The 112,570-nt window shown below is 72.7% G+C and carries 111 protein-coding genes, 1 pseudogene and 2 riboswitches (2 of these 114 only partly in view); of the genes and pseudogenes, 38 read left to right on the top strand and 74 right to left on the bottom strand.

Annotated features, from left to right (window positions below; all coding sequences use genetic code 11):
• Positions 1-611, bottom strand: partial view of a substrate-binding domain-containing protein gene (locus ACFFIA_RS12530; RefSeq protein ID WP_377250096.1) — the 5' portion only. The gene continues 457 nt to the left of window position 1, outside the view; only the first 611 of its 1,068 coding nucleotides appear in the window; the start codon lies at positions 609-611; its stop codon lies beyond the left edge, outside the window.
• 75 nt (positions 612-686) lie between these two features.
• Between ACFFIA_RS12530 and ACFFIA_RS12525 the strand changes: the two genes are divergently transcribed.
• Positions 687-1,148 (top strand): MarR family winged helix-turn-helix transcriptional regulator, encoded by a 462-nt coding sequence (locus ACFFIA_RS12525; protein ID WP_377250094.1) that lies wholly within the window; start codon positions 687-689, stop codon positions 1,146-1,148.
• An 861-nt stretch (positions 1,149-2,009) separates the two neighbouring features.
• Here ACFFIA_RS12525 and hisS read toward each other — a convergent pair.
• Together hisS and ACFFIA_RS12515 are read right to left on the bottom strand one after the other, a co-directional pair.
• Positions 2,010-3,341: a histidine--tRNA ligase gene (gene hisS, locus ACFFIA_RS12520; protein ID WP_377250092.1), complete on the bottom strand. Its 1,332-nt coding sequence runs from the start codon at positions 3,339-3,341 to the stop codon at positions 2,010-2,012.
• Positions 3,338-4,021: an MBL fold metallo-hydrolase gene (locus ACFFIA_RS12515; protein WP_377250090.1), complete on the bottom strand. Its 684-nt coding sequence runs from the start codon at positions 4,019-4,021 to the stop codon at positions 3,338-3,340. Before ACFFIA_RS12515 ends, hisS begins: the two co-directional genes overlap by 4 nt.
• A 185-nt stretch (positions 4,022-4,206) precedes the next feature.
• On the opposite strand from ACFFIA_RS12515, the gene ACFFIA_RS12510 reads away from it, so the two are divergent.
• Positions 4,207-5,115, top strand: coding sequence for a peptidylprolyl isomerase (locus ACFFIA_RS12510; RefSeq protein WP_377250088.1), 909 nt, complete (start codon positions 4,207-4,209; stop codon positions 5,113-5,115).
• 39 nt (positions 5,116-5,154) lie between these two features.
• Positions 5,155-5,976, top strand: a complete 822-nt coding sequence (locus tag ACFFIA_RS12505; RefSeq protein ID WP_377250086.1) for a peptidylprolyl isomerase — start codon at positions 5,155-5,157, stop codon at positions 5,974-5,976.
• A gap of 167 nt (positions 5,977-6,143) precedes the next feature.
• Here the strand turns inward: ACFFIA_RS12505 and ACFFIA_RS12500 are convergent, their stop codons facing one another.
• The 19 genes and pseudogenes from ACFFIA_RS12500 to pgsA form a co-directional block, all read right to left on the bottom strand.
• On the bottom strand, positions 6,144-8,600 hold the full coding sequence (locus ACFFIA_RS12500; protein WP_377250285.1) for a RelA/SpoT family protein: 2,457 nt from the start codon (positions 8,598-8,600) through the stop codon (positions 6,144-6,146).
• A 256-nt stretch (positions 8,601-8,856) separates the two neighbouring features.
• A complete protein-coding gene (locus tag ACFFIA_RS12495) occupies positions 8,857-9,384 on the bottom strand; it encodes an adenine phosphoribosyltransferase (RefSeq protein ID WP_377250083.1) in 528 nt (175 codons plus the stop codon).
• 81 nt (positions 9,385-9,465) lie between these two features.
• Positions 9,466-10,653 carry a protein translocase subunit SecF gene (gene secF, locus ACFFIA_RS12490; RefSeq protein WP_377250081.1) on the bottom strand — a complete coding sequence of 396 codons (1,188 nt, stop codon included), beginning with the start codon at positions 10,651-10,653 and terminating at the stop codon, positions 9,466-9,468.
• A gap of 4 nt (positions 10,654-10,657) precedes the next feature.
• A complete protein-coding gene (gene secD / locus ACFFIA_RS12485; protein ID WP_377250079.1) occupies positions 10,658-12,550 on the bottom strand; it encodes a protein translocase subunit SecD in 1,893 nt (630 codons plus the stop codon).
• Positions 12,551-12,652: 102 nt separating this feature from the next.
• Positions 12,653-12,961, bottom strand: coding sequence for a preprotein translocase subunit YajC (gene yajC, locus ACFFIA_RS12480; RefSeq protein ID WP_377250282.1), 309 nt, complete (start codon positions 12,959-12,961; stop codon positions 12,653-12,655).
• Between the two features lie 201 nt (positions 12,962-13,162).
• The gene (gene ruvB / locus ACFFIA_RS12475; protein ID WP_377250076.1) at positions 13,163-14,221 is read right to left on the bottom strand and encodes a Holliday junction branch migration DNA helicase RuvB; all 1,059 of its coding nucleotides are present in this window, start codon (positions 14,219-14,221) and stop codon (positions 13,163-13,165) included.
• Between the two features lie 120 nt (positions 14,222-14,341).
• A complete protein-coding gene (gene ruvA / locus ACFFIA_RS12470; RefSeq protein ID WP_377250073.1) occupies positions 14,342-14,944 on the bottom strand; it encodes a Holliday junction branch migration protein RuvA in 603 nt (200 codons plus the stop codon).
• 174 nt (positions 14,945-15,118) lie between these two features.
• Positions 15,119-15,631: pseudogene (gene ruvC, locus ACFFIA_RS12465) on the bottom strand (crossover junction endodeoxyribonuclease RuvC); the annotation flags it as partial.
• Positions 15,632-15,695: 64 nt separating this feature from the next.
• A complete protein-coding gene (locus tag ACFFIA_RS12460) occupies positions 15,696-16,307 on the bottom strand; it encodes a TetR/AcrR family transcriptional regulator (RefSeq protein ID WP_377250068.1) in 612 nt (203 codons plus the stop codon).
• A gap of 11 nt (positions 16,308-16,318) precedes the next feature.
• Positions 16,319-17,887 (bottom strand): MFS transporter, encoded by a 1,569-nt coding sequence (locus ACFFIA_RS12455; protein ID WP_377250065.1) that lies wholly within the window; start codon positions 17,885-17,887, stop codon positions 16,319-16,321.
• Positions 17,888-17,990: 103 nt separating this feature from the next.
• Positions 17,991-19,025: an aminotransferase class V-fold PLP-dependent enzyme gene (locus ACFFIA_RS12450; RefSeq protein ID WP_377250063.1), complete on the bottom strand. Its 1,035-nt coding sequence runs from the start codon at positions 19,023-19,025 to the stop codon at positions 17,991-17,993.
• 147 nt (positions 19,026-19,172) lie between these two features.
• Entirely contained in the window at positions 19,173-20,324 is a 1,152-nt protein-coding gene (locus ACFFIA_RS12445) for a YncE family protein (protein ID WP_377250060.1), read from the bottom strand.
• Between the two features lie 105 nt (positions 20,325-20,429).
• The gene (locus tag ACFFIA_RS12440; protein ID WP_377250057.1) at positions 20,430-21,185 is read right to left on the bottom strand and encodes a YebC/PmpR family DNA-binding transcriptional regulator; all 756 of its coding nucleotides are present in this window, start codon (positions 21,183-21,185) and stop codon (positions 20,430-20,432) included.
• Between the two features lie 15 nt (positions 21,186-21,200).
• Positions 21,201-21,821, bottom strand: a complete 621-nt coding sequence (gene pdxT / locus ACFFIA_RS12435) for a pyridoxal 5'-phosphate synthase glutaminase subunit PdxT (RefSeq protein WP_377250055.1) — start codon at positions 21,819-21,821, stop codon at positions 21,201-21,203.
• On the bottom strand, positions 21,818-22,729 hold the full coding sequence (gene pdxS, locus ACFFIA_RS12430; protein WP_377250052.1) for a pyridoxal 5'-phosphate synthase lyase subunit PdxS: 912 nt from the start codon (positions 22,727-22,729) through the stop codon (positions 21,818-21,820). The genes pdxT and pdxS overlap by 4 nt, the downstream gene beginning before the upstream one ends.
• A 63-nt stretch (positions 22,730-22,792) precedes the next feature.
• The gene (locus ACFFIA_RS12425; RefSeq protein ID WP_377250050.1) at positions 22,793-23,296 is read right to left on the bottom strand and encodes a hypothetical protein; all 504 of its coding nucleotides are present in this window, start codon (positions 23,294-23,296) and stop codon (positions 22,793-22,795) included.
• A 10-nt stretch (positions 23,297-23,306) separates the two neighbouring features.
• Positions 23,307-24,443 carry a glycosyltransferase family 4 protein gene (locus ACFFIA_RS12420; RefSeq protein WP_377250048.1) on the bottom strand — a complete coding sequence of 379 codons (1,137 nt, stop codon included), beginning with the start codon at positions 24,441-24,443 and terminating at the stop codon, positions 23,307-23,309.
• Between the two features lie 16 nt (positions 24,444-24,459).
• On the bottom strand, positions 24,460-25,356 hold the full coding sequence (locus ACFFIA_RS12415) for a phosphatidylinositol mannoside acyltransferase (RefSeq protein WP_377250046.1): 897 nt from the start codon (positions 25,354-25,356) through the stop codon (positions 24,460-24,462).
• Positions 25,353-25,967, bottom strand: coding sequence for a phosphatidylinositol phosphate synthase (pgsA, locus tag ACFFIA_RS12410; protein WP_377250044.1), 615 nt, complete (start codon positions 25,965-25,967; stop codon positions 25,353-25,355). The genes ACFFIA_RS12415 and pgsA overlap by 4 nt, the downstream gene beginning before the upstream one ends.
• A 255-nt stretch (positions 25,968-26,222) precedes the next feature.
• On the opposite strand from pgsA, the gene ACFFIA_RS12405 reads away from it, so the two are divergent.
• A complete protein-coding gene (locus ACFFIA_RS12405; RefSeq protein ID WP_377250042.1) occupies positions 26,223-28,400 on the top strand; it encodes an elongation factor G-like protein EF-G2 in 2,178 nt (725 codons plus the stop codon).
• A gap of 384 nt (positions 28,401-28,784) precedes the next feature.
• On the opposite strand, the gene ACFFIA_RS12400 is transcribed toward ACFFIA_RS12405, so the two are convergent.
• Positions 28,785-29,237, bottom strand: a complete 453-nt coding sequence (locus ACFFIA_RS12400) for an HIT family protein (RefSeq protein ID WP_377250280.1) — start codon at positions 29,235-29,237, stop codon at positions 28,785-28,787.
• A 297-nt stretch (positions 29,238-29,534) separates the two neighbouring features.
• Entirely contained in the window at positions 29,535-31,565 is a 2,031-nt protein-coding gene (thrS, locus tag ACFFIA_RS12395; protein WP_377250040.1) for a threonine--tRNA ligase, read from the bottom strand.
• 107 nt (positions 31,566-31,672) lie between these two features.
• Here thrS and ACFFIA_RS12390 point away from each other — a divergent pair, with 107 nt between their 5' ends.
• Positions 31,673-32,830, top strand: a complete 1,158-nt coding sequence (locus ACFFIA_RS12390; protein ID WP_377250038.1) for a class I SAM-dependent methyltransferase — start codon at positions 31,673-31,675, stop codon at positions 32,828-32,830.
• A gap of 96 nt (positions 32,831-32,926) precedes the next feature.
• Here the strand turns inward: ACFFIA_RS12390 and ACFFIA_RS12385 are convergent, their stop codons facing one another.
• Complete coding sequence (locus ACFFIA_RS12385; protein WP_377250036.1) at positions 32,927-34,282, bottom strand: MGH1-like glycoside hydrolase domain-containing protein; 1,356 nt, start codon at positions 34,280-34,282, stop codon at positions 32,927-32,929.
• A gap of 127 nt (positions 34,283-34,409) precedes the next feature.
• Here ACFFIA_RS12385 and ACFFIA_RS12380 point away from each other — a divergent pair, with 127 nt between their 5' ends.
• From ACFFIA_RS12380 to ACFFIA_RS12370, 3 genes are all read left to right on the top strand, one after another.
• Positions 34,410-35,099, top strand: coding sequence for a response regulator transcription factor (locus ACFFIA_RS12380; protein WP_173160665.1), 690 nt, complete (start codon positions 34,410-34,412; stop codon positions 35,097-35,099).
• Positions 35,100-35,155: 56 nt separating this feature from the next.
• Positions 35,156-36,508 (top strand): sensor histidine kinase, encoded by a 1,353-nt coding sequence (locus ACFFIA_RS12375; RefSeq protein ID WP_377250034.1) that lies wholly within the window; start codon positions 35,156-35,158, stop codon positions 36,506-36,508.
• A gap of 476 nt (positions 36,509-36,984) precedes the next feature.
• Positions 36,985-37,116, top strand: coding sequence for a hypothetical protein (locus ACFFIA_RS12370; RefSeq protein WP_377250031.1), 132 nt, complete (start codon positions 36,985-36,987; stop codon positions 37,114-37,116).
• Positions 37,117-37,162: 46 nt separating this feature from the next.
• Here the strand turns inward: ACFFIA_RS12370 and ACFFIA_RS12365 are convergent, their stop codons facing one another.
• Positions 37,163-38,242, bottom strand: a complete 1,080-nt coding sequence (locus ACFFIA_RS12365) for an adenosine deaminase (protein WP_377250029.1) — start codon at positions 38,240-38,242, stop codon at positions 37,163-37,165.
• Complete coding sequence (locus ACFFIA_RS12360; protein WP_377250026.1) at positions 38,242-39,006, bottom strand: trans-aconitate 2-methyltransferase; 765 nt, start codon at positions 39,004-39,006, stop codon at positions 38,242-38,244. Before ACFFIA_RS12360 ends, ACFFIA_RS12365 begins: the two co-directional genes overlap by 1 nt.
• Positions 39,007-39,028: 22 nt before the next feature.
• On the opposite strand from ACFFIA_RS12360, the gene ACFFIA_RS12355 reads away from it, so the two are divergent.
• Both ACFFIA_RS12355 and ACFFIA_RS12350 read left to right on the top strand, forming a co-directional pair.
• On the top strand, positions 39,029-40,015 hold the full coding sequence (locus tag ACFFIA_RS12355) for an aldo/keto reductase (RefSeq protein WP_377250023.1): 987 nt from the start codon (positions 39,029-39,031) through the stop codon (positions 40,013-40,015).
• A 44-nt stretch (positions 40,016-40,059) separates the two neighbouring features.
• A complete protein-coding gene (locus tag ACFFIA_RS12350) occupies positions 40,060-40,275 on the top strand; it encodes a hypothetical protein (protein ID WP_377250278.1) in 216 nt (71 codons plus the stop codon).
• A 79-nt stretch (positions 40,276-40,354) separates the two neighbouring features.
• Here the strand turns inward: ACFFIA_RS12350 and ACFFIA_RS12345 are convergent, their stop codons facing one another.
• The 8 genes from ACFFIA_RS12345 to ACFFIA_RS12310 all read right to left on the bottom strand — a co-directional run bounded on the left by ACFFIA_RS12345 (position 40,355) and on the right by ACFFIA_RS12310 (position 45,950).
• Positions 40,355-40,558, bottom strand: a complete 204-nt coding sequence (locus tag ACFFIA_RS12345; RefSeq protein ID WP_173033499.1) for a cold-shock protein — start codon at positions 40,556-40,558, stop codon at positions 40,355-40,357.
• A gap of 232 nt (positions 40,559-40,790) precedes the next feature.
• The gene (locus ACFFIA_RS12340) at positions 40,791-41,063 is read right to left on the bottom strand and encodes a DUF4235 domain-containing protein (RefSeq protein WP_377250021.1); all 273 of its coding nucleotides are present in this window, start codon (positions 41,061-41,063) and stop codon (positions 40,791-40,793) included.
• A 34-nt stretch (positions 41,064-41,097) separates the two neighbouring features.
• A complete protein-coding gene (locus ACFFIA_RS12335) occupies positions 41,098-41,370 on the bottom strand; it encodes a DUF3618 domain-containing protein (protein ID WP_377250018.1) in 273 nt (90 codons plus the stop codon).
• A complete protein-coding gene (locus tag ACFFIA_RS12330; RefSeq protein WP_377250016.1) occupies positions 41,370-41,822 on the bottom strand; it encodes a phage holin family protein in 453 nt (150 codons plus the stop codon). Before ACFFIA_RS12330 ends, ACFFIA_RS12335 begins: the two co-directional genes overlap by 1 nt.
• 100 nt (positions 41,823-41,922) lie before the next feature.
• Positions 41,923-43,137 (bottom strand): mechanosensitive ion channel family protein, encoded by a 1,215-nt coding sequence (locus tag ACFFIA_RS12325; RefSeq protein WP_377250014.1) that lies wholly within the window; start codon positions 43,135-43,137, stop codon positions 41,923-41,925.
• A 118-nt stretch (positions 43,138-43,255) separates the two neighbouring features.
• A complete protein-coding gene (locus ACFFIA_RS12320; protein WP_377250012.1) occupies positions 43,256-43,579 on the bottom strand; it encodes a hypothetical protein in 324 nt (107 codons plus the stop codon).
• A gap of 54 nt (positions 43,580-43,633) precedes the next feature.
• Positions 43,634-44,398: a DUF6042 family protein gene (locus tag ACFFIA_RS12315; RefSeq protein ID WP_377250010.1), complete on the bottom strand. Its 765-nt coding sequence runs from the start codon at positions 44,396-44,398 to the stop codon at positions 43,634-43,636.
• A gap of 73 nt (positions 44,399-44,471) precedes the next feature.
• Positions 44,472-45,950, bottom strand: a complete 1,479-nt coding sequence (locus ACFFIA_RS12310; RefSeq protein ID WP_377250007.1) for a glycoside hydrolase family 3 protein — start codon at positions 45,948-45,950, stop codon at positions 44,472-44,474.
• Between the two features lie 193 nt (positions 45,951-46,143).
• On the opposite strand from ACFFIA_RS12310, the gene ACFFIA_RS12305 reads away from it, so the two are divergent.
• The 7 genes from ACFFIA_RS12305 to cobM all read left to right on the top strand — a co-directional run bounded on the left by ACFFIA_RS12305 (position 46,144) and on the right by cobM (position 51,846).
• The gene (locus ACFFIA_RS12305; RefSeq protein ID WP_377250004.1) at positions 46,144-46,287 is read left to right on the top strand and encodes a hypothetical protein; all 144 of its coding nucleotides are present in this window, start codon (positions 46,144-46,146) and stop codon (positions 46,285-46,287) included.
• 164 nt (positions 46,288-46,451) lie between these two features.
• Positions 46,452-47,066, top strand: coding sequence for a winged helix DNA-binding protein (locus ACFFIA_RS12300; RefSeq protein ID WP_377250002.1), 615 nt, complete (start codon positions 46,452-46,454; stop codon positions 47,064-47,066).
• Between the two features lie 46 nt (positions 47,067-47,112).
• Complete coding sequence (locus ACFFIA_RS12295) at positions 47,113-48,744, top strand: RecQ family ATP-dependent DNA helicase (protein ID WP_377249999.1); 1,632 nt, start codon at positions 47,113-47,115, stop codon at positions 48,742-48,744.
• 38 nt (positions 48,745-48,782) lie between these two features.
• Positions 48,783-49,286, top strand: coding sequence for a hypothetical protein (locus ACFFIA_RS12290; protein WP_377249997.1), 504 nt, complete (start codon positions 48,783-48,785; stop codon positions 49,284-49,286).
• A gap of 253 nt (positions 49,287-49,539) precedes the next feature.
• Entirely contained in the window at positions 49,540-49,914 is a 375-nt protein-coding gene (locus tag ACFFIA_RS12285) for a PPOX class F420-dependent oxidoreductase (RefSeq protein ID WP_377249995.1), read from the top strand.
• Positions 49,907-51,109: a precorrin-6y C5,15-methyltransferase (decarboxylating) subunit CbiE gene (gene cbiE / locus ACFFIA_RS12280; RefSeq protein ID WP_377249993.1), complete on the top strand. Its 1,203-nt coding sequence runs from the start codon at positions 49,907-49,909 to the stop codon at positions 51,107-51,109. The genes ACFFIA_RS12285 and cbiE overlap by 8 nt, the downstream gene beginning before the upstream one ends.
• Positions 51,106-51,846, top strand: coding sequence for a precorrin-4 C(11)-methyltransferase (gene cobM, locus ACFFIA_RS12275; protein WP_377249991.1), 741 nt, complete (start codon positions 51,106-51,108; stop codon positions 51,844-51,846). The genes cbiE and cobM overlap by 4 nt, the downstream gene beginning before the upstream one ends.
• Before the next feature lie 389 nt (positions 51,847-52,235).
• On the opposite strand, the gene ACFFIA_RS12270 is transcribed toward cobM, so the two are convergent.
• Positions 52,236-52,487, bottom strand: a complete 252-nt coding sequence (locus ACFFIA_RS12270; RefSeq protein ID WP_377249989.1) for a hypothetical protein — start codon at positions 52,485-52,487, stop codon at positions 52,236-52,238.
• 263 nt (positions 52,488-52,750) lie between these two features.
• Between ACFFIA_RS12270 and ACFFIA_RS12265 the strand changes: the two genes are divergently transcribed.
• Together ACFFIA_RS12265 and ACFFIA_RS12260 are read left to right on the top strand one after the other, a co-directional pair.
• On the top strand, positions 52,751-53,365 hold the full coding sequence (locus tag ACFFIA_RS12265; RefSeq protein ID WP_377249987.1) for a G5 domain-containing protein: 615 nt from the start codon (positions 52,751-52,753) through the stop codon (positions 53,363-53,365).
• 41 nt (positions 53,366-53,406) lie between these two features.
• A complete protein-coding gene (locus tag ACFFIA_RS12260; protein ID WP_377249984.1) occupies positions 53,407-53,772 on the top strand; it encodes a VOC family protein in 366 nt (121 codons plus the stop codon).
• Positions 53,773-53,873: 101 nt separating this feature from the next.
• Here the strand turns inward: ACFFIA_RS12260 and ACFFIA_RS12255 are convergent, their stop codons facing one another.
• Positions 53,874-54,938 (bottom strand): cobalt-precorrin-5B (C(1))-methyltransferase, encoded by a 1,065-nt coding sequence (locus ACFFIA_RS12255; RefSeq protein ID WP_377249981.1) that lies wholly within the window; start codon positions 54,936-54,938, stop codon positions 53,874-53,876.
• A gap of 62 nt (positions 54,939-55,000) precedes the next feature.
• Between ACFFIA_RS12255 and ACFFIA_RS12250 the strand changes: the two genes are divergently transcribed.
• Complete coding sequence (locus ACFFIA_RS12250) at positions 55,001-55,735, top strand: cobalt-precorrin-6A reductase (protein WP_377249978.1); 735 nt, start codon at positions 55,001-55,003, stop codon at positions 55,733-55,735.
• On the opposite strand, the gene ACFFIA_RS12245 is transcribed toward ACFFIA_RS12250, so the two are convergent.
• From ACFFIA_RS12245 to cobG, 3 genes are all read right to left on the bottom strand, one after another.
• Entirely contained in the window at positions 55,713-57,206 is a 1,494-nt protein-coding gene (locus ACFFIA_RS12245; protein WP_377249975.1) for a precorrin-2 C(20)-methyltransferase, read from the bottom strand. The genes ACFFIA_RS12250 and ACFFIA_RS12245 overlap by 23 nt on opposite strands.
• Positions 57,206-57,826 (bottom strand): precorrin-8X methylmutase, encoded by a 621-nt coding sequence (locus tag ACFFIA_RS12240; protein WP_377249972.1) that lies wholly within the window; start codon positions 57,824-57,826, stop codon positions 57,206-57,208. The genes ACFFIA_RS12245 and ACFFIA_RS12240 overlap by 1 nt, the downstream gene beginning before the upstream one ends.
• 67 nt (positions 57,827-57,893) lie before the next feature.
• Complete coding sequence (gene cobG / locus ACFFIA_RS12235) at positions 57,894-59,015, bottom strand: precorrin-3B synthase (protein WP_377249969.1); 1,122 nt, start codon at positions 59,013-59,015, stop codon at positions 57,894-57,896.
• A 54-nt stretch (positions 59,016-59,069) separates the two neighbouring features.
• A riboswitch (cobalamin riboswitch) is annotated at positions 59,070-59,139 on the top strand.
• Positions 59,140-59,185: 46 nt separating this feature from the next.
• On the opposite strand from cobG, the gene ACFFIA_RS12230 reads away from it, so the two are divergent.
• Positions 59,186-62,710: a cobaltochelatase subunit CobN gene (locus tag ACFFIA_RS12230; RefSeq protein ID WP_377249967.1), complete on the top strand. Its 3,525-nt coding sequence runs from the start codon at positions 59,186-59,188 to the stop codon at positions 62,708-62,710.
• A 553-nt stretch (positions 62,711-63,263) separates the two neighbouring features.
• Here ACFFIA_RS12230 and ACFFIA_RS12225 read toward each other — a convergent pair.
• The 4 genes from ACFFIA_RS12225 to ACFFIA_RS12210 all read right to left on the bottom strand — a co-directional run bounded on the left by ACFFIA_RS12225 (position 63,264) and on the right by ACFFIA_RS12210 (position 67,533).
• Entirely contained in the window at positions 63,264-63,458 is a 195-nt protein-coding gene (locus ACFFIA_RS12225; protein WP_377249965.1) for a hypothetical protein, read from the bottom strand.
• A 237-nt stretch (positions 63,459-63,695) separates the two neighbouring features.
• On the bottom strand, positions 63,696-65,057 hold the full coding sequence (locus ACFFIA_RS12220; RefSeq protein WP_377249963.1) for a cobyrinic acid a,c-diamide synthase CobB: 1,362 nt from the start codon (positions 65,055-65,057) through the stop codon (positions 63,696-63,698).
• Positions 65,051-65,653, bottom strand: a complete 603-nt coding sequence (gene cobO, locus ACFFIA_RS12215; RefSeq protein WP_377249960.1) for a cob(I)yrinic acid a,c-diamide adenosyltransferase — start codon at positions 65,651-65,653, stop codon at positions 65,051-65,053. The genes ACFFIA_RS12220 and cobO overlap by 7 nt, the downstream gene beginning before the upstream one ends.
• Positions 65,653-67,533: a VWA domain-containing protein gene (locus ACFFIA_RS12210; RefSeq protein WP_377249958.1), complete on the bottom strand. Its 1,881-nt coding sequence runs from the start codon at positions 67,531-67,533 to the stop codon at positions 65,653-65,655. Before ACFFIA_RS12210 ends, cobO begins: the two co-directional genes overlap by 1 nt.
• 51 nt (positions 67,534-67,584) lie before the next feature.
• Positions 67,585-67,757, top strand: a riboswitch (cobalamin riboswitch).
• Between the two features lie 34 nt (positions 67,758-67,791).
• Here ACFFIA_RS12210 and ACFFIA_RS12205 point away from each other — a divergent pair.
• From ACFFIA_RS12205 to ACFFIA_RS12195, 3 genes are all read left to right on the top strand, one after another.
• Positions 67,792-67,980, top strand: coding sequence for a CbtB domain-containing protein (locus tag ACFFIA_RS12205; protein WP_377249955.1), 189 nt, complete (start codon positions 67,792-67,794; stop codon positions 67,978-67,980).
• Positions 67,981-67,984: 4 nt separating this feature from the next.
• Complete coding sequence (locus ACFFIA_RS12200) at positions 67,985-68,710, top strand: CbtA family protein (protein ID WP_377249952.1); 726 nt, start codon at positions 67,985-67,987, stop codon at positions 68,708-68,710.
• A 76-nt stretch (positions 68,711-68,786) separates the two neighbouring features.
• Positions 68,787-69,137 (top strand): hypothetical protein, encoded by a 351-nt coding sequence (locus tag ACFFIA_RS12195; RefSeq protein ID WP_377250276.1) that lies wholly within the window; start codon positions 68,787-68,789, stop codon positions 69,135-69,137.
• Positions 69,138-69,150: 13 nt separating this feature from the next.
• Here ACFFIA_RS12195 and ACFFIA_RS12190 read toward each other — a convergent pair whose 3' ends face one another.
• Entirely contained in the window at positions 69,151-69,498 is a 348-nt protein-coding gene (locus ACFFIA_RS12190) for an MmcQ/YjbR family DNA-binding protein (protein WP_377249949.1), read from the bottom strand.
• Positions 69,499-69,519: 21 nt separating this feature from the next.
• On the opposite strand from ACFFIA_RS12190, the gene ACFFIA_RS12185 reads away from it, so the two are divergent.
• From ACFFIA_RS12185 to ACFFIA_RS12175, 3 genes are read left to right on the top strand one after another with little or no spacing between them, the layout of a single operon-like run.
• A complete protein-coding gene (locus ACFFIA_RS12185; RefSeq protein WP_377249947.1) occupies positions 69,520-69,645 on the top strand; it encodes a hypothetical protein in 126 nt (41 codons plus the stop codon).
• A 4-nt stretch (positions 69,646-69,649) separates the two neighbouring features.
• Positions 69,650-69,994, top strand: coding sequence for an MmcQ/YjbR family DNA-binding protein (locus ACFFIA_RS12180; protein ID WP_377249945.1), 345 nt, complete (start codon positions 69,650-69,652; stop codon positions 69,992-69,994).
• A 36-nt stretch (positions 69,995-70,030) separates the two neighbouring features.
• A complete protein-coding gene (locus ACFFIA_RS12175) occupies positions 70,031-70,429 on the top strand; it encodes a DUF3224 domain-containing protein (protein WP_377249942.1) in 399 nt (132 codons plus the stop codon).
• A 205-nt stretch (positions 70,430-70,634) separates the two neighbouring features.
• On the opposite strand, the gene ACFFIA_RS12170 is transcribed toward ACFFIA_RS12175, so the two are convergent.
• The 7 genes from ACFFIA_RS12170 to ACFFIA_RS12140 form a co-directional block, all read right to left on the bottom strand.
• Positions 70,635-71,228: a dienelactone hydrolase family protein gene (locus ACFFIA_RS12170; protein ID WP_377249939.1), complete on the bottom strand. Its 594-nt coding sequence runs from the start codon at positions 71,226-71,228 to the stop codon at positions 70,635-70,637.
• Between the two features lie 12 nt (positions 71,229-71,240).
• Positions 71,241-71,888, bottom strand: a complete 648-nt coding sequence (locus ACFFIA_RS12165; protein WP_377249937.1) for an SRPBCC family protein — start codon at positions 71,886-71,888, stop codon at positions 71,241-71,243.
• Positions 71,885-72,742 carry an FAD binding domain-containing protein gene (locus tag ACFFIA_RS12160; RefSeq protein WP_377249934.1) on the bottom strand — a complete coding sequence of 286 codons (858 nt, stop codon included), beginning with the start codon at positions 72,740-72,742 and terminating at the stop codon, positions 71,885-71,887. The genes ACFFIA_RS12165 and ACFFIA_RS12160 overlap by 4 nt, the downstream gene beginning before the upstream one ends.
• The gene (locus tag ACFFIA_RS12155) at positions 72,739-75,126 is read right to left on the bottom strand and encodes a xanthine dehydrogenase family protein molybdopterin-binding subunit (protein ID WP_377249931.1); all 2,388 of its coding nucleotides are present in this window, start codon (positions 75,124-75,126) and stop codon (positions 72,739-72,741) included. The genes ACFFIA_RS12160 and ACFFIA_RS12155 overlap by 4 nt, the downstream gene beginning before the upstream one ends.
• Positions 75,123-75,671: a (2Fe-2S)-binding protein gene (locus ACFFIA_RS12150; RefSeq protein WP_377249929.1), complete on the bottom strand. Its 549-nt coding sequence runs from the start codon at positions 75,669-75,671 to the stop codon at positions 75,123-75,125. The genes ACFFIA_RS12155 and ACFFIA_RS12150 overlap by 4 nt, the downstream gene beginning before the upstream one ends.
• Positions 75,672-75,969: 298 nt before the next feature.
• Positions 75,970-77,082, bottom strand: a complete 1,113-nt coding sequence (locus ACFFIA_RS12145; protein ID WP_377249926.1) for a vWA domain-containing protein — start codon at positions 77,080-77,082, stop codon at positions 75,970-75,972.
• A 13-nt stretch (positions 77,083-77,095) separates the two neighbouring features.
• Complete coding sequence (locus ACFFIA_RS12140) at positions 77,096-77,974, bottom strand: AAA family ATPase (protein ID WP_377249923.1); 879 nt, start codon at positions 77,972-77,974, stop codon at positions 77,096-77,098.
• A 97-nt stretch (positions 77,975-78,071) separates the two neighbouring features.
• Here ACFFIA_RS12140 and ACFFIA_RS12135 point away from each other — a divergent pair, with 97 nt between their 5' ends.
• Complete coding sequence (locus tag ACFFIA_RS12135; protein WP_377249921.1) at positions 78,072-78,257, top strand: hypothetical protein; 186 nt, start codon at positions 78,072-78,074, stop codon at positions 78,255-78,257.
• An 87-nt stretch (positions 78,258-78,344) separates the two neighbouring features.
• On the opposite strand, the gene ACFFIA_RS12130 is transcribed toward ACFFIA_RS12135, so the two are convergent.
• Together ACFFIA_RS12130 and ACFFIA_RS12125 are read right to left on the bottom strand one after the other, a co-directional pair.
• Positions 78,345-79,901, bottom strand: a complete 1,557-nt coding sequence (locus ACFFIA_RS12130) for an LPXTG cell wall anchor domain-containing protein (protein ID WP_377249918.1) — start codon at positions 79,899-79,901, stop codon at positions 78,345-78,347.
• Between the two features lie 174 nt (positions 79,902-80,075).
• Entirely contained in the window at positions 80,076-80,237 is a 162-nt protein-coding gene (locus tag ACFFIA_RS12125; protein ID WP_377249915.1) for a hypothetical protein, read from the bottom strand.
• A gap of 187 nt (positions 80,238-80,424) precedes the next feature.
• Here ACFFIA_RS12125 and ACFFIA_RS12120 point away from each other — a divergent pair, with 187 nt between their 5' ends.
• The gene (locus ACFFIA_RS12120) at positions 80,425-83,814 is read left to right on the top strand and encodes an AAA family ATPase (protein ID WP_377249913.1); all 3,390 of its coding nucleotides are present in this window, start codon (positions 80,425-80,427) and stop codon (positions 83,812-83,814) included.
• On the opposite strand, the gene ACFFIA_RS12115 is transcribed toward ACFFIA_RS12120, so the two are convergent.
• The 3 genes from ACFFIA_RS12115 to ACFFIA_RS12105 all read right to left on the bottom strand — a co-directional run bounded on the left by ACFFIA_RS12115 (position 83,804) and on the right by ACFFIA_RS12105 (position 86,759).
• On the bottom strand, positions 83,804-85,009 hold the full coding sequence (locus tag ACFFIA_RS12115) for an EI24 domain-containing protein (RefSeq protein WP_377249911.1): 1,206 nt from the start codon (positions 85,007-85,009) through the stop codon (positions 83,804-83,806). The genes ACFFIA_RS12120 and ACFFIA_RS12115 overlap by 11 nt on opposite strands.
• Before the next feature lie 129 nt (positions 85,010-85,138).
• Entirely contained in the window at positions 85,139-85,882 is a 744-nt protein-coding gene (locus tag ACFFIA_RS12110) for a GntR family transcriptional regulator (RefSeq protein ID WP_377249908.1), read from the bottom strand.
• Between the two features lie 61 nt (positions 85,883-85,943).
• The gene (locus ACFFIA_RS12105; RefSeq protein WP_377249906.1) at positions 85,944-86,759 is read right to left on the bottom strand and encodes a phosphatase PAP2 family protein; all 816 of its coding nucleotides are present in this window, start codon (positions 86,757-86,759) and stop codon (positions 85,944-85,946) included.
• A 122-nt stretch (positions 86,760-86,881) separates the two neighbouring features.
• Between ACFFIA_RS12105 and ACFFIA_RS12100 the strand changes: the two genes are divergently transcribed.
• Positions 86,882-88,069, top strand: a complete 1,188-nt coding sequence (locus tag ACFFIA_RS12100; RefSeq protein ID WP_377249904.1) for a GNAT family N-acetyltransferase — start codon at positions 86,882-86,884, stop codon at positions 88,067-88,069.
• Here ACFFIA_RS12100 and ACFFIA_RS12095 read toward each other — a convergent pair.
• Together ACFFIA_RS12095 and ACFFIA_RS12090 are read right to left on the bottom strand one after the other, a co-directional pair.
• Positions 87,977-88,897 carry a cytochrome c biogenesis CcdA family protein gene (locus tag ACFFIA_RS12095; RefSeq protein WP_377249901.1) on the bottom strand — a complete coding sequence of 307 codons (921 nt, stop codon included), beginning with the start codon at positions 88,895-88,897 and terminating at the stop codon, positions 87,977-87,979. The two genes, ACFFIA_RS12100 and ACFFIA_RS12095, sit on opposite strands and share 93 nt — an antisense overlap.
• 3 nt (positions 88,898-88,900) lie before the next feature.
• The gene (locus ACFFIA_RS12090) at positions 88,901-89,452 is read right to left on the bottom strand and encodes a redoxin family protein (RefSeq protein ID WP_377249898.1); all 552 of its coding nucleotides are present in this window, start codon (positions 89,450-89,452) and stop codon (positions 88,901-88,903) included.
• A 100-nt stretch (positions 89,453-89,552) separates the two neighbouring features.
• On the opposite strand from ACFFIA_RS12090, the gene ACFFIA_RS12085 reads away from it, so the two are divergent.
• On the top strand, positions 89,553-90,041 hold the full coding sequence (locus ACFFIA_RS12085; protein ID WP_377249896.1) for an aminoglycoside phosphotransferase family protein: 489 nt from the start codon (positions 89,553-89,555) through the stop codon (positions 90,039-90,041).
• A 13-nt stretch (positions 90,042-90,054) separates the two neighbouring features.
• Here the strand turns inward: ACFFIA_RS12085 and gsmA are convergent, their stop codons facing one another.
• The 5 genes from gsmA to ACFFIA_RS12060 all read right to left on the bottom strand — a co-directional run bounded on the left by gsmA (position 90,055) and on the right by ACFFIA_RS12060 (position 94,144).
• Entirely contained in the window at positions 90,055-91,128 is a 1,074-nt protein-coding gene (gsmA, locus tag ACFFIA_RS12080; protein WP_377249894.1) for a sporangiospore maturation cell wall hydrolase GsmA, read from the bottom strand.
• A 56-nt stretch (positions 91,129-91,184) separates the two neighbouring features.
• Positions 91,185-92,027 carry a lytic transglycosylase domain-containing protein gene (locus tag ACFFIA_RS12075; protein ID WP_377249891.1) on the bottom strand — a complete coding sequence of 281 codons (843 nt, stop codon included), beginning with the start codon at positions 92,025-92,027 and terminating at the stop codon, positions 91,185-91,187.
• Between the two features lie 94 nt (positions 92,028-92,121).
• Positions 92,122-92,277 carry a hypothetical protein gene (locus ACFFIA_RS12070; RefSeq protein ID WP_377249889.1) on the bottom strand — a complete coding sequence of 52 codons (156 nt, stop codon included), beginning with the start codon at positions 92,275-92,277 and terminating at the stop codon, positions 92,122-92,124.
• On the bottom strand, positions 92,274-92,591 hold the full coding sequence (locus ACFFIA_RS12065) for an antitoxin VbhA family protein (RefSeq protein WP_377249886.1): 318 nt from the start codon (positions 92,589-92,591) through the stop codon (positions 92,274-92,276). Before ACFFIA_RS12065 ends, ACFFIA_RS12070 begins: the two co-directional genes overlap by 4 nt.
• A gap of 185 nt (positions 92,592-92,776) precedes the next feature.
• Complete coding sequence (locus tag ACFFIA_RS12060; protein ID WP_377249883.1) at positions 92,777-94,144, bottom strand: VTT domain-containing protein; 1,368 nt, start codon at positions 94,142-94,144, stop codon at positions 92,777-92,779.
• Positions 94,145-94,250: 106 nt separating this feature from the next.
• Here ACFFIA_RS12060 and typA point away from each other — a divergent pair, with 106 nt between their 5' ends.
• The 4 genes from typA to ACFFIA_RS12040 are packed head-to-tail and all read left to right on the top strand — an operon-like array spanning position 94,251 to position 98,928.
• A complete protein-coding gene (typA, locus tag ACFFIA_RS12055; protein ID WP_377249881.1) occupies positions 94,251-96,113 on the top strand; it encodes a translational GTPase TypA in 1,863 nt (620 codons plus the stop codon).
• Positions 96,103-96,873 (top strand): serine hydrolase, encoded by a 771-nt coding sequence (locus ACFFIA_RS12050; RefSeq protein ID WP_377249879.1) that lies wholly within the window; start codon positions 96,103-96,105, stop codon positions 96,871-96,873. The genes typA and ACFFIA_RS12050 overlap by 11 nt, the downstream gene beginning before the upstream one ends.
• On the top strand, positions 96,870-97,952 hold the full coding sequence (locus tag ACFFIA_RS12045; RefSeq protein WP_377249877.1) for a mandelate racemase/muconate lactonizing enzyme family protein: 1,083 nt from the start codon (positions 96,870-96,872) through the stop codon (positions 97,950-97,952). The genes ACFFIA_RS12050 and ACFFIA_RS12045 overlap by 4 nt, the downstream gene beginning before the upstream one ends.
• Complete coding sequence (locus ACFFIA_RS12040; protein ID WP_377249874.1) at positions 97,942-98,928, top strand: C40 family peptidase; 987 nt, start codon at positions 97,942-97,944, stop codon at positions 98,926-98,928. Before ACFFIA_RS12045 ends, ACFFIA_RS12040 begins: the two co-directional genes overlap by 11 nt.
• Positions 98,929-99,278: 350 nt before the next feature.
• Here the strand turns inward: ACFFIA_RS12040 and ACFFIA_RS12035 are convergent, their stop codons facing one another.
• Positions 99,279-99,797, bottom strand: a complete 519-nt coding sequence (locus ACFFIA_RS12035; RefSeq protein ID WP_377249871.1) for a pyridoxamine 5'-phosphate oxidase family protein — start codon at positions 99,795-99,797, stop codon at positions 99,279-99,281.
• Positions 99,798-99,903: 106 nt separating this feature from the next.
• Positions 99,904-100,905: a TerC family protein gene (locus ACFFIA_RS12030; protein WP_377249869.1), complete on the bottom strand. Its 1,002-nt coding sequence runs from the start codon at positions 100,903-100,905 to the stop codon at positions 99,904-99,906.
• A gap of 298 nt (positions 100,906-101,203) precedes the next feature.
• On the opposite strand from ACFFIA_RS12030, the gene ACFFIA_RS12025 reads away from it, so the two are divergent.
• Complete coding sequence (locus tag ACFFIA_RS12025; RefSeq protein ID WP_377249867.1) at positions 101,204-101,497, top strand: antibiotic biosynthesis monooxygenase family protein; 294 nt, start codon at positions 101,204-101,206, stop codon at positions 101,495-101,497.
• 11 nt (positions 101,498-101,508) lie between these two features.
• Here the strand turns inward: ACFFIA_RS12025 and ACFFIA_RS12020 are convergent, their stop codons facing one another.
• Together ACFFIA_RS12020 and ACFFIA_RS12015 are read right to left on the bottom strand one after the other, a co-directional pair.
• Positions 101,509-102,258 carry a hypothetical protein gene (locus ACFFIA_RS12020; protein ID WP_377249865.1) on the bottom strand — a complete coding sequence of 250 codons (750 nt, stop codon included), beginning with the start codon at positions 102,256-102,258 and terminating at the stop codon, positions 101,509-101,511.
• 158 nt (positions 102,259-102,416) lie between these two features.
• Positions 102,417-102,872, bottom strand: coding sequence for an SRPBCC family protein (locus tag ACFFIA_RS12015; RefSeq protein ID WP_377249862.1), 456 nt, complete (start codon positions 102,870-102,872; stop codon positions 102,417-102,419).
• Between the two features lie 14 nt (positions 102,873-102,886).
• Here ACFFIA_RS12015 and ACFFIA_RS12010 point away from each other — a divergent pair, with 14 nt between their 5' ends.
• Positions 102,887-103,450 (top strand): TetR/AcrR family transcriptional regulator, encoded by a 564-nt coding sequence (locus ACFFIA_RS12010; RefSeq protein WP_377249860.1) that lies wholly within the window; start codon positions 102,887-102,889, stop codon positions 103,448-103,450.
• Between the two features lie 121 nt (positions 103,451-103,571).
• On the opposite strand, the gene ACFFIA_RS12005 is transcribed toward ACFFIA_RS12010, so the two are convergent.
• The 4 genes from ACFFIA_RS12005 to uvrB form a co-directional block, all read right to left on the bottom strand.
• Positions 103,572-104,672, bottom strand: coding sequence for a GNAT family N-acetyltransferase (locus ACFFIA_RS12005; protein WP_377249858.1), 1,101 nt, complete (start codon positions 104,670-104,672; stop codon positions 103,572-103,574).
• A 98-nt stretch (positions 104,673-104,770) separates the two neighbouring features.
• Complete coding sequence (locus ACFFIA_RS12000; protein WP_377249856.1) at positions 104,771-105,142, bottom strand: VOC family protein; 372 nt, start codon at positions 105,140-105,142, stop codon at positions 104,771-104,773.
• Between the two features lie 10 nt (positions 105,143-105,152).
• Positions 105,153-105,983 carry an AraC family transcriptional regulator gene (locus ACFFIA_RS11995; RefSeq protein WP_377249854.1) on the bottom strand — a complete coding sequence of 277 codons (831 nt, stop codon included), beginning with the start codon at positions 105,981-105,983 and terminating at the stop codon, positions 105,153-105,155.
• Between the two features lie 8 nt (positions 105,984-105,991).
• A complete protein-coding gene (uvrB, locus tag ACFFIA_RS11990; RefSeq protein ID WP_377249851.1) occupies positions 105,992-108,121 on the bottom strand; it encodes an excinuclease ABC subunit UvrB in 2,130 nt (709 codons plus the stop codon).
• A 453-nt stretch (positions 108,122-108,574) separates the two neighbouring features.
• Between uvrB and ACFFIA_RS11985 the strand changes: the two genes are divergently transcribed.
• Entirely contained in the window at positions 108,575-110,089 is a 1,515-nt protein-coding gene (locus ACFFIA_RS11985) for a hypothetical protein (protein ID WP_377249848.1), read from the top strand.
• A 43-nt stretch (positions 110,090-110,132) separates the two neighbouring features.
• Here the strand turns inward: ACFFIA_RS11985 and coaE are convergent, their stop codons facing one another.
• Complete coding sequence (gene coaE / locus ACFFIA_RS11980) at positions 110,133-110,978, bottom strand: dephospho-CoA kinase (RefSeq protein ID WP_377249845.1); 846 nt, start codon at positions 110,976-110,978, stop codon at positions 110,133-110,135.
• A gap of 204 nt (positions 110,979-111,182) precedes the next feature.
• Positions 111,183-112,570 carry the 3' portion of a 30S ribosomal protein S1 gene (gene rpsA / locus ACFFIA_RS11975; protein WP_377249843.1) on the bottom strand. 106 nt of this gene lie beyond the right edge of the window, so the window shows 1,388 of its 1,494 coding nt (coding positions 107-1,494); its start codon lies off the right edge, out of view; the stop codon is at positions 111,183-111,185.

The following is a 112,570-nucleotide window of genomic DNA, read 5'->3' as shown; positions in this document are numbered from 1 at the left end:
AGCAGCATCACCACCGCGTCGGCGCCGCTCTGCTCGATCCGCCGCAGCACGTCACGGTAGTCGTGCGTGCCGAGCGGCAGGTAGGTCTCGCCGGCGACCCGCCCGCCACAGTCGACCGCGTACCGCCTCGCCTGGCGGGCGGTGCGGCGCGGCCACACGTAGTCGTTGCCCACCACGTACCACCGGCGGACCCGGCGCTCCCGCGCGAGCAGGCGCATCGCTGGCAGCAGCTGGTCGGCGGGGGTCTCGCTGGTCATGAAGACGCCGGCGGTGCGCTCGCCGCCCTCGTAGAGCGCGGTGTACACGTACGGCACCAGGTGGGCGACCCGCGGCGCGACCGCCTGCCGCACCGACGAGATGTGCCAGCCGGTGATCCCGTCGACCGCCCCCATCCGCACCAGCGCCTCGACCTCGGCGGCGACCTGCTCGGGCGGCGCGCCGCCGTCGACCGGCACGAGCCGCAGCTCCCGGCCGAGCACGCCGCCGGCCTCGTTGATCTCCTCCGCGGCGAGCCGGGCGCACAGCTCGCAGGTCGGCCCGAACATGCCGGCCGGACCCCGCATCGGATAGACCAGCGCGACGTTCACCGCCGCGCGGTCGACAATCGACATGGCGCCATGATTTCCGGGCCCAGCCCGCAAAACCAGAGCCTGCCGGGACCTGCGGCCGATCTGTAGCATGGGCCGATGCCAGTGCCGCCGGTTTCTTCGCGGGTCGTCGCGCCCGAGGAGGTCGTGCAGCTAGTCACGCGAGCCGAGCGGCTGCTCTCCCGGCGGCTGCGCGAGGTGCTCGACGAGCAGGGCCGCTCACCCGACGAGTGGCGCGTGCTCTGCATCCTCGCCGACGGCGCCGGCCATCCGATGACCGAGATCGCCGAGCTCGCCTTCCTCCCGCCCGGCACGCTCACCAAGCTCGTCGACCACCTCGTCGACGAAAACCTCGTCTATCGCCGCATCGACCCGATCGACCGCCGGCGCATCCGCGCCTACATGACCCCGCGCGGCCGCACGACCCACGACCGTGTCACGCGCGCCGTGCGCGCCGCCTGGGACCAGCTCCCCATGGGGTGCGAGGAGCGTGGCCACCTGGCCGACCTCCTGCGACTCCTGGTGGGGGCGCTGGACGGCGCCCCCGCCCCGCGCCGCTGATCTTCACCTCGCCGCGGAGCTGGACATGCTGGTCGTGATCTCCGGGGCCGGCCAGCCGGTCATCGCCCGTCAGCTGGCCCGACGGATGAACCTCTCCCGCGCGGCCGTGAGCAACACCCTCGGGCAAACTGGAGCGGCGCGCCCTCATCAGCCGCCGCGCCAGCCCCTCCGACCGGGGGCGGCCATCGTCAGCCTCACTCCCGAGGGAGAACGGGTCGTCGACGACCTCTTCCCCGCCCAGCTCAAGCGAGAGGCGGAGCTGCTCGGCGGCATGTCCCAGCAGCAGATCGTGTGCCCGTGGAGCGTGGCGCTGCTCCCGGAGCTTGGAGCGGTTTCGGGGTCGAGGTGGTCGCGAGGGCTGGGCCGCGTTCGGACCTGGTGTCGTGTGTGGGAGAAGCTGTCGAGCTGGGCGCACCGGTGCGCCCAACCCCCGGGACGGGCGCCGGATGCGCGGCTCGTGGCGTGTACGCCGAGGCCGGTGGGCCAGCCGCGCCCGACCTCGGCGGGGTGCGTGGGCGATGTCGGGGACATAGCCCTTTCAAACCGGCCGCAAGGGTCTATGTCCCTGACATAGCCCCTTGCGAAGCGACCAGGCCGGGCGGCGGCGTGGCAATAAGGGCCGGTGTGGACACGCGCGAGCCCCCTGAGCGGGATGCCGCAGGCGAGTGCGGGGTTTGGTCGTGGACCGCGAAGGGTGCGGCCGCGGGAGCGGCGGTCTGGAGCGCGGCGGGCATCGCGGTAGCCCAGGTCTTCCCTTGGTAATAGATCCTCTGGGCGCGGCGCTAAGCGACCTTTGCCGGCTTCGCCGAAGGCCGGGCGACCGGTGGCCGAAGGTGCGCCGGTGACCCGGTGAACGGCGCGCTAGGCCCCGGCGATCGCGGGGCGCAGGTCGCCGGCGGGCGGGGTCCACGCGGTGGAGTCGGCCTCGACCTGGTCGCCGGAGCGGATGTCCTTGACCGTGTCGGCCTCGCCGTCGCCCCCCGGAAACCACACGAACGGGATGCCCCGCCGCTCGGCGAACCGGATCTGCTTGCCGTACTTGGCGGCGCTCGGCGCGACCTCCGTGGCGATCCCGCGCCCACGCAGCGCGGCCGCGATCCGGTCGCAGTCGCGGCGGCGCTCCTCGGCCGGCAGCGCGACCAGCACGCTCGTCGGCACCGAGCGGCTGACCGTGAGCGCGCCCGCCCCGAAGAGCAGGCCGAGGATCCGGGTCACGCCGATCGAGATGCCCACGCCCGGGAAGCGGTCGTTGCCGGCGGAGGCGAGGTTGTCGTACCGCCCGCCGGCGCAGACCGAGCCGAAGCGCTCGAAGCCGCTCAGCGTCGCCTCGTAGACCGTGCCCGTGTAGTAGTCGAGCCCACGCGCGATCTTGAGGTCGGCGACGCAGAGGCCGGGCGCGTGCTCGGCGGCGACCTCGACGACGCGTACCAGCTCCTCCAGGCCCTCGTCGAGCAGGGGGTGGCTGACGCCCAGCGCGCGCACCTGGTCGGCGAAGGACGCGTCCGGCGCGGAGATCTCGGCGAGGCGCAGGCACGCCTTGGCCTGGGCGTCGCTCGCGCCGGCGGTCTCGGCGAGCAGCTCGGCGACCTTCTCCGGACCGATCTTGTCGAGCTTGTCGACGGCGCGCAGCGCGGCCTCCGGGTCGGTCAGCCCGAGGCCCCGGTAGAAGCCCTCGCACACCTTGCGGTTGTTGACGTGCACCAGCACCGGCGGGATCGGCAGGCCGCCCAGCGCGTCACCGAGCACCAGCGGCATCTCGGCCTCGTAGTGGAACGGCAGCGTGTCGCGGTCGACCACGTCGATGTCCGCCTGGAGGAACTCCCGGTAGCGCCCCTCCTGCGGCCGCTCCCCCCGCCACACCTTCTGGATCTGGTAGCGGCGGAAGGGAAAGTGCAGCTTCCCGGCGTTTTCAAGCACGAACCGGGCGAACGGCACCGTGAGGTCGAAGTGCAGCCCCAGCGTGTCCTCGTCGATGTCGCCCTCGGCGGCCTGGAGGCGGCGCAGGACGTACACCTCCTTGGATGTCTCCCCCTTGCGCAGCAGCTGGTCCAGCGGCTCGACGGCGCGCGTCTCCAGCGGCGCGAAGCCGTACAGCTCGAAGGTGCGCCGGATGCGCTCGATGACGTACTGCTCGATCATCCGCTGCGGCGGCAGCCACTCGGGAAATCCGGAGATCGGCGTCGGCTTGCTCATAGAACGGTTCCAGCCTTGGCGAGTTGTAGGAGGTACGGGTTGGTGGCACGCTCGCGCCCGATCGTGGTCGCGGGACCGTGGCCGGGCAGCACGACGGTCTCGTCGGCGAGCGGCAGGATCTTGTCGCGCAGGCTCGTGATCATCGCGTCCATGCTGCCGCCGGGCAGGTCGACGCGGCCGACCGAGCCGGCGAAGAGCACGTCGCCGGAGAGGCAGACCTCGACCGACTCCGGCCCCGGCACGCGCAAGAGCACCGAGCCGCGCGTGTGCCCCGGCGCGTGGTCGACGGTGAACTCCAGCCCCGCGATGCTGACCACCGCGCCGTCGACCAGCTCGGCGACGTCGTCCGGCTCGCTCCACTCCAGGCCGCCCAGCAGCGTGCGGGGGTCGATCGAATTGATCGCCTTGGTCGGGTCGGCCAGCAGCTCGCGGTCGTCCGGATGGATGTAGGCCGTCACGCCGCGCGCCCCGCACACCGGCGTCACCGAGAACGTGTGGTCGAGGTGCCCGTGGGTCAGGAGGACGGCCGCGGGATGCAGTCGATGCTCCTCGATCAGCGCGTCAAGCCGCTCGATCACCCCGATGCCAGGATCGACCACCACACACTGCTCACCCGGCCCTGTTGCGACCACGTAACAGTTGGTGCCGAACGCATCAGCCGGGAACCCCTTCACCAACATGTGCACAAGCCTATCGGTGTTGATAACGGCCGATTGAGAATGGGCAACCTCGCCCAAGACTTTCCCAGGTGATACCCGTACACTCTGGCGGGCGCCGTGTGGCGTGCGCTACACAGTTTCGGGCGTCGCCGCGTGGCGCGGCGCCGCGCCGCTCCGGCGGCGCGCGGATGAGGAGGGGAGCGCAGGTGGCTTCCAGCAAGGATCGGCAGCGCAAGCTGGCCCGGGCCAAGTTCGACCGGCAGATGGCCCGCAAGGCGGCGCAGACCCGCCGCAAGCGGCGCATCCAGGCCGGCGTCGGTGCGGCGCTCGCGCTGGTGCTGATCGTGTTCGGCACCGTCTGGGTCCTCGGCGGCTTCGACTCGGAGCCGACCGACACGGCCGCCGCCGACATCTGCACCTGGACCTCCCAGGACGCCGCCGCCAACAGCAACCTCAAGGACGCCGGCCTGCCGCCCACCAAGGACCTGCCGACCACCGGCACGCGGCCGATGACCATCACGACCGACCAGGGCGCCCCGATCACCGTCTCGCTCGACGTGGCCAGCGCGCCGTGCGCGAGCACGAGCCTCGCCTACCTGGCCGGCAACGGCTTCTACGACAACACCAAGTGCCACGAGATCACCGCCGAGGGCGCGCTGCGCTGCGGCGACCCGAGCGGCACCGGCCATGGCGGCCCGACGTACTCGTTCTACAACGAAAACGTCCCCTCCGCCCCCGAGCCCTCCCCGTCGCCCGAGGCCGCCGCGGCCCAGCCGGCGGTCTACCCCAAGGGGACGGTGGCGCTGGTCGGCAGCCCGCCGGGGACAAACGGCAGCCAGTTCCTGATCTTCTTCAAGGACTTCAGCCCGACCGAGTCGCCGGCGTACCCCATCGTCGGCCAGGTGACCGCGGGCCTCGACGTCGTGGAGAAGATCGGCCAGATCAAGACGGTCGACAACGGCTCGGGGGCAAACGTCAAGCCGGAGAAGGACATCACGATCCAGAGCCTGACGGTCGGCGAGATGGATCTCGTCTCGCCCGAGCCCACGGCCCCGGCGTCCGACTCGCCCGCCACCGCGACGCCCACCCCCGCGGCGACGGCCAGTCAGTCCTGAGAAGCTTAGGTAGGAGCACCACACCCCAGGAGGAAGAGCGTGACGTCCACAAGGGAGCGGCAGCGCGCCGCGGCGCGGGCCCGACTCGAAAGAGAGATGGCCGAGCGCGCCGCGGCGGCCAGGAAGCGCCGCCAGTGGCAGGTGAGCATCGGCGCTGGGGTGGCCGTGCTGGTGCTCGCGGTCGGCGTGGTCCTGCTGGTCAACGTCGCCGGTGACGACGACACCACCACCCCCGCCGCCGACGCCTCCGGCGGCCCGGTGAGCTGCGTGTGGAACGAGGTGCCGAAGGAGGAGCGCAGCGAGACCACCAAGGACGTGGGCGTTCCCCCGGTCACCTCGCCGGCCAACACGGGCACCAAGACGATGACCGTCGACACCAACTTCGGCAAGATCAACGTCAACATGGACCTGTCGAAGTCCCCGTGTTCGGCGGAGAGCTTCTCGTTCCTGGCGAGCAAGAAGTTCTTCGACGGCACCAAGTGCCACCGCATGTTCCCGGGCATGCTGCAGTGCGGCGACCCGAGCGCCAAGGGCAAGGGCTACCGCGACAGCGACGGCACCGGCGGCCCCTCGTACCGGTACGCCAACGAGTACCTGCCCGCCAACGAGCGCCCGGCCTACCCCGCGGGCGTGGTCGCGCTGGCCAACAGCGGCCCCGACTCCAACGGCAGCCAGTTCTTCTTCATCTACCAGGACGTCGAACTCCAGCCCGACTACACGATCATCGGCAAGGTCGACCAGGCCGGCCTCGACGTGATCAAGAAGGCGACGGAGAAGGGCCACGACGGCGCGTTCGACCCCCAGCCGGGCGGCGGTCACCCCAAGGACGACATCAACATCAACGCCCTGACGGTGGCCTGACCCCTCCCGTACACCCCGGAAACCGCCACGCGCACCTCGGCGTGGCGGTTTCCGCGTCTCCGGGCCAGCCCGACACGGCCTTCACGACAAGATTTGGGCTACTGCCCCGTCATGGAGTGGGCCGGCGACCCCGACAGCGGGATCCCCGGCCCAGAGCCGCTACAAGCTCAAGCTCCTGACGTGACCCGGTAGGCGTCGAAGACGCCGTCGACCTTGCGCACCGCGGCCAGCAGGTGGCCCAGGTGCTTGGGGTCGGCCATCTCGAACGAGAAGCGGCTCACCGCCACGCGGTCGCGGGTCGTGGTGACCGTCGCGGAGAGGATGTTGACGCGCTCGTCGGAGAGCACGCGCGTCACGTCGGCCAGCAGCTTGTGCCGGTCGAGCGCCTCCACCTGGATGGCCACGAGGAAGGTGGACGCGGACGTCGGCTTCCAGGTCACCTCGACCAGGCGGTCGGGCTGAGCCTTGAGGTCTTCGGCGTTGGCGCAGTCGTCACGGTGGACGCTGATGCCGCCCGAGCGGGTCACGAAGCCGAACACCGCGTCGCCCGGCACCGGCGTGCAGCAACGCGCCAGCTTGATCCAGACGTCGCTCACGCCGCGCACCACCACGCCCGGGTCGTGCACGGACTGGCGGGAGCGGGGCGGGCGAGTGGCGACCGCGGTCTCGGCGATGTCTTCGACCGCGCCCTCTTCGCCGCCGTATCCGGCGACCAGGCGCTGCACCACCGACGGCGCGGAGACCTGACTCTCCCCCACCGCCGCGTACAGGCTCGCCACGTCGGCCAGATGCAGGTCGCGGGCGATCGCCATCAGCGCTTCGGTGGTGAGCATGCGGGTCAGCGGCAGCCCTTGGCGGCGCATCGCCTTGACGATCGACTCCTTGCCGGCCTCGATCGCCTCCTCGCGGCGCTCCTTGTTGAAGTACTGCCGGATCTTGGTGCGGGCCCGCGGGCTCTTGACGAAGCCGAGCCAGTCTTGCGAGGGGCCGGCCGTCTCCGACTTGGACGTGAAGATCTCGATCACGTCGCCGTTGGAGAGCGTCGACTCCAGCGGCACCAGCTTGCCGTTGACCCGCGCGCCGATGCACTTGTGGCCGACCTCGGTGTGCACCGCGTACGCGAAGTCGACCGGCGTCGACCCGGTGGGCAGCGGGATCACGTCGCCCTTGGGCGTGAAGACGTAGACCTCCTGGCTGGAGAGGTCGAACCGGAGCGCGTCGAGGAACTCGCTCGGGTCGCTCGCCTCCCGCTGCCAGTCGAGCAGCTGCCGCAGCCACGTCATCTCGTCGATGTGGGCCGGCGGCCCGACGATCGTGGCGCCCTTCTGCTCCTTGTACTTCCAGTGCGCCGCGATGCCGAACTCCGCCGTGCGGTGCATCCCCAGCGTGCGGATCTGCATCTCCACCGGCTTGCCGGTCGGGCCGATCACGGTGGTGTGCAGCGACTGGTACATGTTGAACTTCGGCATCGCGATGTAGTCCTTGAACCGGCCCGGCACCGGCTGCCAGTTGGCGTGGATGACCCCCAACGCCGCGTAGCAGTCGCGCACCGTGTCGACCAGGATCCGGACGCCGATCAGGTCGTAGATGTCGTTGAAGTCGCGACCCCGCACGATCATCTTCTGGTAGATCGAGTAGAGGTGCTTGGGGCGGCCGGTCGTCTCCGCCTTGATCTTCGCGGCCTTGAGGTCCAGCTGGACCTTCTGCGTCACCTGGCGCAGCAGCGTGTCACGCTGTGGCTGGTGCTCGCCGATCAGCCGGTTGATCTCCTCGAACCGCTTGGGGAACAGCGTGCCGAACGCGAGATCCTCAAGCTCCCACTTGATCGTGTTCATGCCCAGGCGGTGGGCCAGCGGGGCGAGGATCTCCAGCGTCTCCTTCGCCTTCTGCTCCTGCTTCGGACGCGGGAGGAAGGTCAGGGTGCGCATGTTGTGCAGGCGGTCGGCGAGCTTGATGACCAGCACGCGCGGGTCCTTGGCCATCGCGACGACCATCTTGCGGATCGTCTCGGCCTTGGCCGCGTCACCGAGCTTGACCTTGTCGAGCTTGGTCACGCCGTCGACCAGCAGCGCCACCTCGCCGCCGAAGTCGGCGCGCATCTGCTCGAGGTTGTAGTCGGTGTCTTCGATCGTGTCGTGCAGCAGCGCGGCCACCAGCGTGGTCGTGTCCATGCCCAGGTTGGCCAGGATGGTCGCGACAGCGAGTGGATGCGTGATGTATGGATCGCCGGACTTGCGGTATTGCCCTGAATGCCACCGGGCAGCCACATCGAAGGCGCGCTGCAACAGCCGCGCGTCCGCCTTGGGGTGGCACGCGCGGTGAGTGGCGATCAGTGGCTCCAGCACCTCGCTGACCTGCGGGGTCTGCCAGGGCGCGTTGAAGCGGGCGAGCCGGGCGCGCACCCGGCGCCCGGTCGGCGCGCCGGCCCACCCCGATGGGGGCGCCGACTCGACTGACTCGTCGTCGTGGTGGTCGGCGGCGACCTCAGCCGAAGGGAAGGGGACGACCACACCGGCGCCCTCCGCGCCGCCGTTGACGGACGCGGCGGGAGCGCTGTTGGCAGCCGTCGCCGTCGCCTCCTGACCGGGCTGCGCCTCGTCAGTTGGATGCACGCTGCCCTCCACTGATTGGGCGACGTCCTGAGACACCGGCCTCCTCACACCTCGCCGGGGATTGCACCGACCGTATCCGGCCGGCACCACCCTCCGCTACCCACGCCGCACCGTTCCTGGCCGGTCGCGGAAGGCAATCCTACCCGTCGGCCCAGGTCGGCGCCCCATTCGGGCCATCCGCGAGGGCAGATCCCCGGGCCTCGTGTCACGTTTCCGCCAGGTCGCGCGAGACTACGAAACGCGCCCGACAAAAACGGTGATCCGGGCCCTAGGCGGCCAGGAGGGCATGAACCTCACGCGGTGCGATCCGCTCCCGACCCGGCAGGAAGGACAACTCCAGCAACACCGTGAACCCGACGACTGTTCCCCCGGCGCGCTCCACCAGGTCGAGCGTCGCGGCGGCCGTGCCACCGGTGGCGAGTACGTCGTCGACCACCAGCACTCGCTGGCCCGGCAGGAAGGCGTCGATGTGCACTTCGAGCGCCGCCTCGCCGTACTCGAGCTCGTAGGAGGCACGGTGGGTCTCGCGGGGCAGCTTGCCGCCCTTGCGTACCGGCACGACGCCGACGCCCGTGGCGTACGCGATGGCGGCCGCGATCACGAAGCCCCTCGCCTCGATGCCGGCGACGGTGTCGAACGAGCCGGGGCCGTAGTGTGCCACGATCCCGTCGATGACCTGCCGGAACGCCGGCCCGTCAGCGAACAGCGGGGTCAGGTCCTTGAAGATGATGCCCGGCTTGGGGAAGTCGGGCACCTCGATGATCCGGCTCGCCACAAGCTCCGCGAGGTCGGCCACGCACGCTCCTTCGGTGGTGTAAATGAGCGAGGGCGTCCCCCAAGCCGCTCGAACGACTTGAGGAACGCCCCCGGCACGTCGTCAGCGACGCTTGCCGCCCCGCGGACGGCTGCCCGAGCGTCCGCCCCGGTTGCCGGACGGGCGCTTGGCGGTCGGACGGGCGCCCACCTTCGGCGCGGCGCCGGCGAGCGCGGCCACCTCGGCCTCGTCGCGCGGCTCCTCCGGCGTCGGCTGCTTCGGCGAGCGGGTCGCCTTCGGCGCGACGTCGCCACGGGCGATCGCCGCGCGCCGGGCGAGCACCCGCTGCGTGTGCGCCTGGTACTTCGGCTCGTACCCCTTGAGGGTGGTCAGCACCGGCGTGGCGAAGAAGATCGACGAGTAGACGCCGAGGCCCATGCCGACGAAGAGCACCAGACCCAGGTCGCGCAGCGTACCGGCGCCGAGGAGACCGGCCCCGATGAAGAGCAGGCCACCGACAGGCAGCAGCGCGACGAGGCCGGTGTTGATCGACCGCATGATCGTCTGGTTGACCGCCAGGTTGGCCGCCTCGGAGTACGTCTGCGTGCTGCTCGCCGTGATGCCTCTGGTGTTCTCTTGCACCTTGTCGAAGACCACGACGACGTCGTACAGCGCGAAGCCGAGGATCGTCAGGAAGCCGATGATCGTCGACGGGGTGATCTCGAAACCGACCAGCGAGTAGACGCCGGCTGTGATCACCAGGTCGAAGAGGAGCGAGGAGACCGCGGCGACCGCCATCCGCCACTCGAAGCGGACGACCAGGTAAAGCATCACGACGCCGATGAAGATGACCAGGCCGAGCAGCGCCCGCTCGGTCACCTGGGCACCCCACGCGCCGCTCACCCGGCTGTTGCTGATCTCGCTGGCCGGGATGCCGAACGCCTCGACGAGTCTTTCCTTGACCGCCTCGGACTGCTCCGGCTCCATCTCGGAGGTACGGAGCAGGTAGGTGCCCTCGCCGCCGCCGACCTGCTGGGTGGAGGCCAGGTGCAGCGTCTCGCCGTCCGGGTTGGGCACCTCGTCGAGCACCCTCTGGACGGTCTCTTCGGCGTGCTGGATCGTGCCCACCGAGGCCGGCACCTGGAACTCGTTGCCGCCGGAGAACTCGATGCCGAGCGTGAAGCCACGGGCCAGGAAGCTGGTCAAGGCGATCAGCATGGCCACCGCCGTGACCGTGAACCAGATCTTGCGCCGGCCGACGATGTTGAGGCCGGCCTGGCCCTTGTAGAGCCGGGTAGCGAGACCGCTCATGGCGTCACGCCTCCTTCACGCGCGGGTTGCGGGGGGTACCCGGCTGCTCGTCGGGATCTTTCTCCAGGACCCGGCCGAGACCGCTGACCCGCGGCGAGAGGAACGCACGGGTCCGCGCGAACATCGTCATGATCGGGTGACGGAAGAGGAACACGACGACAAGGTCGAGGATCGTGGCGAGGCCGAGGGCGAAGGCGAAGCCCTTCACCGTGCCGACGGAGACGATGTAGAGGACCACGGCCGCCATGAGCGTGATGGCGTTGGCCGAGATGATCGTGCGGCGGGCGCGGACCCACGCGCGCGGCACCGCGCTGCGCGGACTTCGACCCTCGCGTATCTCGTCCTTTAGTCGCTCGAAGTAGATGACGAACGAGTCCGCCGCCACACCGAGCGACACGATGAAGCCCGCGATGCCGGCGAGGTTGAGCGTGTAGCCGATCTGCCGGCCGAGCACGATCAGCGCGCCGAAGACCAGCAGACCCGACAGCACCAGGCTCAGGAAGATCACGGTGCCGAGCAGGCGGTAGTAGAAGAACGAGTAGATGATGACCAGGGCCATGCCGATGCCCGCGGCCAGCAGACCGGCGCGCAGGTGCTCGGTGCCGAGCGTCGCGGAGACGTTCTGCACCTCCTGCTGGGTGAAAGTCAGCGGCAGCGCGCCGTAGCGCAGCTTGCCGGCGAGCTCGTTGGCGCTCTTGGCGTTGAAGCTGCCGGTGATCTGCGAGTCGCCGGTGAGCACGCCCTGGATCTCCGGCGAGGAGATCACCTCGTTGTCGAGCACCACCGCGACGCGGCACTTGCCCTGGTCGCCGAGGGCGGAGGCGTCACAGCCGCCGCCGGTGTTCTCGAACGCCTCGCGGGTCAGCGCGGTCCACTTCCGCTGGCCCTGGCCGGTGAAGTCGAGCGAGACGACCCACTCGCCCTGCTGCTGGTCGAGCACGCCGCTGGCCCCGCCGACGTCGGTGCCGAGCACCTTCGCCACGTCGAGCATCATCTTCTGCGCGCCCATCTCACAGGAGACCGCCTGCTTGTCGGCGGCCTGGATGGAGCCCGGCGGCCGCCCGTCGAGCTGGGCGCAGCTGATGGTCGGCACGTTGTACTGCATCTTGGGGTCGAGGACCGCGACCTCCTGCGGCGTGAGCTTGCTGAAGCCCTGGTACTGCTGCGCCGCGGTCGGGTCGGTGCTCAGGTCGGGCGGGCTCTCCAGCGCGCTCGCCGCGGCCCAGCCCGCCTCGCCGACCTTCGCCCTGGCGTCGGCCAGGAGCTGCTCCGGCGTCTTCGCCGTGCCCTCGCCGCCGGCCGGAGGTGCCGCCGTGCCGGTCGCGCTCGGCGTGGGCTCGGGCGTCGCCGAGCCGGACGGGGCCGGGGTGCCGCCACCCTGGCCGCCGCTCGCCGAGGCGCTCGGCGTCGGGTCGGTCGCCGCGGCGCTGCCGGACGGCGTCGGCGTCGCGCCCGGCGTGGGCGCGGCGCTCTCCGTCGGCGCCGCCGCGGCCGCCGCCGTGTCAGCCGTGATCTTGAGAACCTTGCGGAACCGCAGCTCCGCCGCCTGCCCGAGGTTGGCCAGCGCGTCGTCGCTCTCGCCGGCCAGCGAGACGACGATGTTGCGGTCGCCCTCGGTGACCACCTCGGCCTCGGAGACGCCGTACGCGTTTGCGCGGCTCTCGATGATCTGGCGGGCCTCCTCGAGCTGGTCGGACGGGGGCGCCTGCCCGTTGGCCGTGGTGGCCGTGTAGGTCACCCGGCTGCCGCCGATGAGATCGAGGCCGAGCTTGGGCTCCAGCCGATTCTGGATGCTGCCGCTACCACCGAGGAAGACCAGGAGGTAGAGGACGACGAAGAGCAGAGCGAGCACGGCCAGCTGCCGCCCTGGGCGCATCTGACCCTGAGGTGGTGCCACGGCTGTCGGTCTCCTGTGCGGTCTCGAGGTGGGCCGGCCGGCGGGCCGGCTGCGGCTGGGCAGGATCGGGCGGGCAGTGTGGGGGCGCCACCCGCCGTGGTGCTAGTCCTTGGCGCCGGACTCGTCGATGATCTTCTCCGCCGCGGGCGGGGTCGGCGGCTCGCCACCGTTGACCACGCGGGCGATGGCCGGGCGGGCGTAGCGGTTTTGCACGCCGGGCGCGACCTCGAGCGTGACGGTGTCGTCGTCGACGCTCACGACGTGGCCGTAGAGGCCCCCGATCGTCACGACCTCGGCACCCGGGCCGAGGCTCGACTGCATCTGCTCCGCCTCGCGGCGACGCTTCTGCTGCGGGCGGATCATCATGAAGTACATGACGCCGAACAGCAGGACGATCATGAGAATCGGCATGAAGCTGCCGGCGCCACCGCCGGAGTCTGCTGCCAAAGACACGATAAATGACCTTCCAAGTTGACCCACGCTCGGCACGACGGCACCAAGCGCAGGCGTGATCTCACATCCTGTACGGATCGCGGCGAAGTCTAATCCCTGCACCTGTGAACACCGAACTTGGCACAGATCACGTTCAGATCACGGGATATCCAGGGATGGCTATGGCTCGGCCGAAAACAGGTCGGGTGCCGCCCCGGCACCGCTACCGAACGTACCATTTGGTGGATTTCGCCCGAGATGATGCCAGGCTGCCTCGGTCGCGACCCGGCCCCGGGGCGTACGCGCCAGCAGCCCGGCCCGCACCAGGAACGGCTCGCACACCTCCTCCACCGTGTCGGGCTGCTCCCCCACCGCGACCGCGAGCGTGGAGAGCCCCACCGGCCCGCCCCGGAACGAGTCGACCAGCGCGGTCAGCACCGCCCGGTCGAGCCGGTCGAGGCCGAGGCTGTCGACGTCGTACACCTGGAGGGCGGCCCTGGCGGTCTCCAGGTTGACCACGCCCTCGGCGCGTACCTCGGCGAAGTCGCGGACCCGCCGCAGCAGCCGGTTGGCGATGCGGGGCGTGCCACGCGACCGACCGGCGATCTCGGTCGCCCCCTCCTCGGTGATCGGCACGCCCAGGATCCGCGCCGACCGGTGCAGCAGCACGCGCAGGTCGTCGGCGGAGTAGAAGTCGAGGTGCGCGACGAACCCGAACCGATCGCGCATCGGCCCGGTCAGCAGCCCCGACCGCGTGGTGGCGCCGACCAGTGTGAACGGCTCGACGTCGAGCGGGATCGCGGTGGCGCCGGGCCCCTTGCCCACCACCACGTCGACCCGGAAGTCCTCCATCGCGCTGTACAGCAGCTCCTCCGCCGGCTTGGCGATCCGGTGGATCTCGTCGATGAAGAGCACGTCGCCCTCGGCGAGGCTGGTCACGATCGCGGCCAGGTCGCCGGAGCGCTCGATCGCCGGCCCGCTGGTGACCCGGATGCCCACGCCCAGCTCAGCGGCCACGATGTTGGCCAGCGTGGTCTTGCCGAGGCCGGGCGGCCCGGAGAGCAGGATGTGGTCGGGCGGCGCGCCGCGCCCCATCGCGCCGCGCAGCAGCAGGTCGAGCTGGTCGCGTACCCGGTGCTGGGCGATGAAGTCGGCCAGCCGCTTCGGGCGGACGCTGACCTCGGCGTCGCGCTCCGCCTCGGACGCGTAGGCGGACATCATCCCCTCGGCCTCGCTCATGCCCGTCCTCGCTTCGCTGCGGGCGGGCATGAGGCTCCACACGCGCTGAGTTTGATGGTTCGCTCGCTCCGCTCGCTCATGTCCGGCCTCCCCGGCGCGGCGCGGTGCCGCCCCGCGGGGTCATCGCGTCTTACCGAGCAGGCGGATGGCCTGCTTGAGCAGGACCGGTACGGGCGGCGTGGTGCCGTCGACGGTCTCCGCGACCGCCGCCACCGCCTGGTCGGCCTGGGCGGCGGTCCAGCCGAGCCCGACCAGCCCCTGCCGCACCTGCTCCTGCCAGGCGCCGACCAGCACGCCGGCGCTCTCCTCGGTGCCCACCGCCACCGGGCCGATCCGGTCGCGCAGCTCCAGGACCAGCCGCTCGGCGCCCTTCTTGCCGATCCCGGGCACGCGGGTCAGCGTCGCGGTGTCGCCGGTGGCGATGGCCCGGCGGACCGTCTCGGGCGAGTGCACGGCCAGGACCGCCTGCGCCAGCCGGGGCCCGACGCCGCTCGCGGTCTGGAGCAGCTCGAAGAGGTGCTTCTCCTCGTCGTCGGCGAAGCCGTACAGGGTGAGCGAGTCTTCCCGGACGACCAGGCTGGTGGCGAGCCGCGCCTCGGCGCCCGGCCGCAGCCCGGCGAGCGTGCCGGGGGCGCAGTGCACGGCGAGGCCGACCCCGCCGACCTCGATCACGGCGCCGTCGGGCGACACCGCCGCGACAAGTCCCCGCACGCTGGCGATCATCTCGCTCCCCTCAGTCGTCGATGGCCCGGCTTCGCACTCGCCCCGCTCCGGGGCGGCTGGCGCTCCCTGCGATGCTCACTCGCTGTCGAAGCGCGGCGTCCTGTGGCTCGGCTCCGCGCTCGCTCCGCTCCTCGGTCGCTGGCGCTCCCTGCGATGCTCACTCGCTGTCGCCGTGCGGCGCTGCCGGGAGGCGGCGGCCTCCAGCTTCGAACGCGTGCCGCCGCGCCAGACGTGGCAGATGGCCAGCGCGAGGGCGTCGGCCGCGTCTGCCGGGCGGGGCGGCGCGTCCAGCCTCAGCAGGCGGGTCACCATCGACGTGACCTGCGCCTTGTCCGCCTGGCCCGACCCGGTGATGGCCGCCTTGACCTCGCTCGGCGTGTATGTGCTGACCGGCAGCCCGGCCCGCGCGCCGGCGAGTACGGCGATGGCGCTGGCCTGGGCGGTGCCCATCACGGTGCGTACATTGTGCTGGCTGAACACGCGCTCGACCGCCACGCTCCGCGGCTTGTGCTCGGCGACCAGGCCGGTGAGCGAGCGGTCGAGGTGGAGCAGCCGCAGCGCGAGGTCGTCAGCGGGGTCGGTGTAGACGACGTAGTAGGCGACCAGCGTGCACGGCCGGCCGGGCACGCCCTCCACGACGCCGACCCCGCACCGGGTCAGTCCCGGGTCGACGCCGAGCACGCGCACGCGACGACCCCCTCCCGCTCCAACCAGCACGTACGTGTGTTCGACACCCTAGCGTGTGGCGGCCTCAGGACGGCGCAAGCCCGGCCAGGAGCGTGTCGACCACCCGCTCGGGGAGGTCGTCCTCGTCGATCTCGGGGTGCCACTTGAGGATCTTCTGCATCAGCACCGGGCCGGTCAGCATCACCATGGCCACCTCGATGTCGAGGTCGGCGCGGAGCTCACCGGTGCGCACGCCGCGGCGCAGCACCTCGCGCGTCAGCTCCCGGCGGGGCTGCACGAGCTCCTGGTAGAGCGCGTACTGCTCGGGGCTGCGGCGCGCCTCCGGCACGAGGCACGGCATGATCTTGGACGCCCGCGGGTCGGGATTGTGCCCCACGCCGCGCATCAGCAGCACCAGGTCATCGCGGACCGACTCGCCCTTGGGGGTGGGCGGGTCGCCCTTCAGCGAGCGCAGCGCGTCGACCAGCAGCGCCTGCTTGCCCGACCACCGCCGGTAGATGGTCGCCTTGCCCACGCCCGCCCTGGCCGCGATCGCCTCGATCGACAGCGACTCGATCGTGCTCCCCTCGGCGAGCAGGTCGAGCACCGCCTCGATGATCGCCTCGTCCGCGCGGGCGCTCCGCGGTCGCCCGGGCGACCGCGGAGCACTCTCGACAGCGGAGGTCATGGCAGGCATTCTGACCGATCCTAGGAGGCCGCTGCCAGCTCAGGCTCGGCCGGCGCGTCCGTGACCTGCGGCTCCGGCGCCGACTTGCCCGGCATCCAGCGCACCACCATCAGCACCCCGAGCGCGGCCACGACCGCGCCGATCCCGGCGGTCCAGTGCATGGCGGTGACGAACGCGCCGTTCGCCGCGTCGATCACCGCGCCGCCGGCCGGGCCGAGCCGATCGGCCACGCCGTACGCCCCGGAGATCGACTCCTCCACGGCGTCGCGGGCCTGGGCCGGCAGCGCCTGCGTGGCACCGCTGATCTCGCCGCGGTACACGCCGGCGAGCACCGAGCCCAGCACCGCCACGCCCAGCGCGCCGGAGACCTGACGGATGGTGTTGGCCACCGCCGACCCGACGCCGGCCCGCTCACGGGGCAGCGACGACATGATCGACTCCATCGCCGGCGGCATGATGTTGGCCATCCCGACGCCCTGGACGAAGAAGAGCACCAGCGCGACCCAGATCGGCGTGTGCACACCGAGGAACGCGAAACCGCCCATGCCGACCGCGGTGAGCGCCAGGCCGACCGCGGAGACGGTCTTGGCGCCGTACCGCCGGACCATGGTCGCGCTGCGCGGCGCGAAGGCCATCTGCGCCACCGCGAACGGCAGCATCATCAGGCCGGTCTCCAGCGGGCTGAAGCCGCGCACCAGTTGCAGGTAGAAGGCGCTGAAGAAGAACACACCCATGGCGGCGAAGAAGACCAGGCCGATCAGCGCCACCGGAGCCGCGAACCGCGGGACCCGGAAGAGGCGCACGTCCAGGGACGGGAACTCGATGCGCCGCTCGTACGCCACGAAGGCCGCGAGCACCGCGAGGCCGCCCACGATCGAGACCCAGACGACCGGCCGGCCGAAGCCGTGCTCACCACCGTCGATGATGCCGTACGAGAGGGCGACCAGGCCCACGACCGAGAGCAGCACGCCGACGACGTCGATCTTCCCGGGGCGCGGGTCGCGCGACTCGGGCACCATCAGCGCCACCGCGATCAGCCCCGCCGCCACGACCGGCACGTTGATCAGGAAGACCGAGCCCCACCAGAACGACTCCAGCAACGCGCCGCCGAGGATCGGTCCGATCGCGATCGCCAGGCCGACCGAGCCGGACCAGATCGCGATGGCGCGGGCCCGCTCGCGCGGGTCGAAGACGTTCGAGATGATCGACAGGGTCACCGGCATGATCGCGGCACCCCCCACGCCCATCAGCGCGCGGGCCCAGATCAGCTGGTCGGCCGTCTGCGCGTACGCGGAGAGCAGCGACGCCAGCCCGAAGACCACGAGCCCGATGCTGAGCATGCGCTTGCGACCGAACCGGTCGCCGAGCACGCCGGCGGTGAAGAGCAGACCGGCGAAGACCAGTGTGTACGAGTTGATCGACCACTCCAGCTCGCCCTGGCTGGCCCCCAGACCGTGCACCGGGTCGGCGAGCGTGCGCAGCGCCACGTTGAGCACGGTGTTGTCGAGCACCACCACGAGAAGGCTGACGACGAGGACGCCCAGGATGGCCCAGCGCCTGGGATGTCCGGTGTTGGCTTGCGGCTGCACTTGGCGTGCTCCCCCCGAAACGGAACAGTCTCGTATTGCCGGCAATGACGCTACGCCGCCACCTAGCGATACGGAACCGTCTCGTATTCAAAAGTGTGGGCGGTCACACGAGCGCGTCGAGGGCCATGTCCACATCGGCCTCCGTGGAGTACGCGTGGAATGAGGCCCGCACGCGACCGGCCCGCACCGCGGCGCGGACGCCCGCCGCCTTCAGGCGCCGCTCGGCGCCGGGCACGTCGACGGTCACGATCGCGCTCTCCCCCGGCGCGCGACCCAGCCCGGCCAGGAAACGGTTGGCCAGCGCCACGTTGTGCGCGCCGATCCGGGCGACCCCGATCCGCTCCACGACCGCCAGCGCCGCCGCCGCGCCCACGCAACTGAACCACGCCGGCGACAGGTCGAACCGACGCGCGTCACCGGCCAGCCGCAGCGGCGGGCCGTAGTACGAGCCGTGCACGTCCTCGCCCGCGAACCAGCCGGCCGCCGAGGGCGTGAGCCGCTCGCGCAGCGCCGGCGCCAGGTAGGCGAAGGTGAGGCCGCGCGGGCTCATCAGCCACTTGTACGCGGAGACCACCACCGCGTCCGCCAGCCCCGCGTCGAACGGCAGCCAGCCGCACGCCTGCGTCGCGTCGACCACCACCAGGGCGCCGTGCGCGCGGGCGGCCGCCACGATCTCGTCGTACGCGGCGACGGCGCCGTCCGAGGACTGCACGAGGCTGAACGCGACAAGGTCGGTGTCCGCGTCGACCGCGCCGGCGAGCTTGTCGGCGGGGACGGTGCGCACGCGCACGCCCCGACCCTCCTGGACGAGCCAGGGGAAGAGGTTGGAGGTGAACTCGACCTCGGGCACCAGCACGCGCGCCCCCGGCGGCAGCGCGGTGGCGATGGGCGCGAGCGACTGCGACACCGTCGCGCCCGTGGCCACGTCGGCGGCGGGCACGGACACGATCCGGGCGAACGCCTCGCGGGCCAGGCCGGTCGTCTCGCCCCAGCCTTCCCATGAGGTACGCCCGAAGCGCCAGTCGGAGAGCGCGGCCTGGAGCGCCTCCCAGGCCGGCCGGGGCGGCAGCCCGTAGCTCGCGGTGTTGAGCCAGCCCGGCTCGGCGTCCCAGAGCCCTCGCGCCTCCCAAAGATCCATGGGTCCCAGGCTATCGCCGGGCGCATTTGTTACCGACTACGAGATCACCAGTTCCAGCGGCGGCCTCGACTTCCGCACCAACAGCTTCTCGGTTTCGTACAGCTGACGGTGGCGGCCCGCCGGCGACGGTCGGCGGGCCGGCCGCGGTCAGCGGATGTTGCCCGTGTGGCCCAGCGAGAAGCGGCCGGGCTGGGGCCAGATCGTCAGCCCGTGCGGGCCCGACCCCACCGGGATCCTCGCGAGCAGGCGGCCGTCGTCCATGTTCAGCGCGTAGACCTCGTTGTGGTACCGGCCGGAGAGCCACAGCACCTTGCCATCCGCCGATATACCGCCCATATCCGGACTTCCCCCGCCCGGAATCCGCCACGTGGTTACCGGCTTGAGCGTGCTCGCGTCGAGCACCGTGACCGTGCCCTCGCCCCGGTTGGTGACGTACGCGCGAGCGCCGTCCCGGCTGAAGTAGATGCCGTGCGTACCTTTGCCGGTCGGGATGAAGCCGGTCTTCTTGGTGGCCGCGCCGTCGAAGACGTACACCCCGTTGGCGTGCATGTCGGCGACGAGGAAGTGCCGCCCGTCCGGCGTGAGCCGCGTGTCCTGCGGCATCCCGTGCGAGGACATGTCGAGGTCGAACTGGCGCACCTTCTTGTGCGTCACCCCGTCCAGCACGATCATGCGATTGGCGAACTCGCAGCTCACCAGCATCGTCTTCGCGTCGGCCGAGTAGTCCATGTGGTTGATGCCGCCGCACTCGGGAAAGCTGAGCGACTTGGTGCGCTTCCAACTGGCGGGGTCGTAGAAGTCGAGCCTCTTGTACGCCTCGGCGACCACGATCGCCTGCTTCCCGTCCGGCGTGAAGTACAGGTTGTAGACGTCCTGCACGTTGATCAGCTTGCCCGAGCGCCCGGTGCGCGGGTCGATCGGCACCAGCCCGCCGGTCGGCACGCGGCTCGACGCGACGTAGAGCGTCTTCATGTCGTACGCGGGCACCACGTGCTGCGGCTCCGGCCCGCCGTAGAAGGTGTCGATCACCTTGTACGTCTTCGGGTCGATCACGTGCACGTTGTCGCTCTGCGTGTTGGGGACGTAGACCAGCTCACGGTGGCCGCGGACGGCCTCGCCGAGCATCCCGGCCCCGGCCGCCGCGTAGACATTGGTACCGGACGCGGCCGCCGACGCGGAGCCGCCGGCGGTCGGGCCGGCCGAGGCGCCTTCGGCCGCGGGCTGGTCGTCCTCGCAGGCGACCGCGAGCACGAGCACGAGCATGAGGAACCCGGCCACCGCCGGTCTGACCGTCGACACCCCTCCGACGGTAACCAAAATGCCCGGCTTGTCCCGCCGAACGAACACTAAACGTAGCGGGACGGAGAAACCTCCATGAGGAGCCGGCGCCCGCTCCGACCGGCGTCAGCCGACGGCGGCCATGACCTCGTCTGGGACATCGAAGTTGGCGTACACGTTCTGCACGTCGTCGCAGTCTTCGAGCACGTCGATCAGCTTGAAGATCTTGCGTGCGCCCTCCTCGTCGAGCGGCACGTTGACCGACGGCACGAAGGAGGACTCGGCCGACTCGTACTCGATGCCGGCGTCCTGCAGGGCCGTGCGCACCGCCACCAGGTCACCGGGCTCGCTGACCACCTCGAACGCCTCGCCCAGGTCGTTGACCTCCTCGGCGCCGGCGTCGAGGACGGCCGTCAGCACGTCGTCTTCGCTCGCGCCGCCGGCGGTCTTGGGGACGATCACGACGCCCTTGCGGCTGAACATGTACGACACCGAGCCGGCGTCGGCCAGCGAGCCGCCGTTGCGGGTCAGGGCCGTGCGCACCTCGGTCGCCGCGCGGTTGCGGTTGTCGGTGAGGCACTCGATGAGGATGGCGACGCCGTTGGGGCCGTACCCCTCGTACATCACGGTCTGCCAGTCGGCGCCGCCGGCCTCCAGGCCGGAGCCGCGCTTGACGGCGCGGTCGATGTTGTCGTTGGGCACGGAGTTCTTCTTCGCCTTCTGGATGGCGTCGAAGAGGGTGGGGTTGCCGGCCGGGTCGCCGCCGCCCGTGCGCGCCGCCACCTCGACGTTCTTGATGAGGCGGGCGAAGAGCTTGCCGCGCTTGGCGTCGATGACCGCCTTCTTGTGCTTGGTCGTCGCCCACTTTGAGTGGCCGGACATTACCCCTCCGTCACGTTAAGCCCCCGCGCGCACCATTTCCACGAAGTAGCGGTGGACCCTGAGGTCGCCGGTCAACTCCGGGTGGAAGGCGGTGGCGAGCAGACTGCCCTGCCGAACCGCGACAATCCTACCGGCGGCGCGCCCGAGCACCTGCACCTCCCCGCCCGCGCTCTCGACCCAGGGTGCCCGGATGAAGACCGCGTGGAAGGGCTCCGCGAAAGGGGTGAGCGTGACCGCGCCCTCGAACGAGTCGACCTGCCGCCCGAAGGCGTTGCGCCGGACCGTCATGTCGATGCCGCCGAAGGACCGCTGGTCGGGGCGGCCGTCGAGCACGCGGTCGGCCAGCATGATCATGCCGGCGCAGGTGCCGTAGGCGGGCATGCCGCCGGCGATGCGCTTGCGGATCGGCTCGAGCAGGCCGAACTCGATCGACAGCTTGCTCATCGTCGTCGACTCGCCGCCGGGGATGACCAGGGCGTCGACCGCTTCCAGCTCCTCCGGGCGGCGCACCGGCGAGGCGTCGGCACCGCAGGCCGAGATCGCCCGCACGTGCTCGCGGACGTCGCCCTGGAGCGCGAAGACCCCGATGTGCGGCTCGCGGCCGTCGCGGTCCGCGGCGGCCGTCGCGGTGCTCACCAGCCGCGCTCCGCCAACCGGTGCGGCTGCGGGATGTCGTCGACGTTGATGCCGACCATCGCCTCGCCGAGTCCGCGCGAGACCTTGGCGATCACGTCGGGGTCGTCGTGGAACGTGGTGGCCTTGACGATCGCGGCCGCGCGCTGGGCCGGGTTGCCCGACTTGAAGATGCCGGAGCCGACGAAGACGCCCTCGGCGCCGAGCTGCATCATCATCGCCGCGTCGGCGGGAGTGGCGATGCCGCCCGCGGTGAAGAGCACGACCGGCAGCTTGCCCTCGGTGGCCACCTCGCGGACCAGCTCGTACGGCGCCTGGAGCTCCTTGGCCGCCACGTACAGCTCGTCTTCGGGCAGGGAGGTGAGGCGCTTGATCTCGCCACGGATCTTGCGCATGTGCGTGGTCGCGTTGGAGACGTCGCCGGTGCCCGCCTCGCCCTTGGAACGGATCATGGCGGCGCCCTCGGTGATGCGGCGCAGCGCCTCGCCCAGGTTGGTGGCGCCGCAGACGAACGGCACCGTGAACGCCCACTTGTCGATGTGGTTGGCGTAGTCGGCGGGCGTGAGCACCTCGGACTCGTCGACGTAGTCGACGCCGAGCGACTGGAGCACCTGGGCCTCGACGAAGTGCCCGATGCGGGCCTTGGCCATCACGGGGATGGAGACGGCGCTGATGATGCCGTCGATCATGTCGGGGTCGCTCATCCGGGACACGCCGCCCTGGGCGCGGATGTCGGCGGGCACGCGCTCCAGCGCCATGACCGCGACCGCACCGGCGTCTTCCGCGATCTTGGCTTGCTCGGGCGTGACCACGTCCATGATGACGCCGCCCTTGAACATCTCGGCCATGCCGCGCTTGACGCGGGCAGTGCCGGTGGCGGGCGCGCTTGACGGGGTAGTGATCTCGGCCATGACCTGCAGTTTAGTTGCCTCTGGGGCGGGCTCCCACAGCCAATCGACCCTAAGGTGGACTGCTCACGTCACCGGCGAGACCGGCATCACAGCCGCCGGCACCAATATAGGGTCGTCTATGTCGAAGTATTCCGGCTCGGCGTGTTTGCGCGTCATGCGAAACAGCCGCACCAACGGTCGCCGGCGCACCGAGAGTGCGTCGCGTACCAGGTCGGTGTGCACCTGCCGGGCCACCGCGAGCCGCCGGCTCGCCGCCACCAGCGCCTCGGCGTCGTCTTCGAGCGGCACCGCCCGCAGCTGACGGGTGAGGTCGTTTTCCGCGGCCCCTCGCTCCTCGGGAGCGGCGTCCAGCGCGATCCGGGCCGCCGCGTAGAGCTCGACCGTCGCGTGCTCCTCGGCGAGCACCGCCGCCGCGGCCGCCCGCCGCAGCAGGTGCGCGTCGAGCGCCTTGGCCGCGGCCGCCGCCCGGGCGTGCAGCCGGTCGACGCGGCTGGCGGTCCAGGTCAGGTACGTCGACATGAGCACCACGACGGTGACGACGCCGACGACCCACCACATGTCAGGCATGGTAGGCGCTCTACACCGGCTCCCCGTCGATCACCCGTCCGTCCGTGGCCTCGATCGCCGTCGCGTACACCTCGAGCACACGCTCCGCGACGACCGGCCAGTCGAACTCGGTGACCACCTGCCGCGCCGCCGCCGCCAGCGCCGACCGCCGCGCGGGGTCGTCGAGCAGCTCGCCCGCGCGGGCGGCGAGCGCGTCGACGTCGCCGACCGGGAAGAGTGCGCCGGCCCGCCCGCCGTCGAGTACCCGCCGGAACGCGTCCAGGTCGCTCGCCACGATCGCGGTGCCCGCCGCCATCGCCTCGGTGAGGATCATGCCGAACGACTCGCCACCGGTGTTCGGCGCGACGTACACGTCGACGCTGCGCAGCATCCGCGCCTTGTCCTCCTCGGAGACCTTGCCGAGGTACGTGACCCGCTCGTGCAGCCCGGCCGGCAGCCCTTCCAGCAGCTCCTCCCGCTCGCCCGGCCCGGCGACCAGCAGGCGCAGCCCGGGGCGGCTGGCGGCGAGTTCGGCGTACGCGGTGCGGAGCAGCCCGAACCCCTTGCGCGGCTCGGTGAACCGGCCGAGGAAGCCGACCGCCCCGCCCTCGCCGGGCCAGCCCGGCAACGGTGCGGCGCCGGCGAACTTGGCGACCGCCACGCCGTTGGGGATCTCCACCGCGCCGCCGCCCACGTGCTCGACCTGCACCTTGCGGGCGAGCGCGCTGACCGCGATGCGCGCGGTGATCCGTTCCAGGACGAGCTGGAGCAGGCCCTGCGCGGCGGCCATGGCCCGCGACCGGGTCATGGCGGTGTGGAACGTCGCCACCACCGGCCCGCGCGCGGCGAGCACGGCGAGCATCGACAGGCTCAGCGTGAACGGCTCGTGGACGTGCAGCACGTCGAAGTCGCCCCGGGCCAGCCAGCGCCGCACCCGCGTGGTGGAGACCGGGCCGAAGCTGATCCGGGCCACCGAGCCGTTGTACGGGAGCGGGACCGAGCGGCCGGCCGCCACCACGTACGGCGGGAGCGGCACGTCCTCGTCGGCGGGCGCCAGCACGCTCACCTCGTGCCCGAGCGCGATCAGCGCCTCGGCGAGGTCCATGACGTGGTTTTGCACGCCGCCCGGCACGTCGAAGGAGTACGGGCACACGATGCCGACGCGCATGCGGCCCCCTCCCCCGTCAGGCCCGTCGCGCTGTGGCCGGGCTGTCCAGCCACAGGCGCTGGAGCATGTGCCAGTCTTCCGGATGCCGGGCGATACCCGCTGCCAGCCCGTTGGCCACCTGCTGGGTCAGGGCCTTCACACGCTGGTCGAGCGGGCCCTCGGTGGGCGCCTCCAGCGGGCCGGCAAGGGCACCGCGGGCGCGGTCCGCTTCGTACCACATTGTCACGGTATAGAGCGGGGCGCCGGTGCGGACCGCGAGCAGCGCGGGGCCGGCGGGCATGCGGGCCCGCCCGCCGAAGAAGTCGACCTCGACGCCGCGCGCGGAGAGGTCGCGGTCGGCCAGGAGCGGCACCACGTAGCCCTGGTCGAGGCGGTCGACCAGCACGTCGAAGGGGGGCCGCTCACCTCCGTCGGTGGGGATGATGTCCATGCCCAGACCCCGGCGGTACGCGAGGAAGCGCTGGTAGACGCCCTCCGGCTTGAGCCGCTCGGCGACCGTGGCGATCGGCCAGCCCTTGGCGGCGACCCAGGCGCCGGCCGCGTCCCAGTTGCCGGCGTGCGGGAGGGCCACGACGGCGCCCCGGCCGGCGGCCACGTCGGCGGCGAGCCACTCCTCGCCGTCGAGCGCGAAGTCACGCAGGATCTGCTCCTTGGAGCGGGAGGGGAGCTGGAACGCCTCCATCCAGTACCTGGCGTAGGAGCGCACCGCCCGGCGTACCAGATCGTCGAACTCGCCCTCCGGCAGCTCCGGCCCCACCACGCGGCGCAGGTTGTCGGCGAGGCGGGTGACGCCCTTGCCGCGCCGGCGGGCCGCCCGGTCGGCGCCCGCCCGGAAGGCCGCCGCCGCGACCGGCCTGGGCAGGGCCCGGACCACGCGCCAGCCGGCCGCGTAACCGAGCTCCGCCGCGTTCATGCCTGGGCTTGGGCTTGTTTGTAGACGTGCGCGATGCGCTGGCCCACGGTGATCACGGAGAGCCCCGCGAGGATCCAGAGCGCGGCCGGCAGCGCCCACTCCAGGCCGATGATCGTGAGCAGCCCGCCCACGCCGACGCTCAGCAGCCGCTCGGGTCGCTCGGCGATGCCCACGTTGCAGGTCATGCCGAGGCCCTCGGCGCGCGCCTTGACGTACGAGACGATCTGCCCCACCGCCAGGCAGAGCAGCGCGGCGACCATCCCCCACCGGTCGCCCTCCGTGGCCAGGTAGTAGGCCACACCGCCGAAGATGCCGGCGTCGGCGACCCGGTCCATCGACGAGTCGAGGAACGCGCCGAAGCGGGTCGAGCCGCCCTTCATCCGCGCCATCGTGCCGTCGAGGAAGTCGGTCAGCGCGAACACGACGACGAGCACCAGCGCGATCAGCAGGTGGCCGCGGGCCGCGAAGCCGAGGGCGCCGACCAGCACACCGGCGGTGCCGGCGACCGTGACGGCGTTGGGACTGACGCCCGCCCGCAGGAGGGCACGGGCGATGGGCTCGACGACGGAGCTGAGGGCCGTCCGAGCGGATACACGGAAGATCTTCGCCATGGCGGCTCTCACCATAACGGCCCGGTGCCTCCGGGCCCGGTAGGGGCTGGCGAGGCCCGGTCCGAGCCGGCCCCCGGGACATCGGCGAGCGAAGCGAGCGCGGCCGGCGAAGTGCCCCGCTTGTGCGGGAGTACGTAACTTGGCGCGTCGGGGTTGTGTACGGCGTGTTGCGGGTGTGGGATCGAGGGGCGAACGTGAGGTAGCTCACTCGCGCTCACGGCCTAAGATCGCACTCCGCTGAGGGAGGTTCTGGCGATGGCGCAGAAGAGTCAGGAGAAAGGAGTCACCGGCCTCGTGCCGGTGGTGGACGCACCCGGCAGGGTACGCAACGTGGTGCTCGTCGGGCACTCCGGCGCCGGGAAGACGACTCTGGTCGAGGCTCTGCTCGCCACGACCGGCACGATTCCCCGGGCGGGCGTGGTCACCGAGGGCACCACGGTCTGCGACCACGATCCGGCCGCGGTCAAGCAGCAGCGGTCGGTGAGCCTCGCCTGCGCGCCGCTGATGCACAACGGCATCAAGGTCAACCTGCTCGACTCCCCCGGATACGCGGACTTCGTCGGCGAGCTGCGCGCCGGGCTGCGCGCCGCCGACGCCGCCCTCTTCGTGGTCTCGTCGGTCGACGGCATGGACGCCGCCACCGCCGCTCTGTGGGAGGAGTGCGCGCACGTCGGCATGCCCCGCGCGGTCGCGGTCACCCGCCTCGACCACCAGCGGGCCGACTTCGACGAGACGGTTGCGCTGTGCCAGCGGGTCTTCGGCGACAACGTGCTCCCGCTTTATCTGCCAATGCTCGGCGACGACGGCGAGTCGACCGTGGGGCTGATGGGCCTGATTACAAAAAGAGTCTTCGACTATTCACCCGGGCCGACAACCAACGGCTACCCGCCCGACGTGCGCGACCCCGACCCCGAGCACCTGCCGGCGATCGAGGAGGCGCGCAACGAGCTGATCGAGGGCATCATCGCGGAGAGCGAAGACGAGACGCTGATGGACCGCTACCTCGGCGGCGAGGACATCGAGGTCGAGGTGCTCGTCGCCGACCTGGAGAAGGCGGTCGCCCGCGGCCACTTCTACCCCGTGGTGCCGGTCTGCGCGGAGACCAAGGTCGGCCTCGACGCGCTGCTGGAGCTGCTCACCGCCGCCTTCCCGACCCCTCAGGAGCACGACCTGCCCACCGTCACCGGCATCGACGGGACGCCGCAGCAGCCGCTCACCTGCGACCCGAGCGGGCCGCTGGTCGCCGAGGTGGTCAAGACCACCATCGACCGCCACGTCGGCCGGGTCTCGCTGGTCCGGGTCTTCTCCGGCACGCTTCGCCCGGAGGTGACCGTGCACGTCTCCGGCCACGGCATGGAAGACCGCGGCCACCCCGACCACGACGCCGACGAGCGGATCGCGCACATCTACTCGCCGCTCGGCGCGAGCCTCCGCGAGGTGCCCGCCGCCATCGCCGGCGACATCTGCGCGATCACCAAGTCGGGCAGCGCGGAGACCGGCGACACCATCTCCGCCAAGGACAACCCCCTGCTGGTGTCCCCCTGGGAGATGCCCGAGCCGCTCCTGCCGATCGCGATCGTGGCCAAGAGCCGCGCCGACGAGGACGCGCTGGCGAAAAACCTCGGCCGCCTCGTCGCCGGCGACCCCACCATGCGGCTGGAGCGCAACGCCGAGACCCACCAGCTCGTGCTCTGGTGCATGGGCGAGGCGCACGCCGACGTGGTGCTCGACCGGCTGCGGGCCGGCGGCGTAGACCTGGACACCGAGCCGGTGCGCGTGGCGCTGCGCGAGACGTTCGGCGCCGAGTCGTCGGGGCACGGGCGGCACGTCAAGCAGTCCGGCGGCCACGGCCAGTACGCGGTCTGCGACATCAAGGTCGAGCCTCTCCCCCGCGGCAGCGGCTTCGAGTTCGTCGACAAGATCGTCGGTGGCGTGGTCCCGCACAACTACATCCCCTCGGTGGAAAAGGGCGTACGGGCCCAGATGGAGCGGGGCATCGTCGCCGGCTACCCGGTGGTCGACCTGCGGGTCACGCTCTTCGACGGCAAGGCGCACAGCGTCGACTCGTCCGACGCGGCGTTCCAGACGGCGGGCGCGCTGGCCCTCAAGGACGCCGCCGACAAGGGCGCGCTGACGCTCCTCGAGCCGGTCGACGAGATCGTGATCCGCGTGCCCGACTCCTTCGTCGGCGCGGTCATGAGCGACATGTCCGGGCGGCGCGGTCGCGTGCTCGGCACCGAGCCCGACCAGGCCGGCAGCGGCGAGCGCACGCTGGTCCGCGCCGAGGTGCCGGCGACCGAGCTGGTCCGGTACGCGGTCGAACTCCGCTCCATGACCAGCGGCGCCGGCACGTTCACGCGGTCGTTCGCCCGCCACGAGCCGATGCCCGGCCACCTGGCCGACCAGGTCAAGAAGGAGCACGCCTCGGCCTGACCCCCGCTTGGCGTCCCGGTTGCCCTCGACCCGCGTCGTGGGCAACCGGACAGGGGCGGGGATCTCCTTTTTGAGCTACCGCGACGTCCGTCGAGGTCGAGGCCGCCGCTCCCGCAGCCTCACCCTCCGCCTCCACACGACCCGCCGACTGGCCCCGCGCCTCTGCGCCGGCACGACGCCCCCGGGCGCCGCGCGCCGCTGATCATGGGCTCCGCCGCAGCTCCCGCCCGAATCCTCCGCGCCCCACGGACGCGCCACCAAGATCCCGGCAATATCCCTGACTTTGCTGCCTCGCGCGCGGTGGGAGGCAGCAAAGTCAAGGATATTGCCGTTACGCACCGAGGCGTGCACGCTACGTCGCGAGCGGCTGGAGCGCGCTCGAAGTCAAGCCTCGGGCCACGCCTCCGCGAGCAGGTCGCGCGAGTCGGCGAGCAGCTGCGGCAGCACCTTGGTCTGGCCGATCACCGGCATGAAGTTGCTGTCGCCGCCCCACCTCGGCACCACGTGCTGGTGCAGGTGGGCGGCGATGCCGGCGCCCGCGACGGTGCCCTGGTTCATCCCCACGTTGAAGCCGTGTGCCCCGCTCACCTGCCGCACCACGCGCATCGCCGTCTGCGTGTAGACGGCCAGCTCGGCCGTCTCCTCCGGGTCGAGCTCCGTGTAGTCGGCCACGTGGCGGTAGGGGCAGACGAGCATGTGCCCCGGGTTGTACGGGTACAGGTTGAGCACCACGTAGACGAGCTTGCCCCGCGCGACGACGAGGCTCCCCTCCCCCATGCCCGGCGCCACGCAGAAGGGACAGCCGGGCGGCTGGTCCTTCCCGGAGATGTAGCCCATCCGGTGCGGCGTCCACAGCCGCTCCAACCCGTCCGTCACGGGGCAATCCTAGGGCCTGTCCGGCGGATCATCGCGGGCCCGCGGCCGGGGCGTGGACGGCGCCCAGCCGCCGGACGCCGCCGCGCACCAACCTAGGGCGTGTCTGGTGGACCTTGTGGGTGCGAGGCGAGGTCCAGGCGGCGGTCCGGTGGTGCCGGGCGGAAGGTCTCATACCGGTGTTGTATGTGGCCTTTCGTCCGGTGCCGCCGGGCGCCGTCTGGGCCCGCCGCAGCCCCGCAAAGATCCACCAGACACGCCCTAGGCGGCGGAGGGACCCGCGTTCGTCCGCGAGCGGACCACCTCGAGCACGTGCGCGACCGCCTCCGCCACCGGTACGCCGTTGCGCTGCGACCCGTCCCGGTACCGGAAGGAGACCGTGCCCGCCTCGACGTCGGCGTCGCCGGCGATGGCCATGAAGGGGATCTTCTGCTGCTGGGCGGTGCGGATCTTCTTCTGCATCCGGTCGTCGGAGGTGTCCACCTCGGCCCGGATGCCCTCGGCGCGCAGCGCGGCCACGAACGAGTCGAGGTAGGCCGCGTGGTCGTCGCGGATCGGGATGCCGACCACCTGCACCGGCGCCAGCCACGCCGGGAACGCGCCCGCGTAGTGCTCGGTCAGGATGCCGAAGAACCGCTCGATCGACCCGAAGAGCGCCCGGTGGATCATGATGGGCTGCTGGCGCGTGCCGTCGGCGGCCTGGTACTCCAGCCCGAACCGCTTCGGCTGGTTGAAGTCGAGCTGGATGGTCGACATCTGCCAGGTGCGCCCGATCGCGTCACGTGCCTGCACCGAGATCTTGGGACCGTAGAACGCCGCCCCGCCCGGGTCGGGCACCAGCTCCAGCCCGGAGTCCTCGGCCGCCTGGCGCAGGATCTCGGTCGCCTCGGCCCACTCCTCGTCGGAGCCGATGAACTTGTCCGAGTCGCCCCGGGTCGACAGCTCCAGGTAGAAGTCTTCCAGCCCGTAGTCCTTGAGCAGGTCCAGCACGAACGCCAGCAGGTTGCGCAGCTCGCCCGGCATCTGCTCCCGCGTGCAGTAGATGTGCGAGTCGTCCATGGTCAGCCCGCGCACGCGGGTGAGCCCGTGCACCACGCCCGACTTCTCGTAGCGGTACACCGTGCCGAACTCGAACAGCCGCAGCGGCAGCTCCCGGTAGGACCGCCCGCGCGCCCGGAAGATCAGGTTGTGCATGGGGCAGTTCATCGCCTTCAGGTAATAAAGTGCCCCCGCTCCACCTTCTTGGATCTCCAACGGCGGGAACATGGTGTCGGCGTAGTACGGCAGGTGCCCCGAGGTCTCGAAGAGGTGCGCCTTGGTGATGTGCGGCGTGTTGACAAACTCGTACCCCGACTCCTCGTGCCGCCGCCGCGAGTAGGCCTCCATCTCGCGGCGGATGATCCCGCCCTTGGGGTGGAAGACCGCGAGGCCGGAGCCGATCTCGTCGGGGAAGGAGAAGAGGTCGAGCTCCGCGCCGAGCTTGCGGTGGTCGCGGCGGGCGGCCTCCTCCAGGAGACGGAGGTACGCCTTGAGCGCGTCCCGGGTCGGCCAGGCCGTGCCGTACACGCGCTGGAGCTGCGGGTTCTTCTCCGAGCCGCGCCAGTACGCGGCCGCGCTGCGCATCAGCTTGAACGCGCCGATCAGCCGCGTGCTGGGCAGGTGCGGGCCGCGGCAGAGGTCGGACCAGCACACCTTGTCGGACGAGGCGTCGACGTTGTCGTAGATGGTCAGCTCGCCCTCGCCGACCTCCATGATCTCGGCGGAGTCGAAGCCGCCCGCGCCGGAGACGTCGACCAGCTCCAGCTTGTACGGCTCCTTCGCCAGCTCGGACTTCGCCTCGTCGAGGCTCTCGAAGCGCCGGCGGCGGAAGCGCTGCCCCGACTTGACGATCTCCTGCATGCGCTTTTCGAGCTTGTCGAGGTCGTCGGGCTGGAAGGGACGCGGCACGTCGAAGTCGTAGTAGAAGCCGTTGTCGATCGGCGGCCCGATGCCGAGCTTCGCCTCCGGGAAGAGGTCCTGCACCGCCTGGGCGAGCACGTGGGCGGTGGAGTGGCGGAGCACGTTGAGCCCGTCCGGCTCGTCGAGCGCCACCGGCGTGACGGTCGTGTCCGCCTCCGGCGCCCAGTCAAGATCAAGCAGCCGGCCGGCGGAGCCATCAGCGAGACGTTCGCGTACCACGACAATCGCCTTGGGCCCCGCGGCCGGAAGGCCGGCGGCGGACACCGCGTCGGCCGCCGTCGTCCCGGCCGGGACGACGAGGTCGGCCACAGCGGAGGTACGGGGTGCGGACACGGTGATCTCCTCAACGGTGGGCTCGTCTGTAAACGGAGGGCTCGTCTGTAACCGGTGCCATGCTATAGAGCCAGGACGGGGAGGCCGCGCAGCGGTAGATTGCCGGTGTGGCAGCCTCGGATGTGATCAACGCGCTCCAGCGCAGGTACCAGCAGTTTTTCGTCGCCCGGACGGCCGTGCCGTTCGCCGTGGCGACCGCCGGCGGGCCCGCCCACCACTTCGGTCCGGGCGAACCGGTCTTCACGATCACGGTCAAGGACGAGCGCGGCGCGCGGGCGCTCGCCGGCCTCGACCAGTTCGGCGTGGCGGTCGCCTACCTCAAGGGCTGGCTCGACGTCGACGGCGACCTCGCCGAGGCGCTGAAGATGCGCGCGTTCTTCAAGGACTTCCATCCGATCGCCTTTTTGTCCCGGTTCACCCCCGCGGCGCTCTGGCGCGGCCGCAAGGAGGACGACCGGCGGGCCATCTCGCACCACTACGACGAAGACTCCGAGTTCTTCCTGACGTTCCTCGACGAGCGGCACCGCTGCTACACCGAGGGCGTCTTCGCCACCGACGACGAGCCGCTCGAAGACGCGATGACCCGCAAGATGGACCTCGCGATCGACGCGATCGGCGTCAAGCCCGGCGACCGCGTGCTGGAGGTCGGCGGCGGCTGGGGCGCGTTCTCCGAGCACGCCGCCCGCCGTGGCATCGACGTCACCACCACCACGCTCTCCAAGGAGTCCGAGCGCTACCTGCGCGAGCTCTTCGAGCGCGAGAAGCTCCCGGTCAAGGTGGTCCGCCAGCACATCTTCGGCTACCGCGACCCCGACCGCTACGACGCGATCGTCAACATGGGCGTCACCGAGCACCTGCCCGACTACCGCACCACGCTGGCCAAGTACGCCGAGCTGCTCCGCCCCGGCGGCCGCGTCTACCTGGACGCCCTGGCCATGCGGCGCAAGCACCTCGCGTCCACGTTCCTGAAGCGCTACATCTACCCCGGCAACTCCGCGCCGCTGCTGCTCCACCAGTACCTGCGGCACGTGGCCAAGTCGCCGTTCGAGCTGCTCAGCGTCACCGACGACCGCCACAACTACTTCCTCACCTGCCGCGAGTGGGCCAAGCGCCTGGACGCCGCCAGCGAGGAGGTGGTGGCCCGCTGGGGCGAGCCGCTGTACCGCCGCTTCCGCCTCTTCCTGTGGGGCTCCGCGGCCGGCTTCGACACCGGGCTGGTGCAGGCGTACCGCTGGGTCCTGCAGCTCCCCGCCCGCCCGGCCTGATCCACTCCCGGCCGCGGCGGGCTCGTGGCCCCCGGGTCGGTCCGCCGCCCCGCGGGGCGAGCAGCCGCAGGTCACGGCCCGCCGCGGCACGCAGGGCTACTCGGGCGCGGCCAGCAGGTCGAGCGCGAGCGCCGCCGTCCAGCTGAACGAGCCGGCACCGATGCCGGCGCCGCTGACCGGGTCGAAGTACTCGTGGCAGCCGCCACGGCGGATGACGGTCAGCATCGCCGTACGGAGGTCGGCCGCCTCGCGGGCGTGGCCGTGGGCGCTCAGACCCCGCCACAGCATCCAGTTGACGTTGATCCAGACGGGGCCGCGCCAGTAGCGCAGGCGGTCGAAGTCGGGGGCGGTGCGGTCGTACGACGGCAGCGGCAGCTCCCCGCCCAGCCCGAAAGCGGGCGAGCCGGCGACCGACAGCAGCGACCGGACCCGCGCCTCGGGCAGGCCGGGCAGGATGAGCGGGACCAGGCCGTTGACGCAGCGGGCCGGGCTGAGCTGGCCGGTGCGGACATCGCGCGCGTGGAACATGCCCGTCGAGGGGTCGAAGAGGCGCTCCGCCAGCGCCTTCGTCACCTGCTCGGCCCGGTCGCGGTGGGGCGCGGGGTCGGCGCCGATCGCCTCGGCGATGTCGGCGAGCGCGAGCTCGGCGGCGGCCAGGATCGCGTTGAACGACGGGCACTCCACCAGAAACGGATGCCGCTCCCGCAGCTCTTCGTCGCGGTAGCCGCCGTCGCGGTAGGCGGTCGCAATCGCGATGTACCGGGCGTAGTCGGTGTCGGTCGGGCGGTGCGAGTGGACCGACACCTGCGTGTCCTGGCGGCGGTGGCTGCGCAGCAGCGACAGGTCCACCGGCACGGCGGCCAGCGCGTTGTCCCAGGCTGGGCTGTTGTCGAGGCCGGACTCCCACGGGTGCACGATGCTGACCAGCCCGTCACCGCCCACGTCGCGCCGCTCGACGAGGTACGCCTGCTGCTTGACCAGCCGCGGGTAGAGCCACTCCAGCTCCAGCCGGGCGGCGTCGCGGTCGGGGCAGCGCAGGTAGATCTCGCGCGCCGCGACGGCGTGCACCGGCGGCTGCACGATGCCGGTGGTGAGGCCGCCGGGGCGACCGGACGAGCCGGGCGCGTCCCAGAACGCGGGGCCCGGGAAGTAGTCCCGCTCGGAGACGTCCGGGTCGAAGACGATGTGCGGTACGCGCCCGTCGTGCCACTGTGCGGCGAACAGGCTGCGCAGGTCGCGCCAGGCCCGCTCCGGGCGGTGGTGGGCGAGACCGACCGCGATGAACGCGGCGTCCCAACTCCACTGGTGGGGGTAGAGGGCGCGGGAGGGCACAGTGTGATCCCGTTGCCAGTTGGCGTCCAGGACGTCGACGGCCTGCTGCCGTAAGTCGTCCTCGCTAATGACGGCGCCGGCCGCATGGGCCGGCGCGAGGGGCGTGTCGGTCGCACTCACTCAACACATCCTGTCAGGTCACTACTCGTGTCGTGGGACCGTCCGAATCGTGTCCCGATTGTCGGTACCGCCTGAGATCAGCAATCCGGAATCGTCCGCAACTTGCCAGGGGCAGTACCGTCTTCGCATGGCCACCGTCCTCCTGGTCGAAGACGACCATGTCGTGCGCGGCGCGATGCTGCGTTCGCTGGCTGACCGGGGCCACGCCGTTCACGCGGTCGGCACGGCGCTCGACGCGCTGCGCCGGGTCGCTTCCGAGACCCCCGACCTGGTGGTGCTCGACCTCGGGCTGCCCGACCTCGACGGCGCCGATGCCCTGCGGATGCTGCGCGGCATCACCGACATCCCGATCATCATCGCCACCGCCCGCGACGACGAGCAGGCGATCGTGCGGCTGCTGCGGGCCGGCGCCGACGACTACATGGTCAAGCCCTTCACCGGCGCCCACCTCGACGCCCGCATCACCAGCGTGCTGCGCCGCGCCGGGCGGGCCAGCCGCACCGTGCAGCCGGCGGTGCACGAGGTGGGCGGCCTCAAGGTCGACGTCGGCGAGCGGAGCGCCCACCTCGACGGGGTGCCGCTGGCGCTGACCCGCAAGGAGTTCGACCTGCTGGCATACCTGGCGGCGCGTCCCGGCCGCGTGGTGTCCCGCCGGGAGCTGTTGGAGGAGGTATGGCGGCAACCGTCGGTCGGCGAGGACCAGACCATCGACGTGCATCTGTACTGGCTACGCCGCAAGCTGGGCGAGTCCGCGGCGAAACCCCGCTACCTGCGCACCGTGCGGGGGGTCGGATTCCGGTTGGTGGCACCGGACTGAGGCGGGCGCACGCCTACGTCACCGCCGCCCTCACCACCATCGCCGCCCTGGCGTTCATGATCCCGCTCGGCCTGGAGCAGCGGGCCGACGCGCACGACGAGGCGGTCGCGGAGGCACAGCGCCGCACGGCCGCCGTCGCCGGCGCACTCACCGTCGCGGCAAACGACGATCAGGTACGACGCGCCACGCTCGCCGCCGGCGACGGTGAGCCGGCGATCGTGCACGGAGTGGGGGCGGCCACCGAGGGCACGCGCGCGAGCGAGGCCGACCTGGCCCGCACGCGCGGCGGCACCGAGCCGGTCCTCGCCGGCGCCGAGGGGGGCAAGGTCTACCTCCAGCCCGTACCCATGGAAGGGGCGACCGCCGTCGTCGAGGTCTTCATCGCGGACGGTGCCTTCGGCGGTGCCAACTGGTGGCTTCTGATCGGCCTCACGCTGGGGCTGGTCGCGGCCTCGGTGGTGGTGGTCGACCGGCTCGCCTCGGTGGCGGTCGGCTCGGCGCGCTCGCTGGTGCGGGCCGCGATGGCGGTGGGCGACGGCGACCTGACCGTACGCGTGCAGCCCAGCGGCCCCCGCGAGCTGGCCGAGGCGGGATACGCGTTCAACCGCATGGCCGACAAGCTGGTCGCCTCCCGCAGCAACGAACGCGAGCTGGTGGCCGACCTGTCGCACCGGCTGCGTACCCCGCTGACCGTGCTCCGCCTCGACGCCGACGCGCTCGACTCCGACGACACGAGCGTGGGGCAGTTCAGCGCGGCGGAGCTCGACCGGCGGCGCACGATCCGCCGCATCCGCCAGGCCATCGTGACGCTGGAGGGCGAGGTAGACGTACTCATCAAGACCAGCCGCAAGGTGGTCGAGCAGGCCGAGCAGCCCGAGGAGAGCCTCTGCGACGCGGCCGAGGTCGTGCGCGACCGGATGGTCTTCTGGTCCGCGCTCGCCAGCGACCAGCAGCGCCCCAACCAGGTGATCGGGGCGCACGCCCGGATCCCGGTGCCGCTCCCCCGCGCCGAGCTGGCGGCCGCGCTCGACGCGGTGCTGGGCAACGTGTTCCGGTACACGCCGCAGGGCACCGCGTTCGAGGTGGCGATCTCCCGGCGCGACGGCTACGTGGCGGTACGTGTCGACGACGCCGGCCCCGGCATCGCCAATCCCGACCGGGCGCTGCGGCGCGGTGCCAGCGACCAAGGCTCGACCGGCCTGGGCCTCGACATCGCCCGGCGGGCGGCGCAGCAGGCGCGCGGCTCGGTCAGCATCGACCGGGCCCGGCTCGGCGGGGCGAGCGTGGTGATGCTGCTCGCCGACGCGGAGGCGGTGCCCCGGCAGGTGAGCCGCTTCGGCCTGGTGGGCCGGCTGGCCCGCGAGCCCGGCGCCCGCCGCTGGCCCCGCCAGCGCCCCGGCCGCGACTGAGCCGCCCGCCCCAGCCCTCCCCGCCGCTGCTCCCGACACCCCGCCGGATCCGGCGCGGCTGGCCCACCGGACCCGGCATCCACACCACCAGCCCCAGCATCCGGCGCCCGTCCCGGGGGTTGGGCGCACCGGCGCGCCCAGCTCGACAGCTTCTCCCACACACGACACGTAGTCCGAACGCGGCCCAGCCCTCGCGACCACCTCGACCCCGAAACCTCTCCAGTGGGTCGCGCGAGCCGCGGCTGGGCTGGCCGTGCCCCTACAAAAGACCGGCAAGTTCTCCTTAGGTCTGGGTTAACCGGGCGGTCGGTGCGGTGGCCGGATGGCAACATCGATCGCGATCCCATCCTGGTTCCGCCGGGCCACCACCCGCAGTTTGTCCACCCACCCCGGTCCGGTGGGACCTTTGCGCGCGCGGCGGGAAATGGTCCCCCAACCCTGCTCCCGCCGCGCGCCCACCTACGGAAGGACGAGCCGTGGCGGTGGAGCCGGACACGGAGATGGAGGAGCGGGCGCACTCCCGCCGCCTGATCCGCTGGGGCGCCGTCACCGTCGGCATCATCCTCGCCGTGCTCGCGTGCTGGCAGGATCCGCTCTACGCGCTCTGAGCGGCCCAGTCGCTGTCGACCTCTCGACGCGGCCGGGCGCTGACCGCTACGAAGCCGCCGCCACGTACGCGTCGATCTCGGCTGAGATGCGGGCCTTCTCCACCGCCGGCAGAAACGAGGCCGCCACCGCGTCCTTCGCCAGCCCGGCCAGCCCCGCCTCGTCCAGGCCGAGCAGCCGCGCCGCCACCGCGTACTCGTCGTTGAGCGTCGTGCCGAACATCGGCGGATCGTCCGAGTTGACCGTCACCAGCACGCCCGCGTCGCGCAGCACCGGCAGCGGATGCTCCTCCAGCGAGGCGACGGCGCGCGTGCACACATTGGACGTTGGGGAGATCTCGAGCGGGATGCGGTGCTCGGCCAGGTACGCCATCAGCCGCTCGTCCCGCGCCGCCGAGATGCCGTGCCCGATCCGCTCGGCGCCGAGCTCGCGCAGGGCGTCCCAGATCGTCTCCGGTCCGGTGGTCTCGCCGGCGTGCGGTACGGAGTGGAGCCCGGCCGCGCGCGCCTTGTCGAAGTACGGCTTGAACTGCGGCCTCGGCACGCCCACCTCGGGCCCGCCGAGCCCGAAGCTGACGAGCCCCTCCGGCCGGTGGTCGAGCGCGATGGCGAGCGTCTCCTCGGCCGCGGCCAGCCCCGCCTCGCCCGGGATGTCGAAGCACCAGCGCAGCACGATGCCCAGCTCGGCCTCGGCCTTGATCCGCGCGTCCTCGATCGCCGCGCAGAACGCCTCGGCCGGGATGCCGCGCGAGACGTGCGAGTACGGCGTGACGGTCAGCTCGGCGTACCGCACCTGCTGGCGGGCCAGCTCCCGGCCCACCTCGTAGGTCAGGATGCGTACGTCCTCGGGCTCGCGGATGAGATCGACCACGCTCAGGTAGATCTCGATGAAGTGGGCGAAGTCGCGAAACTCGAAGTAGCTCGCCACCGCCGCCGGGTCGGCCGGCACCGGCGTGTTCCCCTCGTGGCGGGCGGCCAACTCGGCCACGATCCGGGGCGACGCGGAGCCGACGTGGTGGACGTGCAGCTCCACTTTGGGCAGCCCCGCGACGAACGGCACGGACGGCACGCCCGCGGCGGGCACACCTACGCCGGATACGCCAGCACCGGCGTCGAACGCCTCCTGCATCAGTCCCCCTGTGTGCGCGCGACCACGAAGATCCTCCGGAACGGGAAGGAGACGACGGTACCGCGCACCGGATACACCTCCGCGAGCCGTTTTCCGAGCGTGTCGCGGAACACCTGCCATGCCTCCGCCCGCAGCCGGGCCCGCATCGGCCGCAGCGCGGTGCCGTCCATCCAGGTCAGTACCGGATGGTCGGCGCCCGGCACGACCGGCAGCCGATGCAGGTAGGTCGCCTCCCACGCGTCCACCGCGCACCCCGCCCCCGCCAGCAGATCCGCGTAGCCGGCGGGTTCGAGCACCGGCGCCTCCCGCACGATGTCGCCAAGCCCCGCCTCGACGCTCAGCTCCCGCAGCGCCAGGTGCGAGGGCACGTCGAAGTTGCCCGGCACCTGCACCGCCAGCCACGCCCCCGCCGGCAGCGCGCCGGCCCACCGCGCCAGCAGCGCCTCGTGCCCCGGGACCCATTGCAGCGCGGCGTTGGAGACGACCACGTCGGTGTCGGCCTCCGGGGTCCAGTCGCGCAGGTCGCCCACCTCGAAATCCATCGGGTACGCCGCCGCGGCCCGCCCGATCATCTCGGGCGAGGAGTCGACGCCGCGGATCCGCGCCTCCGGCCACCGCTTGGCGAACTCGGCGGTGAGGTTTCCGGGGCCACAGCCCAGGTCGACGACGGCGCGCGGAGCGGTCGCGCCGACACGGGAAAGCAGGTCGAAGAAGGGACGCGCTCGCTCGTCACCGAACCTCAGGTACGTTGCCGGATCCCACACGCCACAAGGTTAGGGTGAGCGCGTGGAAAAGCGCAGCTTCGGCCGCTTGGGCCGTGACGCGGGAGTGATCGGACTCGGTGCCTGGCAGCTCGGCGCGGACTGGGGCGAGGTGAGCGAGGAGGCGGCGTTCGCGACGCTGGCCGCCGCGGTCGACGCTGGCGTGACGTTCCTGGACACCGCCGATGTCTACGGCGACGGCCGCAGCGAGCAGATCATCGGGCGGTTCCTCCGGGAGCGGGCGGCCGGTGCGGAGCTGGTCGTGGCGACCAAGATGGGCCGGCGCGTGCCGCAGGAGCCCTCGGTGTACAACCTCGACAACTTCCGCGCGTGGAACGACCGCTCCCGCGCCAATCTCGGCGTCGACACGCTCGACCTGGTGCAGCTGCACTGCCCGCCCACACCGGTGTACGCGAGCGAGGCGGTCTACGACGCGCTGGACACGCTGGTGCAGGAGAAGCGGATCGCGGCGTACGGCGTGAGCGTCGAGCGGGTCGACGAGGCACTGGAGGCGATCGCCCGCCCCGGTGTGGCCTCGGTCCAGATCATCCTCAACGTGTTCCGCCAGCGCCCGCTCGAGGCGGTGCTCCCCGCCGCGGCCGCCGCCGGCGTGGGCATCATCGCCCGCGTGCCGCTCGCCAGCGGCCTGCTCTCCGGGCGGTACGACGAGCACACCACCTTCGGCGCCGACGACCACCGCACGTACAACCGGCACGGCGAGTCGTTCGACGTGGGCGAGACCTTCTCCGGCGTGCCGTACGAGGTGGGTCTGGAGGCGGTCCGCCGCCTGAGGCCGCTGGTGCCGCCGGACGTCGCGATGGCGCGGTGGGCGCTGCGGTGGATCGCCGACCTGCCCGGCGTGACGGTGGTGATCCCGGGGGCGCGCAGCCCGGAGCAGGCCCGGGCGAACGCGGCCGCGGCCGACCTGGCACCCTTGACCTCTGAGGCGCACGCCGGCGTCGCCGCGGTGTACGACGAACTCATCCGCCCCCTGATCCACGACCGCTGGTAAGGGAGGCAAAGTCCGTGAAGGCGTGGTTACCGCTCGCGCTGGGGATGCTCGCCGTCGTGGCGGGCGCCGTCTGGACGCTGCAAGGGCTGGGAGTCCTTACCGGCAGCGTGATGACCGACGAACCCCTCTGGGTCGTGTTGGGAGTGCTCGCGGTCTTGGTCGGCCTGATCCTGGTCGTCATGGGGCTGCGCACCCGCGGCCGCGGCCAGACGGGCGAGGGCCCCGGCCCGACCGGGGGTCACCCGACCGAGGGCCGCTGATTCCCTTCCAAGGGGCAGGGGGTAGCACCGAGCCCCCGCGACCTGGCGGTCGCGAGGGCTCGGTGCGTTGAGGATCCGATCAGATGGGGCGGACCTGCTCGGCCTGCGGGCCCTTCTGGCCCTGGGCGATCTCGAACTCCACCCGCTGGTTTTCCTCCAGCGTCCGGTAACCGCTGGTCTGGATCGCCGAGAAGTGGACGAAGACGTCGGAACCCCCGCCGTCAACGGTGATGAAGCCGAAGCCCTTGTCTGCGTTGAACCACTTCACGGTTCCCTGCGCCATGCTGTATCTCCTTCTGAAACTGGCGGCCGAGCACACCGTGCGGCGGCCGGTTGGCCGTTTTCGAGCAGCGGCGCCGAGGCGGCCTCCGGTGAAGGAGTCTTCCCAACCACGCCATCTCTAGAACAGCGTGGAACAGCAAACCACGTACACAAAAACTTCGCACAGTCTACCGGAGGAAATTCTCCGACATGTGACCTGATCCGCCGTTAACAAGGGGAAATGCGAGTACGTTTCAGACCGGCCAACGGCCCGTCAGACGACGCACTCCGGTCGCCCCGCCACGGTCCACAGCGGCCCTGACCACGGCGAATATGGCGCCCTGTAGTGCCGCGGCGGCGAGGATCTCGCCCCAGCCACGCTCCTCGTCGATGGCGTCCGGGGCATCCGCGTCACCGGAAGCGAGCTTCCAGACCTGCTTGAAGATCGCGCCCGCCAGGATGCCGGCGCCGAGGCCCAGCACCATGCCCACCGGCTTGTACGCCACCTTGCTCACGCCCTTGGCCACCTGTCGCGCCTCTCCCTCACCTCACGGCGCACGCTCACCGCGCGCGCTTTCGCATCACCAGCAGCACCACGATCGCCGCGAGCGCGCCGGTCACCGCGGTCGCGGCCGCCGCCAACTGCGCCCGGTTCTCCCGCGCCCGCTCGACGGTCTGCGCGGCCGAGCGGCGTACCCGCGCTTTGACGTCGGCCTTGGCCGCCAGGGCCTGGACCGTCTCTCCCAGCTCGGCCCGCGTCTGCCGGATCTCCGCCCGCAGCGCCTCGGTGTCCACCCTGCCGTTGGCGGAGACCTCACCGTTCGTCGGCACCATCACGCCCCCTCGCCACGGCCGTTGGCCCGCGCCTCCCGCACGGCCCCCCTGACCGTGTCGACGTCGGCCTTCAGGCCGGAAGCGGCCCCCTCGGGCACGGGCGGCACCGCCCGGCTGACCTGCCGCTTTCCGGCGAGCGCCATTATCCCGGCACAGAGGAACAACACGACGGTCACGATGAGTGCGGCGAGCCACGCCGGCATCACCAGCGCCAGCAGGAGGATGCCGGTGGCGATCAGCACGCCGACGCCGTACATGGCGAACGCGCCCGCGCCACCGAAGAGGCCGATGCCGACGCCGGCATGCTTGCCCTTCTCGGTCAGCTCGGCCTTGGCGAGCGCCAGCTCGTCGCGGACCAGCAGCGAGATCTGTTCGCTGGCGCGTTGCACCAGCTCGGCGGTGGAGTGCTCAGCCAACGGGCGGGCCGGACCGCGTTCGAGAACATCGGCCATGGCGTCCTCCTTAACCCTCTGTCAGGGACTATGCCCAGCTTATGAGGGTGCCAATCCCCCGGACCCATACGACGAAATCTTCGTGTCGGCGCCGCCCAGCTCAGGGCCGCTCCTCGCCCGGCTCGGGCAAATCGGGCGGGCCCTCGAAGTCGGCCGCGCGGGCGTCGCCCTCGGGACTGCCGCCGAAGACCCGGGCATCGTCGTCCGGTTGCGTGGGGGCGGCCGGGGCCGCCGGGCGGACCTCGTGCGGGCCGGTGGGGCGGACCCACTGCCAGGCGAGGCGGTTGGATCCCCCATCGCCGACCTCGGTACGTATCCGGGGCAGCGAGGTGGGCTGGCGGTCCCGTACCCACGCGACGAAGTGCTCGCGAACGAGGCAGCGCAGGTCCCACAGGGTCGGGGCGTCGTTCGCGCTCACCAGGGCCCGTACCCGGATCATGCCGCCCACCGCGTCGGTCACCTGGAGCACGCAGACCCGCCCGTCCCAGAGCTGGCTCCCCTCCAGCAGCACGCGCAGTTCCTCGCGCATGTCCTGTACCGGCACCGACCAGTCCAGGTCGAACTCCGCGGTGCCGAGGACCGCCGAGCCGGTACGGGTCCAGTTCTCGAACGGGCGAGTGGTGAAGTACGTGCTCGGCATGATCAGTCGCCGGTCGTCCCAGATCTGTACGACGACGTGGGTGAGCGTGAGCGCCTCGATCCGGCCCCACTCCTCCTCGACCACCACCACGTCGTCGATGCGGAGCGCGTCGCTGAACGTGAGCTGGAGCCCGGCGAAGATGTTGCTGAGCGTGCTCTGCGCGGCGAGCGCGGCCACGACGCCGATGATGCCGGCCGAGGCGAGCAGGCTGGCGCCGATGGTCCGCACGTTGGGGAAGGTCATCAGCATCACGCCGACCGTGACCACGACGACCGCCGCGACCGTCACCCGGCGGAGCACCTGCACCTGTGTCTGGAGCTTGCGGGCGCGCAGGTTGTCCGGCACGTCGGTGCGGAACCGGGTGAGCGCCACGTCCTCGAACGCCAGCGCCAGCGAGCCGAGCAGCCAGGCGAAGGCGGTGATCACCACGAGCACCAGCAGGTGCAGCACGTGGTCACGGCCGGCGAAGTCGCCCCCGGTGGCGCGCACGGCCGCCTCGACGGCGAGGGAGGTGATCGCCACCTGGAACGGCCGGTAGGCGTGGTCGGCGAGCTCGCGCAGGAGGAGCGAACGATGCCCGAGCCGCCGGACGATCCGGTGGGCGACCTCCACCACCGCGAGGGCGACCACCGCGGCGCCGAGGGTCGCCGTGATCGTCCAGAGCGCAGAGTTCACGCCGCCTCCCCTTCGCATCGGGCCCGACCGTCACGATGCCCGATCAAACAGGGAGCAACCCACCCAATGGCCTGTTTCCTCTCCTCCTCGGGAGCCGAGCCGGACGAGGAGAGAGGCGCTAGTGGGCGATCTTGACGACGACGTTGCTGTCGGTGACGCTCTCCACGGTCACGTTGAAGCCGCCGACCTCCGTGCCCTGCTGCCCGACGGTCAGCGTGAGCTGCTCGCCGGCCACCTCGACGGTCACCTGGTCACCCTCGGCTCCGATGAGCTTGGCGTCGATGCCCAGCACGCTGGCTTGTGCCTCGACACCTCGGTCGAAGGTCACTGTGCACTGGTCGAGTCCACAGTTGGTGTCAGCCCCTTCGGAGCTGCATCCGGTCAGCACGGCGGCGGCGAGGGCCAAGCCGATCGCCACTCGGGCGGTCAGTCGCTTCGTCACGGCGCCAAGGGTACGTGTTGATGGTGAGAAACCCTGGCGGCGGCACCGCGCCCCTCAGACCGCGTGCTCTGGCGCGGGCAGGTCGGCGAAGGGGAAGCGGCGGGCGAACGCGGGCCACGACACCGTTATGCGCACCCGGCCAGTCGCCACCGCCGCCGGCGGCTCGACGTCGAGGCCGGCCAGCTCGCCGAGCTGGGTCAGTGCCCGCCGCACCTCCGGCTCGGACATGCGCATCGCCTCCGCCAGCACACGCAGCTCGGTGGTGACCTGCCGGCGCCGCCACCGCCGGCGGCTCCGCTCGGCCAGCTCACGCACGGCGATGGCGACGAGGATGGTGCGGTCGTCCTGCTGGGCCCGCTCCTCGGTCAGGATCTCGGCACCGAGCAGCGGCAGCACGTCGATCGGGTTTTGCTCGAGGCGGGGCGCCAGCCACTCACCGTCCACCTCGAACAGTCCGAACCCGACCAGGCAGGCCAGCAGCTCCTCCAGCGTGTGCGGCACCGGCAGCCCGCGGCGGCGGCACATCTCGCCGAACAGCTCCACCCGCGCGGCCCGCACGCGCACGACCCGGTCGTAGTGCTCGCGGGCGTGCAGCTCGGCGTGCAGGGCCTCGCGGCGCGGATGGTGGCGCTGGGCCTGGGCGATCCAGTCGTCGACCGAGCCCGGGTCGCACCAGACCGCCTTGTCCCACGGCAGCATCGACCACGCCTCGCGCGGGAAGCGATGCGGATCGGGGACGACCGTGAGGTAGGCGAACGAGCATGGCAGCCAACGGATCCACGACGGCACCATCGGCGCGCGCTGCCAGTGGGAGGCCACGCAAGGACGATAGCGCCACTACGCGTATCCGTGGGGGCACCCTCCGCTGTGGACAGTGTTTCCCCGCCGGCCCTCAGCGCCCGGCCAGAACCTCCGCCGCGGCCTCGCCGTTGGCGCGCGTGGCGCCGTACGTGGCCACGTGGGTCGCGCCCACCACCGAGACGGGTACGCCCATCTCCACCACGACCGTGTCCGGGCGGGCGGCGAGCGCGATGGCGACGGCGCGCGCCATCCAGTCGTACCGGTGGACGTCGCGGACGACGATCACCAGCGGGCGCCCGCTGGCGGCGGCGAGGAAGTCGGTGCCGGCCTCCTCGGCGGAGAGCCGCGCGCCGGTCGTGCCGGGCAGCAGGGCCGCCAGCGGTACGGCGACGCCCCACGGCGTCTCGGCGCCGATCGCGAAGTTGCGCGGCGGCTCGAACTCCACCACGTGCGGCGGCGCGGCCAGCGGCAGGGCGGAGGTGGCACCGGAGACCCGTACGGCGCGGCGGGCGGCGGCGAGGCCGACCGGGGTACCGTCCGGCCGGGCGGGCACCGCGGCGGCCCGGGCCTGCGCGGTCCAGGCTGCCAGCTGCTCGACCCGCTTCGCCGCCTCGGCCAGCCGCTCCTCGGGCAGCTCGCCGGCGGCGACCGCGGCCACGATCGCGTCCCGCAGCCGCGTGGCGGTGGCCTCGTCGGCGTGGTCGCCGCCCACGCAGATCGCGTCGACGCCGGCGGCGAGGGCGAGCACGGCGGCGCCCTCCAGCCCGTACCGCGTGGTGAGCGCCTTCATCTCGATGCCGTCGGTGATGACGGTGCCGGCGAAGCCCATCTCGTCGCGGAGCAGGTCGGTGAGCACGCGCCGGCTCAGGGTCGCCGGCCGGTCCGGGTCGACGGCGGGTACGAGCAGGTGGCCGGTCATGACCGCCTGTACGCCCGCGGCGATCGCGGCCCGAAACGGCGGCAGCTCCCGCTCGTCCAGCTCGGACCGGGACGACCCGATCCGGGGCACGTCCACATGCGAGTCGACGCTGGTGTCGCCGTGCCCGGGGAAGTGCTTGGCGCAGGCGGCGACGCCGGCCGACTGGAGGCCGGTGATCCAGGCGGCCGTGTGCCGGGCGACCAGGGCCGGGTCGGCGCCGAAGGCCCGCACGCCGATGACCGGGTTGTCCGGATTGTTGTTGACGTCCGCGTCCGGCGCGTAGTCCAGCGTGATGCCCGCGGCGGCCAGGTCGTGGCCCAGGTCGCGGGCGACGGCCTCGGTCACCGCCACGTCGTCGACCGCGCCAAGCGCGAGGTTGCCCGGGCGCGAGCTGCCCTGCCAGGTCTCGAAGCGGGTGACGTCGCCGGCCTCCTCGTCGACCGCGACGATCACGTCGGGTCGTTCGGCGCGCAGCGCGGCGGTCAGTTCGGCGACCTGGGCGGGGCTGGCGATGTTGCGGCCGAAGAGGGCCACGCCCCCCAGTCCCTCACCGAGCCAGCGGCGCACCCAGGGTGGAGGGAGCGTCCCCTCGAAACCTGGCTGCAACACCGCGCCGGCCAGGCGGATCAGGTCCCGGCTGGTCTCCGACATGTGACCCCCGTACTCCAAAGTGGACAGATCCCGCCAGGGCGGCGGGTAGATGCCATGGTCACACCGGTTCCCGGAAATAGTCAATAAACCTTTCTATTAAGTCTCACTAGACGGGCAGGCGTTTGTACCGGTATGACCACGAACGGGGGGCGCCAGGCCGCGATTTCTTGCCTCGACATGAAAGAGTGCGCGGATGGACGTCTTGCTCTCGGCCGCCACCCTCGCCGCCGAGGACCGGAGCTGGTTCGACATCCCGGCCGTCCGCGTCGTCGGGGCGATCCTCGGCGGGCTCCTGCTGCTGGCCGCGATCCGGTCCATGTTCGGCAGCCGCAAGTGAGCGCACACGCGCTGTTCAGCGACGGTGGACAGTAGCGCCCGGTCAGGAAACCGCCGCGCGTCTGTGACTGTCTCACCACGTACCGCTGGAGTAACGTGGCGGCCGGTACGAACGGTGTTACCTCCCCCTCCCCCCGAATCGTCACCAACCAGGGATAGATAGGCGTGGACCTGGAAACCTCTACCCGCCAGCTCGCCACGGGCCTGACCCGCGTCGCGGTCGCCGTCCAGGCCACCGAGCGCCCGGCCGAGTTTGAGCGCACCATCGCGCAGCAGCAAGTGTTGCTGCTGCTGAGCCGCCGCAGCGAGGTCTACCCGCTCTCCGACCTCTCGGCCGACCTCAACATGACGACACACGCGACGATGTCGGCGATCGCCACGCTGGCCCGCGAAGGGCTGGTGAGCGTCGACCCGTCTCCCTCGTACGCGCCGCACGCGGTGCGGATCTCGTTGACCGAGGCGGGCCGCGCCCAGTCGCCCGAGCTGCTCAACTGGGCCGCCGACCTGCTCGCCGAGTTGCACAACCTCGACCAGGAGGGGCACCACCAGCTGCTCGGCGTGGTCTCCGGCCATATCCGCCGGATGCAGCAGGAGGGCCAGATCCCGGTCACCAAGATGTGCGTGACCTGCCGTTTCTTTGACGGCTACGCGCATCCGGGCACCGACGAGCCACACCACTGCTGGCTGATCGACAAGCCCTTCGGCCGCCAGCACCTGCGGCTGCGCTGCCCGGAGGCGCAGCCGGGCGAGGGTCCGGTCCGTCCGGAGGACGCGGCATAGGCCGGCCTGTTTGCGGGCGGAGCGCGCGGGGCACGATGGCGGCGCCATGAGACTTCCCCTTCCGCTCTCCCGGCGGCTGCGCCGGGCCGCCCGCACCCACTTCGGCTGGCGCCGCCTGCGCCCGGGCCAGCTCGCCCCCATGCGCGCGGTGCTGCGCGGCCGGGACGCGCTGGTCGTGCTCCCCACCGGCGGCGGCAAGTCCGCCGTCTACCAGGTACCGGCCATGATGCTGTCCGGGCCGACCGTCGTGATCTCGCCCCTGCTCGCCCTCCAGCAGGACCAGATCAACGCCCTCAACGACCGCGCCGGCGTGACCGCCGTGCGGGTCAGCTCGGCGGAGACGCCCGCCCAGCGCTCCGCCGCCCTGGAGGCGGTGCGCAAGGGGCTGGCCCGCTTCCTCTTCATCACGCCCGAGCAGCTCGCCCAGCCGGAGCGGCTCGCCGAGGTGAAGGCCCTCCGCCCGGCCCTGGTCGCGGTCGACGAGGCGCACTGCATCTCCGCGTGGGGCTACGACTTCCGCCCCGACTACCTGGCGCTCGGCCACCTCGTCGAAGGGCTCGGCCGCCCGCCGGTGGTCGCGCTGACCGCCACCGCCTCGCCGCCGGTACGCGACGACATCGTCGACCGCCTCCGGCTGCGCGACCCGCTCGTCGTGGTCTCCGGGCTCGACCGCGCAAACCTCTTCCTCGAGGTGGCGCACTGCCCCGACGAGGAGTACCGCTGGCGCCGCCTGGTCGCGCTGCTCCAGGAGGACGAGCGCCCCGGCATCGTGTACGTGCCGACCCGCCGCGCGGCCGAGGAGCTGGGCGAGCGGCTGTCGGCGGCCGGGTTCGCCGCGGAGGCGTACCACGGCGGGATGGCGGCCGGCGTGCGCGAGCGGCGGCACCGGGACTTCCTCGCCGGCGACGTACCGGTGATGGTGGCGACCTCGGCCTTCGGGATGGGCATCGACAAGCCGGACATCCGGTGGGTCGCGCACATGGCGCTGCCCGACTCGCCGGACAGCTACCAGCAGGAGATCGGCCGCGCGGGGCGGGACGGCGCGCCGGCGCGGGCGCTGCTGCTGTGGCGGGCCGAAGACGTGGGACTCCAACGCTTCTTCACCGGCGGGGCGCCGAACGAGACCGAGCTGCGCGACCTGGCGGCGGTGCTGCGTACCGGCCCGCTGACCCGCACCGCGCTGCGCGAGCGCACCGGCCTCGGCGCCCGCAAGCTGGGGCAGCTAACCGGGCTGCTGGAGCAGGTCGGCGCCGCCACCACCGCGGGGCAGAAGCTGACCGCGCCCCGCCTCGCCCCCGAGCCGGTGGCCGCCGCCCGGGCCGCCCTGGCCGAGGCGGAGCGGCAGCAGGCGGTGCAGCGGTCGCGCACCGACATGATGCGCGCGTTCGCGGAGAGCGGGTCGTGCCGCGGGCAGGTGCTGCTCGCGTACTTCGGCGAGCACATGGCACGCCCCTGCGGCCACTGCGACAACTGCGCGGCCGGGCAGAGCCGGCCGGTCCGGGCCGAGCGCGGCCCGTTCCCGTTGCACAGCACGGTGCGACACGCCGAGTGGGGCGTTGGCATGGTGCTGGCGTACGAGTCGGACAGGATGACGGTTCTGTTCGACGACGTCGGGTACAAGACGCTGTCCGTGCCAGTCGTCCGCGACCAGGGGTTGCTGGTGGCGGAGGCGGGCTGACTCTAACCTGTGCCGAGACCCGCAGAAAGGCTGCTCTCGTGACGGAACAACCGGTTTACTCGACGCTCGGCTTCTCCGACGAGGAGTGGGGCCTGCTCACCGGCCTCCCGCTCGCGGTGCTCACCGCCGCCAGCGCGGCCGAGTCCGACGGCACGCGCCGCACGCTGGCCGAGAGCGCGGCCGGGCTGGAGGCGGTCGCCGCCGGCCGGGAGGGCGCGAGCCAGCTCGTCGCCGCGGTGTCGCGGGAGGTCGTGACGCGAGCCGGCGACCCGGAGACCGGCGAGGAGCTGCCGCTCATCAGCCCGGAAGACCCGGCCGCCTACATCGCCGACGTGCTCGACCAGGCCGGGCAGGCTTCCGCCCTGCTGCGCGCCAAGGTCGACGCGGGCGAGGCCGGGGCGTACGCGCACTGGCTGGTCGGCATCGCCGAGCAGGTGGTGACCGCGGCCCCCTCCGGCGGGATGCTGGGCATCGGCGGCGACCTGGTCACCGAGCCGGAGCGGCGGTTCCGCGACCAACTCTCCAAGGTGCTGCGAGACTGATCGAGCAGAGCGGCATCATCACGCACGCCGGCCACCAGTACGCGGCACGTGATCATCAGCTACGTGCCGGGGCGCTTCACCCAGTGCGTCTGAAACTTCGTCCAGCAGCGGATCGAGGGCGTGCTCTCCGTCCTCTACCAGCGGCGCTCCAGCGGCTCGGCCCCGTCGCCCGTACGAGTCGTCGACTTCCGGCTGGGCTAGCGCCCGGGCCGGCCTGACCGGCGGGACAGCCCCCTGAGCTAGTGTCCTCCTGATGTTGGGCGGCGAGGCTTTCCGGGAATTCTGGCGCGAGCGGCACCTGTGCACGGTGACCACGCTGCGCCCGGACGGCTCGCCACACGTGACCCCGGCCGGCGTGACGCTCGACCCGGAGGCCGGCATCGCCCGGATCATCACCTCGGGCGACTCGCGCAAGGCCCGCAACGCCGCCGCCACCGGACGGGTCGCCGTCTGCCAGGTCGACGGCCGCCGGTGGTCGACGCTGGAGGGGCGGGCGGTGGTCCGCGACGACCCGGCCTCGGTCGCCGACGCCGAACGCCGCTACGCCGCGCGCTACCGCGTCCCCCGCGCCAACCCCAGGCGCGTGGTGATCGAGATCACCGTGACCCGGACGCTCGGCAATGTCTGAGGTCGTCGTGGTCGGCATCGGCGCGGACGGCTGGGCCGGCCTGTCCGAGACCGCCCAGGCCGCGGTGCTCTCCGCGGAGGTGCTGCTGGGCAGCCGCCGCCAGCTCGCGCTCGTGCCCGACCACGCCGGCGGCGAACGCCTCCCGTGGCCCTCGCCGCTGATGCCCGCGCTCCCCGGCCTCCTCGGCGCGCAGCGGGGTCGGCGGGCGTGCGTGCTGGCCAGCGGCGACCCGATGCACCACGGCATCGGCGCCGCCATCCTGCGCGCCCTCGGCCCCGAGCGGGTCACCGTGCTCCCGGCCGCCTCGTCGATCTCGCTCGCCTGCGCCCGCCTCGGCTGGGCCATGGAGGAGGTCGAGGTCGTCGGCCTGGTCGGCCGCCCGCCCGAGCTGCTGCACCCCAGGATCACCCCGGGCCGCCGCCTGCTCGTCCTGGGGGCGGGCGCCGCCACCGTCGCGGGCCTGCTTTCCAGCCGTGGGTACGAGGCGAGTGGCTTGACCGTCCTCGAACAGCTGGGCGGCCCACGGGAGCGCGTGGTCCGGGGCACCGCCGCGTCCGGCTGGCCGCCGGGCGACCCGCTCACGATCGTCGCCGTCGAGTGCGTGGGGTCGGCCGTGCTGCCCGCCCAGCCTGGCCTGCCCGACGACGCGTACGTACACGATGGACAGCTCACCAAGCGCGAGGTACGCGCGATCTCCCTCGCCCGCCTCGCCCCCGTCCCCGGCCAGTTGCTGTGGGACGTGGGCGCGGGAGCGGGCAGCATCGCGATCGAGTGGATGCGCGCGCACCCCTCCTGCCGCGCGGTGGCGGTCGAGGCCGACCCGTCCCGCGCCGCGCGCGTCCGCACCAACGCGGCGGCCCTCGGCGTACCCGGACTGTCGATTGTGGAGGGCCGAGCCCCCGCGGCGCTGGACGCGCTCCCCCGCCCCGACGCGGTCTTCGTCGGCGGCGGCCTCACCGAGCCCGGCATGGTCGAGGCGTGCTGGTCCGCCCTGGCGCCCGGCGGCCGCCTGGTCGCCAACGCGGTGACCCTGGAGTCGGAGGCGATCCTGGCGGCGTGGCACGCCAAGATGGGCGGCGACCTCACGAGGATCGAGGTGAGCCGGGCCGGCCCGGTCGGCGGCTTCACCGCCTGGCGCCCCGCGCTGCCCGTGGTCCAGTGGGCGGCGGTCCGCACCGAGGAGCCCGCCCGGTGACGGTCCACTTCATCGGCGCCGGCCCGGGCGCGGCCGACCTGATCACCGTCCGCGGCCGTGACCTGATCGCGGCGAGCCCGGTCTGCCTCTACGCCGGCAGCCTCGTGCCCGCCGCCCTCCTCGACGCCTGCCCGCCCGGCGCCCGCAAGGTGGACACCGCCAACCTCACGCTCGACGAGATCGTCGCCGAGATGGCCACCGCCCACGCCGCCGGCCACGACGTGGCCCGCCTCCACTCCGGCGACCCCTCGATCTTCAGCGCGATGGCCGAGCAGATGCGCCGCCTCGACGCGGCCGGCATCCCCTACGACGTCACCCCCGGCGTACCCGCCTTCGCCGCGGCCGCCGCCTCCCTCGGCCGCGAACTCACCGTGCCCGGCGTGGGCCAGACCGTGGTCCTCACCCGCGTGTCCGGCCAGGCCACCCCCATGCCGGCCAGCGAAGACCTGGCCACGCTCGCCGCCAGCCACGCGACGCTCGTGCTCCACCTGGCCGTACACCGCATCGACGACATCGTGGCCGCCCTCACCCCCTTCTACGGCGCCGACTGCCCGGCCGCCGTGGTCGCGTACGCCTCCCGCCCCGACGAGGTCATCCTGCGCGGGTCGCTCGCCACCATCGCCGCCCAGGTGGCCGAAGCCGACGTACGCCGCACCGCGGTCGTCGTGGTCGGCCGCACGCTGACCGCCGCCGACTTCCCGGACAGCCACCTGTACTCGGCCGCCCGCACCCGCTGACCGCCCACGTCACGCCCGCCCCGGCACATCGCGCGCGCGGCCAGCGCGCGGCTCGCTGCGCGACCGGTTCGCGGGCAGAGTTGTCGCGCCGGTGGCGCCATAAGTCGTCTCGATCGCGATTCCATGCGGGCTCGGCGACACGGAGAGTCGCCGGGACCCGGCAGGCCATGTTCGCGCGCAGCACGGGCGGCGGGCAGCCGCACACACCTCCCACACCCCATCCCAGACCCGGCTTGCGGTGGCGGGCGGGCGCCGTGTCGGAGAGGCTTTCGAGCTGGGCGCACCGATGCGCCCAGCCCCGCTCCGCGCGAGTTGGCCGTAGACACGAAACACCCGAAGCGGTTACCCCGTTGGCGGGCCGCAGCCCCGGGCACCGGTCCGTCAGGTGATCAGTTCGCGTTCGTCTCGGGCCACCGGCGCATGTGCTGATCAATCGTGTCCCGCACGTCTCGGTAGAGCCGCTTGTCTTGGCGGGGGTCCAGCCCTTCGGCCTCGAACACCGCGACGGTGAAGCTCTCCGCGTCGGGAGGCGGTGAGACCCGCAACCGGCGCTGCTCCTCGCGCGGCAGGCAGAACCCGAGGTTGACGCACAGGTCGTCGAGGAGGCGCTGGACCTCATCACTCCGATCGTGCTCAGCCACGACGTCAGCATGGCAGAACCCGGGCCGCGCGGTCGCGGTCCACCGGTTCAGCCTATGCGTGGCCGGAGTGGCGAGGCCGCCTCCTTGATCGGCGGAGGGCGGGGCGGTCGTCTGTCCACTGCCGACGGCCGAGTGTCCACAGAGGGTGGGCGGTGTCGCGGCGGACGGTTCCGGTCGGGTCGCGTGGACCGCATCAACGACCGACGGTGATCTCGCCACGACCGGATGTACCGTACGTGCCCTCACAAACCAGGGGGACACACATGAGGGTACGAAAGGTACTGCTCCGGGCCGCCGCCATCGCCTGTGCCGCCGGCTTACTGGTGGCATGCGCCTCCGCCGAGCCGTCCCGAACAGAGCGCGCCCTCGAGTCGGAGAACACAGCAGCGGAGGTCGTGACCACCGAGGAGACGCCGAGCGAGGAGCCCACCACCGTCGCCCAGCCCTCGCCGGCGGCGACGCCCTCGCCCGTGCTGGAGGTCAAGGAGGTGACGGTGACGCAGAAGATCGCCTTCAAGCGGAGCACCGTCAAGGACTCCTCCCTCGCCGAGGGCACGCGCAAGGTGCGGACCAAGGGGGTCACGGGAGTGAAGACGCTGACCTACGAGGTGACGTACACCGACGGGAAGGAAACCGGCCGCAAGCTGCTCCGGGAGGCGGTCACCAAGCAGCCGGTCACCGAGGTCACGGTGGTCGGCACGAAGAAGCCGACCCGCCAGTGCGACCCCAACTACAGCGGCTGCGTGCCGATCGCCAGCGACGTCGACTGCGCGGGCGGGGGCGGCAACGGCCCGGCGTACGTCAGCGGGCCGGTCAGAGTGATCGGCGACGACATCTATGACCTCGACCGCGACGGCGACGGGATCGCGTGCGAATAACCTGACACGAGGTGTCAGTCACCACCAGCGAGGGTGGGGGCATGACAGGAATCGCCAGCCTCATCATGGTCAACCTCGACAGCCCCGACCCGGCCGCGCTCGCGGAGTTCTACCACCAGGTGCTGGGCTGGGAGGTGACCCACAGCGAGGCCGAGTACGCCATGGTCAGCGACGGCACCACGTCGATCGGGTTCGGGCGCGTCGAGGGCTACCAGGCGCCGGCGTGGCCCAACCCGGGCGGCACCAAGCAGTTCCACTTCGACTTCGGAGTGGACGACCTCGACAAGGCGGAGGAGCTATGCCTCTCGGCCGGCGCGACCAAGCCGGAGTTCCAGCCGGGCGGTGACCGGTGGCGCGTGCTCGTCGACCCCGCCGGGCATCCGTTCTGCCTCTGTCCCCGCAGCTAGCCGGCGTTCACCGGGCAGCCGGCGACCTTCGGCCGCCGGTCACCCGGCCCGGCGAAAAAGTCGGTGGTCACCCGGCGCGGCGAAGGTCGGCGGTCACCGCGCTAGGCGCGGCCGACCACCGTACCGGCGCGGTCGATCACCACCACGTCGACCGTGACGGGCGCCTCGCGGAGCACCGCGACGGCGGTCCGCCGGGCCTTCTCCGCGATCAGGTCGCCGAGCGGCAGCCCCGCGGCCTGGCAGTGGCCGAGCGCCTCGAGCGCGGTGTTGGCGGCGGCGACGCGGGCCACCAGCTCGCCGTCGCCGCCCGCCGCGCGCACGGTCTCGGCCATCGCCGCAAGGTCCACCTGGGAACGTCCAGAGTGGAGGTCAAGGTGCCCCTCGGCCAGTTTGGACAGTTTGCCGATGCCGCCGGCGATGGTGAGGCGGGGCACCGGATGGCGGCGCAGGTACTTGAGCACCGCGCCGGCGAAGTCGCCCATGTCGAGCAGCGCGTCCTCGGGCAGGTCGTGAAGCTCGGCGGCGACCCGCTCGGACGTGCTGCCCGTGCACCCCGCCACGTGCCGCCGGCCGGCCGCGCGGGCCACGTCGATGCCGCGGCGGATGCTGTCGATCCAGGCGGAGCAGGAGTACGGCACCACCACACCGGTCGTACCCAGGATGGAGAGCCCGCCCACGATGCCGAGCCGCGGGTTCCAGGTGCGCTGGGCCAGCTCCTCGCCGCCGTCGACGGAGATCTCCACGAGCGCGTCGCCGGTGCCGCCGTGGCGGGCGGCGACGTCCGCGACCGCCTCGCGCATCATGCGGCGCGGCACCGGGTTGATCGCCGGCTCGCCGACCGCGAGCGGGAGGCCGGGCTTGGTGACCGTGCCGACGCCCCGCCCGGCCCGGAAGAGCACGCCGCTGCCCGGCCGGGCGGCCGTGACCGTCGCGCGGATGAGCGCACCGTGCGTGACGTCCGGGTCGTCGCCCGCGTCCTTCACGACGCCTGCGGTGACTGACTCTCCGCTCAGCTCCTCGACCGCGAGCGCGAACGTGGGGCGTTGCCCCTTCGGCAGTACGACCTCGACCGGGTCGGGAAAGGCACCGGTGAGCAGCGCCGTGTAGGCGGCCGTCGTGGCCGCGGTCGCGCAGGCGCCGGTGGTCCAGCCGTAGCGGAGAGTCACCGCCACAGCATGCCCCACCCTCCCGCGCGCGGCGTTCCGGGGTCGACGGCCAGACTGGACCCGTGCGAAGGCTGCTCATCCTCGGTGGCACCGGCGAGGCCCGTGCCCTGGCGGCGCGCGCGGCCGGCTGGCAGGTGGTCACGTCGCTCGCCGGCCGGGTACGCGACCCGCGCCTGCCCGAGGGCGGCGTGCGGGTCGGCGGCTTCGGCGGGCCGGACGGGCTGGCCGCCTGGCTGGTGCGCGAGCGTGTGGGGGCGGTGGTCGACGCGACGCACCCGTTCGCGAGCCGGATCAGCGCCTCGGCCGTCGCCGCCACGCGGGCCACCGGCGTGCCGCTGCTCGCCCTGCACCGCCCCGGCTGGGTCGCCGAGCCGGGCGACGACTGGCGGCGCGTACCGAGCGTCGAGGCGGCCGCCGCCGCGCTCCCGGGGCTCGGCTCGCGCGCCATGCTCACCACCGGCCGGCAGAGCCTCGCCGCCTTCGCCGGGCTTCCGCTCCTCTTCCTGGTACGTACCGTCGACCCGCCCGCTCCCCCGCTGCCGGCCCGGCATCACCTGCTGCTCGACCGGGGACCGTACACGGTGGAGGGTGAGGCGGAGCTGATGCGGGAGCACGCGATCGACGTACTGGTCACAAAGGACAGTGGCGGCACCATGACCGCCGCCAAGCTCGTCGCGGCCCGGCGGCGGGGCATCCCGGTCGTGATGGTCGACCGGCCGGCGCTCGCCGAGGGCGTGGCCCGGGTCTCCACCGTGGAGGAGGCCGTCGAATGGCTCAGGGGTACCGGCGCGGCGTGAACACCGCTCCGCCGCTCCCCTGCCGCGTGGTGGAGGAGCCGACGATCAGCAGGCACCGCATGTCGACGCCGGACGGGTCGAGGTCGGCGAGGCGCACCACGCGCACCTCCTCGGCCGGTCCGCCCACGTCCCGCCCGATCACCACCGGCGTGTCCGGCGCGCGGTGTTCGAGCAGGAGGTCGCGAGCCTTCTCCACCTGCCAGGTGCGGGTCCGCGAGGCGGGGTTGTAGATGGCGATGACCAGGTCGGCGCGGGCCGCGGCGGTGAGCCGATCGGCGATGACGTCCCACGGCTTGAGGCGGTCGGAGAGGGAGAGCACACAGTAGTCGTGCCCGAGCGGCGCGCCCGCGCGGCTCGCCACCGCCTGGGCCGCGGTGAGCCCGGGCACCACGCGGACCGGCACGCCGGCGTACCGGGGCTGGGCGGCCACCTCCAGCACCGCGCTCGCCATCGCGAAGACGCCCGGGTCGCCGGAGGAGACGACCGCGACGCGGGATCCGGCCGCGGCGAGGTCGAGTGCGTACGCGGCCCGCGCGGCCTCCTCCGTGTTGTCCGAGGGATGGCGGCGCTGGCGCGGGTTGGGCGGGACCCGGTCGAGGTACGGCCCGTAGCCCACCAGCTCGTCCGCGTCGGCGAGCACCGCCTGCGCCTCGGGCGTGGTCCACTCCCGACCGGCAGGGCCCAGGCCGACCACGGCCACCTCGCCGGAGCCGTCCCGCTCGCGGCCGGCAACGGCTGGTGGCGGCAGCGCGGCGACCCGGCTGGGCAGGACGGCGAGGGAGAAGTACGGCACCGTCGCGGGGTCCACATCAGACAGCGGGGCGACGCGTGAGCGGTCGGTGGTGGCCCGCTCGACGTACCACGCCTCGTCCAGCCGCCCCGCCGTCGCCAGCGCCTCGCGCACCGCCCCGAACGTGCGGCCCAGTTTGAGGATCGCCGCCGGCCCCTCCCCGTCGAGGCGGCGGGCCAGTTCGTCCGGCGGGAGCGTGCCGGGCAGCACGGTGAGCACCTCGTCGCGCTCGACGAGCGGCCGCCCGAGCACGGCCGACGCGGCGCTGACCGAGGTGACGCCGGGCACGACCTCGGTGGCGTACCGGTGCGACAGTCGCTTGTGGATGTGCATGTACGAGCCGTAGAAGAGCGGGTCGCCCTCGCAGAGCACCACCACGTCGCGCCCGGCGTCGAGGTGGGCGGCGAGGCGGGCCGCACACTCGGCGTAGAACTCGTCGATCGCCCCCCGGTAGCCGCCCGGATGGTTGGTCGTCTCGGTGGTCACCGGATAGACCAGCGCCTCCTCGATCTGCCCCGCGCGCAGGTACGGCTCGGCGACCGCGCGGGCGATGCTGCGGCCGTGGCGGGCACTGTGGTACGCCAGCACGTCTGCCCGCTCGACCAGCCGGGCGGCCTTGACGGTCACCAGCTCCGGATCGCCGGGACCGAGCCCCACGCCGTACAGCCGCCCCGCGCCCATCACTCCTCCTCGCTGGCGATCGCGTTGACCGCCGCCGCCGTCATCGCGCTGCCGCCGCGGCGCCCGTGCACCACCAGGTGTTCGAGGTCGGTGGCGGCGAGCGCGCGCTTGGACTCCGCCGCGCCGATGAAGCCGACCGGGATGCCGAGCACCGCCGCCGGCCGCCCCGCGCCCTCCTCGACCATCTCCAGCAGGCGGAAGAGCGCGGTCGGCGCGTTGCCCACCGCGACGAGCGCGCCGTCGAGCCGGTCGCGCCACAGCTCCAGCGCGGCGGCGCTGCGGGTCGTGCCGAGCCGCTCGGCGAGCGCCGGCACGCGCGGGTCGCCGAGCGTGCACACCACCTCGTTGCCGGCGGGCAGGCGGCGGCGGGTCACGCCGGCGGCCACCATCGCGGCGTCGCAGAGGATCGGCGCCCCGGCGCGCAACGCCGCCCGCCCGGCCGCGACCGCCCCCGCCGACCAGGCCAGGTCCGCGACGAGGTCGACCATCCCACAGGAGTGGATCATGCGGACCGCGACCCGCGCCACGTCGTCGGGGAGCCCGGAGAGGTCGGCCTCCGCGCGGATCGTCGCGAACGACCGCCGGTAGATCTCCGCACCGTCCCTGATGTACTCGCTCATGCCCGTCCTCGCTTCGCTGCCGGCGGGCACGAGGCTCCAAGCGCGCTCTGCCTGATGGTTCGCTCGCTCACGTCGTCACGTATCCGTCCACTGTGGCCAGCATCCGCAGGTGCTCGCCGGCCGGGCTGCCACAGGCACGCTCGCAGCCGACCCAGTGCACCGGCAGCCCGTGCGACGGATGTCCACTGTGGTGCACGGCGGCGTCGGCGCGGACGTCCGCGTGTGCCCGGCCGCATCCCGGTGACCCGACGCAGGCGGTCACGCCGACCCACGGCGAGTCGGGATCGGTGGCCAGCCCGGCCTCGTCGAGTGTGGCGAGGAAGCTCTCGTCGGGCAGGTCCGGCAGCACGACCCCGCGCCACGGCGTGACGATGACGGTCGGTGCTCCACAGAGGACCTCCACCTGCGCCCGGTCCAGCCGCCCGAGCGGTACGGCCGCCGCGACCGCCACTCGACCGTCCACCTGGGGCACGGCCCCGATCGGGCCCCAGGAGACGGGGCGCGCGGCCGGCAGCCCGGGCGGGGCCGCGCCGAGCCGCGCCGCGACCCGGTTGACACCGTCGTCCAGTTCGGACAGTCGCCACTCCTTCTGCCGCTCGGCGAGGAACGCGTGCGCGGCGGCCACCAGCGCCGCCACGGCCTCGCCCGCCGCGACCCGCAGGCCGCTGTCCCGCCCGGCGAGCAGCACCGTGCGCCCGCGCAGCCCCACGTCGGCGCCGAGCCCTGCGACGTCGCCGCGGCCGTCGTCGAGGGCGAAGAGGAAGCGGCCGGGCAGGTCGGCGAGGGCCGGGTCGGCGCGGAGCGCGGCGTCCAGCTCCGCCACGAGCGGCCGGACGTCGAGCACGCCCCGGCCGTCGCGCCCGCTCAGCGGCGAGGCGACGATGTTCCGTACCCGATCGTGGGTGACCGACGGGAGCAGGCCGGCCACCGACAGTCGCTCGGCGAGCGACTGCTCCGCGCCGGCCGCCAGACCACGGACCTGGAGGTTGCCCCGCGAGGTCAGCTCGAGGCCGCCGTCACCGAGGTCGGCCGCCGCCTCCGCGACCGCGCGCCACCGGGCCGAGGTGAGGGCGCCGCCGGGCACGCGCACGCGCGCCAGCCCGCCGTCGAGCGCCTGGTGCACCTGGATCGCCCCGGGGCAGGCGTCCGGGCCGGAACGAGGTCCGGAACGAGGTAAGGAGTCGGACACGCGCCGGATACTACGGGCAGCTACGCTGGTCTCCGCAACCCGCGGCGACAAGCGGAGGAAGCCGGTGCGAGTCCGGCGCGGTCCCGCCACTGTCACCGAGCGACCGCTCGGGAGCCAGACACTCCAGTCGCCGCGCCCTTCGACCCGGGACGCGGATCCCGAGGGAGGCTGTGGCCGTGTTCGTGCTGCTGTCGACGTCCGACACCGACCTGTTGAGCGCGCGGGCGAGCGGCGCTCCGTACCGTCTGGCCAACCCGGCGCGCACCGCGGTGGGCGACCTTCCCGACCTGGTGGAGGGCGCTGACCTGGTGGTCGTCCGCCTGCTCGGCGGGCGCCGCGCCTGGGAGGAAGGGCTCGACGCGCTGCTCGCCGGCCCCCGCCCGGTGGTGGTGCTCGGCGGCGAGCAGGCGCCCGACGCCGAGCTGATGCGCCTGTCCACGGTGCCGAGCGGGGTCGCCGCGGAGGCACACGCCTACCTCGCGCACGGCGGGCCGGGCAACCTCGCCCAGCTGCACCAGTTCCTCTCCGACACGGTGCTGCTGACCGGGCACGGTTTCGCGCCGCCGGAGCCGACGCCGGTGTGGGGCGCCGGCGAGCTGCCCGAGGGCGACGGGCCGGTCGTCGCGGTGCTCTACTACCGGGCGCACCACGTGGCGGGCAACACCGCGTTCGTCGACGCGCTGTGCGCGGCGGTCACGGCGGCCGGCGGGCGCCCTCTGCCGGTCTACTGCGCGTCGCTGCGCACGCCCGATCCCGACCTGCTGGCCACGCTCGGGCAGGCGGACGCGCTGGTGGTGACCGTGCTGGCGGCGGGCGGCACGCGACCCGCCGAGGTGAGCGCGGGCGGCGACGACGAGGCGTGGGACGTCGGCGCGCTCGCCGCCCTCGACGTGCCCATCCTGCAAGGGCTCTGCCTCACCAGCAGCCGCGAGGCGTGGGCCGCCACCGACGACGGACTGTCCCCGTTGGACGCGGCCACGCAGGTGGCGATCCCCGAGTTCGACGGGCGCATCATCACGGTGCCCTTCTCGTTCAAGGAGATCGACCCCGACGGCCTCACCGTGTACGTGGCCGACCCCGAGCGCGCCGCCCGGGTCGCCGGCACCGCCGTCGCGCACGCCCGGCTCCGCCACGTACCGCCGGAGCGGAAGCGGGTCGCGCTGATGCTGTCGGCGTACCCCACCAAGCACTCGCGCATCGGCAACGCGGTCGGCCTCGACACGCCCGCGAGCACGGTGCGGCTGCTTGGCGCGCTGCGCGAGCGGGGGTACTCAGTCGGCGACCTGCCGGACGACGGCGACGCGCTAATGCACGCGCTCATCGCGGCGGGCGGCCAGGATCCCGACTGGCTGACCGAGGAGCAGTTGGAGGGCAATCCGGTACGCATCCCGGCCGCCGACTACGCGGCGTACTACACGACGCTCCCGGCCGAGCTGCGGGAGGGGATCGAGCGGCACTGGGGGCCGCCGCCGGGCGAGCTGTATGTCGACTCGGCCGGCGACATCGTGCTGGCCGCCCTGCGCGCCGGCAACGTGGTGGTGATGGTGCAGCCGCCACGCGGCTTCGGTGCCAACCCGATCGCCATCTACCACGACCCCGACCTGCCGCCGAGCCACCACTACCTGGCCGCGTACCGGTGGGTCGCCGACACCTTCGGCGCGCACGCGATCGTCCACATCGGAAAGCACGGCAACCTGGAGTGGCTGCCCGGCAAGACGGTCGGCATGTCGGCGTCGTGCGGGCCGGACGCGGCGCTGGGCGACCTGCCGCTGGTGTACCCGTTCCTCGTCAACGACCCGGGCGAAGGCACGCAGGCGAAGCGGCGCGCGCACGCCACGCTGGTCGACCACCTCGTGCCGCCGATGGCGCGCGCCGAGACCTACGGGGACATCGCCCGCCTGGAGCAGCTCCTCGACGAGCACGCCACCATCGCCGCGCTCGACCCGGCCAAGCTGCCGGCGATCCGGGCGCAGATCTGGACGCTCGTCCAGGCCGCTCGCCTCGACCACGACCTGGGCGTGGACGACCGGCCGCACGACGCGGAGTTCGACGACTTCCTGCTGCACGTGGACGGCTGGCTCTGCGAGGTGAAGGACGCGCAGATCCGCGACGGGCTGCACGTGCTCGGCGTGCCGCCGGAGGCTGAGTCGCGGGTCAACCTGGTGCTCGCGATGCTGCGCGCGCGGCAGATGTGGGGCGGCCAGGTGGCGGCGCTGCCCGGGCTCCGCGAGGCGCTCGGCCTGACCGCGGACGCGCCGCTCGCCGAGGTCGACCGCGTGGAGGCCGCCGCACGCGCACTCGTGGCGGCGATGGAGGACGCCGGCTGGGACCCGGCCGCCGTGCCGGAGGGCCCGGCCGCCGACGTGCTCCGGTTCGCCGCGACCGAGATCGTGCCCCGGCTGGCGCGCACCACCGACGAGCTGACCAACGTGCTCCGCGCGCTCGACGGCCGCTACATCCCGGCCGGGCCGAGTGGTTCACCCCTGCGCGGCCTGGTCAACGTGCTCCCCACCGGCCGCAACTTCTACTCGGTCGACCCCAAGGCGGTGCCCAGCCGGCTCGCGTGGGAGACCGGACAGGCGATGGCCGACTCGCTGCTGGCCCGCTATCGCGCGGACACGGGCGAGTGGCCCCGCTCGGTCGGGCTTTCGGTCTGGGGCACCAGCGCGATGCGTACCGCCGGCGACGACGTGGCCGAGGTGCTCGCGCTCCTCGGCGTCCGTCCACAGTGGGACGAGGCGTCCCGCCGCGTCAACGGCCTCGCCGCCATCCCCCTCGCCGAGTTGGGCCGCCCGCGGATCGACGTGACGGTGCGGATCAGTGGCTTCTTCCGCGACGCGTTCCCCCATGTGGTCGTGCTGCTCGACGACGCGGTGCGGCTCGTGGCAGCGCTCGACGAGCCTCCGGCGCAAAACTTCGTCCGCGCCCACGTCGCCGAGGACGTCGCGGCGCACGGCGACGAGCGGCGGGCGACCGCGCGAGTCTTCGGATCCAAGCCGGGCGCGTACGGTGCCGGCCTCCTCCCGCTCGTCGACAGCCGCAACTGGCGCGACGACGCCGACCTCGCCGAGGTGTACGCCCAGTGGGGCGGCTTCGCCTACGGCCGCGGCCTCGACGGCGTGCCCGCGCGCGGCGACATGGAGACCGCGTACCGGCGGATCGCGGTCGCCGCCAAAAACGTGGACACGCGCGAGCACGACATCGCCGACTCCGACGACTACTTCCAGTACCACGGCGGCATGATCGCCACGGTGCGCGCGCTCACCGGCACCGCGCCCGCCGCGTACATCGGCGACAGCACGCAGCCCGAGGCCGTGCGCACCCGCAGCCTCCACGAGGAGACCGCGCGCGTCTTCCGCGCCCGCGTCGTCAACCCGCGGTGGCTGGAGGCGATGCGCCGGCACGGCTACAAGGGCGCCTTCGAACTCGCCGCGACGGTCGACTACCTCTTCGGCTACGACGCGACGGCGGGCGTGGTCGCCGACTGGATGTACGACAAGCTCGGCGAGACCTACGTCCTAGACCCGGAAAACCGCGCCTTCCTCGAACGCGCCAACCCGTGGGCCCTGCACGCGATCGCGGAACGCCTGCTGGAGGCAGCCGACCGCAAGCTCTGGGAGTATCCCGACCCGGCGGTGCTGGAGGGCCTCCGCGAGGCGTACCTGAGCACGGAGGGCGACCTCGAGGGCCGCTAGCGATCTTTTCGCGGTCGAGGTTCGCGCCTTCCGTCGCGGTTCGCTCCGGTGTGGCAGAAGGGGAGCTGCCGCGATGCCCGTCGTGCTCCTGGCCGCTGCTCCCGCAGCCTCACCCTCCGCGTCCCCACGATCCCGACCCGCCCCAACGCGCCTCGGTCCCGGTCTCACCATCCGGTCGAGCTTGAATCCCACGGCACCGCACGAGCCGCCGAGACCTCGACTTCGAAGGCTGGTGGGGCAATGTCGGGGACACAGCCCCTTCAAAGCGGCCGCAAGGGGCTATGTCCCCGACATTGCCCACGCACCTGCCGGGTCCGGCGCGGCGACCGACCGGATCGGGCGTCCGCCCGGGTTGGGCGCACCGGTGCGCCCAGCTCGACAGCTTCTCCAACAGACGACACCAGGTCCGAACACGGCCAAGCCGCGCGACCACACCTCGACCCCGAATCGGAGCCAGCCGATGCCGACGCCGATCGAGGCCCAAGCGGCGCCCAGTGCCGCCGGTCGTCGTCCGGGCCCGCCACGGGCCGGACATGCCCTTGTGAGAAAGGCCCTAGCCGGGGCCGGCGGCCGGCTCCGTCTCGGTGTCGGTGTACAGGTAGGCGGTGCCCGCCTCCAGCGCGGCGCGGGCGAGCTCCTCGCACTGCGCCGGTGTGAGAGCGACACCAAGCTCGTGGGCCCGCCGCGCCACGGCAACCGCGCCCACGGAGATGGCGACGTCGGGCAACGGGTCAGGGATTTCGTTCACGGAGTTGTCCTCCTCGTTGAACGGCTTTGGCAATACTGCCAACGAGGGACCGTTGGTACAAGAACGCCAATTCTTGTACCGGCACGCGCCAACTTCTGCCCGGTTTCCCCCGGGCCGGCCGTTCATTCCCGCGGCCCTGGCTCAGGTCGATGTCGCGGGGCGGCGGCCACCAGGCCGAGGCCACCGGCACGCCCGGTCCGCCCATGCCACCACCGCCCGGGCCACCACCGCGCGCGATCAGCCGGCGGGGGTACCCCCAGAGGCGGCCGCGGCCACGAGGCGGCGGGCGATGTCGGGGCGGCCGGCCCAGTGGAGGTGGAGGTAGGAGGCGTGCACCCCGCCCACGACGAAGCCCTCCGCCCCCGCCTCCCGCCAGGCCCACGCGGGCGCCGCGCCGGCCCGCGGGGTGACCGCCGTGCGGTGGAACTCGTGCCCCGTCACCCGCGTACCGGCCTCGGCCAGCGGGCTGCGGGTCAGCGCGACCGCGTCGCGGTAGCCGAGCGTGAGGCGGTCGGTCATGGCGGCGTCGGCGTCGAGGATGCCGCACATCGGGGCGCCGTCGAGCGTGCGGCAGAGCCACAGCAGACCCGCGCACTCGGCCGCGATCGGGGCGCCGCTCGCCGCCAGCCTGGCCACAGCGGCGCGGAGTGGGGCGTTGGCGGCCAGCCGGTCCGCGTACACCTCGGGAAAGCCGCCGCCCACCACGAGCGCCCGCGTCCCGGCGGGCAGTGCCTCGTCGCGGAGGGGGTCCACGGTGGACACATCGGCGCCGGCCGCGCGGAGCAGCTCGACGGTCTCGGTGTACCCGAAGCTGAAGGCCAGCCCGCCCGCGACCGCGACCACCGGGCGGCGGTGCCAGGCGACCGGCTCCACCGTGGAGGGTGACCACGGCTCGGCGGTGAGCGGCGGTGCGTCCCGGGCCACCGCCAACACCGCGTCCAGGTCGACGCCACCGGCCACGAGCGCGGCGAGCGCGGCCACCGACGCGGCGGCCTCCGCGGAACGCTCGACCACCGGCACCAGCCCCAGGTGTCGCGACGGCGCGGCCACCGCTGAGTGGCGGCGCAGCGCACCGAGTACGGGCGTGCCCACCTCCTCGCACGCGTCGCGCAGCAGCGCCTCGTGCCGGTCGGAGCCAACCCGGTTGAGGATGACGCCGGCCAGCCGCACGCTCCCGAACGAGCGGAACCCGTGCACCAGCGCCGCCACCGAACGCCCCTGCGCGGAGGCGTCGACCACCAGGACGACCGGCGCGGCGAGCAACGCGGCGACGTGCGCGGTGGAGCCGAAGTCGCCGGCGCCGACGCGGCCGTCGTACAGGCCCATCACCCCCTCGACCACCGCCAGGTCGGCGCCCGCGCAGCCGTGCGCGAAGAGCGGGACGATCCGCTCCTCGCCGACGAGCACCGGGTCGAGGTTGCGGCCAGGGCGGCCGGCGGCGAGCGCGTGGTAGCCCGGGTCGATGTAGTCGGGCCCCACCTTGAAGCCGGCCACGCGCCGATCTCGCGCGGCGAAGGCGCCCAGCAGCCCGGTCGCCACCGTCGTCTTGCCGTGCCCCGAGGCGGGCGCCGCGATGACCACGCGCGGGATGTCTACCACTCGATGCCCTGCTGTCCCTTGCGCCCCGCGTCCATCGGATGTTTGACCTTCGTCATGTCGGTGACCAGGTCGGCGGCGGCCACGATGTCGGCGTGGGCGTCGCGCCCGGTGACCACCACGTGCTGCGAGCCGGGCCGGTCGCGCAACGTCGCGACGACGTCCGCGACGTCGACCCAACCCCATTTCATCGGGTACGTGAACTCGTCGAGCACGTAGAACCGGTAGGCCTCCGCGGCCAGGTCGCGCTTGATCTGGGCCCACCCCTCGGCGGCCTCGGCGGCGTGGTCGCGCTCGGTGCCGGGGCGCTGGATCCACGACCAGCCCTCGCCCATCTTGTGCCAGGTGACCGCGCCGCCCTTGCCGGTCTCGCCGAGCGCGCGGAGGGCCGCCTCCTCGCCGACTCTCCACTTCGGACTCTTTACGAACTGGTACACGACGATGCTCCAGCCGGCGCTCCACGCGCGCAGCGCCATCCCGAACGCGGCGGTGGACTTGCCCTTCCCCTGTCCGGTGTGGACGGCGAGGACCGGCTGGCGGCGGCGCTCGCGCGTGGTGAGCCCGTCGTCGGGCGTGACCTCCGGCTTGCCCTGCGGCATCAGGCGGCCCGCCCGGACGCGGTGAGCCCCGGCGCGGAGAGCTGCGCGAGCGGCACGCACGGCGCGTCCAGCGCGGCGGCCAGCCGGTGGGCCAGCCCAAGCCGCACCGGGCCGGACTCGCAGTCGACCACGACCGCGGCGGTGCCGGCGAGCGCGGGCACGACCGAGATCGGGTCGGGCCCGGCGGTCGCGCGGCCGTCGGTGACGAGGACGAGCAGCGGGCGGCGGCGCGGGTCGCGGCGGCGCTCGGCGCGGAGCGTACGGGCGGCCGCCTCCAGCCCGGCCGCGAGCGGGGTACGCCCGCCGGTGCGGAGCCGGGCCAGCCGCTGCACGCCCACCTCGTGGCTGGAGGTCGGCGGCAGCACCTCGTCGGCTCCCGCGGCCCGGAATGTGATCATGCCCACGCGGTCTCGCCGCTGGTACGCGTCGCGCAGCAGCGACAGCACCGCCGCCTTGACCGTCGCCATCCGCTGGCGGGCCGCCATCGAGCCGGAGGCGTCGACCACGAAGAGCACGAGGTTGGCCTCCCGTCCGATGTGGACCGCCTCGCGCAGGTCGGCCGGGGCGACCGTACGGCTCCCCCGCGCCGCGGCGGCCAGCAGCGTGGCGGGCAGGTGCGGCGCGCCGGAGCCCTGGGGCAGGCGGGCGCCGACGACCCGCCCCCGCCGGGCGTACGCGAGCGAGCGGCGGCCGGTGTGCGCCCGCTCCCCGGTCTTCGGCAGCGTCAGCACGCGCGGCCGGTACGGCTGCCCTGGGGCGGCGGGCGGCTGGCTGCCGGACGAGCCACCGTCACCGTCCGCCTCTCCGTCGGGCGGCGCGCCACCCGCGGGACCCCCATCGGGCGGGCCGGGATCGGGCTCCGGCTCGGGCTCCTCATCGGACAGTGTCCGCTCGAGCCGCTCCTCGTCCGTACCGGGCGGGTCGAGCGGGTCGCGGCGGCGCCGATGCGGCAGCGCGAGCCGGGCCGCGTCCCGTACGTCGTCGGCGGTGACCGTGTCGCGCCCGTGCCACGCCGCGAGCGTGATCGCCGCCCGCGCCACCACGATGTCGGCGCGCAGCCCGTCCACCCCGTACGCGAGGCAGATGCGGGCGATCCGGTCAAGCTCACCGTCCGGCAACTCGACCCGGGGCAGCCGCCCCCGCGCCTCGGCGATCCGGCCGGCCACGAGGGCGTCCTCGTCGGCCCAGCGCGCGGCGAAGCCGTCCGGGTCGGCGTCGTACGCCAGGCGCCGCCGCACCACCTCGGCCCGGGGCGCGGGCTCGTCCGGCGACCCGACGGAGACCACGAGCCCGAAGCGGTCGACGAGTTGGGGGCGCGGCTCGCCCTCCTCCGGGTTCATCGTGCCGACGAGCAGGAACCGCGCCGCGTGCTTGACCGAGACACCGTCGCGCTCGACGTGCGCCCGCCCCATCGCCGCCGCGTCGAGCAACAGGTCGACCAGGTGGTCGGGAAGCAGATTGACCTCGTCCACATAGAGCAGTCCACGATGGGCGGCGGCGAGAAGCCCTGGCTCGTAAGCCTTTACGCCCTCGGCGAGCGCCCGCTGGATGTCGAGCGTGCCCACCACGCGGTCTTCGGTGGCGCCGACCGGAAGCTCCACAAGAGACGATCGGCGGCGCACCACCGGCGGGGTCGACCCGTGCGGGCCGTCCGGACACTCGGCGTCGGGCGCGGCGGGGTCGCAGGCGAAGCGGCAGCCTCGCACCGCGTCGAGCTCGGGCAGCAGCGCGGCGAGCGCCCGCACCACCGTCGACTTGGCGGTGCCCTTCTCGCCCCGCACGAGCACGCCCCCGATCGCCGGGTTGACGGCGGTGAGCAGGAGCGCGAGCCGGAGGTCGGCCAATCCGACGATGGCGGAGAAGGGATAGGCGGCGAGCATGCGGGCCATGCTGACCCAGCCGGAGGGCTGGCGTCAAACACCAGTTCAGAGTTACGCTGCCCAAGCCACGGTGCTCGGGAAGCCGGTGAAAATCCGGCGTGGTCCTCGCCACTGTGACCGGGGAGTGCTCCCTCGCAACACCACTGGGCCGGCGACGGTCTGGGAAGGTCGAGGGAGCGTGTCGATCCGGGAGCCAGGAGACCGGCCGTGGCAGTTCGACCGCATCGCCACGAGGCATGGACGAGAGGAACACCTGGCATGGCCGCACCCTCGGCACCCACAGCATCCGTCGCACAGATCCGCGTGCCCGCCGCAGCCTGGCTGCTCGCGGCCGCCGCACTGGCTGTCGTTTTCGTGTTGTTGCAGCTCAACGGCACAGCGTTCGCGGAGCAGATCCACGAGTTCACGCACGACGGCCGGCACGCGCTCGGCGTTCCCTGCCACTAGCCCGATGACTCCCCTCACCCTCGGCGCCGTGCTGCGCCGGGCGGCTCTCGCTGGGCTGTTCGCCGGCGTGGCCGCCGCACTCGCCGCCCTCCTCGTCGTGGAGCCGCGGATCGACGACGCGCTCGCGATCGAGGCGGCACGCTCCACTTCGGACGAGGAGCCGCTGTTCAGCCGCGCCACGCAGGTCTTCGGCGGCATGGTCGCCGCGGCCGCCGTCGCCGTCTGCCTCGCGCTCGTGGTGGGCGTGGTCTTCGCCCGCGTGCGCCACCGGCTGCCGGGCACCACCGACTTCGGCCGCGCGGCGCTGCTCGCGTTTCTCGCGTTCACGACCGTGGCGCTGCTGCCCGCTCTCAAGTACCCTGCCAACCCGCCCGGCGTCGGCGACCCGGACACGGTGACCGAGCGCACGGTGCAGTACTTCACGCTCATCGCCGCGGCGATCGCGGTGACCTGGCTGGCCTTCCTCGTGCACGACCGGCTCGCCGCACGCCCGTGGCCGCCCGCCTACCGCGCGGCCGCCGGGGTGGCGGTCGGCGCTGTCGGCTACACCGCGCTGCTGATGACGTGGCCGTCCACTCCCGACGGTGTGCCGGCCGACATCCCGGCCGCGCTGCTGTGGGACTTCCGGCTCGCGTCGGTGGCCGAGCTGGCGGCACTGTGGACGGTGTTCGGGCTGAGCTTCGGCCTGCTGCTCACGCCTCGCCGCGTGCGCGCCACGACCGCGGCGTGAGCCGTTGCCCGGGCCAGAAGGCGCGGCGCCGCCCGCCGGCGCCGCGCCGGCGGGCGCACCGGCCGCCCCGGTCACGCTGACGATCTGCCGCGGCTGCTGCTGCGGCACGACCCGCAAACACCCCGGCGTCGACCACGACGGCCAGGTGGGTCGCTTCCGCGCCGCGGCGGGCCAGCAGCATCGGGTACGGGTCAGCGACTGCCTCAACGTCTGCGGGGAGTCCAATGTGGTCGTGGTGCAGCCCGCCCCGGCCGCCCGCCGCGACGGCGCCCGCCCGGTCTGGCTGGGCTGCGTGCTCGACGGCGACGCGGAGGCGCGGATCGCCGCGTGGATGCGGGCGGGCGGCCCCGGCGTCGCCCCGCTCCCGCCTGCGCTGGAGGCGCACGCCTTCCCGGCCCCGCGCTGGAAGACCCAGCGGGCGAGCTGAGCGCGGGGCCGGCTCAGCGCGGCGACGCCTCGTACTCCGCGATTACCTTCTTGGGCACGCACATCCGCCAGGCGTCGGTGACCAGCTCGCGCATCTCGCCTTCGTCGATCTTCGCGAGCCACACGCGGACCCAGTTGTATCGCTCGTCGGACCTGATCGGCATGAAGAACTTCTCCGGCTCGGCGGCGATCAGCGCGGCCCGCTCCTCCTTCGGATAGCCGAAGCCCATGACCGTCTCGTCTGCCGAGAGCGACACGAACACGATGCGGCCGACCCGGAACTTGACCCGGTCGCGCACGAGCGCCTCGTAGGCCCGGGGTAGCGAGAGCGCCACGCGCCGGATGTCGTCCGCAGTCACCATCAGGCCACCGTACCTCCGGAAATGTTTGGCGGTCGACGCCGTGCTCCTGGGACCCAGCCCAACAGCTTCTTCTGGTTCCTGTGGCTGGGCGCCGCCGCGCTGGCCGCCGGCACGGTCACCCTCGGGCTCGGTCTTCTCCTAGCCTGACCTCATGACGTGGGACGAGTTGCTGGCGTACTGCCTGGACAAACCCGGTGCGTGGCAGGACGAGCCCTGGGAGGGCGACGTCGTGGTGAAGGTGGGCAGCAAGATCTTCGCCTTCCTCGGCTCCAGCCCGCCGGGCGTGGGCGTGAAGTGCGGGCCCAACCGCGAGGTGGCCGACGAGTGGCTCGCCCGCTACCCGGAGGACGCGTCGGTGATGCCCTACATCGGGCGCTCCGGCTGGAATACGCTCCGCGTCGGCGGCGGGATCCCCGACGACGAGGTGCGCGAGGCGGTCGACTCCTCGTACGAGGCGGTGGTCAGCAAGCTGCCGAAGCGGGAGCGACCTACCTGACACAGGCTGTCAGGGTCATGCGGCATGCTGGGCGGCATGACGGAGTACGCCAAGGGCACGTTCACGATCGACGGCTGGGACCAGGAGACCTTCGACGAGGCGGAGGGGGCGACGCTGGCGCGAGCGCAGGTGACGAAGACGTTCACCGGCGACCTGTCCGGTGCCAGCAGCACGACCATCCTGACGTGCACGACGCCGGTGGAGACCTCCGCCGCGTACGTGGGGTTCGAGCGGTTCAGCGGCACGGTCGGCGGGCGGGCCGGCACGTTCGTGCTGCACCACAGCGCCACGGCCGAGGCCGAGGCGGGGCAGACGTTGCTCTGGGCGATCGTCCCCGACTCCGGCACCGGCGAGCTGCGCACGATCCGCGGCGCCGGCCAGATCGTCGTCGACGCCGACGGCGGCCACACCTACACACTGGAGTACACGCTGTAGAGGACCTTTCGGGGTCGACGCGCCAGGCGACCATGGTCGCCTGGCGCCGGACGTCGCGCCACGATGATGGTTTCCGCGGCCGGAAGGCCGCCGTGACACAGACCTCGGCGCCGGCCGGGGCGGGGTCGTGTGCACGCGGAGGGCGAGGCCGCGGGAGCGGCGGCCCGGACCACGACGGACGTCGCGGTAGCCCAAATGTTCTGCTTCAACGAGCAACTGGACGCTGGCTCGGCCAGACGGCCTCGTCCAGGAAGTCTTCCACCGCGGTCGCGACCTGCCCGAGCACCGCGGCGGAGCTGGCGAGGCGGCCGGGCACGTGCATGCCGTGGTCGGCGCCCTCGACCTCGAGTGTGTGCGGGGTCAGCCCGCGTGCGAGGTCGCCGTCCCACATGCGGTCGGCCGTGCCGCCCACCAGCAGAAACGGCGCGGTCATGCGGCGCAGCCCGTCGACGACCCAGGGGTCGGTGAGCACCGGCGTTAGCCAGACGGCCGGCAGTCCGCGGTCGGCGGCGAGCACCGAGGCGTACGAGCCGAGTGACTTGCCGATCAGCAGTGGCGTGGCCGCCGGCCACTCCCGCGCGAGCCGGTCGAGCGCCGGGGTCACGTCGGCCAGGACCCACGGGCCACGGGCCGACGGGTCGAGGTGGCGTGGCTCGTCGGGGCGGCTCCAGGAGAACGGGCGCACGGAGGCGGCCCGGGCGCGGGCCGCCTCGGCGGCGTACATCAGCAGGGGCGCGTGCGGGCCGAACATGCCGCCGGGGATGACGAGCGCCGCTCGCGCCGGGTCGGTGGCCTCCACCGCGCCACCGTATCAGCGCCGCAGCGCCCGGATGACCAGCCAGGTGAGCGCGGCGGCGCCGGCGCTGAGTGCGATCAGTCCGGCGTACCGGGCGGCGGCGGTGCCCACCGACAGCCTGAGCACGTCGATCGGCTCGACCTCCGCCTCGGGCTGGGTCTCCGGCGCCATCAGCGGCCCGGGAGCGGGCGGTGGGCTGGGCGCCTTTCCGGTGCCGGCCGCCCCGGACAGCTTCTCCGCGAGGCAGTCGGCGAACTGCCCGATCAGCCGCCCGCCCACGTCGGCGAGCACGCCCCGGCCGAACTGCGCCGGCTTGCCGGTCACGGTCAGGTCGGTCGCCACCTCGACGCGGGTCGAGTCGCCGTCGGGTACGAGCGTGGCGGTGACCGTGGCGGAGGCGGTACCCGAGGCGCGAGTGTCCCGGCCGGACGCCTCGACCACCACGCGGCGGGCCGCCTCGTCGCGTTCGACGAAGCGGCCCTTTCCGGTGTACGTCAACACGATCGGCCCGACCTTCACCTTGACCGTGCCGCTGAACTCGTCGCCGTCGAAGTCGGCAAGCGTGGCGCCCGGCATGCACGGAGCGACCCGTGGCACGTCGAGCAGCACGCCCCACGCCTCGTCGACGGGGACCGGCACGGTGAATGAATGGTCGAGCTTCACGAAATACCTCCCGCGGATACGACGGCCCGCCTCGTCAACACGGTCACCAGGTGCCTCCGGTAGTCGGCGGAGGCGAAGACGTCGGACGGCGGGTCGGCCCCCTCGGCGGCCCGGCCGGCCGCGGACGCCACAGCGTCTACAGTGGCCGGTGCGCCGGCGAGCGCCTCCTCGACTCCCGAGGCGCGGATCGGGGTCGAGCCCATGTTGGTGAGCGCGACCCGGGCCTCGGCGATGCTCCCGTTCTCCCGGCGCACGGCCGCGGCCACGCCGACGATGGCCCACGCCTGGGCGACCCGGTTGAACTTCTCGTAGTGGGTCGTCCACCCTGGACGCTTCGGCACGCGCACCGACACGAGCACCTCGTCCGGCGCGAGCGCCGTGGTCAGGAAGTCGACGAAGAACTCCGACGCGGGCACCGTGCGCCGGCCGCCCGGTCCGGCGATCCCGAACGAGGCGTCGAGCGCCACCGCCACGCTCGGCAGGTCGCCGGCGGGGTCGGCGTGCGAGAGCGAGCCGCCGAGCGTGCCCAGGTGGCGCACCTGGCGGTCGGCGACCGTCTCGGTGGCCTGGGCGAGCAGCGGCGCGTGCTCGGCGATCAGCGGGTCGCGGAGCACGTCGGCGTGGCGCGTGGTGGCACCGATGACGAGCGCGTCGCCGTCGTCCCGTACGCCGCGCAGCTCGCCCACGCCGCCGAGGTCGACCAGCACGCTGGGCGCGGCCAGGCGCAGCCGCAGCACGGGGATCAGGCTCTGCCCGCCGGCGAGCACCTTGGCGTCTTCGCCCCCGTCGGCGAGCGCGCGCACCGCCTCGTCCACGGTGGACGGTCTGGTGTAGTCGAACGCGGCCGGGATCACGACCGGTCACCCCCCTGGATGGCCCGCCACACGCGCTCCGGCGTGCACGGCATGCGGATGTCGTCGACCCCGTACGGGCGCAGCGCGTCGACGATCGCGTTGACCACGGCCGGCGTGGAGGCGATCGTGCCGGCCTCGCCGACGCCCTTGGTGCCGAGCGGATGGTCCGGCGCGGGCGTCTCGGTGCGGTCGCTCACGATCTCGGGCAGGTCGGCCGAGCTCGGCGGCGTGTAGTCGACGAAGGTGCCGGTGAGCAGGTTGCCCTCGTCGTCGTAGACGGCCTCCTCGAAGAGCGCCTGGGCGATGCCCTGCGCCACGCCGCCGTGCACCTGGCCCTCGACGATCAGCGGGTTGACGACCCGCCCTACGTCGTCGACGGCCACATAGGACCGGATGGTGACCCGCCCGGTCTCGGTGTCGACCTCGGTCGCGCACAGGTGCGTGCCGTGCGGGAACGAGAAGTTGGTCGGGTCGTAGGTGGCCTCGGCGTCCAATGTGGGCTCGACACCGTCGGGCAGGTCGTGCGCCGCGAAGACGGCCAGCGAGCAGTCGGCGAGCGTCTTGCCCGCCGCGTCCGAGGGCGCACCCCGGACCCGGAAGGCACCGCCGGTGAACTCCAGGTCGGAGACGTCGCACTCGAGCAGGTGCGCGGCGATCGGCTTGGCCTTGTCGAGGACCCGCGTGCAGGCATTGACGAGCGCGAAGCCGCCGACCGCGAGCGAGCGGGAGCCGTAGGTGTCGAGCCCTTTGTGCGAGGTGCGCGTGTCGCCGTGCAGCACCTCGACATCCTCGAACGCGACGCCAAGCTGGTCGGCCACGATCTGGCTCCACGCCGTCTCGTGCCCCTGGCCGTGCGGCGACGTGCCGGTGACCACCTCGACCTTGCCGGTGGGGAGCACGCGCACGGTCGCGGTCTCCCAGCCGCCGGCGCCGTACCGCAGGGTGCCGAGGACCCGGGACGGCGCGAGGCCGCACATCTCCGTGTACGTGGAGACGCCGATGCCCAGCTGCACCGGGTCGTTGGCCTCCCGCCGGGCGGCCTGCTCGCGCCGCAGCTCGTCGTAGCCGAACAGGCTCAACGCCTTGTCGGTGGCGGCCTCGTAGTTGCCTGAGTCGTAGGTCAGCCCGGCAACCGTGTCGAACGGGAACTCCTCGTGCCTGATCCAGTTGCGCCGGCGTACCTCGATGGGGTCCAGGCCGACCTCGACGGCCAGCTCGTCCATGATCCGCTCAATGGCGAATGTGGCCTCGGGCCGCCCGGCGCCGCGGTAGGCGTCGGTGATGGTCGTGTTGGTGAAGACGCCGACGCACTCGAAGCGGTAGCTGGGGAACTTGTAGATCGCGTTGTACATGAACGCGCCGAGCAGCGGCACGCCCGGCGTGACCAGCCCCATGTAGGCGCCCATGTTGGCGAGCAGCCGCACGCGCAGCCCGAGCACCGTGCCGTCGCGCTTGGCGGCCAGCTCCAGCTCCTGGATCTGGTCGCGCCCGTGGTGCGCGGAGAGGAGGCTGTCGGAGCGGGACTCGGTGTACTTGACCGGCTTGCCGACCCGCTGCGCCGCGATGAACGTGATCATCTCCTCGGCCGTGACCTGGAGCTTGCCGCCGAAGCCGCCGCCCACGTCCGGAGCGACCACGCGCACCTTGTGCTCCGGCGTGCCGGTGACGACCGCCATCAGGAAGCGCAGGATGTGCGGGATCTGCGTGGCCGAGTAGACCGTGTGCTGGTCGCCGGTCGGGTCGACGACGACGCTGCGCGGCTCCATGAACGCGGGGATCAGCCGCTGCTGCACGTATCGCCGCTTGATGACCAGCTCCGCGCCGGCGAACGCGGTGTCGGTGGACTGGCCGGTGCCGGCGTCGCCGGAGTCGAAGATCCAGGTGTACGCCTTGTTGGTGCCCTTGTCGGCGTGTACGAGGTCGGCGCCCTCGGCGATCGCGTCGGGCATGTCGAGCACGACCGGCAGCGGCTCGTAGTCGACCTCGATGGCGGCGAGCGCGTCGACCGCGCTGGGCCGGTCGCGGGCCACCACGACGGCGACCGCCTCGCCCACGTGCCGCACCTCGTCGACCGCGAGCGGCGGATGGTCGGGCAGCACCATGTCCTCGGTGACCGGCCAGGCGCACGGCAGGCTCCCCTGCACGCCGGCCACGTCGGCGCCACCGAAGGCCGCCACGACCCCTGGCTCGCGCAGCGCCGCCGAGACGTCGACCCGGGTGATCCGGGCGTGTGCCATCGGGCTGCGCAGGATCGCCAGGTGCAGCATGCCGGGCAGCGTGATGTTCTCCGTCCACATCGTGCGGCCGGTGATGAGGCGGGCGTCCTCCTTGCGCCGCCGCGCCGCGCCCACCTCGGCGGCCGGGCGCTCCTCCATGATCGTCATGAGACGACCTCCGCCGGAGCCGGAGCGGCGACCGGGTCTGGCGTGGGAGCGGGCGCCGATGGCGGTGCCGCGTCGGTGGCGCGCATCGCCGCGGCCGCGTCGCTGACCGCCCGGATTATGTTCTGATAGCCCGTGCAACGGCACAGGTTGCCCTCCAGCCCCTCCCGTATCTGCGCGTCGGTGGGGTCGGGGTTCTCGGCGAGCAGGTCGACCGCCGCCATGATCATGCCGGGCGTGCAGAAGCCGCACTGGAGCGCGTGGCGGTCGTGGAACGCCTGCTGCACAGGATGCAGCTCGCCCCCCGAGCCGGCCAGCCCTTCGACCGTGGTGATCTCCAGACCGTCGGCCTGCACGGCCAGCACGGTGCAGCTCTTCACGGACTCGCCGGCCATGAGAACGGTGCAGGCGCCGCAGTTGCTGGTGTCGCAGCCAACCACGGTGCCCACCTTGCCCAGCCGCTCGCGCAGGTGATGGACGAGCAGAGTGCGGGGCTGGACGTCGTCGTCGTAGCGGACGTCATCGACGGTGATGCTGATATGGGTCATCATCCCTCCCGTCAGGAGCGGGAACCTACCCCCAGACAAGCCCTCCGGGCGGCTACCCGCAAGAGGTTCGGCGTAACACGCCGGAAACAGCATGATCTCTGCTTACCCCGCTCCGCCGCTCGGCGCTCCTCCACCACCGTGGTCAGGCCCCGTAGCCTCACGACTCCCGCTCACGCCTACCCCGCTCCGCCGCTCGGCGCTCCTCCACCGCCGCGGTCAGGCCCCGTAGCCTCACGACTCCCGCTCACGCCTACCCCGCTCCGCCGCTCCTCCACCGCCGCGGTCAGGCCCCGTGGCCTCACGGCTTCGATCGACTGATGACCCGGACCAGGTCTTCGAGCGCGGCGAGGCTGTGCCCCGCGACGAAGTCGTCGAGGTACGGCAGCGCGGCCGCCATGCCGGCGACCAGCGGCTCGTACCCCGGCTTGCCCCGGTGCGGGTTGACCCACACCACGCGGTACGCCAGCCGGGAGAGCCGGGCCATCTGGGCGGCGAGCAGCGCCGGGTCGCCTCGCTCCCAGCCGTCGCTGAAGAGCACCACCACCGCGCCGCGGGCCGTGCCGCGCTGGCCCCACCGGTCCAGGAACGCCTTCAGCGAGTCGGCCAGCCGCGTGCCGCCGTGCCAGTCCGGGATCGCCTCGCCGGCGGCGCGGAGGGCGGCGTCCGGGTCGCGGTGGCGCAGCGCCCGGGTCACCCTGGTCAGCCGCGTGCCGAGCGTGAACGCCTCGGTCAGCGTAGGCCGGCGCCGCACCGCCGCGTGGGCGAAGCGGAGCAGCGCGTCCGCGTACGGCGCCATCGAGCCGGAGACGTCGAGCAGCAGTACGAGCCGGCGCGGCTTGTCCCGCCGCTCGCGCCGGGCCAGGCGGGTCGGCTCGCCGAGGTGGCGGAGCATGCGCCGGACGGTGCGCGGCGGATCGACCCCGCCGACCGGGGACGGCCGGTGGCGGCGGCCCGGCCGGGCCGCGGTGGCCGGGGCGAGCAGGGCCACGAGGCGGCGTACCTCGTCGCGCTCGGCGGTGGAGAGAAGGGCGAGGTCGCGGCGGCGCAGGACCTCGGCGGGGCTGGCCGCGACCGCCAGGTCGTCGTCGCCGACCGCGGCGGTGCCCCCGTTCGGGTCGGCCCGCGCGAAGAGCGCCACGCCCCGCCGCTTCGCGGGCACGGCGGCCGGCGGGCGGGGCGGCGCGCGCCCCCCGAAGTAGGCGGCGAAGGCGGCGTCGTAGACCGGCAGGTCGTCCGGCTCGCCGCAGAGCGTGAGGCGGCCCGCCCAGTACGCGTCCTCCGGGCGGGTCACGTCGAGCGCGCCGACCGCGGCCACCATCGCCTCGACCCGCTCCCCCGTCGCCCGCACGCCCGCGTTGCGCAGCGTGCGGGCGAAGCCGACGAGGACGCCGACGAGGTCGCCGGAGGTCATCGGCGCGGCCGGTTCAGGCGCGCCACGGCGCCGCCGCCTTCACGCGTTCACCGTCCTCGCGGTACTTGAGCACCGCGCCGAGCGTGGCCGCGGCCAGGTCGGGGTCGAGCTCGCGGGCACCGAGCGCGGCCAGCGCGCTGGTCCAGTCGAGCGCCTCGGCGACACCGGGCGCCTTGATCAGGTCGAGCTGCCGCATCCGCTGCACCGCGCCCGCGACGTCGGCGGCGAGCCGCTCGCTCACCTCCGGCAGGCGGGAGCGGATGATCGCCACCTCCTGGGCGAAGCTGGGATGCTCGACCCAGTGGTACAGGCAGCGGCGCTTGAGCGCGTCGTGCACCTCGCGCGTGCGGTTGCTGGTCAGCACGGTCAGCGGCGGCGTCTCGGCGGCGATCCGGCCCAGTTCGGGGATGGTGATCGCGGCGTCGGCGAGGATCTCCAGCAGGAACGCCTCGAACTCGTCGTCGGCCCGGTCGATCTCGTCGACGAGCAGCACGCAGGGGCTCACCTCGAGCGCCTGGAGCAGCGGGCGGGCGACAAGGAAGCGGCGGTCGTAGAGGCTCGCCTCCAGGGCCGCGGTGTCTGGTTTGTCCCCGGTTGCGGCGGCCGCCGCCTCGACGGTACGAAGATGCAGGATCTGGCGCGGGAAGTCCCAGTCGTAGAGCGCCTGGGCGGCGTCGAGCCCCTCGTAGCACTGCAACCGCACGAAGTGTGCCCCGGTCGCCGCGGCGAGGGCCTGCGCGAACGCGGTCTTGCCCACTCCCGCGTCGCCCTCCAGGAAGAGCGGGCGGCCCAGCTTGAGCGCGAGGTGTCCGGCGGTGGCGAGCCCGTCGTCGGCCAGGTAACCCACACCGGCGAGCGCCTCGGCCAGCGCGGCGGGAGTGGCGGGGATCACCCGGTCAACTATGCCACCGCCGCCGTGGCGGGTATCACGCCTGGTTGTAACTCCCTCGTAGCGAACACGGAGTGTCATGGGGGTGGGGAGGTACCCAATGCTCTATGACTGCCCAGAGTGCGGGCTGCCCGCTGAGGTGACCACGGTGGGTCACGCCGACTCGACCGACGGGCCGGTCGAGGTGGTACGCGTGCGGTGCGCGTCCGCGCACTGGTTTCTCGGCCCCGGCGAGACGCTACGCCGACTGCTGCCCGACCCGCGTTCGAGCAGCGGCCGACGATGAGCCGGGGGGCGTGGTCCGTCTTAGCCGCGAACCACACCCCCGGGCTCGTTTCGTAGAGCGTGCCCGCCTACGAAACAGGATCTCTCGTCAGGCCACGAAACGCATCCGGCGGCGCCGGGCGATCACGAAGCCGGCGACGCCCGCGGCCAGCAGGAGTGCGCCGGCGCCGGCCACGATGCCGGTCGAGGCGCCGGTGACGGGCAGCCCGCCGCCGCCCCCGCCGGTGCCGTTGACCAGGATCTTCGCCGTGTCGTTGGACTTGTCGAGGTCGTCGCCGAAGGTCGGGCACTCGCACGGCGCGTTGACCGTGATGGCGCCCGCCGCGTCGGCGATCACCTCGTCGATCCGGAAGGTGAACGGGTAGGCCAGCGTCTCGTCCACGGCGAGGAAGAGGCCGCCGTCGCAGAAGTACGCCGGGGCGCCTGCCTTGCCGGGGTGTTCCCAGTCGACATCCTCGCCCGTGTTGTCGTCGGCCGTTGTCGGGTGGCACTCCTCGGGCGCCGCCACCGCCGTCGTACCGGACGGCACGACCACCTTCACCCGCGTGATCGTCTCGCCGCCGCGGCCGCTGCTGCGCACCGCCGGACCGTTGTTGACCACCTTGAGCTCGACATCGGTGGTCGTGCCCGCCTCGCCGTCGAACTCGGCGCCGATCGCCTCGAGGTCGGCGCCGTTCTCGCCGGTGGCCTTGACCTCCACGTACGACCAGTTGTTGAACGGGTCGGTGTCCGCCTGCCGGCCCCGCGCCTGCGCGCCGACCACCTGGCTGAGCTCCAGCTTTGGACCGTCGCCCGGCTGGCCCGCGTCGATGCCGAACTTGTCCAGGTAGGCACGGAGATCCTCGTACTCCGCGGGCGTCATCCAGCCCACCTCGCCGAACTGACTGCCCGGCGCGTACGTGTCCGCGCGCAACCGGTACGCGAACGGCACGCCGTAGTCGGCCCCGGCTGCCAGGTCGCCGTCGAAGGTGCAGATGCGCACCTCGTCGCCGTCGTACGTGCAGTTGCTGTACTTCTGGGCCGCTTGGAAGCCGTAGTCGTTGTAGAAGATCGCGACGGCGCCCTCCGCCGTGGTATCGCCGATGTTGCGCACTCGCAGCGGGGCGGTGAACGCGGCGCCCGGAGCGGCGGAGACCTCGGCGTTGTCGCCCGCGGCGAGGTCGACGCCCTCCCCGACGCGCAGCCGCGCCTCGTGGCTCACCGCGTCGATCCCGGGTGCGGTGAGCGTGACCTTGAGGGTGCCCTCGTCGCCGTCGGTCGCGCCCGGCGCCGCGGTCATCACGATGCTGAAGGGCACGGCGAGGGTGTCCTCGTCCAACTCGATCTCGAACGGGTCCTGGCAACGCAGGACGCCGGGCGAAGGCTCTTCGCAGTAGGACGACAGGCTCTCGTCCTCAATCTCGACCACGCCCGCGAGATCGGTGGCGTCGAACGTGACGACCGGCTTGTCGAGCACGACCGGCCCGGTCGCGAAGAGGAAAACGCTGTCGACCTTGCCCGGACCGCCGGCGGCGACCGTGGTGTCGCTGAAGAAGAGGCTGACCTGGGCGGCGGCCTGAGCGGCTGCCGGTATGGCGGTCGTGGCGATCAGCGCGCCGACCACACCAAGCCCCGCGAACCAGCGTGGGGCGCTCTTGGCGAGCATGTGAGGGGGGTCCTCCCGTGAGGCTGCTGGCAAAACCAGCGGAGCTTAAGGCTCCCCTAAAGGAACGCGCGACCCCGTGCCGCCCGGGAACTGTGATTGGCGCGGCTTGCCGGAAATGTTCGTACGCACGGGCGGGGTCCCGAGCCGATCGACCCAGAACCCCACCCGTGAACGTCACTCGTCGTCGTCGGCCGGCGGGACGCTGACGCCCTTCCCCTGTGTGGTCGAACTGACGCCCTTGCCCTGCGTGGTCGAGCTGACGCCCTTGCCGTTCGGGTCAGAGCTGACGCCCTTGCCCTGCCCGGTGACCTCTTCCGGCTCCAGCGGGTCGGTCATGATGCCCCCTCTCGACGGGATATGACCACCCCACCCTAGAGTCCCGAGTCCCGGTTGGACTGTCCCCTCCGGGACAGGGCAACAGGCAACGCCAGCGGTGCCTTTGTGCCCCTTGGCCGGGCGGGCGGGACCTGCGAGGATGGGTCGCGGGATGGTCGGCGAACCGGAGCGACACGACACACAGCGCGTGTGTCTGAAGTGTGACGCCCCGGCTGGCCCCACACACCAGTTCTGCGGCCGGTGCGGTGCCCCGCTGCACATCCGTTGCGGCTCCTGCCTGTCGCTCGTCGCGCCGGAGTTCACGTTCTGCACGAGCTGCGGCAGCGCGCTGACCCGCGAGCTGCCCACCGCCAGCGTCCCGCGCGAGGAGCGGCGCACGGTCAACGTGCTCTTCGCCGACCTCAAGGGCTTCACCTCGATGGCCGAGCGGCTCGACCCGGAAGACCTGCGCCGCCTCCAGATGGACTACTTCACCACCGCGCGCGAGGTGATCCGGCGCTACGGCGGGGTCGTCGAGAAGTACATCGGCGACGCGGTCATGGCCGTCTTCGGTGTGCCCGTGGAGACCGAGCACGACGGCCATCGCGCAGTGCTCGCCGGCCTCGACATGCAGCGGGCGCTCGACGGCAGGCCGCTCGCCGGCCGCTACCCGATGCGCGCCCGGGTCGGCGTGGCGACCGGCGAGGCGCTGGTTGACCTCGCCGCCGCGCGCAACGGCGGCGAGGCGCTGCTCTCCGGCGACGTCGTGGCCACCGCCGCGCGGTTGCAGACCCACGCCCCGCCGGGCGGCGTGCTGGTCTCGGCCGCCACGCACCGCGCCACCGCCGGCTCGATCCGCTACGCGGACGAGCCCCTCCGGCTCGACCTCGCCGGCAAGTCCCGGTCCGTCGAGGCCTGGCTGGCTCAGGCGTCGGTACGCCGCCCGCCGGTCGCCGACGACGAAGGCACTCCGCTCGTTGGGCGCGCCGCCGAGCTCGACCTGCTGATGGCCGCCCTCCAGCGGTGCGTGTCGGAGCGCCGCGCCCACCTGGTGTCGGTGGTGGGCGCGCACGGCATGGGCAAGAGCCGCCTGGCCCGCGAGCTGTCCCGGCGTGTGCGTGACGACGGCGACCTGCTGGTGCGGTGGCGGGTCGGACGCTGCCTGCCGTACGGCGCGGGCGGCGCCTACGACGCGCTCGCCGAGATCGTCAAGGTCGAGGCCGACGTGCTCGACACCGACGACCCGGCCAGCACGCGCGAGCGGCTCACCGCCACACTCGCCGAGGTGCTGCCGCCGGCCGAGGTGGCCCGCCTGACCGACCTCATCGGACCGCTCGCCGGGCTGCCCGGCCGCGCCGTACGCCCCGGCGAGATCGAGGCCGCCTGGCGCGACGCGCTGCTCGCCCTGGCCCGTCACCTGCCCACCGTGCTCGTGATCGAAGACCTGCACTTCGCCGACCCGGCGCTGCTGCGCTTCCTCTCCGACCTGGTCGAGGCGGGCGGCGAGGTGCCGCTGCTGGTGCTCTGCACCTACCGGCCCGACCTGCTCGACGAGCAGCCGGCCTGGCGCTCCGCGCTGCCCGGCATGCTCACCGTCTCGCTGGCCCGGCTCCGCGGGGCGGAGATGCGCGCACTTCTGTCCACATTGCTCACTCAGCACGGCATGAGCACCGAGCACGCCGAGCGGCTCACCCGGCTCACCGGCGGCAATCCCATGTACGCGGTCGAGTACGTGCGCATGCTCGCCGAGCGGGGCGGCGCGGTGCTCGACCCCGACGGCGAGATCGACGTGCCGGAGAGCGTGCACGGCGTCATCGCCAACCGCATCGACCTGCTCGACAACGCCGAGCGCACCGTCCTCAACGCCGCCGCGGTGCTCGGCGACCGGCTCTGGCCCGGCGCGATCGCCGACATGCTCGCGCTCGACCTCGACGGCGTGGTGGGCGTGCTCCGCCGCCTCCAGCGCCGCGACCTGCTGGTGGCCGGTGCGGTGTCCACTGTGGCCGGTGAGAGCGAGCTGGCGTTCCAGCACCAGTTGGTGCGCGACGTGGCATACCGGCGGCTCCCCCGCGCGACCCGCGCGGCGCTGCACCGGCGCGCGGCGGCCTGGCTCCGGGCCGTCTCCATCGACGGCCGCAACGACCTCGCGACCGCCGTCGCCCACCACCGCATCGTCGCCCTCACGCTCGCCGAGAGCCTCGGCGAGGACACCACCGCCGAGGCCGAGGCCGCCCGCACCGCACTGCTCGCCGCGGCCGAGGCCGCCTTCGCGGTGTACGCGGTGGAGAGCGCCCTCGGCTACACCGAACGCGCCCTCAACGCCTGGCCGGTCGAGCACGACCCGGACGGGCGGCGGCACACCGAGCTGTTCCACCACCGCCTGCACTTCCTGGCCGACGGCGACACCTTCTACCGCGAGGGCGTCAAAGACGTGGCCCGCCTCGCCGACCGCATGCGCGAGGCCGGCGACCGCACCGGCGAGGCGCGCGCCGAGACGCTGCTGGGGCTCGCCGAGCTGATGCGGGCCGAGCGCGACCGCGCCCGCGACCACCTCGACCGCGCCATCGACATCTTCCACGAGCTGCCCGACGACGCCGCCAAGGCCGAGGCGTACGCGGAGCTGGCCCGCCTGCACCTGCTCGAGTTCCGCACCGACCTCGCCCTCCCCGCCGCCCGGGCCGCCCGCGCGCTCGCCCACGGCCTCCGCCTCGCCGACGCCGAGGTGCACGCGCTGGTCACCGAGCACGCCACGCGGTACGTCGCCGGCGACGCCACGGCCCTCGACGACCTCCAGCGCGTGGTCGAGACATGCCGCGCCCAGGGGCTGCCGACGCTGCGGCGGGCGCTGCACAACCTGGCCACGTTCCGGCAGGAGGAGGGCGACCTGCCCGGCGCCGCCGACCTGGAGCGGGAGAGCCGAGGCGTGCGGGGCGCCCAGGTCAGCCTGGTGCTCAGCCACTCCGAGGAGGCGGAGCTGGCCTACTTCAGCGGCGACTGGGTCGCGCTGCTGCGGGCCGCCGACGAGTACCTCGACGAGGAGGGCGCCGACACCACCGACTGGGATCTCCAGCTGCGCGGCCGCCGCGCCTGGATCGGCGCCCTCTGCGGCCGCCCCGCCGGCGAGGACATCGCGCGCAGCCTCGACGTGGCGCACCGTTCCGGCTTCGCGCGGCTGCGCTACAACGCGTACGCGCACGGCGCCCTCACCCACGCCCTGGACGGCGACCCGGACGGCGCCGCCGCCCTCCTCGGCCAGCTGCTCGACCTCTGGCGCACCACCCCGGCGGCGCTCACGCTGGAGTGGCTCTCCGCGGCCGCGCACGCCACCGTGCTGGCGCCCGCCGCCGCGCCCGCGATGGCCGAGGTGGTCCGCACGAGCCTGCGCCGCACCCGCTGGGTCGAGGCGGCCGACGCGCTGATCGCCGGCGACCCCGCCCGGGCCGCCGCCCGCTACGACGAGATCGGCTGCGCCAGCGACGCGGTGCTCGCCGCGACCTGGTCCGCCCGCGCCGGCGGCGGGTCCCATGTGGACCGCGTACGCGCCTTCGCCGACCGCAACCACGCCGCCGCCCTGGTGCGGCTCGCGCTCAACCGGTGATGGGCGGTCCACTCTGGATCGCCGGCCGAATCGCGTAGCCGGCGGCTGGCGCCCCGGCGAGCTGGCCCGGCCTCGGCGCGGTGATCCGGCCGAAGAGCAGGATCCCGCCGGTCAGCACCGCCGGGACGGTCACCAGGTAGAGCACGACCCCGGGCGCGGCGACCACCGGCGGGATCGGCACCAGCACCAGCAACCGCAGCGACAGCACCGGCGGGATCAGCACGCAGAGGCTGGTGATGCCGAAGCCCAGCGTGTAGGCCCGGTGCCGCCACGCGAACCGGAACTGCTCGCCCAGCCGCCGCAGCCCGTGGTGGTGCATGGGTACGGCGAGCACGAGCAGCCCGACCAGGAAACCGTTGAACACCAGGCCCACCGCCACCGCCGCCGCCAGGTTGACCCCCGGGATCCACAGCAACGGGATGATCACCGCCCATCCGGCCTGGAGCACCACCGCCACGACCACGGTCTGCCGCAGGCAGAGCCAGGCCGCCCGGTGCCAGGCTGGCGCCTTCACCGGCGCGGCGACGAACTGCCCGGCGGTCACCGGTGCGGAGCCGCCCAGGACGGCGCGGGTGAGAAACGGCAGGAACGCCGCGCCGAAGAACATCGTGAGCGGCACCGTCAGCGCCGTCACCGCCGCGTGGAAGAGGATCGTCACGCAGACCGAGACGACGAACTCGACCAAACCGCTGCCGAGCACCGGCCAGCCCTCGGTGAAGCCGAGCATCCATCCCACCAGCGTGCGCACCAGCGTGTCGGTCACCTCGTGCAGCCCGAAAAGCGCGGCCGCGGTCAGCGCCAGCGGGCAGAGCACGAGCAGCCACAGCCGCGGGGTGCCGAGAAACCGCCCGGCGCCGACGAAGACGTAGCCGACGCCCACGAAGAAGTGCCCGATGCCCGCGCCGACCCGCTTCGCGCCCCGCGCGGTCTGCCGGCCCGCCGCGCCGGCCAGCGCCGCCGCCCGCACCGTCGCGTCAGAGACCTGCGAGGCCACCGGTTGGAGCCCCGCCAGCCACGGTGCCGCCTGCTGGCCGCCCCACGCCGCACCGCCCGGTGCGGACCCGGCCGGCGAGGCGTCCCGCAGGTGTGGGTCCGCTGCCGGTGGGGGCGGGTCCGGCCACCGCGGGACGAGGGGCGCGGACTGCCGGGGCCGCGGAAACGGCGACCGCGGGTCGGCGGGCGGCTCCCGGTGCATCGGAGGCGGCTGTGGCTCCACGCGCGACGACCCCCATGGACGTACTCGATGGGTCCGGAACGGCTGAGCATAGACCAGCCTCGCCGCTCCCCGCCGCCCCGCGCGCGGTGCCGCCCACACCGGGCAGGCTCAGCGCGCCACCAGGGTCAGCTCGAAGGAGTAGTGGGAGGCGCGGTAGGCGTGCTGCCCGTACTCGACCGCCCGGCCGGCGTCGTCGTAGGCGGTACGCGCCATCGTCAGCAGCGGCGCCCCGCGCGGCTCGCCCAGCAGCCTCGCCTCGGCGGAGGTGGCACGGCGGGCGCCGATCGCCTGGTCGGCGAGGCGAAGGTTGACGCCGGCGGCGCGCATCAGCTGGTAGAGGCCGTGGCCGCGCAGGTCGTCGGCGGTGACCCGGAGCAGGCCGGCGGGCACGTGGTTGCGCATGAGCGCGAGCGGCTCGCCCCGCGCGTACCGCAGCCGCTCGATCGCCAGCACCTCGGCGCCGGTGGGCAGGGCGAACGCCGCCGCCACCTCCCCGGGCGCCGCCACGACACCGAGCGACAGCACGTCGGTGCGGGGCTCCTGCCGCGTGCGGTCGAGGTCTTCGTAGAGGCTGGTGAGCTCGACCGTGCGGCGCACCCGCGCGTGCACGACCTGCGTGCCCACGCCGCGCTTGCGCACCAGCAGGCCCTTGTCCACGAGGTACTGAATCGCCTGCCGCATGGTCGGGCGGGAAAGGCCGAGCTGGTCGGCGAGCGCGACCTCGGTCTCCAGCCGCGTGCCCGCCGCCAGCTCCCCGGAGGCGATCAGCTCCTCCAGCTGCCGCGCCACCTGGAAGTACAGCGGGACAGGGCTGGACCGGTCGATCCGGATCAGCGCGCTCACCGACGTCATGGCGCCCATTCTCCACAGTAGAGGGCCGGCTGGTGCCTCGGCTCTCTCGTCGGGGGACGCGCTACGCGGCCGCTGGCTGGAGCCGTAACTCGCGCCGCCTGCTCCACCACCAGGCCGCGAACCAGCATGCGGTGGTGAGCGCGGCACCGGCGATCGCGTCCACGATGTAGTGGTTGGCCGTGAGCACGACCGCGATCGTCATCACCACCGGCATCGCCACACCGATCGCCTTCACCCACAGCCGGCGGGCGGCGACCGCGATCGCGATGCCCATCAGCAGGTCCCAGCCGACGTGGAGGCTCGGCACCGCGGCGTACTGGTTGGTGAACATCGGCGGTTGCAGCACACGGTACGCGTGCGAGCTGACCGTGACCGTGTCCACCATGCCGAGCGGCGTGAGCCGGGGCGGCGCGACCGGGAACGTGGCGAAGATGACCATGCCGATCGCGCCCGACATGATCATGGCGTTGCGCGTGCGCAGGTAGATCCCCGGATGCCGCTTGGCCAGCCAGATCAGCGTGACCGCGATGACCGGCCAGTGCCCCCAGATGTAGATCCAGTTGAACACCGTGCTGACCCACGACGAGCTGGCGAACGTCTCCTGCAGCCACTGCTCGTGGTGCAGCCCCAGCGCCTCCTCCAGGTCGATGACCCGGTAGGCGTTCGCGATCGCCGTGGTGGCTGAGCCCTCCGTCAGGTGGCGCACGCCGAAGTAGACGGCGATGGCGCCGAGCAGGATGATGAGCTGCTTCCCGAGCCGTAACGGTGGATGCGTACCCGCGGTGCCGGCGTCCACCGCCGATTCGGCCCGCGTCGTCTTGATGGGCGGCGCGCCGGCGCTTGGCCGGGCCTGACCTGCCCCCGTTATGACCGCCATTGGAACAGCCTCCATGTTGGTCTTCGCGCTTCCATCCGGGCCGGGCACCGACTTCACCCTGATTCCGCGGTCAGGCCGGAGGGTGAGATCGCCCTAGGGGTCGCCGTGGTTTGCTTGTGCGCATGGAGATCAGGCGGATCAGCTCGAAGGAACGGCTCACACACTCGTTCCCCCTTCAGGCGTACGCCTTCGAGGCGAGCCCGGCACCCCGCGAGGACGCCGCGAAGTACAGCGACCTCCTCCCCTTCCAGGAGGACAACCTCACCCTCGTGGCGGAGGAGGGCGGCACCTCGGTCGCCGCCGTCTCGGCGATACCGATGCGGCAGAACGTGCGCGGCACGCTCCACCCCATGGCCGGCATCGCGAGCGTGACGGTGCATCCGCTCGCCCGCCGCCAGGGCCACATCCGCGCGCTCCTCGACCGCGTACTGGGCCAGATGCGCGACGAGGGCCATCCGGTGAGCGCGCTGTACCCGTTCCGGGCCTCGTTCTACGAGCGCTTCGGGTACGTGGGGCTGCCGAAGAAGCGGCGGGTCACGTTCTCCCCCGGCGACCTCGGCCACCTCGTCCGCGCCGACCTGCCGGGCGAGCTGACCTGGGAGCGGATCGGCACGGGATACCCCGCGTACCGCGCGTTCACGCTGCGGCTGGCCGCCGAGCGGCACGGCTTCGCGGTCTTCCCCGACTACCGCGACGAGCGGCTGCGCGCCGACGACCTGAGCTGGCTGGTGACCGCGCGGGTCGGTGGGGAGGTGGCGGCCGCCGCCACATACCAGATCACCGGGCACGGCGCCGACCTCGTCGTGGACGACCTGCTCACCACCACGCCGCTGAGCCGCACGCTGCTGCTCCAGTTCTTCGCCCGCCACGTCGACCAGGTCGAGCGGGTCACCGCCGGGATCGCCGCGGACGAGCTGCCCGAGTTGTGGGGCACCGACCTCCAGACGGAGATCGAGGCGCGCACGCGAGTACCGCACTCCAACGCGCCGATGGCCCGCGTGCTCGCGGTGCCGCCGCTGGCCGGCGCGCGTGTGGGGCCGGGGCGGGTCGTGGTCGAGGTGGTCGACGACCCGTTCATCGCCGGCACCTACCTGTTCGACGGGCGCGGTGGGCGGCTCGAGGTCGGCGGCGACGAGTCCGGCGTACCCCGGGCGACGCTGCGGGCGGCCGGCCTGTCCGCCCTCGTGTACGGCGTGCTCGACCCGGACGAGCTGCCGCTACGCGGGTTTGGTGCCGTGCCCGCCGACGCCGGTGCGCAGTTGCGGGCGCTCTTCCCCCGCGCCGTCCCGTACCTCTTCGCGGATTTCTGACCGACTGGTCAGTCTGCGTACGACGAGCGCGGCGGTGAGCAGCACCGCGAACGCCACCGCCACCACCTCGACCCCGGCGGCGGAGAGCGCGGCCGAGAGCGAGCGCTGGATCTGCCCGGCCGCGCCGACCACCGGATCGTCCACAGCGGACCGGTCGGCGCTGAGCCGGATCTCGTACCAGCCGTAGTACGCGACGTAGGCGCCGGCGAGCAGCAGCAGCGCTCCGCCCAGCCGGGAGATCACCGGGCCGGCCCGGCGCACCGCGCGGATCAGCGAGGTGCGCAGCAGCCCCACGGCGAGCGCGGCGGCGCCGACGGCGAGTCCCATGCCGGCGGCGTACGCGAGGAAGAGCCCGACCCCGGCGCCGGTGGAGCCGGCCCGCAGGCTGACCACGACGATCGCCAGGAAGGGTCCGACCGTGCAGCTGAGCGACGCCGCGGCGTACGCGGCGCCGAAGAGGGCCATCGACGGCAGCGTGCGGCGCAGTTCCGGCGCGCGCGGGCCCCGCCACGGCGCGGGCAGCGCGCGCCCGGCCGCCAGCCAGCCGCCGACCGCGACCAGCAGCACGCCGAGCCCGACCGTCAGCCACGGCAGCCGCTGCTGGATCCAGCCGGCGGCCGGCGCCACCGCGAGCCCGAACGCGCCGAACACCGCGACGAAACCCGCGGTCAGGGCCGCCGTCGAGGTCAGCGCCCGCCAGACGGTGTCCCCTGTGGACTCACCGGCGACGAGCAGCGAGAGGTACGCGGGAAGCAGTGCGAAGCCGCACGGGTTGACCGCGGCCAGCATGCCGGCGGTGAGCGCGAGGACGAGCGTGGTCTGAGTCATCGCTCAGCCAGCGACCTCGGCGACCTTGCCCTCGAAGTCGACGCTGTCCATCCACCCCTTGCTGGTCACCTTGCCGTCGCGGTCCAGGAAGACGTAGGTGCTCTGCTCGGCGATCTCGAACTTCTTCCACACCGCGCCGGCCTGGTCGTCGAGGTGCGTGACGTTGCCGACCTCCCCCTCGGTGACGAAGTCCTTCATCTCCTTGGTGTCGCCGAGCCCGGCGATGCCGAGCAGGTTGACCTTCGTGCCGAACTGGGCCTGCATGTCGGCGACCGAGGCGGCCTGCCCGAAGCAGGTGGCGCACCACGGCGCCCAGAACCACAGCACCGTCGGGCGACCGGCGAGGCTGGCCGCGTCGAACGCCTTCCCCTCCAGCGTCGTGCCCTTGAACGCGAGCGTGGCCGGCACCGGCTTCGGGGCCTCCGTCGCCGCCACCTCCGTCGCCGCCACCTGGCTCCGCACCGGGTCGGCCGCGGGGCGCTCGCCGCCCGCGCAGCCGCCGGTACCCGCGAGCGCGGCGGCGAGCAGGGCTGCCATGGCCAGCCGGACACGCATGCGGACCTCCTGGGAGTGGGGCTGCCCCCGGGAGTGGGGCTGCCCCCGGGAGTACGGCACCGGAGGCCAGGCGGTTCAACGCGCGTGGCAGGCTTGCTCCGTGACGAGCACCGCCGTACCGCCCGCGCTGGCCCGCAACGTCGTGGACACCTGGGGCGCCGAGGGGGCGCGGTGGCTCACCGGCCTGCCGGCGCTGCGCGCCCGGGTCGCGGCGGCGTGGGAGTTGCGCCTCGGTTCGCCGTACGTGCTGAGCTACCACTGGGTCGCCCCCGCGACCCGCGCGGACGGCACGGCAGCGGTGCTCAAGCTCGGCCTGCCCGGCGCCGACCACCTGCCGGTCGAGGCGGCCACACTGGAGTGTTGGGGCGGCGCGGGCGCGGCGCGGCTGCTGGCGTACGAGCCGGCGTGGGGCGCGCTGCTGCTGGAGCGGGTCGAGCAGCTCGCCGACGGCATGGGCCTGCCGGTCGAGCGGGTCACCGCGTGGGCCTTCGTCAAGGCGGTGCTCTCCGACGTGTGGACCGCCGAGGGCGGCGGCGAGGCGGCCAGCCGGGCCATCGACGTCGCCCGCTTCCTGGCGCCGCGCCTCTGACCCGCCGCGCCCGCTACTTGTCGTACCTGTAGAGGTTGTACTGCTTCATCAGGGCGATGAGGTTCTGGGCGTACGTGGGCGACGTGGCGTACCCCGCCTTGTGGATCTCCTGGGCGAAGCGGTCCGGGTTGTTGCTGTACGCGAACGCGTTCTTGTAGCGCGGGTTCACGTTGAGGAAGTGGCCGTGGTCGGCGAAGGAGCCGGTCGCGTTCCGGTACGTGCGGAACGACGCGGTCGTGCTCCAGCACTTCCCCTTGCTGTCGCACTCGGTGGTGGCGTACGAGCGGCAGCCCACCGCGATCCCGCCCGGGCTGCCGAAGCACTTGATGCCGAAGTAGCTGTGGTCGCGGCGGGTCAGCCAGCTCTTGCCCCAGCCGGACTCCTGGATCGCCTGGGCGATGGTGACCGAGGCGGGCACCTTGTACTGCCGGAAGCCCGCCCGCGCCGGCTCGGCGACCCGGGCGATGAACTGGGCGGTGTTGGCCGGTGGCACGGTCGGCGCGGACTGGCCGCACCACGGGAGCGTGGGCTGGGAGGTGCGCCACTCGACGTTGGCGTCGGCGACGTACCGGCCGCCGGGGAGGCGGTTCCAGGCGGCGGAGCGGCGCATGCGGCCGCTCACCAGCTCGCCCCACACCTGGCACTCGACCACCATCACGTTGCCCTCGGGGAGCGTGGCGACCCGAGCGGCCCGCGTGTTCGCGCCGTTGCGCACGTTGACCGGGCCACTGCCGGTGCGCACGGTGGGCAGCGCGGCGCCCTTCGGGCCGCACCAGTGCACCCACGGGCGCTGAGGGCTCCACCGCACGTACGCGTCGGAGACGTAGTGGCCGTTGGAGAGGCGGTTCCAGTTCGGGGTGCGCCGCTGCGTGCCGACGACGAACTCCCCGTACACCTGGCACACGACGGTGAGCCGCGCGCCGTCGGCGAGGCGCCCGACCTGGCGGTCCGCCGTCGAGCCGCCGGCACGCATGTTGAGGCCGGTGCCGCCGCTCTGGACGGTGGCGGTGGCGCCGGCGGCGACCGCCGGGCTCGGCAGGAGGAGGGTCACGGCCACGACTGTCAGGCTCATCCGGGCGTACCTCATGCACTACACGGTATTTGCCCGAATTGCGACTGACGAGGAAATTGTGAAAATAGTCCTCAGAACGAGAGACATTCGCAGTTGGTCATCAGCGCCCGGACGTTCTCGACGTAGCGGGGGTTGGGGATCACCAGCCCCGCGTCGGTGTCGACCGCCCCGAAGCCGTAGTTGTACGCCGCGATCACCGCGTTGATCAGGCACGGCGCGGTGTGGCTCGCACAGTCGCCGGAGCTGACCAGCGTGTAGTCGCGCTCGAAGTAGACGTCGCCGAAGTACTTGATCAGCCAGGCCAGGTAGTTGGCGCCGAGCGTGGCGTTGTCGGTGTACGTCCGCACGTCGTACGACTGTCCGAAGCGCTGGTTGACGAAGGCGGCGGTGTCGGGCATGACCTGCATCAGCCCGATCCCGCCGTCGCAGGCGACGATGTGCGACTGCCAGCCGCTCTCCTGCCACGCGGTCGCCTTGACCAGGTTGACCGGCACCTTGATGCTCGGCGCCGAGGTCGGCCAGTACGTGCGTCCGGCCGCCGCGGTGAGCGCCTGCTTCACCTCGGCGCGGGAGGCGGCCGTGCCCTCGTACGTCGGCTTGCAGCCCGCGGGCGGCGGCTGGGGCGGGGCCGGCGGCAGCTTGGTCTCCACGGGCGGCTTGCGCTTGGGCTTGGGCTTGCTCGGCGGGCGCGTGGTCGCCGACTCCTTCGGCGTGGGCGTGGCGCTCGGCGTCGGCGCGGCACCCCACTCCTGCGCCAGCGCCCGCACCTCCGGCGTCTCCTCGGCGGCGGCGGCCGTGGTGGCCACCGGCCCTGGCTCGGCCGCGCCGACCGGCGCCTGCTCCAGGCAGCCCGACAACGCGAACACCGTAACGATCCCGACAACCCCCGCGCGCAGCTTCACGCCGCGCACCATAACAGGTCGTCAGGGGGGCTATCGGGGGCCCGACGCAGCAGAATGTGGCGCTGGTCCTGGCAGTCGCGTCGGGTCCTGCGGTAGTCCGAGAACGTCAACGAGCCACCAAGCCATCGAGGAGATCGCGAAGCAGGCCATTGTCGCCTAACGTCAGACCCGCCTCCACCTCACGCAGTCGCTCGGGGTCGAAAATGCCGAGCCGGTTGCGCAGCACCCCGCTGTGGGGATCCACATATGGGTCGACGGTCACGAAACGCCGTACAACTGCCGAACAAGCTCACGCATCTGCACGGTACTGATCTCACCACGCGCCCAACGCTCGGTGATGGCCTCGACATCGGCGCCAATCGCGAGACCTTCGGCCCGCACCGATGCCGCTGCCTGCGCCAGCGACCGAGCCCGCTCAGCGGTGAGTTCGTCGAACACCTCGACCGGAACCATGACCGCCTCGGTCTTGCGATGTGAACCCACTCCCACCGGAGTACGGTCGCCGTTACGGAACCGCTCCAGGACGCTGGGTAGTTGTTCGCGCGCCTCGCGAACGGACAACGTCTCGATCAACATCCCCAAAGTGTACCCGATTGTGTACGCATTTTGCTGCGTCGTCCTGCTCCACCCATCGAGCGCACCGAGCAATCCTGAACGTGGAGCCCGCATCAGCCATCCGGCCGTCGGCCGGATGGGCGAGGACCCGCTCGCCGCGGCGCCGGTCGCATCCGGCGCGTCCGGGTCCGCGCGTTTCGGGTGGGCTACCCGGAGGCCGAACCCGATAGGCCAGGCACATCCGGCGCCGGGTTTCCCGCCCGCGTCCGGGTCGCCCAGGCCACCATGAAGACCGCGGTCCACAGCACGCCGAGCAGCACCGACGTGACGAGCTGACTGGCTGTGTTCCACCCCACATAGAGACGGGCCGCGGAGACCGTCACCAGGCCCACGACCGCCGCGGTCCAGGTCGCGACCCCGGCCATCCACGGCGTACGCCGGGCGACCAGCCAGGCCAGCGTGCACAGGCTGGCCGCGACCACCGCGTGCTGGGTCAGAAAAAGCCGCTCGGGCACCAGCGCCCGCTCGGCGACCGCCAGGAGCACCAACGGCAGGAACGCGCCCGCCGACGCGACAAGTGTGACCAGGTCACCACGCCAGGTGCGGGAACGCCAGCCGAACACCAGGGCGGCCAGCGCCACGACGGCTACGAGGATCTTCGGGCCGAGCACGCCGACCACCACGTCGGCCGCGTGCGCGAACCCCTCGGTGCGCCGGTCGGCGAACCACTCCGCCACCATTTTGTCCACCACGGACAGTCCACTGTGGCGGACGACCGCGTCGACCAGGTATGCCATCGCGAACGCGAAGAGCAGCAACAGCCCCAGCCCGAAGACCAGGTTGGCCGCGAACGCCCAGCCCGGGCCGAAGCGCATGGAGAGCAGGAAGAAGAGCAGCCCGTACCGCTGGGTCACCCACCGCATCGGCGGGAGCGCGCCGGCCCGGACCGCGAGCGCCTTGGCCGGGTCGGGATTGCGGCCCAGCCACCGTCCAAGCAGGACGATCGCGACCACCGCGACGAGAAGCACGAGGACCGCGCCGGTCGCCTTGCCCAGGTAGCGGGAGACGGTCTCGTACGACTCGCCGGCGAGGTAGCCGACGACGACCGAGCCGCCGACCCAGGTGAGCACGCCCAGCGCGTTCCACGGGGCGAAGCGGCGGTAGGGCATGCCGGCGGCACCGGCGAGGCGCGGGGCGAGCGTACGCACGAACGCGACCCACCGGGCCCCGAACATCGCCCGGCCGCCGAGGCGGGCCAGCATCGCGTCCGCCTTCTGCCAGCGCTCGTGGCCGATCCGCGCGCCCCACCGCCCGGAACGCAGCCGGGGGCCGTGGCGGCGCCCGCTGCGGAAGGCGAGCGCGTCGCCGGCCAGCGCGGCGGCGATCATGAGAACCACGGTGGGGGCGAGCCGGAGCGTGCCGAGATAGGCGAGAAAGCCGACCGTGAGCAGCGTCGCCTCCGCCGGCACCACCAGGCCGACGATCACGGCGGTCTCGCCCGCGACGAGGAGCGCCGCCACCGCGTAGACCAGCAGCGGCGGCAGGTCGGTCAGCAGGTTTACCAGCTCTTGCACGTGCGCCCCCGGAACACGCCGACAGCATGCCAGGCGAGTGTCACAGTGGCGTCGCGGGTCGGCCCCCGGCTCCACAGGATGATCACAGGCACGGGAGAATGGCGTCATGCAGACCCGCTCGGACCTCCGTAACGTCGCGATCATCGCCCACGTCGACCACGGCAAGACGACCCTGGTCGACGCCATGCTGCGGCAGGCCGGGGCCCTCCACACCCGGGGCGAGGTGGCCGACCGGGTGATGGACTCGATGGACCTGGAGCGGGAGAAGGGCATCACGATCCTGGCCAAGAACACGGCCGTTCGCTATGTCCCCGCCGACGGAGACCCCGTCACGATCAACATCATCGACACGCCCGGTCACGCCGACTTCGGCGGCGAGGTGGAGCGCGGGCTCACCATGGTCGACGGTGTGGTCCTGCTGGTCGACGCGAGCGAGGGCCCGCTGCCGCAGACCCGCTTCGTGCTCCGCAAGGCGCTCAAGGCCCGCCTGCCGATCATCCTGGTGATCAACAAGGTCGACCGCCCCGACGCGCGGATCAAGGAAGTGGTCGACGACACGTACGAGCTCTTCCTCGACCTCGACGCCGACGAGAGCCAGATCGACTTCCCGATCGTGTACGCCTGCGCCCGCGACGGCCTCGCCTCGCTCCAGCAGCCGGCCGACGGCGCGATGCCCGACTCGCCCGACCTCCAGCCGCTCTTCCAGACGCTGCTCGACACGATCCCCGCCCCGGCGTACGACGAGGACGCGCCGCTCCAGGCCCACGTCACCAACCTCGACGCCTCCCCGTTCCTCGGCCGGCTGGCGCTGTGCCGCGTGCGCCAGGGCACCATCCGCAAGGGACAGACGGTGGTCTGGTGCCGCGAGGGCGGTGCCGAGGAGCGCGTGCGCATCTCCGAGCTGCTGATGACCGACGGGCTGGAGCGCAAGCCCGCCGAGGAGGCCGGGCCGGGCGACATCATCGCGGTCGCCGGCATCCCGGAGATCATGATCGGCGACACGCTCGCCGACGCGGACAACCCCGTGCCGCTCCCCCGCATCACCGTCGACGAGCCGGCCATCTCGATGACCATCGGCACCAACACCTCGCCGCTCGTGGGGCGGGTCAAGGGCGCCAAGGTCACCGCCCGCATGGTGAAGGACCGCCTCGACCGCGAGCTGATCGGCAACGTCTCGCTCCGCGTGCTCCCCACCGACCGCCCGGACGCCTGGGAGGTGCAGGGCCGCGGCGAGCTGGCGCTGGCCATCCTGGTCGAGCAGATGCGCCGTGAGCAGTACGAGCTGACGGTCGGCAAGCCGCAGGTGGTGACCCGGGTCGTCGACGGGAAGACGTACGAGCCGGTGGAGCGGCTCACCATCGACGCCCCCGACGAGCACCTCGGCGCGATCACGCAGCTCCTCGCCACTCGCAAGGGCCGCATGGAGCAGCTCGTCAACCACGGCACCGGCTGGATCCGGATGGAGTGGCTGGTGCCGGCGCGCGGGCTGATCGGCTTCCGCACCGAGTTCCTCACCGACACGCGGGGCACCGGCATCCTGCACCACGTCTTCGAGTCGTACGAGCCGTGGGCCGGTGAGCTGCGCACGCGCAACACCGGCTCGCTCGTGGCCGACCGGACGGGCGCGGTCACCGCCTTCGCGATGCTCAACCTCCAGGAGCGGGGCACGCTCTTCGTCGAGCCCTCCACAGAGGTGTACGAGGGCATGATCGTCGGGGAAAACTCCCGCTCCGACGACATGGACGTCAACATCACCAAGGAGAAGAAGCTCACCAACATGCGCGCCTCCACCTCCGAGGAGACCGAGAAGGTGATCCCGCCGCGCAAGCTCTCGCTGGAGCAGGCGCTGGAGTTCTGCCGCGAAGACGAGTGCGTGGAGGTGACACCGGTGGCCGTGCGCCTGCGGAAGGTCACGCTCGACGCCACGCAGCGGGCCCGGGAGACGGCCCGTCGCAAGCATGCCAGTTAGCTTCCTGGACGGCGTGCCCGGCACCGTCTCCGTCTACATCGGACCACTCGACGGGCCGGCCCGGTACGCCCGCCTGCCGGACGCCACGCACTACGCCGCCAGCACCATGAAGGCGGCGGTGCTGGCGGCACTGCACCGCTCCGGCGCCGACCTCGACGCCGAGGTCCCGGTGCACAACGTCTTCGCCTCGGCGGCGGGCGGGCTGTTCGGCTGCGACCCGTCGTACGACAGCGACAAGGAGGTGTGGACCCGGGTCGGCGGCACCGCGCCGCTGGGCTGGCTGGCCGAGCACATGATCACCAGGTCGAGCAACCTCGCGACCAACATCGTGCTCGGCCACGTGGGGCTCGACGCGGTCGGCCAGGTGTGGGCGCTGGCCGGCGCGCGGCACAGCGTGACGTCCCGCGGCATCGAAGACCACGCCGCCCGCACGGCCGGCCTCGACAACCTGGTCACCGCCGCCGACCTCGCCGCCCTCTTCACCGCGATCGCCACCGGCGCGCTCGGCCCGCCGGAGCCGATGGTCGACACGCTCCTGCGCCAGGAACGCGGCGAAGACCTCGCCGCCGGTCTCCCCTCCGGCACGCGCGTCGCGCACAAGAACGGCTGGGTCGACGGGGTACGCCACGGCGCCGGCGTGGTCTTTCCGGACGACGCCCCGCCGTACGCGATCGCCGTCTGCACCTCCACCGACCTGCCCGACGCCGAGGCATGCGGGCTGGTCGCGCGGGTCTCCGCCTGGGCCTGGTCGATCCGATGATCGCGGAGGTCCGCACACACCGGCTGTCGGCGCCGCTGCACACGCCGTTCGTCACCGCGCTGCGCCGCGCCACCACCGTCGAGACGCTGGTCGTGGAGGTCGTCGACGCGGACGGGCGGTCGGGATACGGCGAGGCGCCGCAGGTGTGGCAGGTCACCGGCGCCTCGGTGCCGGGCAGCGAGGCGTGCGTGCGGGAGATCCTCGGGCCGCTGCTCACCGGCCGCGACCCCGACGACCTGCGGGCGCGCCTCGCCGAGGTGCGGCGCGCGGTCGCCGGCAACGAGGCCGCGAAGGCCGCCGTCGACACGGCGCTGCACGACCTGGCCGCGCGCCGGCTCGGCGTACCCCTGGCGCGCCTCCTCGGCGGGACGGCGGCCCGCGTACCGACGGACGTCACGCTCTCCGCCGGCGATGCCGACGCCCTCGCCGCGGCGGCCCGGGACCGCGTGGCCGAGGGGTTCGCGGTGCTCAAGCTCAAGGTGGGGCTCGACGCCGCGGGCGACATCCACCGCGTACGCGAGGTGCGCGCGGCCGCCGGCCCGCAGGCGCGCATCCGCCTCGACGCCAACCAGGGGTGGACGCCGCGCGAGGCGGTGCGCGTGATCCGGGGCATCGAGGACGCGGGGCTCGACGTCGAGCTGGTCGAGCAGCCGGTGCCGGCGTGGGACCTCGACGGGCTGGCGTGGGTGAGCGAGCGCGTGTCGGTGCCGATCCTGGCCGACGAGGCGGTGTACGGCGTGCGCGACCTCGTCGAGGTGATCCGCCGCCGGGCGGCCGACATGGTCAACGTGAAGCTGGCCAAGTGCGGCGGCCTCGGCCCGGCGGGCACGCTGCTGGAGTTGGCCGCCGCACACGGGATGGGCACGGTCGTCGGCTCGATGATGGAGAGCCCGGTCGGCATCGGCGCGGCCGCGAGCCTGGTCGCCGCCTACGGCACCACGGCCACCGCCGACCTCGACGCCGCCTGGTGGCTCGCCTCGTCGCCGGTCGAGGGCGGCATCCGGTACGAGGGCGCGCAGGTGGTCCTGCCGGACGCACCGGGGCTCGGCTTGAAGATAATATCCGGGGATGGTGGCTGAGCCGGCAGTTGGTTTCGTCGCGGCCCCGGTCGCGACGCTGTGGTCCGACCCGGCGGCCGTACGCCCCGTCGACGCGCCCGCCCTCGCTCCCCGCGCCGACGTCGGGGCCTGGGTGTCCAGGATGGACGAAGATCAGCGGGTCGGCGACTGTGTGGTCAGTCAACTCGTGCTGGGCGAACGCGTGCTGGTCGAGGAGGTACGCGCGGACGGCTGGGCCCGCGTCGTCGCCGTCGAGCAGCCGGCCGCCCGCCTCGACCCGCGCGGCTATCCCGGCTGGCTGCCGGCGGCGCAGTTGGCATTCGGCCCGTTCCCGGCTGCCACGCCAGCGCTGTCCTCGCCGGACGTCGCCACGCCAGCGCTGTCCTCTTCGGACGTCGCCATGCTGGTGGTCGACGCGACCGGGACCGCGCTGCGCAACGCGCCCGCCGGGCGGGTCGTGCTGCCCGGCGTGGTGCTCGGCACGCGCCTGCCCTCGGCCGGCCCCACCGAGGAAGGATGGCGGCCACTGCGCGTCCCGGGATACGACCGTCCACTGTGGGCGCCTGCGGCCGAGCTGGTGCCCCTCCCCGCCGCGGTCGCGCCGGTCGACGTGCTCGCGCTGGCCCGGCGACTGCGCGACGCCGTGTACGTGTGGGGCGGCATGTCCGGCCACGGCATCGACTGCTCCGGGCTCGTACACATGGCGTGGCGCCGCTTCGGCGTGCGGCTCCCCCGCGACGCCAGCGACCAGGCGGCGGCCACCGCACCCCTGCCGCCCGGCACCGAGCAGCCCGGCGACCTGTACTTCTTCGCCCGCCCCGGACGACCCGTGCACCACGTGGGCTTCGTCTCCGATCGGGGACCCCGGCACATGCTGCACGCGTGCTACCGCCAGCGGCTGGTGGTGGAGGAGCGCCTGACCGACGAACGCGCCGCGACCCTGGTGGCCGCGCACCGAGTGGTGGCCGGCCAGGGCCTGTTGCCCGGAAACATCTGACGAAACTGCCGGAAGAGCGTGGACGGGCCCGAGACCCTGACCCCGGAAGCTCTCTCTGGAGAAGCTGTCGAGCTGGGCGCACCGGTGCGCCCAACCTCCGCGGAGACGCCACACGCGCGGCTCGTGGCGTGGACGCTGGGGCCGGGCGGGTCGCCGCGCCTGGCCCGGCGGGCGCATGCGGCGTTGTCGGGGACATAGCCCTTTCAAACCGGGCCGCAGGGGCTATGTCCCCGACATTGCCACAGCGGACCGCCGACGGTCGCGTCGTCGGGTCCTGGACGCGGAGGGTGAGGCCGCGGGAGCAGCGGCATCGAGCACCGCGGACATCGCGGTAGCTCAGATCCGCTCTTTCACTTGGCGATGAGCTTCGCCACGTTGGAGGCGTAGACGGTCATCCAGTGCGGATGCAGCCGGTAGTAGACCACGTCGTTGTCCCAGTCGAAGGCGTTGTCGCCGTAGAAGCCCTTGAAGTACGCGAGCAGGTCCGGCCAGTCCGCGGCCGGCTCGCCCGCGGCGGGGTTGAGGACCTCCACGGTGCCGTGGGTGAACACGCCCAGCTCCTCGCCGCGCATGTACGCGACGCTGGCGGCCGGGCGGGCGGCGAGGTGGCGGGCCTTGGCGGCGCCGCGTGCCGTGCCGAAGTGCCACTTGCCGTGCAGGAAGTGCCCGTCCACGCCGCTGATCCGGGGCTCGCCCTTCGCCGTCACGGTGGACAGCGCGAGCGTGCACATGCCGGTCAGGATCTGGGTGAGCTGCTCCGCGGCGATGGCGCGCTCGCCGACGATCGAGCGGAGATGGCTGGTGGAACGGGACAGGGAGGCGTCGAGCAGGGTCTGGAGCTGGTGGAGTTCTTCGGCCGTTTCCCGCATCGGACCACACTATGCGAAGCGGGGAGCCGCGACGCCGTCTGGACGACCCGCCGTGTCGCGGCCCACCGAGCGGGCGCCGCGGACGACCGCGACGCCCCAGCGTGCCTCAGTGCTCGGCGCCCACCAGCTCCTTCTTGCTCTCGCGCGACGACTTGATGAGGCTCGCCACCGTGGCGACGATGAGCGTGCCGATGATGACGGCCAGCGACAGCCAGATCGGCACGTGCGGGGCCCACTGGACGTGCTCGCCACCGTTGATGAACGGCACGTTGTTGTCGGCCAGCGCCTCGAGCACCAACTTCACGCCGATGAAGCCGAGGATCACCGACAGGCCGATCGACAGGTAGACCAGCCGCTCCAGCAGGCCGCCGAGCAGGAAGTAGAGCTGGCGGAGGCCCATCAGCGCGAACACGTTGGCCGTGAAGACCAGGTAGGGCTCCTCGGTGATGCCGAAGATGGCCGGGATCGAGTCGAGCGCGAAGATCAGGTCGGTGGTGCCGATCGCGATCATCACCAGCAGCAGCGGGGTGAACATCCGCCGCCCCTTGCTGTTGATCGTCGTGAAGCGCCCGTTGCCGTAGTCGGGCGAGACGCGCAGGGCCCGCCTGGCGTACCGGATGACCACGTTTTCCTTGTAGTCCTGCTCCGCCATCTCACCCTGCCGGGCGAAGTTGATGGCGGTGTAGATCAGGAACGCGCCGAAGATGTAGAAGACCCAGGCGAACTGGGAGATGAGCGCCGCGCCCGCCGCGATGAAGGCGCCCCGCATCACCAGCGCCAGGATGATGCCGATGAGCAGCACTTCCTGCTGGTACTTCCGGGGCACGGCGAAGCGGCTCATGATGATCACGAAGACGAACAGGTTGTCGACCGAGAGGCTGTACTCCGTCAGCCAGCCGGCGTAGAACTCGCCGGCGATGGTGCCGCCGCTCGTGATCCAGACGCCGACTCCGAAGAGCAGCGCGAGGGCGACGTAGAAGCTCACCCAGATGGTGGACTCTTTGATGCTCGGCTCATGCGGTCGCCGCCCGATGATCAGCAGGTCGGCGGCGAGCACCGCGATGAGCACGACCAGGGTGACGACCCACACTCCTGTGGACACGTCCAATTAAACCTCCGGCAGACATACGACATCGCCCCGTCATGGACGAAGCGATGTGAACTCTGTCGGAGGTCTCTTCCGCCGCCCCGGACCGTGCCGATGGAGTGGCGACCGACAATGCCGGGTCGACCGGGTGGGCCGGCGACGACCGTGTTGACGACAAAGTCGCGGGGGAATACTCCCCTCCTACGCCCTCCATCATCCACCATCAGCCCGGCTTTGGAACACCCACACCCCAGTGTGATGCGAGTCGTAGCACGCTCACTCAAGCTTCCTAGGAGGCTAGGCGTTGTAGGCTGCTCGCATGGTGCTGGAAGTCGCATTGATCGAGGTCAACCCCGGGCAGGAGGACGACTTCGCCGCCGCGTACGCGAAGGGTCACGCCGTCCTGGCCACCACGCCCGGCTGCCGCTCGGTGCGGATGACCCGCGGCATCGAGTCGCCCTCGCGTTTCGTGCTCCTCGTGGAGTGGGACTCGGTCGAGGCGCACGTGGACAACTTCCGCGCCAGCGAGCGTTACACGACGTGGCGGTCGTTGATCGGCCCCTACTTCGCGGCGCCGCCGACGGTCGAGCACTTCATCGACGTACCGGCCTGAGGCCCCTCGCGTCAGTCGTCGTGCACGCCGGCGTCGAGCAGCGCCGCCAGCTCCACCATCCGGCTCCTGGTGACCGGGTCGACGTGCGCCACCTCCACGTAACCGTCACCCTCGTGGAAGAACGGCACCGGCCGCCCCGAAGGGTGACCGGTCCAGTGCGCGACCGGCGGGCAGGTGATCAGGCGCCACCCTGACGGGAGTAGCGCCTCGATCCGCTCGTCGACCCGGAAGTCCGGCTGCCCCGCCACGAGCGCCCACCACTCGGCGACGGGGATCGGACGCGCGTGACGGGTGAGGAAGCGGCGGGGGTGCACACCGAGCGCCGGATGAAGGTCGTCGGGCGTGCGCTCCCGGGCGGTGACCGTGCCGTCGGGGGCGGCCACGTACAGCTCGCAGTCGTCCCCCATCAGCCAGGCGTCGAGGCTCCGCGCGAGCGCGGCCATCCGCCGGATCAGTGCCTCGCCGGGCCACGTGCTCTGGATCTGCCCGTTTGACACGTGCAGCCATTCGCTCTCGCCGCCGTCGGCGCCCTCGGTCCCGCTGTGCCAGCCGAAGTGCCGCAGGCCGAGCGGGACCGGCAGGCCCGCGATCCGGTCGTCGCCGCCCTCGCCCACGAACGCCGGACGCGTGCCCTTGCGGTCGGGCTCGAACCACAGGTCCGGCTCGCGCTCGATCAGGTCGGCGAACTCTCGCTCCATGATCGGATAACGCTTGCCGTAGGACCAGAACAACGCCCGGCTGATGTGCAGGTCGTAACCCACACTGGCCATTGTGGACCAACGCGTGGCGTCCCGCTGACCCGTGCGGCGGCAGGACCGGACGCGCCGGAGTGCACCGGCCCGGCCGCGCTGGCCGGGGCGCCGACAGCGAGTGCGGGGTACGGCACGGCGGAGTACGAGCTGGAGCGCCGCCGCGGCGGTCAGTGGTGCTCGGGCTGGGCCGCCGGGCTCGCGGCGGCCTTCGCGAGGCCCCGCGCGCACCCCTTGATGAAGGAGCCGAGGAACAACCGGTAGAACCAGCCCGTCCCGCGCCGCTCCGCCGTGAACGTGGAGTGCCACCGGATCAGCGTCCCCGCCCCGTCCGGCGTGAGGTCGACGTCGGCCCGGTAGTCGCGGATCGCCATGCCCGACAGCAGCCGGTAGCTGAACCGCCGCCCCGGCACCGCCTCGACGATCTCCTCGCGGTTGGTGAACGGCCACGTCCGGAAGACCCGGATCGCGCCGACCCCCTCACCCCCCGCCGCGTCCGCCCGCTCCAGCTCGAACGAGCCCAGCCCGGACCAGGTGGGCCAGGTGGCGCCGGAGGCGAGCAGCCGGTACAGCGCGTCGGCGTCCGCCTGCGAGCGCGCCGTCACATCGATGTCCTGCACACGCATGTACCATATGGTACATGTCCGAGCCCCGGCAGCGCCTCCTCGATGCCGCCGTCGACCACCTCGCCGCCCACGGGCTCAGCGACCTCAGCCTGCGCCAGCTGGCGGCCGCGCTCGGCACCAGCCACCGCATGCTCATCTACCACTTCGGCTCGAAGGAAGGGCTGCTGGTCGAGGTGATCCGGGCGGTCGAGCGGCGCCAGCGCGAGGCCTTCGCCGGGCTGGGGCCCGACGAGGCGGTCAGCCCGGGCGACGCGATCCGCCGCATGTGGCGCCGCTTCGCCGATCCGGCGCTGGCACCGCACGAGCGCCTCTTCTTCGAGGTGTACGGCCAGGCGCTCCAGGGCCGCACCCACGCCCTCCCCCTGCTGGAGGGGATCGTGGAGTCGTGGCTGGAGCCGGCGGTGCGGTTCGCCCGCGACCGCGGCGTGCCCGAGGAGGTGGCCCGCGCCGACGCCCGCCTGGGCGTCGCCGTGATGCGCGGGCTGCTGCTCGACCTGCTCGCGACGGGCGACCGGCAGGGCGTCGACGCGGCCGCCGAGCGCTTCGCGGCCGCCTACGAAACCCTCACCGCCCGGTGACCACCGGCGGCCTTCGCCAGCGCCTGCTGGCCGCGCGGATCCGGTTCAAGAGACAGATCCGGGCTACCGCGACGTCCGCCGTGGTCGATACCGCCGCTCCCGCGGCCTCGCCCTCCGCGTCCTAGCCAGGCCGCTGGAACTTCGCCCGCCGGCCGAGCACCGCGAAGCCCAGCCGCGTGTAGAGCCGCCCAGCCGGGTTGTCCACATTGACGTCGAGCAGCGCCTGGCCCGCGCCGTCCGCGCGCATCCGGCGCAGCGCCTCGGCCACCAGGCCGGCGCCGACGCCCCGCCCCCGCCACGACGGCACCACGCCGACCTGGACGATCCACCCCTCCGCGCAGGTGACGAAGCCCACGTCCGCGCCGTCCGGCCCGGTGGCCAGCAGCGACCACTGTGGACGAAACTCGTCGTCGCCCGCCGTCCACTCGACCCACCGCTCGGCCGGCCAGCCGGGAAAGCCGGGCCGGTCACGGAACGACGCGTCGTACACGGCGAAGAAGCGCGCCGCGATGTCGGACGTCCACTCGCGCGCCACCACATCTGGCGGCAGCGGGACCTCCGGCAGCGGGGCGGAGGCGAGGTCGAAGCGCATCACGTCCTCCGCGAACGTCTGCCGCAACCCCCGGCTGGCGAACAGCCGCTCCGCCGCCTCGGTCAGCGCCTCGGTCTCGACGGTCACAGCGGACACCGGGGGCACACCGGCGCCCGGCGGCACGGCGGACCCGGCCCCGGCCGTCGCGGAGCCGGCGGGGCCGCTCGGGGCGGGCGCCAGGGCTGCCGCGGTGGGCGCCGCAGCGGTGACGGGCGCCGCAGCGGTGGCAAGCGCGGGATCGCCGGCCAGGACCGCGGCGGTGGCGGGCACCGCAGCGCCCGAGGCGGGCGCGGGATCGCCGGCCAGCACCGCCGCGGCGGTGGCGAGGCCCCAGTCGAGCAGCCCGCCGCCCACGCCCCGACCGCGGTGGGCCGGGTCGACGACGCCGAGCACCGCCGCGCCCGAGGCGAGGCGGCGGACCGTGGCAGCCGCGACCAGCACCCCCGTCGCCGTGCGACCGCCCGCCGTGATCGCGCCGTCGGCCGTGATCGCGCCGTCGGCCGTGAACCGGCTGATGGTGACCTCCGGCATGCCCCCGTCTGCCGCGTGGCACCGCTCGGCCAACGCGGCCACCGCATCCCGGTCGCCGTCACCGTCCAGCGGGCCCCAGCTCAACTCCCCTTCACGCACGCCCTGACCCTACGGCGAGGCCCGGTCACCGCGCGTCCGAATTTCCCGTCGCCATCCGGAGCGCGCCCTGCCTGGTGACAGGCCCACCGCTTCGTCCACTACGGGCGGTACGTGCCGAAGGACCAGGGATTGCCCTCGATGTCACGTGCGCCGTACTCCCGCGAGCCGTACGGCTGGTCGGTCAGTGGCATCACCACCTCGGCGCCGGCCGCGACCGCGCGGGCGTGGTGGGCGTCGACGTCGTCCACCGCCACGTAGACGCGCCAGTCGTCGGCGTCCGGGATGCCCGCGGGCGCGTCCTTGCGTTGGCCGATCATGATCATGCCGGTGGCGTATGTCAGCTCGGCGTGCGCGACCGTCCCGTCGGGCGCCTCGTGAACCGTGGTGACCTCGAACCCGAACGCGGTGACCAGCCAGTCGATGGCGGCCTTGGCGTCGGTGTACCGGAAGGTCGGGTAGATGCTTCGCATGTGCTCAGTCTTACCCGGCGTGCTCGGGCCGGATTGTAGAAATGCGACCGGGCGTCGTGCCGGCGAACTTCCGGAAGTCGCGGATCAGATGCGCCTGGTCGTGGTATCCGCACGCCGCGGCCACGCCCGCCCAGCCCTCGCCGCCCGCCCCGGCACCGCCGCCGGGCGCCCGCGACGGTGAGGACGCCACCGCGTACGCGTGGGCGAAGCGGAGGACCCGCGCCGCCACCTTCGGGGTCAGGCCGAGCTCTCTGCGGAACGACGCGGCGAGGTGCCGCCGGCTCCAGCCCACCTCGGCGGCGAGCGTGCCGACGGCGACCCGGCCATGTGAGCGGCACAGCCGGCGCCACGCCCACTCGACCCGGCGGTCGGGCGAGGGCGCGTCGGCGAGGCGGGCGACGAACGCGGCGTCGAGCAGCGCGAAGCGGCTCGGCCAGCCGGGCGCCTCGGCCAGGCGGGCGGCGAGGTCACGCGCCCAGCCGCCGGGCAGGACGTCGAGCGGCACCACGCGGTTGGCCAGCTCGCCGATCGGCAGGCCGAAGAGGCGGCCGGCGTCGAACGGGTCGAGCATCAACTGCACGCCGCGGCCGACGCCGGTGAAGGTGGTCTCGGCGTACGCGTCGAAGAGGCCGCCGGTGAACGACGTCACGCCGGTCGCCGCCGAGCCGGGCGCCCGGGGATGGGCCACGTCGAGCGGGTCGCCCCAGCCGACGAGGAACACCGCCTTGGAGCCGGGCAGCTCGCGGCGGCACTCCACGCCCGCCACGCGCTCCTCGTAGCCGGTGTAGCGGCCGACGATCGGGCGCAACCGGGGCTCCGGCCGCCCGATCGTGAACGTCACGCCCACGGCTACTTGACCCCGGCCGCGTCCATCCCGCGCAGCTCCTTCTTCAGCTCGTGCACCTCGTCGCGGATGCGGGCGGCGAGCTCGAACTGGAGCTCGCGGGCGGCCGCCAGCATCTGGTCGTTGAGATCCTGGATGAGCTGGGCGAGGTCGGCGCGGGCCATGCCCTCGCGGGACGGGGTCGCCGCCCTGCCCCGCGACCGGGTCTCCTTCACCGGCGCCTTGCCGCGCGTCATCTGCCGCCCCGAGCCGCCGACGACGTGACCGCCCGGGCCGTGGCCGCCGAGCGCGCCCTCGGTGTCGTCGGCCTCGCGGTAGATGTCGTCGAGGATGTCGTGGATCTTCTTGCGCAGCGGCTCGGGCGAGATGCCGTTGGCCTCGTTGTAGGCCACCTGCTTGGCCCGCCGCCGGTTGGTCTCGTCGATCGCGCTGGCCATCGATGGCGTGATCTTGTCGGCGTACATGTGGACCTGGCCGGAGACGTTTCGCGCGGCGCGGCCGATCGTCTGGATCAGCGAGGTGCCGCTGCGCAGGAAGCCCTCCTTGTCGGCGTCGAGGATCGCCACCAGCGACACCTCGGGCAGGTCGAGACCCTCGCGCAGCAGGTTGATGCCGACGAGCACGTCGTACTCACCCTTGCGCAGCTCGCGCAGCAGCTCGACCCGGCGCAGCGTGTCCACTTCGGAGTGCAGGTAGCGCACGCGGATGCCGTGCTCCAGCAGGTAGTCGGTCAGGTCTTCGGCCATCTTCTTGGTCAGCGTCGTGACCAGGACCCGCTCGTCGCGCTCGGCGCGCACTTGGATCTCGTGCATGAGGTCGTCGATCTGCCCCTTGGTCGGCTTGATCATGACCTCGGGGTCGACCAGGCCGGTCGGGCGGATCACCTGCTCGACGAACTCGCCGCTGGAGTGTTGCAGCTCCCACGGCCCCGGCGTCGCGGACAGGAACACCATCTGCCCCACTCGCTCCAGGAACTCGTCGAACCGCAGCGGTCGGTTGTCGGCCGCGCTCGGCAGCCGGAAGCCGTGCTCGATCAGCAGCCGCTTGCGCGAGGCATCGCCCTCGTACATCGCGCCGATCTGCGGGATCGTCTGGTGTGACTCGTCGATCACCGTCATGAAGTCGTCGGGGAAGTAGTCGAGGAGGCAGTGCGGCGGGTCACCGTGCGACCGGCCGTCGATGTGCATCGAGTAGTTTTCGATGCCGTTGCAGAAGCCGACCTGGCGCATCATCTCGATGTCGTACGTCGTGCGCATGCGCAGCCGCTGCGCCTCCAGCAGCTTGCCCTGCCGCTCCAGCTCGGCGAGGCGCTCGGCGAGCTCGGCCTCGATGCCGCGCAGCGCCCGCTCCATCCGCTCCGGCCCGGCCGCGTAGTGCGTGGCCGGGAAGATGAGCAGCTGGTCGACCTCCTTGATCACCTCGCCGGTCAGCGGGTGCAGGTAGTACAGCTTCTCCACCTCGTCGCCGAAGAGCTCGATCCGGACGGCCAGCTCCTCGTAGGCGGGGATGATCTCGAGCGTGTCGCCGCGAACCCGGAACGTGCCCCGGCTGAACGACATGTCGTTTCGCGTGTACTGAATCTCGACGAGGCGGCGCAGCAGCTTGTCGCGGTCGATCTCCTCGCCGGCCCGCACGCGCACCGAGCGGTCGAGGTATTCGGACGGGGTGCCCAGCCCGTAGATCGCGGAGACGGTGGCCACCACGATCACGTCGCGGCGGGTGAGCAGCGACATCGTGGCCGAGTGGCGCAGCCGCTCGACCTCCTCGTTGACCGAGGAATCCTTTTCGATGTATGTGTCCGTCTGCGGGATGTACGCCTCGGGCTGGTAGTAGTCGTAGTAGGAGACGAAGTACTCCACCGCGTTGTGCGGCATCAGCTCCCGAAACTCCTTGGCGAGCTGCGCACACAGCGTCTTGTTGTGGGCGAGCACCAGCGTCGGGCGCTGCATCCGCTCGACCAGCCACGCGGTGGTCGCGCTCTTGCCCGTGCCGGTGGCGCCCATGAGCACCGTGTGGCGGTCGCCGCGGCGCACTCGACGCTCAAGCTCGTCGATGGCTGCCGGCTGGTCGCCGGACGGCTTGTAGTCGCTGACGACCTGGAAGCGGCCGTCGAGTCGCGGGATGTCGAGACCCATGCGCTAAACCGTACGCCGACGGTGTGACAACCCGCCGGGGAGACCGTTTCAGGTGCGATCAACTTCGATATTGGCGTTGTGTGGGAAAGATCACCGCGCTACCGTCTTAGGGGTAGGCCGCTCGCGGCGGCCGACCGGGCACATGATCGGGCCTCCACACCGGCCGGTCAGACCCGGCGCAGGGTCGCAGCCCCGGCAGCTCGCCGGTGAGCGCACCCGACGCGGTCGCGCAGGACGCGCTGACCGGCCGCCGCGAGCGCCCCATTCTTTCCACAGCGGATCGACTTCCCGGTGCGCGCCGGCATGTCCGCGTGCACCGGGCGGAAGGGCACTCACGCGGCGGCCGACACGCCCGATCCGCGAGCCGCTCCCACACCGCCGGATCGACCGATCGAAACAAACCGACCGGAACGGCACACGTCACCCATCTGACGGCAGCGCGTTCAACCTCGCGTGAAGGCAAGCTTCGAACGGCGACGGATCATCGCGCTCGCCGCCCTGGTCTGTGTCGCCGCCGGCTCGGCCGCGGGGCTCACCACGGGCCTCGTCTCGTGTACGCCGGTCGAGAAACAGGTCGAGGCCCGACCGCTTTCGGCGACCGAGGCGCAGCGGCTGGCCGGCATGCGCGCCCGCAACTTCGAGGACGCCCGGGTCGGCATCCGCGCCACGCTGGGCAAGCCGGGCGCCGACATCAAGCTCGCGGGCTGGGTCGACTGGCGGCGGCCACTTGTCTACCTCGCGGCCACGGCGCCCACGCCGGGACCGGACGACGGGCTGCTCCAGGCCGTACCCGGAGTAATCGCCACGCGGCCGGGGCGGGCGGACGGCGGTCTGCCACCGGAGACGCCGCCGGCGAAGGAGTGGCGGGTCCGCCCGTCGACGGCGACCGCCGCGCAGCCGGCGCCGATCGACTCGTTCGTGGCGCTGCTCTTCGCGATCGCCGCCGAGAAGCCGGACCACGCCGACCTGCTGGCGCGCAGCGACTCGCGGTGGCTCGGCACCGACCGGATCGCCGACCTGCCCGTCGACGTGCTGCTCGGCCCGGCCCTGCCCCCGCAGCCCAAGCCGACCGCGACGCCCACAGCCAAGCCGCCCGCGCCGACGGCCACCGCGAGCGCGTCGGCGCAGCCGGTCGGCCCCGCCTCCCCCACGCCCGGACCCAACTCGCTGGCGGCGATGGGCGGCGCGGTGCGGTACTGGCTGGACGGCGACGCGCGCCTGCACCGCTTCGAGGCGCTGCTCGGCAAGGACCTGCCGGTCAAGGTGGACCTCACCCGCGAGAAGCGGCCCGAGCTCGTGGCGATCGACGCCTTCGGCGGGCGCACCACCAAGCCCCGCCAGGTCAACGACGCCGAGGCCGAGGCGCTCGCCCTCATGCGCCAGCGCAACCGGGCCGCGGGCGGTGGCCAGATCACGCTCACCGTACCCATGCTCCCCGCCGGCACGATGCTGGCGAACGGTTGGCTGGACTGGCGGCAGACGGTGGCGTACATCGGCGCGTACGACATGGACAAGACCGACGAGCGTGTCCTCATGCGAGCGAACCGCACCGGCGTGACCGTCCGCAACGACGGCTTCGAGGCCGGCAAGCTCCCCCCACTCCCCCCGACGTCCGGCGACTGGCAGACCATCCCGTGGTCGGCGCGGGGCGACGAACTCGGCGGGCTCGACCTCGACCTGCTGCTCAACGAGGCGCTCGCGGTCAGCGGCACCGGCCGGGACGACGTCGACGCGCTCAAGCAGGTGGCCCTGTGGCTGCGCAAGGACACGCTGGCCGGCGGCCCGGTCAACGTGTTCGAGATCGCCAAGGGCGCCGACGTCGGCGGCGCGCGCGGGGCGGCGCGGATCCGCTACTGGATGGACCGCACCGGCGTGGTGCGGCGGCTGGAGCTGCGGACCCGGATGGGCGCGTTTGCCCAGCTCGACATCACGCCCGGCGACGTGCCCACGCTCAGCCGCCCCCGGTAAGGGCAGGGGCCGCGCCGGCCCCGGACCCGCACGTCCCGAATAGCTAGGGCTCGGCGACCGTGATGCGCGCCGGGCGGCCGGGGTCGGCGCTCCCCCAGCCCCGCCCGTCCGGCAGCGGCGGGAAGCCGGCCGGGCCGAGCGCCTCCGTCCGGTCGGTCTCCACGCGCACCACGCCGCCCGCCAGGCTCACCCGGTCGGTGCCCAGCACGTGGGCCAGCCGCGCGGCGATCCGGGGGTAGTCGTCCGGCGACGTCGACGCGCCCAGACAGGGGACGCGCTGGAGCCTGACGTTTTCCTCGTAGGGTCGCAGCCGCTCGTGCCACAGCGCGTCCACGCGCGTACGCAGGTCGGCCAGCGTGGAGTCGTTGCGCAGCAGCGAGTCGGCGGCGGCCCGCCGCTCCTCCTCCCCCACCTGCGCGCGGATGCGGGCGTGCGCCTGCTCGGGCGTCATCCCCCGGTCGCGGACCAGCCGCTCCACGCGAGTGGCCTCAGCCGCGTCGACCACGATCACCAGGTGGTACGTCGGCGCGAGCCCCACCTCGACCAGCAGCGGCACGTCGTTGACCACGATCGCGTCGGGCGCCACGGCGGCGAGGAGTTCCTTGCCGCGCTCGCGTACGCGGGGATGGATGATCGCCTCCAGCCGTCGGCGCGCGCCGTCGTCGCCGAAGACCCGCGCGCCGAGCGCCGGCCGGTCGAGCGCGCCGTCGGCACCGAGCACCTCGTCGCCGAACGCCGCGACCACCTCGGCCAGCCCGTCGGTGCCCGGCTCGACCACCTCACGGGCCAGCCGGTCGGAGTCGATGACGGTGGCACCTCGCTCGGTGAGGCGGGCGGCCACCGCGCTCTTGCCCGCCCCGATCCCCCCGGTCAGCCCGATCTGCAGCACAGGCCCAGTCTTCCATCCCCGCCCGGTCCGCTCGACGGGCGCTTTTCCGGACACCGAGGACCGCCGCCCTCGCGCACGACGGGCAACCCCGACCTCCGACTCCGCGCCGGGCCGCGCCAACTCGGGGCGCGACGCGGCGGGCGGAAGACGCGGACGGGCCCCGCCGCGCCGAAGCGCGACGGGGCCCGTCTTTCAATCGATCCCTTACTTGCCGCCGGCCAGCTTTTCGCGCAGAGCGGCGAGCGCCTCGTCCGTGGCCAGGGTGCCCGCGGGCTCCTCGGCCTGACGGGCCGGCGCGGCCGTGGCCTGCGCGGCACCGCCACCGCCCGCACCCGACGAAGCGGGCGCCGCGGCGGCGTCGAGGTCGGCGGCACGCGCCGTCTGCACCTGCTTGGTGTGGGCCTCCCAGCGCTGGCGGGCCTCGGCGTACTGCCGCTCCCACTCCTCACGCTGCTTCTCGAAGCCCTCGAGCCACTCGCCCGTCTCCGGGTCGAAGCCCTCCGGGTAGATGTAGTTGCCCTCGGCGTCGTAGGTCGCGGCCATGCCGTACTGCGTCGGGTCGAAGTGCTCCTCGCCCTCGACGAAGCCCTCGTTGGCCTGCTTGAGCGACAGCGAGATCCGGCGACGCTCGAGGTCGATGTCGATGACCTTGACCATCACGTCGGAGCCGACCTGCACCACCTGCTCCGGGATCTCCACGTGGCGCTCGGCCAGCTCGGAGATGTGGACCAGGCCCTCGATGCCGTCGTCGACCCGCACGAACGCGCCGAACGGCACCAGCTTGGTCACCTTGCCCGGCACGATCTGCTGGATCGCGTGGGTGCGGGCGAACTGGCGCCACGGGTCCTCCTGCGTCGCCTTGAGCGACAGCGAGACCCGCTCGCGGTCGAGGTCGACGTCGAGGACCTCGACCTCCACCTCCTGGCCCACCTCGACGACCTCGGAGGGGTGGTCGATGTGCTTCCAGGACAGCTCGGAGACGTGCACCAGACCGTCCACGCCGCCAAGGTCGACGAACGCGCCGAAGTTGACGATCGAGGAGACCACGCCCTTGCGGACCTGGCCCTTCTGGAGCTTGTTGAGGAACTCGGTGCGCACCTCGGACTGGGTCTGCTCCAGCCACGCGCGGCGAGACAGAACCACGTTGTTGCGGTTTTTGTCCAGCTCGATGATCTTCGCCTCGAGCTCGCGACCGACGTAGGGCTGGAGGTCGCGCACGCGCCGCATCTCCACCAGCGACGCCGGCAGGAAGCCGCGCAGCCCGATGTCGAGGATGAGACCGCCCTTGACCACCTCGATGACGGAGCCGCGCACGACGCCGTCCTCGTCCTTGATCTTCTCGATCGTGCCCCAGGCGCGCTCGTACTGCGCCCGCTTCTTCGAGAGGATCAGGCGGCCCTCCTTGTCCTCCTTCTGGAGAACCAGGGCCTCGATGTGGTCACCGACCGACACCACCTCAGCGGGGTCCACGTCATGCTTGATCGACAACTCGCGCGAGGGGATGACGCCCTCGGTCTTGTAGCCGATGTCGAGCAGGACCTCGTCCCGATCGACCTTGACGACGGTGCCTTCGACAATGTCGCCGTCGTTGA

The sequence above is a fragment of the Phytohabitans kaempferiae genome (assembly GCF_042433955.1).
Classification (GTDB): domain Bacteria; phylum Actinomycetota; class Actinomycetes; order Mycobacteriales; family Micromonosporaceae; genus Phytohabitans; species Phytohabitans kaempferiae.
Note: the sequence above shows the minus strand (reverse complement) of the source record. Positions and strands in the feature narration are given on the sequence as shown.

Coding starts and splice junctions, on each gene's coding strand:
- yajC (WP_377250282.1), bottom strand. CDS start 12,961: ATGCCGATTCTCATGATCGTCCTGCTGTTCGGCGTCATGTACTTCATG.
- ACFFIA_RS12415 (WP_377250046.1), bottom strand. CDS start 25,356: ATGAACGCGGCGGAGCTCGGTTACGCGGCCGGCTGGCGCGTGGTCCGG.
- ACFFIA_RS12015 (WP_377249862.1), bottom strand. CDS start 102,872: ATGCGTGTGCAGGACATCGATGTGACGGCGCGCTCGCAGGCGGACGCC.
- gsmA (WP_377249894.1), bottom strand. CDS start 91,128: ATGAGGTACGCCCGGATGAGCCTGACAGTCGTGGCCGTGACCCTCCTC.
- cobO (WP_377249960.1), bottom strand. CDS start 65,653: ATGCCGCAGGGCAAGCCGGAGGTCACGCCCGACGACGGGCTCACCACG.
- ACFFIA_RS12075 (WP_377249891.1), bottom strand. CDS start 92,027: ATGGTGCGCGGCGTGAAGCTGCGCGCGGGGGTTGTCGGGATCGTTACG.
- ACFFIA_RS12200 (WP_377249952.1), top strand. CDS start 67,985: ATGACTCCCCTCACCCTCGGCGCCGTGCTGCGCCGGGCGGCTCTCGCT.
- ACFFIA_RS12155 (WP_377249931.1), bottom strand. CDS start 75,126: ATGACGATCATGGAGGAGCGCCCGGCCGCCGAGGTGGGCGCGGCGCGG.
- ACFFIA_RS12405 (WP_377250042.1), top strand. CDS start 26,223: ATGGCGCAGAAGAGTCAGGAGAAAGGAGTCACCGGCCTCGTGCCGGTG.
- ACFFIA_RS12110 (WP_377249908.1), bottom strand. CDS start 85,882: ATGACGTCGGTGAGCGCGCTGATCCGGATCGACCGGTCCAGCCCTGTC.
- ACFFIA_RS12035 (WP_377249871.1), bottom strand. CDS start 99,797: ATGCGGGAAACGGCCGAAGAACTCCACCAGCTCCAGACCCTGCTCGAC.
- ACFFIA_RS12525 (WP_377250094.1), top strand. CDS start 687: ATGCCAGTGCCGCCGGTTTCTTCGCGGGTCGTCGCGCCCGAGGAGGTC.
- ACFFIA_RS12310 (WP_377250007.1), bottom strand. CDS start 45,950: ATGTCGGAGACCAGCCGGGACCTGATCCGCCTGGCCGGCGCGGTGTTG.
- ACFFIA_RS12330 (WP_377250016.1), bottom strand. CDS start 41,822: ATGGCCGATGTTCTCGAACGCGGTCCGGCCCGCCCGTTGGCTGAGCAC.
- ACFFIA_RS12440 (WP_377250057.1), bottom strand. CDS start 21,185: ATGTCCGGCCACTCAAAGTGGGCGACGACCAAGCACAAGAAGGCGGTC.
- hisS (WP_377250092.1), bottom strand. CDS start 3,341: ATGAGCAAGCCGACGCCGATCTCCGGATTTCCCGAGTGGCTGCCGCCG.
- ACFFIA_RS12245 (WP_377249975.1), bottom strand. CDS start 57,206: ATGGGCGCGGGGCGGCTGTACGGCGTGGGGCTCGGTCCCGGCGATCCG.
- ACFFIA_RS12295 (WP_377249999.1), top strand. CDS start 47,113: ATGAGACTTCCCCTTCCGCTCTCCCGGCGGCTGCGCCGGGCCGCCCGC.
- ACFFIA_RS12045 (WP_377249877.1), top strand. CDS start 96,870: ATGATCGCGGAGGTCCGCACACACCGGCTGTCGGCGCCGCTGCACACG.
- ACFFIA_RS12345 (WP_173033499.1), bottom strand. CDS start 40,558: ATGGCGCAGGGAACCGTGAAGTGGTTCAACGCAGACAAGGGCTTCGGC.
- ACFFIA_RS12380 (WP_173160665.1), top strand. CDS start 34,410: ATGGCCACCGTCCTCCTGGTCGAAGACGACCATGTCGTGCGCGGCGCG.
- ACFFIA_RS12460 (WP_377250068.1), bottom strand. CDS start 16,307: ATGCCTGCCATGACCTCCGCTGTCGAGAGTGCTCCGCGGTCGCCCGGG.
- uvrB (WP_377249851.1), bottom strand. CDS start 108,121: ATGGGTCTCGACATCCCGCGACTCGACGGCCGCTTCCAGGTCGTCAGC.
- ACFFIA_RS12115 (WP_377249911.1), bottom strand. CDS start 85,009: ATGCACCGGGAGCCGCCCGCCGACCCGCGGTCGCCGTTTCCGCGGCCC.
- ACFFIA_RS12040 (WP_377249874.1), top strand. CDS start 97,942: ATGGTGGCTGAGCCGGCAGTTGGTTTCGTCGCGGCCCCGGTCGCGACG.
- ACFFIA_RS12065 (WP_377249886.1), bottom strand. CDS start 92,591: ATGTTGATCGAGACGTTGTCCGTTCGCGAGGCGCGCGAACAACTACCC.
- ACFFIA_RS12105 (WP_377249906.1), bottom strand. CDS start 86,759: ATGGCGGTCATAACGGGGGCAGGTCAGGCCCGGCCAAGCGCCGGCGCG.
- ACFFIA_RS12135 (WP_377249921.1), top strand. CDS start 78,072: ATGCTCTATGACTGCCCAGAGTGCGGGCTGCCCGCTGAGGTGACCACG.
- ACFFIA_RS12260 (WP_377249984.1), top strand. CDS start 53,407: ATGACAGGAATCGCCAGCCTCATCATGGTCAACCTCGACAGCCCCGAC.
- cbiE (WP_377249993.1), top strand. CDS start 49,907: ATGTCTGAGGTCGTCGTGGTCGGCATCGGCGCGGACGGCTGGGCCGGC.
- ACFFIA_RS12420 (WP_377250048.1), bottom strand. CDS start 24,443: ATGCGCGTCGGCATCGTGTGCCCGTACTCCTTCGACGTGCCGGGCGGC.
- ACFFIA_RS12190 (WP_377249949.1), bottom strand. CDS start 69,498: ATGGTGACTGCGGACGACATCCGGCGCGTGGCGCTCTCGCTACCCCGG.
- ACFFIA_RS12095 (WP_377249901.1), bottom strand. CDS start 88,897: ATGACTCAGACCACGCTCGTCCTCGCGCTCACCGCCGGCATGCTGGCC.
- ACFFIA_RS12025 (WP_377249867.1), top strand. CDS start 101,204: ATGGTGCTGGAAGTCGCATTGATCGAGGTCAACCCCGGGCAGGAGGAC.
- ACFFIA_RS12145 (WP_377249926.1), bottom strand. CDS start 77,082: ATGACCTCCGGCGACCTCGTCGGCGTCCTCGTCGGCTTCGCCCGCACG.
- ACFFIA_RS12400 (WP_377250280.1), bottom strand. CDS start 29,237: ATGGGCTACATCTCCGGGAAGGACCAGCCGCCCGGCTGTCCCTTCTGC.
- ACFFIA_RS12185 (WP_377249947.1), top strand. CDS start 69,520: ATGTTTGGCGGTCGACGCCGTGCTCCTGGGACCCAGCCCAACAGCTTC.
- ACFFIA_RS12010 (WP_377249860.1), top strand. CDS start 102,887: ATGTCCGAGCCCCGGCAGCGCCTCCTCGATGCCGCCGTCGACCACCTC.
- secF (WP_377250081.1), bottom strand. CDS start 10,653: ATGAGCGGTCTCGCTACCCGGCTCTACAAGGGCCAGGCCGGCCTCAAC.
- ACFFIA_RS12180 (WP_377249945.1), top strand. CDS start 69,650: ATGACGTGGGACGAGTTGCTGGCGTACTGCCTGGACAAACCCGGTGCG.
- ACFFIA_RS12335 (WP_377250018.1), bottom strand. CDS start 41,370: ATGGTGCCGACGAACGGTGAGGTCTCCGCCAACGGCAGGGTGGACACC.
- ACFFIA_RS12265 (WP_377249987.1), top strand. CDS start 52,751: ATGAGGGTACGAAAGGTACTGCTCCGGGCCGCCGCCATCGCCTGTGCC.
- ruvA (WP_377250073.1), bottom strand. CDS start 14,944: ATGATCGCCAGCGTGCGGGGACTTGTCGCGGCGGTGTCGCCCGACGGC.
- ACFFIA_RS12130 (WP_377249918.1), bottom strand. CDS start 79,901: ATGCTCGCCAAGAGCGCCCCACGCTGGTTCGCGGGGCTTGGTGTGGTC.
- pdxS (WP_377250052.1), bottom strand. CDS start 22,729: ATGGCCGAGATCACTACCCCGTCAAGCGCGCCCGCCACCGGCACTGCC.
- ACFFIA_RS12050 (WP_377249879.1), top strand. CDS start 96,103: ATGCCAGTTAGCTTCCTGGACGGCGTGCCCGGCACCGTCTCCGTCTAC.
- ACFFIA_RS12375 (WP_377250034.1), top strand. CDS start 35,156: ATGATCCCGCTCGGCCTGGAGCAGCGGGCCGACGCGCACGACGAGGCG.
- ACFFIA_RS12240 (WP_377249972.1), bottom strand. CDS start 57,826: ATGAGCGAGTACATCAGGGACGGTGCGGAGATCTACCGGCGGTCGTTC.
- ACFFIA_RS12450 (WP_377250063.1), bottom strand. CDS start 19,025: ATGGATCTTTGGGAGGCGCGAGGGCTCTGGGACGCCGAGCCGGGCTGG.
- ACFFIA_RS12285 (WP_377249995.1), top strand. CDS start 49,540: ATGTTGGGCGGCGAGGCTTTCCGGGAATTCTGGCGCGAGCGGCACCTG.
- ACFFIA_RS12000 (WP_377249856.1), bottom strand. CDS start 105,142: ATGCGAAGCATCTACCCGACCTTCCGGTACACCGACGCCAAGGCCGCC.
- ACFFIA_RS12305 (WP_377250004.1), top strand. CDS start 46,144: ATGGACGTCTTGCTCTCGGCCGCCACCCTCGCCGCCGAGGACCGGAGC.
- ACFFIA_RS12175 (WP_377249942.1), top strand. CDS start 70,031: ATGACGGAGTACGCCAAGGGCACGTTCACGATCGACGGCTGGGACCAG.
- ACFFIA_RS12365 (WP_377250029.1), bottom strand. CDS start 38,242: ATGCAGGAGGCGTTCGACGCCGGTGCTGGCGTATCCGGCGTAGGTGTG.
- pgsA (WP_377250044.1), bottom strand. CDS start 25,967: ATGGCGAAGATCTTCCGTGTATCCGCTCGGACGGCCCTCAGCTCCGTC.
- ACFFIA_RS12100 (WP_377249904.1), top strand. CDS start 86,882: ATGGAGATCAGGCGGATCAGCTCGAAGGAACGGCTCACACACTCGTTC.
- ACFFIA_RS12150 (WP_377249929.1), bottom strand. CDS start 75,671: ATGACCCATATCAGCATCACCGTCGATGACGTCCGCTACGACGACGAC.
- ACFFIA_RS12350 (WP_377250278.1), top strand. CDS start 40,060: ATGCTCGCCGTCGTGGCGGGCGCCGTCTGGACGCTGCAAGGGCTGGGA.
- ACFFIA_RS12205 (WP_377249955.1), top strand. CDS start 67,792: ATGGCCGCACCCTCGGCACCCACAGCATCCGTCGCACAGATCCGCGTG.
- ruvB (WP_377250076.1), bottom strand. CDS start 14,221: ATGAGCGAGGCCGAGGGGATGATGTCCGCCTACGCGTCCGAGGCGGAG.
- ACFFIA_RS12125 (WP_377249915.1), bottom strand. CDS start 80,237: ATGACCGACCCGCTGGAGCCGGAAGAGGTCACCGGGCAGGGCAAGGGC.
- ACFFIA_RS12210 (WP_377249958.1), bottom strand. CDS start 67,533: ATGCTCGCCGCCTATCCCTTCTCCGCCATCGTCGGATTGGCCGACCTC.
- ACFFIA_RS12515 (WP_377250090.1), bottom strand. CDS start 4,021: ATGTTGGTGAAGGGGTTCCCGGCTGATGCGTTCGGCACCAACTGTTAC.
- ACFFIA_RS12425 (WP_377250050.1), bottom strand. CDS start 23,296: ATGCCTGACATGTGGTGGGTCGTCGGCGTCGTCACCGTCGTGGTGCTC.
- typA (WP_377249881.1), top strand. CDS start 94,251: ATGCAGACCCGCTCGGACCTCCGTAACGTCGCGATCATCGCCCACGTC.
- ACFFIA_RS12090 (WP_377249898.1), bottom strand. CDS start 89,452: ATGCGTGTCCGGCTGGCCATGGCAGCCCTGCTCGCCGCCGCGCTCGCG.